Annotated in this window: 102 protein-coding genes, 2 tRNA genes and 1 pseudogene (1 of these 105 cut by a window edge); 62 read left to right on the top strand and 43 right to left on the bottom strand. The window is 68.4% G+C overall.

The features are described 5' to 3' along the window. Window positions 1–1082: the 3' portion of a multidrug effflux MFS transporter gene (locus AC1RR5_RS00525; protein ID WP_492919151.1), read on the top strand. 169 nt of this gene lie to the left of the window's left edge; only the last 1082 of its 1251 coding nucleotides appear in the window; its start codon lies off the left edge, out of view; its stop codon occupies window positions 1080–1082. On the opposite strand, the gene AC1RR5_RS00520 is transcribed toward AC1RR5_RS00525, so the two are convergent. After that, on the bottom strand, window positions 1079–2689 hold the full coding sequence (locus tag AC1RR5_RS00520; RefSeq protein ID WP_492919150.1) for a cisplatin damage response ATP-dependent DNA ligase: 1611 nt from the start codon (window positions 2687–2689) through the stop codon (window positions 1079–1081). The two genes, AC1RR5_RS00525 and AC1RR5_RS00520, sit on opposite strands and share 4 nt — an antisense overlap. 19 nt (window positions 2690–2708) lie before the next feature. Further along, window positions 2709–3446: a hypothetical protein gene (locus AC1RR5_RS00515; RefSeq protein WP_492919149.1), complete on the bottom strand. Its 738-nt coding sequence runs from the start codon at window positions 3444–3446 to the stop codon at window positions 2709–2711. 90 nt (window positions 3447–3536) lie between these two features. On the opposite strand from AC1RR5_RS00515, the gene AC1RR5_RS00510 reads away from it, so the two are divergent. Beyond that, the gene (locus AC1RR5_RS00510) at window positions 3537–3968 is read left to right on the top strand and encodes a PaaI family thioesterase (protein ID WP_492919148.1); all 432 of its coding nucleotides are present in this window, start codon (window positions 3537–3539) and stop codon (window positions 3966–3968) included. Here the strand turns inward: AC1RR5_RS00510 and gltB are convergent. Continuing rightward, window positions 3965–8488 (bottom strand): glutamate synthase large subunit, encoded by a 4524-nt coding sequence (gene gltB, locus AC1RR5_RS00505; protein ID WP_492919147.1) that lies wholly within the window; start codon window positions 8486–8488, stop codon window positions 3965–3967. The genes AC1RR5_RS00510 and gltB overlap by 4 nt on opposite strands. Window positions 8489–8506: 18 nt before the next feature. After that, window positions 8507–9955, bottom strand: coding sequence for an NAD(P)-dependent oxidoreductase (locus AC1RR5_RS00500; RefSeq protein WP_492919146.1), 1449 nt, complete (start codon window positions 9953–9955; stop codon window positions 8507–8509). A 228-nt stretch (window positions 9956–10183) separates the two neighbouring features. Between AC1RR5_RS00500 and AC1RR5_RS00495 the strand changes: the two genes are divergently transcribed. Next, the gene (locus AC1RR5_RS00495) at window positions 10184–10987 is read left to right on the top strand and encodes an undecaprenyl-diphosphate phosphatase (RefSeq protein WP_492919145.1); all 804 of its coding nucleotides are present in this window, start codon (window positions 10184–10186) and stop codon (window positions 10985–10987) included. An 88-nt stretch (window positions 10988–11075) separates the two neighbouring features. Here the strand turns inward: AC1RR5_RS00495 and AC1RR5_RS00490 are convergent, their stop codons facing one another. Further along, window positions 11076–12041 carry a complex I NDUFA9 subunit family protein gene (locus AC1RR5_RS00490; RefSeq protein WP_492919785.1) on the bottom strand — a complete coding sequence of 322 codons (966 nt, stop codon included), beginning with the start codon at window positions 12039–12041 and terminating at the stop codon, window positions 11076–11078. 166 nt (window positions 12042–12207) lie between these two features. Here AC1RR5_RS00490 and AC1RR5_RS00485 point away from each other — a divergent pair. The 9 genes from AC1RR5_RS00485 to ptsN all read left to right on the top strand — a co-directional run bounded on the left by AC1RR5_RS00485 (window position 12208) and on the right by ptsN (window position 18702). Next, window positions 12208–12294, top strand: a tRNA-Leu gene (locus AC1RR5_RS00485). A gap of 160 nt (window positions 12295–12454) precedes the next feature. Then, window positions 12455–13072: a ribonuclease D gene (locus AC1RR5_RS00480; RefSeq protein ID WP_492919144.1), complete on the top strand. Its 618-nt coding sequence runs from the start codon at window positions 12455–12457 to the stop codon at window positions 13070–13072. Beyond that, on the top strand, window positions 13039–13698 hold the full coding sequence (gene lptC / locus AC1RR5_RS00475) for an LPS export ABC transporter periplasmic protein LptC (RefSeq protein ID WP_492919784.1): 660 nt from the start codon (window positions 13039–13041) through the stop codon (window positions 13696–13698). Before AC1RR5_RS00480 ends, lptC begins: the two co-directional genes overlap by 34 nt. Window positions 13699–13760: 62 nt before the next feature. Further along, window positions 13761–14321, top strand: a complete 561-nt coding sequence (locus AC1RR5_RS00470) for an LptA/OstA family protein (RefSeq protein ID WP_492919143.1) — start codon at window positions 13761–13763, stop codon at window positions 14319–14321. 9 nt (window positions 14322–14330) lie between these two features. Then, a complete protein-coding gene (lptB, locus tag AC1RR5_RS00465) occupies window positions 14331–15089 on the top strand; it encodes an LPS export ABC transporter ATP-binding protein (RefSeq protein ID WP_492084050.1) in 759 nt (252 codons plus the stop codon). Between the two features lie 220 nt (window positions 15090–15309). Continuing rightward, on the top strand, window positions 15310–16800 hold the full coding sequence (rpoN, locus tag AC1RR5_RS00460; protein WP_492919142.1) for an RNA polymerase factor sigma-54: 1491 nt from the start codon (window positions 15310–15312) through the stop codon (window positions 16798–16800). 37 nt (window positions 16801–16837) lie between these two features. Beyond that, a complete protein-coding gene (locus tag AC1RR5_RS00455) occupies window positions 16838–17452 on the top strand; it encodes an exopolysaccharide biosynthesis protein (RefSeq protein WP_492919141.1) in 615 nt (204 codons plus the stop codon). 63 nt (window positions 17453–17515) lie between these two features. Further along, window positions 17516–18148, top strand: coding sequence for a ribosome hibernation-promoting factor, HPF/YfiA family (hpf, locus tag AC1RR5_RS00450; RefSeq protein WP_492816406.1), 633 nt, complete (start codon window positions 17516–17518; stop codon window positions 18146–18148). 89 nt (window positions 18149–18237) lie between these two features. Beyond that, entirely contained in the window at window positions 18238–18702 is a 465-nt protein-coding gene (gene ptsN / locus AC1RR5_RS00445; RefSeq protein WP_492919140.1) for a PTS IIA-like nitrogen regulatory protein PtsN, read from the top strand. Between the two features lie 40 nt (window positions 18703–18742). On the opposite strand, the gene AC1RR5_RS00440 is transcribed toward ptsN, so the two are convergent. The 4 genes from AC1RR5_RS00440 to AC1RR5_RS00425 form a co-directional block, all read right to left on the bottom strand. Continuing rightward, complete coding sequence (locus AC1RR5_RS00440) at window positions 18743–19015, bottom strand: DUF1150 family protein (protein ID WP_492084047.1); 273 nt, start codon at window positions 19013–19015, stop codon at window positions 18743–18745. A gap of 84 nt (window positions 19016–19099) precedes the next feature. Then, window positions 19100–19528 carry an Hsp20 family protein gene (locus AC1RR5_RS00435; RefSeq protein WP_492919139.1) on the bottom strand — a complete coding sequence of 143 codons (429 nt, stop codon included), beginning with the start codon at window positions 19526–19528 and terminating at the stop codon, window positions 19100–19102. A 186-nt stretch (window positions 19529–19714) separates the two neighbouring features. Beyond that, a tRNA-Ala gene (locus tag AC1RR5_RS00430) sits at window positions 19715–19790 on the bottom strand. 338 nt (window positions 19791–20128) lie between these two features. Beyond that, window positions 20129–20596, bottom strand: a complete 468-nt coding sequence (locus AC1RR5_RS00425) for a TIGR02300 family protein (RefSeq protein WP_454718415.1) — start codon at window positions 20594–20596, stop codon at window positions 20129–20131. A 117-nt stretch (window positions 20597–20713) separates the two neighbouring features. Between AC1RR5_RS00425 and aroA the strand changes: the two genes are divergently transcribed. From aroA to mscL, 6 genes are all read left to right on the top strand, one after another. Continuing rightward, a complete protein-coding gene (gene aroA, locus AC1RR5_RS00420) occupies window positions 20714–22045 on the top strand; it encodes a 3-phosphoshikimate 1-carboxyvinyltransferase (protein WP_492919138.1) in 1332 nt (443 codons plus the stop codon). 2 nt (window positions 22046–22047) lie between these two features. Next, the gene (cmk, locus tag AC1RR5_RS00415; RefSeq protein ID WP_492919137.1) at window positions 22048–22680 is read left to right on the top strand and encodes a (d)CMP kinase; all 633 of its coding nucleotides are present in this window, start codon (window positions 22048–22050) and stop codon (window positions 22678–22680) included. Between the two features lie 160 nt (window positions 22681–22840). Then, window positions 22841–24550, top strand: coding sequence for a 30S ribosomal protein S1 (rpsA, locus tag AC1RR5_RS00410; protein ID WP_492084042.1), 1710 nt, complete (start codon window positions 22841–22843; stop codon window positions 24548–24550). A 117-nt stretch (window positions 24551–24667) separates the two neighbouring features. Continuing rightward, complete coding sequence (locus AC1RR5_RS00405; protein ID WP_492919136.1) at window positions 24668–26629, top strand: DUF3857 domain-containing protein; 1962 nt, start codon at window positions 24668–24670, stop codon at window positions 26627–26629. Window positions 26630–26746: 117 nt separating this feature from the next. Next, window positions 26747–27037 carry an integration host factor subunit beta gene (locus AC1RR5_RS00400; protein WP_004617135.1) on the top strand — a complete coding sequence of 97 codons (291 nt, stop codon included), beginning with the start codon at window positions 26747–26749 and terminating at the stop codon, window positions 27035–27037. An 84-nt stretch (window positions 27038–27121) separates the two neighbouring features. Then, a complete protein-coding gene (mscL, locus tag AC1RR5_RS00395; protein WP_492919135.1) occupies window positions 27122–27544 on the top strand; it encodes a large-conductance mechanosensitive channel protein MscL in 423 nt (140 codons plus the stop codon). Here the strand turns inward: mscL and AC1RR5_RS00390 are convergent. Together AC1RR5_RS00390 and AC1RR5_RS00385 are read right to left on the bottom strand one after the other, a co-directional pair. Beyond that, the gene (locus tag AC1RR5_RS00390) at window positions 27537–28766 is read right to left on the bottom strand and encodes a flavin monoamine oxidase family protein (protein ID WP_492919134.1); all 1230 of its coding nucleotides are present in this window, start codon (window positions 28764–28766) and stop codon (window positions 27537–27539) included. The two genes, mscL and AC1RR5_RS00390, sit on opposite strands and share 8 nt — an antisense overlap. Before the next feature lie 34 nt (window positions 28767–28800). Then, on the bottom strand, window positions 28801–31662 hold the full coding sequence (locus tag AC1RR5_RS00385) for a M16 family metallopeptidase (protein WP_492919133.1): 2862 nt from the start codon (window positions 31660–31662) through the stop codon (window positions 28801–28803). 165 nt (window positions 31663–31827) lie between these two features. Between AC1RR5_RS00385 and AC1RR5_RS00380 the strand changes: the two genes are divergently transcribed. Together AC1RR5_RS00380 and AC1RR5_RS00375 are read left to right on the top strand one after the other, a co-directional pair. Then, window positions 31828–32418, top strand: a complete 591-nt coding sequence (locus AC1RR5_RS00380) for a biliverdin-producing heme oxygenase (RefSeq protein ID WP_492919132.1) — start codon at window positions 31828–31830, stop codon at window positions 32416–32418. Continuing rightward, window positions 32405–34921 carry an HWE histidine kinase domain-containing protein gene (locus tag AC1RR5_RS00375; RefSeq protein ID WP_492919131.1) on the top strand — a complete coding sequence of 839 codons (2517 nt, stop codon included), beginning with the start codon at window positions 32405–32407 and terminating at the stop codon, window positions 34919–34921. Before AC1RR5_RS00380 ends, AC1RR5_RS00375 begins: the two co-directional genes overlap by 14 nt. On the opposite strand, the gene AC1RR5_RS00370 is transcribed toward AC1RR5_RS00375, so the two are convergent. The 4 genes from AC1RR5_RS00370 to acs are packed head-to-tail and all read right to left on the bottom strand — an operon-like array spanning window position 34918 to window position 39485. Continuing rightward, window positions 34918–36546, bottom strand: a complete 1629-nt coding sequence (locus tag AC1RR5_RS00370) for a DUF4166 domain-containing protein (RefSeq protein WP_492919130.1) — start codon at window positions 36544–36546, stop codon at window positions 34918–34920. The two genes, AC1RR5_RS00375 and AC1RR5_RS00370, sit on opposite strands and share 4 nt — an antisense overlap. Next, complete coding sequence (locus AC1RR5_RS00365; RefSeq protein WP_492919129.1) at window positions 36543–36953, bottom strand: thiol-disulfide oxidoreductase DCC family protein; 411 nt, start codon at window positions 36951–36953, stop codon at window positions 36543–36545. Before AC1RR5_RS00365 ends, AC1RR5_RS00370 begins: the two co-directional genes overlap by 4 nt. Beyond that, entirely contained in the window at window positions 36950–37507 is a 558-nt protein-coding gene (locus AC1RR5_RS00360; protein ID WP_492919128.1) for an SRPBCC family protein, read from the bottom strand. Before AC1RR5_RS00360 ends, AC1RR5_RS00365 begins: the two co-directional genes overlap by 4 nt. 34 nt (window positions 37508–37541) lie before the next feature. Further along, the gene (gene acs, locus AC1RR5_RS00355) at window positions 37542–39485 is read right to left on the bottom strand and encodes an acetate--CoA ligase (RefSeq protein ID WP_492919783.1); all 1944 of its coding nucleotides are present in this window, start codon (window positions 39483–39485) and stop codon (window positions 37542–37544) included. 156 nt (window positions 39486–39641) lie between these two features. On the opposite strand from acs, the gene AC1RR5_RS00350 reads away from it, so the two are divergent. Further along, on the top strand, window positions 39642–40397 hold the full coding sequence (locus AC1RR5_RS00350) for a creatininase family protein (protein ID WP_492919127.1): 756 nt from the start codon (window positions 39642–39644) through the stop codon (window positions 40395–40397). Here AC1RR5_RS00350 and AC1RR5_RS00345 read toward each other — a convergent pair. Then, window positions 40394–41475: pseudogene (locus AC1RR5_RS00345) on the bottom strand (XdhC family protein). The gene AC1RR5_RS00350 and the pseudogene AC1RR5_RS00345 overlap by 4 nt on opposite strands. Between AC1RR5_RS00345 and AC1RR5_RS00340 the strand changes: the two are divergent. Both AC1RR5_RS00340 and AC1RR5_RS00335 read left to right on the top strand, forming a co-directional pair. Continuing rightward, complete coding sequence (locus AC1RR5_RS00340; RefSeq protein ID WP_492919126.1) at window positions 41468–42346, top strand: bifunctional regulator KidO; 879 nt, start codon at window positions 41468–41470, stop codon at window positions 42344–42346. The pseudogene AC1RR5_RS00345 and the gene AC1RR5_RS00340 sit on opposite strands and share 8 nt — an antisense overlap. A 155-nt stretch (window positions 42347–42501) precedes the next feature. Continuing rightward, window positions 42502–43206, top strand: a complete 705-nt coding sequence (locus AC1RR5_RS00335) for a glycosyltransferase family protein (RefSeq protein WP_492919125.1) — start codon at window positions 42502–42504, stop codon at window positions 43204–43206. 63 nt (window positions 43207–43269) lie between these two features. On the opposite strand, the gene ald is transcribed toward AC1RR5_RS00335, so the two are convergent. Continuing rightward, window positions 43270–44382: an alanine dehydrogenase gene (gene ald / locus AC1RR5_RS00330; RefSeq protein ID WP_492919124.1), complete on the bottom strand. Its 1113-nt coding sequence runs from the start codon at window positions 44380–44382 to the stop codon at window positions 43270–43272. A 119-nt stretch (window positions 44383–44501) separates the two neighbouring features. Between ald and AC1RR5_RS00325 the strand changes: the two genes are divergently transcribed. The 5 genes from AC1RR5_RS00325 (at window position 44502) to AC1RR5_RS00305 (ending at window position 53422) form a co-directional block, all read left to right on the top strand. After that, window positions 44502–44975: an Lrp/AsnC family transcriptional regulator gene (locus tag AC1RR5_RS00325; protein WP_223392305.1), complete on the top strand. Its 474-nt coding sequence runs from the start codon at window positions 44502–44504 to the stop codon at window positions 44973–44975. 74 nt (window positions 44976–45049) lie between these two features. Next, window positions 45050–45877, top strand: coding sequence for a carbonic anhydrase (locus AC1RR5_RS00320; protein WP_492919123.1), 828 nt, complete (start codon window positions 45050–45052; stop codon window positions 45875–45877). 105 nt (window positions 45878–45982) lie between these two features. Beyond that, window positions 45983–51043: an alpha-2-macroglobulin family protein gene (locus tag AC1RR5_RS00315; protein ID WP_492919122.1), complete on the top strand. Its 5061-nt coding sequence runs from the start codon at window positions 45983–45985 to the stop codon at window positions 51041–51043. Then, the gene (pbpC, locus tag AC1RR5_RS00310) at window positions 51040–53088 is read left to right on the top strand and encodes a penicillin-binding protein 1C (RefSeq protein WP_492919121.1); all 2049 of its coding nucleotides are present in this window, start codon (window positions 51040–51042) and stop codon (window positions 53086–53088) included. The genes AC1RR5_RS00315 and pbpC overlap by 4 nt, the downstream gene beginning before the upstream one ends. A 4-nt stretch (window positions 53089–53092) precedes the next feature. Beyond that, the gene (locus AC1RR5_RS00305) at window positions 53093–53422 is read left to right on the top strand and encodes a hypothetical protein (RefSeq protein WP_492919120.1); all 330 of its coding nucleotides are present in this window, start codon (window positions 53093–53095) and stop codon (window positions 53420–53422) included. Here the strand turns inward: AC1RR5_RS00305 and AC1RR5_RS00300 are convergent. Genes AC1RR5_RS00300 through AC1RR5_RS00290 form a run of 3 tightly spaced genes read right to left on the bottom strand, consistent with a single transcriptional unit; the run spans window position 53419 to window position 55410 of the window. After that, on the bottom strand, window positions 53419–54087 hold the full coding sequence (locus AC1RR5_RS00300; protein WP_492919119.1) for a carbonic anhydrase: 669 nt from the start codon (window positions 54085–54087) through the stop codon (window positions 53419–53421). The two genes, AC1RR5_RS00305 and AC1RR5_RS00300, sit on opposite strands and share 4 nt — an antisense overlap. Then, window positions 54088–54720, bottom strand: a complete 633-nt coding sequence (gene maiA, locus AC1RR5_RS00295) for a maleylacetoacetate isomerase (RefSeq protein WP_492919118.1) — start codon at window positions 54718–54720, stop codon at window positions 54088–54090. 9 nt (window positions 54721–54729) lie between these two features. Continuing rightward, the gene (locus AC1RR5_RS00290; RefSeq protein ID WP_492919117.1) at window positions 54730–55410 is read right to left on the bottom strand and encodes a fumarylacetoacetate hydrolase family protein; all 681 of its coding nucleotides are present in this window, start codon (window positions 55408–55410) and stop codon (window positions 54730–54732) included. A 192-nt stretch (window positions 55411–55602) separates the two neighbouring features. On the opposite strand from AC1RR5_RS00290, the gene AC1RR5_RS00285 reads away from it, so the two are divergent. From AC1RR5_RS00285 to AC1RR5_RS00275, 3 genes are read left to right on the top strand one after another with little or no spacing between them, the layout of a single operon-like run. Further along, the gene (locus AC1RR5_RS00285) at window positions 55603–56481 is read left to right on the top strand and encodes an ABC transporter ATP-binding protein (RefSeq protein ID WP_492919116.1); all 879 of its coding nucleotides are present in this window, start codon (window positions 55603–55605) and stop codon (window positions 56479–56481) included. A 14-nt stretch (window positions 56482–56495) separates the two neighbouring features. After that, the gene (locus AC1RR5_RS00280) at window positions 56496–60098 is read left to right on the top strand and encodes an ABC transporter permease/M1 family aminopeptidase (RefSeq protein WP_492919115.1); all 3603 of its coding nucleotides are present in this window, start codon (window positions 56496–56498) and stop codon (window positions 60096–60098) included. Further along, window positions 60095–60526: a PaaI family thioesterase gene (locus tag AC1RR5_RS00275; RefSeq protein WP_492919114.1), complete on the top strand. Its 432-nt coding sequence runs from the start codon at window positions 60095–60097 to the stop codon at window positions 60524–60526. Before AC1RR5_RS00280 ends, AC1RR5_RS00275 begins: the two co-directional genes overlap by 4 nt. 3 nt (window positions 60527–60529) lie before the next feature. On the opposite strand, the gene AC1RR5_RS00270 is transcribed toward AC1RR5_RS00275, so the two are convergent. Further along, complete coding sequence (locus AC1RR5_RS00270) at window positions 60530–61162, bottom strand: DUF4142 domain-containing protein (RefSeq protein WP_492919113.1); 633 nt, start codon at window positions 61160–61162, stop codon at window positions 60530–60532. Window positions 61163–61307: 145 nt separating this feature from the next. Between AC1RR5_RS00270 and AC1RR5_RS00265 the strand changes: the two genes are divergently transcribed. Further along, entirely contained in the window at window positions 61308–62498 is a 1191-nt protein-coding gene (locus tag AC1RR5_RS00265) for a CaiB/BaiF CoA transferase family protein (protein ID WP_492919782.1), read from the top strand. A 105-nt stretch (window positions 62499–62603) separates the two neighbouring features. Here the strand turns inward: AC1RR5_RS00265 and aac(6') are convergent, their stop codons facing one another. Both aac(6') and AC1RR5_RS00255 read right to left on the bottom strand, forming a co-directional pair. After that, complete coding sequence (gene aac(6'), locus AC1RR5_RS00260; RefSeq protein ID WP_492919112.1) at window positions 62604–63044, bottom strand: aminoglycoside 6'-N-acetyltransferase; 441 nt, start codon at window positions 63042–63044, stop codon at window positions 62604–62606. Next, a complete protein-coding gene (locus AC1RR5_RS00255) occupies window positions 63041–64867 on the bottom strand; it encodes an HWE histidine kinase domain-containing protein (protein ID WP_492919111.1) in 1827 nt (608 codons plus the stop codon). The genes aac(6') and AC1RR5_RS00255 overlap by 4 nt, the downstream gene beginning before the upstream one ends. A 183-nt stretch (window positions 64868–65050) precedes the next feature. Between AC1RR5_RS00255 and AC1RR5_RS00250 the strand changes: the two genes are divergently transcribed. From AC1RR5_RS00250 to AC1RR5_RS00235, 4 genes are all read left to right on the top strand, one after another. Continuing rightward, a complete protein-coding gene (locus AC1RR5_RS00250) occupies window positions 65051–65398 on the top strand; it encodes a hypothetical protein (protein ID WP_492919110.1) in 348 nt (115 codons plus the stop codon). After that, window positions 65395–65796 carry a hypothetical protein gene (locus AC1RR5_RS00245; protein ID WP_492919109.1) on the top strand — a complete coding sequence of 134 codons (402 nt, stop codon included), beginning with the start codon at window positions 65395–65397 and terminating at the stop codon, window positions 65794–65796. The genes AC1RR5_RS00250 and AC1RR5_RS00245 overlap by 4 nt, the downstream gene beginning before the upstream one ends. Before the next feature lie 234 nt (window positions 65797–66030). Next, window positions 66031–66651, top strand: a complete 621-nt coding sequence (locus tag AC1RR5_RS00240) for a superoxide dismutase (protein ID WP_492919108.1) — start codon at window positions 66031–66033, stop codon at window positions 66649–66651. Window positions 66652–66744: 93 nt separating this feature from the next. Beyond that, entirely contained in the window at window positions 66745–66921 is a 177-nt protein-coding gene (locus AC1RR5_RS00235) for a DUF1328 domain-containing protein (RefSeq protein ID WP_454718380.1), read from the top strand. 57 nt (window positions 66922–66978) lie between these two features. On the opposite strand, the gene AC1RR5_RS00230 is transcribed toward AC1RR5_RS00235, so the two are convergent. Beyond that, window positions 66979–67767 carry a metallophosphoesterase family protein gene (locus AC1RR5_RS00230; protein WP_492919107.1) on the bottom strand — a complete coding sequence of 263 codons (789 nt, stop codon included), beginning with the start codon at window positions 67765–67767 and terminating at the stop codon, window positions 66979–66981. Window positions 67768–67771: 4 nt separating this feature from the next. Further along, window positions 67772–68629 (bottom strand): diacylglycerol/lipid kinase family protein, encoded by an 858-nt coding sequence (locus tag AC1RR5_RS00225; protein WP_492919106.1) that lies wholly within the window; start codon window positions 68627–68629, stop codon window positions 67772–67774. Between the two features lie 135 nt (window positions 68630–68764). On the opposite strand from AC1RR5_RS00225, the gene AC1RR5_RS00220 reads away from it, so the two are divergent. From AC1RR5_RS00220 to AC1RR5_RS00205, 4 genes are all read left to right on the top strand, one after another. Beyond that, complete coding sequence (locus AC1RR5_RS00220; RefSeq protein ID WP_492919105.1) at window positions 68765–69109, top strand: YMGG-like glycine zipper-containing protein; 345 nt, start codon at window positions 68765–68767, stop codon at window positions 69107–69109. Between the two features lie 87 nt (window positions 69110–69196). Further along, entirely contained in the window at window positions 69197–69652 is a 456-nt protein-coding gene (locus AC1RR5_RS00215; RefSeq protein WP_492919104.1) for an OmpA family protein, read from the top strand. Between the two features lie 337 nt (window positions 69653–69989). Beyond that, complete coding sequence (locus AC1RR5_RS00210; protein WP_492919103.1) at window positions 69990–70178, top strand: hypothetical protein; 189 nt, start codon at window positions 69990–69992, stop codon at window positions 70176–70178. A gap of 13 nt (window positions 70179–70191) precedes the next feature. Next, window positions 70192–70452: a hypothetical protein gene (locus AC1RR5_RS00205; RefSeq protein ID WP_492919102.1), complete on the top strand. Its 261-nt coding sequence runs from the start codon at window positions 70192–70194 to the stop codon at window positions 70450–70452. Between the two features lie 136 nt (window positions 70453–70588). On the opposite strand, the gene phyR is transcribed toward AC1RR5_RS00205, so the two are convergent. Beyond that, a complete protein-coding gene (gene phyR / locus AC1RR5_RS00200; protein ID WP_492919101.1) occupies window positions 70589–71392 on the bottom strand; it encodes an anti-anti sigma factor/receiver protein PhyR in 804 nt (267 codons plus the stop codon). 233 nt (window positions 71393–71625) lie between these two features. Between phyR and nepR the strand changes: the two genes are divergently transcribed. The 5 genes from nepR (at window position 71626) to AC1RR5_RS00175 (ending at window position 75642) form a co-directional block, all read left to right on the top strand. Further along, window positions 71626–71811 (top strand): anti-sigma T factor NepR, encoded by a 186-nt coding sequence (gene nepR / locus AC1RR5_RS00195; protein ID WP_199743613.1) that lies wholly within the window; start codon window positions 71626–71628, stop codon window positions 71809–71811. Between the two features lie 2 nt (window positions 71812–71813). After that, window positions 71814–72419, top strand: coding sequence for a sigma-70 family RNA polymerase sigma factor (locus AC1RR5_RS00190; RefSeq protein WP_492919100.1), 606 nt, complete (start codon window positions 71814–71816; stop codon window positions 72417–72419). Further along, window positions 72416–74110, top strand: a complete 1695-nt coding sequence (phyK, locus tag AC1RR5_RS00185) for a sensor histidine kinase PhyK (protein ID WP_492919099.1) — start codon at window positions 72416–72418, stop codon at window positions 74108–74110. Before AC1RR5_RS00190 ends, phyK begins: the two co-directional genes overlap by 4 nt. A 95-nt stretch (window positions 74111–74205) precedes the next feature. After that, window positions 74206–74340: an entericidin A/B family lipoprotein gene (locus AC1RR5_RS00180; protein ID WP_492919098.1), complete on the top strand. Its 135-nt coding sequence runs from the start codon at window positions 74206–74208 to the stop codon at window positions 74338–74340. A 171-nt stretch (window positions 74341–74511) separates the two neighbouring features. Further along, window positions 74512–75642 carry a hypothetical protein gene (locus tag AC1RR5_RS00175; protein WP_492919097.1) on the top strand — a complete coding sequence of 377 codons (1131 nt, stop codon included), beginning with the start codon at window positions 74512–74514 and terminating at the stop codon, window positions 75640–75642. On the opposite strand, the gene AC1RR5_RS00170 is transcribed toward AC1RR5_RS00175, so the two are convergent. The 3 genes from AC1RR5_RS00170 to chpT form a co-directional block, all read right to left on the bottom strand. After that, window positions 75600–76433: a CheR family methyltransferase gene (locus AC1RR5_RS00170; RefSeq protein WP_492919096.1), complete on the bottom strand. Its 834-nt coding sequence runs from the start codon at window positions 76431–76433 to the stop codon at window positions 75600–75602. The genes AC1RR5_RS00175 and AC1RR5_RS00170 overlap by 43 nt on opposite strands. Beyond that, entirely contained in the window at window positions 76430–76807 is a 378-nt protein-coding gene (locus tag AC1RR5_RS00165; protein ID WP_492919095.1) for a response regulator, read from the bottom strand. Before AC1RR5_RS00165 ends, AC1RR5_RS00170 begins: the two co-directional genes overlap by 4 nt. Window positions 76808–76899: 92 nt before the next feature. After that, entirely contained in the window at window positions 76900–77577 is a 678-nt protein-coding gene (chpT, locus tag AC1RR5_RS00160) for a histidine phosphotransferase ChpT (protein ID WP_492919094.1), read from the bottom strand. 65 nt (window positions 77578–77642) lie between these two features. Between chpT and AC1RR5_RS00155 the strand changes: the two genes are divergently transcribed. Beyond that, a complete protein-coding gene (locus AC1RR5_RS00155; RefSeq protein WP_492919093.1) occupies window positions 77643–77834 on the top strand; it encodes a DUF3553 domain-containing protein in 192 nt (63 codons plus the stop codon). Continuing rightward, complete coding sequence (gene cysQ, locus AC1RR5_RS00150; RefSeq protein ID WP_492919092.1) at window positions 77803–78615, top strand: 3'(2'),5'-bisphosphate nucleotidase CysQ; 813 nt, start codon at window positions 77803–77805, stop codon at window positions 78613–78615. Before AC1RR5_RS00155 ends, cysQ begins: the two co-directional genes overlap by 32 nt. Here cysQ and AC1RR5_RS00145 read toward each other — a convergent pair. From AC1RR5_RS00145 to dapB, 5 genes are all read right to left on the bottom strand, one after another. After that, window positions 78612–79484 carry an EamA family transporter gene (locus AC1RR5_RS00145; protein WP_492919091.1) on the bottom strand — a complete coding sequence of 291 codons (873 nt, stop codon included), beginning with the start codon at window positions 79482–79484 and terminating at the stop codon, window positions 78612–78614. The two genes, cysQ and AC1RR5_RS00145, sit on opposite strands and share 4 nt — an antisense overlap. 70 nt (window positions 79485–79554) lie before the next feature. Further along, window positions 79555–79908, bottom strand: coding sequence for a YdbL family probable chaperone protein (locus AC1RR5_RS00140; RefSeq protein ID WP_492919090.1), 354 nt, complete (start codon window positions 79906–79908; stop codon window positions 79555–79557). A 13-nt stretch (window positions 79909–79921) separates the two neighbouring features. Continuing rightward, entirely contained in the window at window positions 79922–80107 is a 186-nt protein-coding gene (locus AC1RR5_RS00135) for a YnbE family lipoprotein (protein ID WP_492919089.1), read from the bottom strand. A gap of 32 nt (window positions 80108–80139) precedes the next feature. Then, the gene (locus AC1RR5_RS00130) at window positions 80140–83355 is read right to left on the bottom strand and encodes an intermembrane phospholipid transport protein YdbH family protein (protein ID WP_492919088.1); all 3216 of its coding nucleotides are present in this window, start codon (window positions 83353–83355) and stop codon (window positions 80140–80142) included. Between the two features lie 51 nt (window positions 83356–83406). Then, a complete protein-coding gene (gene dapB / locus AC1RR5_RS00125; RefSeq protein WP_492919087.1) occupies window positions 83407–84180 on the bottom strand; it encodes a 4-hydroxy-tetrahydrodipicolinate reductase in 774 nt (257 codons plus the stop codon). A gap of 238 nt (window positions 84181–84418) precedes the next feature. On the opposite strand from dapB, the gene AC1RR5_RS00120 reads away from it, so the two are divergent. Further along, on the top strand, window positions 84419–86719 hold the full coding sequence (locus AC1RR5_RS00120) for an NADP-dependent malic enzyme (RefSeq protein WP_492919086.1): 2301 nt from the start codon (window positions 84419–84421) through the stop codon (window positions 86717–86719). A gap of 140 nt (window positions 86720–86859) precedes the next feature. Here the strand turns inward: AC1RR5_RS00120 and AC1RR5_RS00115 are convergent, their stop codons facing one another. Then, window positions 86860–87468 carry a YdeI/OmpD-associated family protein gene (locus AC1RR5_RS00115; protein WP_492919085.1) on the bottom strand — a complete coding sequence of 203 codons (609 nt, stop codon included), beginning with the start codon at window positions 87466–87468 and terminating at the stop codon, window positions 86860–86862. Between the two features lie 639 nt (window positions 87469–88107). Here AC1RR5_RS00115 and AC1RR5_RS00110 point away from each other — a divergent pair. The 6 genes from AC1RR5_RS00110 to AC1RR5_RS00085 all read left to right on the top strand — a co-directional run bounded on the left by AC1RR5_RS00110 (window position 88108) and on the right by AC1RR5_RS00085 (window position 93271). Further along, entirely contained in the window at window positions 88108–88749 is a 642-nt protein-coding gene (locus tag AC1RR5_RS00110) for a phosphoribosylanthranilate isomerase (RefSeq protein ID WP_492919084.1), read from the top strand. A 15-nt stretch (window positions 88750–88764) separates the two neighbouring features. Then, window positions 88765–89985, top strand: a complete 1221-nt coding sequence (gene trpB, locus AC1RR5_RS00105; RefSeq protein WP_492919083.1) for a tryptophan synthase subunit beta — start codon at window positions 88765–88767, stop codon at window positions 89983–89985. A 7-nt stretch (window positions 89986–89992) separates the two neighbouring features. Continuing rightward, complete coding sequence (trpA, locus tag AC1RR5_RS00100; protein ID WP_492919082.1) at window positions 89993–90820, top strand: tryptophan synthase subunit alpha; 828 nt, start codon at window positions 89993–89995, stop codon at window positions 90818–90820. Window positions 90821–90832: 12 nt separating this feature from the next. Continuing rightward, a complete protein-coding gene (locus AC1RR5_RS00095) occupies window positions 90833–91756 on the top strand; it encodes an acetyl-CoA carboxylase carboxyltransferase subunit beta (protein WP_492919081.1) in 924 nt (307 codons plus the stop codon). Between the two features lie 8 nt (window positions 91757–91764). Next, window positions 91765–93078 carry a bifunctional folylpolyglutamate synthase/dihydrofolate synthase gene (locus tag AC1RR5_RS00090; protein ID WP_492919080.1) on the top strand — a complete coding sequence of 438 codons (1314 nt, stop codon included), beginning with the start codon at window positions 91765–91767 and terminating at the stop codon, window positions 93076–93078. Window positions 93079–93163: 85 nt separating this feature from the next. After that, a complete protein-coding gene (locus AC1RR5_RS00085; protein ID WP_454718353.1) occupies window positions 93164–93271 on the top strand; it encodes a hypothetical protein in 108 nt (35 codons plus the stop codon). Window positions 93272–93350: 79 nt separating this feature from the next. Here the strand turns inward: AC1RR5_RS00085 and trxA are convergent, their stop codons facing one another. The 7 genes from trxA to AC1RR5_RS00050 all read right to left on the bottom strand — a co-directional run bounded on the left by trxA (window position 93351) and on the right by AC1RR5_RS00050 (window position 103360). Further along, entirely contained in the window at window positions 93351–93683 is a 333-nt protein-coding gene (trxA, locus tag AC1RR5_RS00080; protein WP_013077346.1) for a thioredoxin, read from the bottom strand. A gap of 122 nt (window positions 93684–93805) precedes the next feature. After that, complete coding sequence (addA, locus tag AC1RR5_RS00075) at window positions 93806–97276, bottom strand: double-strand break repair helicase AddA (protein ID WP_492919079.1); 3471 nt, start codon at window positions 97274–97276, stop codon at window positions 93806–93808. After that, window positions 97273–100260: a double-strand break repair protein AddB gene (addB, locus tag AC1RR5_RS00070; protein WP_492919078.1), complete on the bottom strand. Its 2988-nt coding sequence runs from the start codon at window positions 100258–100260 to the stop codon at window positions 97273–97275. The genes addA and addB overlap by 4 nt, the downstream gene beginning before the upstream one ends. After that, a complete protein-coding gene (gene murU, locus AC1RR5_RS00065) occupies window positions 100257–100973 on the bottom strand; it encodes an N-acetylmuramate alpha-1-phosphate uridylyltransferase MurU (RefSeq protein ID WP_492919077.1) in 717 nt (238 codons plus the stop codon). The genes addB and murU overlap by 4 nt, the downstream gene beginning before the upstream one ends. Then, complete coding sequence (gene amgK, locus AC1RR5_RS00060) at window positions 100970–102058, bottom strand: N-acetylmuramate/N-acetylglucosamine kinase AmgK (RefSeq protein WP_492919076.1); 1089 nt, start codon at window positions 102056–102058, stop codon at window positions 100970–100972. Before amgK ends, murU begins: the two co-directional genes overlap by 4 nt. After that, window positions 102048–102494 carry a tRNA (adenosine(37)-N6)-threonylcarbamoyltransferase complex ATPase subunit type 1 TsaE gene (tsaE, locus tag AC1RR5_RS00055; RefSeq protein ID WP_492919075.1) on the bottom strand — a complete coding sequence of 149 codons (447 nt, stop codon included), beginning with the start codon at window positions 102492–102494 and terminating at the stop codon, window positions 102048–102050. Before tsaE ends, amgK begins: the two co-directional genes overlap by 11 nt. Continuing rightward, window positions 102491–103360, bottom strand: a complete 870-nt coding sequence (locus AC1RR5_RS00050; RefSeq protein ID WP_492919074.1) for a GNAT family N-acetyltransferase — start codon at window positions 103358–103360, stop codon at window positions 102491–102493. Before AC1RR5_RS00050 ends, tsaE begins: the two co-directional genes overlap by 4 nt. Before the next feature lie 97 nt (window positions 103361–103457). Here AC1RR5_RS00050 and zapE point away from each other — a divergent pair, with 97 nt between their 5' ends. Both zapE and AC1RR5_RS00040 read left to right on the top strand, forming a co-directional pair. Further along, the gene (gene zapE, locus AC1RR5_RS00045) at window positions 103458–104576 is read left to right on the top strand and encodes a cell division protein ZapE (RefSeq protein WP_492919073.1); all 1119 of its coding nucleotides are present in this window, start codon (window positions 103458–103460) and stop codon (window positions 104574–104576) included. Window positions 104577–104585: 9 nt separating this feature from the next. After that, entirely contained in the window at window positions 104586–105167 is a 582-nt protein-coding gene (locus AC1RR5_RS00040; protein ID WP_492919072.1) for a GDP-mannose pyrophosphatase, read from the top strand. On the opposite strand, the gene AC1RR5_RS00035 is transcribed toward AC1RR5_RS00040, so the two are convergent. Then, entirely contained in the window at window positions 105164–106600 is a 1437-nt protein-coding gene (locus AC1RR5_RS00035; RefSeq protein ID WP_492919071.1) for a sensor histidine kinase, read from the bottom strand. The two genes, AC1RR5_RS00040 and AC1RR5_RS00035, sit on opposite strands and share 4 nt — an antisense overlap. Window positions 106601–106782: 182 nt before the next feature. Here AC1RR5_RS00035 and sdhC point away from each other — a divergent pair, with 182 nt between their 5' ends. The 6 genes from sdhC to AC1RR5_RS00005 all read left to right on the top strand — a co-directional run bounded on the left by sdhC (window position 106783) and on the right by AC1RR5_RS00005 (window position 111907). Then, the gene (gene sdhC / locus AC1RR5_RS00030; RefSeq protein ID WP_492919070.1) at window positions 106783–107190 is read left to right on the top strand and encodes a succinate dehydrogenase, cytochrome b556 subunit; all 408 of its coding nucleotides are present in this window, start codon (window positions 106783–106785) and stop codon (window positions 107188–107190) included. Continuing rightward, window positions 107157–107612, top strand: a complete 456-nt coding sequence (sdhD, locus tag AC1RR5_RS00025) for a succinate dehydrogenase, hydrophobic membrane anchor protein (RefSeq protein ID WP_454718741.1) — start codon at window positions 107157–107159, stop codon at window positions 107610–107612. The genes sdhC and sdhD overlap by 34 nt, the downstream gene beginning before the upstream one ends. Continuing rightward, the gene (gene sdhA, locus AC1RR5_RS00020) at window positions 107612–109402 is read left to right on the top strand and encodes a succinate dehydrogenase flavoprotein subunit (RefSeq protein WP_492919069.1); all 1791 of its coding nucleotides are present in this window, start codon (window positions 107612–107614) and stop codon (window positions 109400–109402) included. Before sdhD ends, sdhA begins: the two co-directional genes overlap by 1 nt. Window positions 109403–109409: 7 nt before the next feature. Beyond that, window positions 109410–110192 carry a succinate dehydrogenase iron-sulfur subunit gene (locus tag AC1RR5_RS00015; protein WP_492816550.1) on the top strand — a complete coding sequence of 261 codons (783 nt, stop codon included), beginning with the start codon at window positions 109410–109412 and terminating at the stop codon, window positions 110190–110192. Window positions 110193–110320: 128 nt separating this feature from the next. After that, on the top strand, window positions 110321–111559 hold the full coding sequence (locus tag AC1RR5_RS00010) for an NAD(P)/FAD-dependent oxidoreductase (protein ID WP_492919068.1): 1239 nt from the start codon (window positions 110321–110323) through the stop codon (window positions 111557–111559). Window positions 111560–111586: 27 nt separating this feature from the next. Further along, a complete protein-coding gene (locus AC1RR5_RS00005; RefSeq protein WP_454718338.1) occupies window positions 111587–111907 on the top strand; it encodes a 2Fe-2S iron-sulfur cluster-binding protein in 321 nt (106 codons plus the stop codon). Window positions 111908–112756: the final 849 nt, after the last annotated feature.

Here is a 112756-nt window from a genome sequence, read left to right as displayed (position 1 = left end):
TGATCACCGCCTATCTGCTCGGCTTCGGCGTCGCCCAGCTGGCCTACGGCTCGCTGGCCGACCGCTACGGCCGCAAGCCGGTCCTGATGGTCGGGCTGACGCTGTACACGATCTTCGCCGCCCTCTGCGCCTTCTCGACCTCGTTCGAGATGCTGCTGGCCGCGCGGTTCCTGACCGGCCTGGGCGCGGCCTCGACGCGGGTGCTGTCGGTGTCGATCGTCCGCGACTGCTATGCCGGCCGCCAGATGGCGCGGGTGATGTCGCTGGCCTTCATCGTCTTCCTGGCCACGCCGATCATCGCCCCGTCGCTGGGCATGGCGGTGATGATGGTCGCCTCGTGGCGCTGGATCTTCGGCATCCTGTCGATCTTTGGCCTGGTCGTCATGGCCTGGGCGGCGATCAAGCTGCCCGAGACCCAGCATCCGGAAGACCGCATCCCGATCTCGGTCAAGGGTGTCAGCTCGGCCTTCAAGACCGCCCTGACCGACCGCATCGCCATGGGCTACACCCTGGCCGCGACGCTGGTGCTGGCCGGCCTGTTCGGGTTCCTGAACTCGGCCCAGCAGGTCTTCGCCGAGGTGCTGCACGCCGGCGACATCTTCCCGCTGATCTTCGCCGGCATCGCCGGGACCATGGCGGTCTCGTCGCTACTGAACGCGCGGATCGTCGACAGGTTGGGCATGCGCAAGGTCTCGCACTGGGCGCTGATCGGCTTCATCGTGGTCGCCGCGCTGCATGCCGCGATCGCCATCACCGGTCACGAGACCCTGGTGAGCTTCGCCCTGATGCAGGCCGCCATGATGTTCTGCTTCGGCCTGGTGATGTCCAACTTCGGGGCCATCGCCATGGAGCCGCTGGGCCACGTGGCGGGCGCCGCGGCTTCGATCCAGGGCTTCATCACCACGGTGGGCGGGGCGCTGTTCGGCTTCCTGATCGGCCAGCTCTATGACGGCACCACCGTGCCGCTGACGATCGGCTTCGTGGGTTTCGGCTTGGCGGGGTTCCTGGTGGTGCTGGCGACCGAGAAGGGCAAGCTGTTCCAGGCCGGCGCCTCGGCTCCAGCCCCGGTGGCCGCGCACTAGTCGAGCATCGCCTCCAGGGTTTTGAGCTCGTCGGCTTCCCGCGAAGGCTTGTCCCAGCGGATGCGGTTGATGCGTGGGAAACGCATGGCTACGCCTGACTTGTGCCGCGTCGAGCGCTGCAGGCCCTCGAAGGCGACCTCGAACACCAGGCCGTGCTCAAGGTCGGCACGCACCGAGCGGACGGGGCCAAAGCGTTCGATCGTGTTGTCGCGGACGAACTTGTCGATCAGCTTCAGCTCCTCGTCGGTGAAGCCGAAATAGGCCTTGCCGACGGGGGTCAGCGTCCGTTGGCCCAGCTCATCCTCACGCCAGACGCCGAACGTGTAGTCGGAATAGAAGCTGGATCGCTTGCCGTGACCGCGCTGGGCGTACATCAGCACCGCGTCGATCAGGTGCGGGTCGCGCTTCCACTTGAACCACGGACCCTTGGGCCTGCCCGGCTCGTAGACGCTGTCGCGGCGCTTCAGCATCAGGCCTTCGGAGAGGCGCGCGTCGCCTTCGGGCGGGTCCAGGCGCAGGGCGGCCAGTTCCTCCCAGGTCGCGAAGGGCTGCAGCGGCGACAGGTCGATGCGCGGCGTCGTCAGCCGCGCCACGAACGCCTCCAGCCGCGCGCGACGCTCGACGAAGGGCAGGCCGCGAACGTCCTCCTCGCCGTCCATCATCAGGTCGTAGGCGCGGATGCCGGCCGGGAAGGTCGCCAGCTGCTTGCCGTCGACGGTCTTGCGGTTCAGCCGCTGCTGCAGGTCGCCGAACGGGGCCAGGGCGCCGTCGCGCAGCACCAGCAGCTCGCCGTCGATCGCACCTTCGAAATCCAGGGCCTCGACCACGTCGGGGAAGGCCGCCGAGATGTCGTCGCCGGTGCGGGTGTAGAGCCGCCGCTCGCCGCGTTCGGAGACCGCCTGGACGCGGATGCCGTCCCACTTCCACTCCGCGACATAGGTCGCCGGATCCAGCTTGGCGAAGTCGACATCCTCATCGATCGGCTGGGCCAGCATCACCGGCCGGAAGCGTCCCGGCGCGTCGGGCGAGGGGCGTTCGGAGCGGCCTTCAAGCCAAGCGAAGAGGTCGCCATAGGGCGGCTCCATCGCATGCCAGACCTCCTCGATCTCGCCAATCTCGACGCCGCCGAAATTGGCGCAGGCCTGCTTGGCCAGGCGCGAGGACACACCGACCCGCAGGCCGCCGGTCATCAGCTTGAGCAGCGCCCAGCGGCCGTCGGGGTCCAGCGCGTCCAGCCAGCCTTCGATCAGCCGCTGCACCTCGGCGCGTGAGGCCGAGTGCAAGGCCTCGATGACTTCGGACAGTTCCGGCGGCCGGTTGGCGCCGGGCTTGGCCGGCCAGACCAAGGCGACGGTCTCGGCCAGGTCGCCGACATAGTCGTAGGACCAGGCGAACAGCTGAGCGTCCATCCGCGCCTCGACCGCCTTGCGGATGAAGGCCGGCTTGGCGGCGTTGAACGACAGTGCTCCCGTCAAAGCCGCCAGGGCGTAGCCGCGATCCGGGTCCGGCGTCTGGCGCAGATGGTCGGCGATCAGGGTCAGCTTGGCGTTGCGCGAGCTGGTCAGGGACAGCCGGTCGAGCAGGTGGGCGAAGGCGCGCATGGACATGGAACGCAGCCGCTTCGTTTTAGCTCGCCCGAGCTTCGTCCAGCTGGCCCAGGATCATGATCTTCTGCCAGATCTTGCGGCCCAGGTCCGAAGCCAGGGTCTCGATGTCGTTGACGGCCGAGACGATCACCGGGTCATCGCTCTCGCCGGCATAGAGGGCCGCCAGCTTGGCGGTCAGGGCCAGCATCTCGGCGCAGTAGTCCAGGTAGCGCGACAGCTGGAAGTTGGTCATCTCGCGCTTGGGCGAGACGGCGGTCCTGGGGCCCAGCAGGACGGTGGGGTCCTTGGTCAGCTGGTGCATGTCGATGACGTGGCAGAACGAGCGCAGCTCGTGCAGGGCCTTCTGGACCCGCTGCTGCTTCCAGCGCCGCTCCAGCGAGGCCAGGAACCAGGCGGCCGCGCCTGACAGCAAAGCGAGGTTGGCCGCCGACTCCAGGCCCTGGGCCAGGCCGAAGCCTTCCTTGGCGCGGATGACCGCGCTCCAGTCGAGCCGCCAGACCAGCGCGGCTTCCAGCGCGATGCCGCCCAGCACGATCAGGGCCACCAGCAGGCGCAGGAAAAGATAAGGCCGGGAAATCCGGTGGGCGCGATCCGCCGTCAGGTGCGCCGTGTCGGCGAGCCGGCCGCAGACCGCCGCCAGACCCGAGGCCGGAAAGCGCGCGGCCACGCGGGCGTACAGGCTGTCGAGCGTCTCGACGACCTTGTCCGCGTCCAGCTTCTGACGATCTCTCTTCAAGCGATCCTGGGGCCTGGCCATGTCGCGTCATAGCGCAGGTTCATGACCGCTCGCGCAAGAGGGTGAACGCTGCTAGATTAAAACGATCGTTTGAATCTTCGCGAGGCGACCATGGACGAGATTCCTGAAGGCTTCGAACCGCATGTCCGCAAAAGCCCGGTGACCGACCCGTGGGAGCCGCTCTATGCCCGCAAGGCCAACGACCGGCTTGTGCTGGCGACGCGGATCCGCGAGGCGCACTGCAATTCGCGGAGCATGCCGCACGGCGGCTTCCTGGCGGCGCTGGCCGACAACGCCATGGGGCTGTCGCTGGGCGTCAACCTGGCGGCGGCGCGCCAGCCGGCCGGCGGGCTCGTCACCGTGTCCTTGACGCTCGACTATCTGGGCACGGCGAAACTGGGCCAATGGCTCGAGTTCGACACCGACTTCGTCAAGCTGGGCCGGTCGATCTGTTTCGCCGAGGCGACGGTGCGCGCGGACGGGGTCCCCGTCGCGCGCGCCCGTGCAACCTTCAAGCTGCTCGAGGCTAAGGCCGCGGCCTAGGCCCGTTCGTGCACCGCTTCCTCGGCCGCGAGCGGCTGGGGCAGGCGGCTGATCATTTCCTTCGGGCAGACCTGCCAGAACTGATCCCGCACGCGATCCCAATCCCGCAGCAGGGTCGCCGCGAACACCGAGTCCGTCTCGCGGGCGTGCTCGGCGATCAGCGAGCGCAGCACGCCTTCCCAATAGGGCGAGGCCAGGCGCTGCACGACGATGCTGTCGGGGTTGATGTTGTCCTCGAAGCGATCGTGCTGGTCGAGCACGAAGGCCATGCCGCCGGTCATGCCCGCGCCGAAGTTGCCGCCTGTCGGGCCCAGGATCACCACCTGGCCGCCGGTCATATATTCGCAGCCGTTGGCGCCGCAGCCCTCGACCACCGTGGTGGCGCCCGAGTTGCGGACCGCGAAGCGCTCACCCGCCTGGCCCGCCGCGAACAGCCGGCCCGAGGTGGCGCCGAACAGCACGGTGTTGCCGATCAGGGCGTTGGTCTCCGGAGCCGCGAGGCCCCGCGCCGGCTTGATCACGATGGTCGCGCCCGACAGGCCCTTGCCGACATAGTCGTTGGCCTCGCCGGTCAGTTCGATGCGCAGGCCCTGGACCGCGAAGGCGCCCAGGCTCTGGCCGGCCGAGCCCTTGAGCTGGACGGTCAGGTGGCCGGCGGGCAGGCCCTTCATGCCGAACTTGCGGACGATGTGGCTGGACGTGCGGGTGCCGATGGTGCGGGCGGTGCTGCGGACCGTGTAGGTCAGCTGCATCTTCTCGCCGCGTTCCAACAGCGGGGCGGCGTCGCGGACGATCTGGGCGTCCAGCGTGTCCGGCACCGCGTTGCGGCCGACGACCGTGTTGTACGGCTTGTTCGCGCCCGGATCGGCGCGGACCAGCAGCGGGTTCAGGTCGAGGTCGTCCAGGTGCTCGCCGCCGCGGCTGACCTGCGCGAGCAGGTCGGTGCGGCCGACGATTTCCTGCAGGCTCTTGAAGCCCAGGCCCGCCAGGATCTCCCGCACTTCCTCAGCCACGAAGGTGAAGAGGTTGATGACCTTGTCCGGCGTGCCGGTGAACTTGGCGCGCAGGGCCTCGTCCTGGGTGCAGACGCCCACGGGGCAGGTGTTGGAGTGGCACTGGCGCACCATGATGCAGCCCATGGCCACCAGCGAGGCGGTGCCGATGCCGAATTCCTCGGCGCCCATCATGGCGGCGATGACGATGTCGCGGCCCGTGCGCATGCCGCCGTCGGCCCGCAGGACGACGGAGTGGCGCAGGTTGTTCAGGGTCAGCACCTGGTTGGCTTCCGACAGGCCCATCTCCCAAGGACCGCCGGCATACTTGACCGAGGTCTGGGGCGAGGCGCCCGTGCCGCCGACGCCGCCTGCGACCAGGATCACGTCGGCCTTCGCTTTCGCAACGCCGGCGGCGATGGCGCCGATGCCGGTCGCCGCGACCAGCTTCACCGTGACGCGCGCGACCGGGTTGATCTGCTTCAGGTCATAGATGAGCTGGGCCAGGTCCTCGATCGAGTAGATGTCGTGGTGCGGCGGCGGGCTGATCAGCATCACGCCGGGCGTCGCGTGACGCAGGCGGGCGATCATCTCGGTGACCTTGAAGCCGGGCAGCTGGCCGCCCTCGCCGGGCTTGGCGCCCTGGGCGACCTTGATCTCCAGCTCGACGCACTGGTTCAGATATTCGGCGGTGACGCCGAACCGGCCCGAGGCCACCTGCTTGATGGCGCTGTTAGGGTTGTCGCCGTTGGGCAGCGGCTTGTAGCGCGCGCTGTCCTCGCCGCCTTCGCCCGAGACCGACTTGGCCCCGATGCGGTTCATGGCGATGTTCAGGGCGCCGTGGGCCTCTGGGCCGAGGGCCCCCAGGCTCATGCCGGGCGTGACGAAGCGCTTGCGGATCTCGTTGACGCTCTCGACCTCGTCCGTGGCGATCGGGTTGCGGTCCGAGCGCCAGTCCAGTAGGTCGCGCAGCTGGATCGGCTTCTGGGTGCGCAGGCCGTTGGACCAGCGGCGATAGAGCTCGTAGTCGCCGGTGTCGCAGGCGCTTTGCAGCGTGTGCATCAGGCGAGCCTCGAAGGCGTGGGCCTCGCCCGAGCGGCGCGACTTGTACAGGCCGCCGACGGGCAGGGTGATGGCGTTCAGGCTCCAGGCCTTGCGGTGCAGCTCGACCGTCTTGCTCTCGATGCCGGCCAGGCCGATGCCCGAGATGCGCGAGGGCATGCCGGGGAAGAATTCGGCGGCCATGGCGCGCGACAGGCCGACGGCTTCGAAGTTGTAGCCGCCGCGGTACGAGGAGATGACGCTGATGCCCATCTTGGAGATGATCTTCAGCAGGCCGCCCTCGATGGCCGTCTTGAAGTTGATGCAGGTGTCGCGCAGCGACTTGTCGCCCAGCAGGCCGCGCTCCAGGCGATCCTGGAAGCTTTCCTGGGCCAGATAGGCGTTGACCGCCGTGGCCCCGACGCCGACCAGCACTGCGAAATAGTGGGTGTCCAGGCACTCGGCCGAACGAACCACGATCGAGACGTACGAGCGCAGGCCCTTGGCGACCAGGTGGGCGTGGACGCCGCCGGTGGCCAGGATCATCGGCAGGCCGACGCGGTCTTCGGCCGAAGCCTCGTCGGTCAGGACGATGGCCCCGCAGCCGCGCAGCACGGCGTCCTCGGCCTCGGCGCGGATGCGGTCGAGGTTGGCGCGCAGGGCGTCGCCGGCCCGGGCTTCCTCGGCCGGCAGGGGCATGGTGCAGTCGATGACCGCGACGTTCTTCTCGCCCAGCAGGCCGTGGATGCGCTCGTACATGCCAGTGGTCAGCACGGGGCTTTCCAGCACGTAGACGTCCGCCTGGGCCGCGTCCTGGGCCAGGATGTTGCCCAGGTTCTTGAAGCGGGTCTTCAGGCTCATGACGCCGGTCTCCCGCAGGGGGTCGATCGGCGGGTTGGTCACCTGGCTGAAGTTCTGGCGGAAGTAGTGGCTGAGCGGACGATACTTCTCCGACAGCACCGCCAGCGGGGTGTCGTCGCCCATCGAGCCGACGGCTTCCTTGCCGTCCTCGACCATGGGGGCGAGGATCATCTCCAGGTCTTCCAGCGAATAGCCGGCGGCGGCCTGGCGGCGGGTCAGCTCTTCACGGGCGTACTTGCGCGGCTCGGGGCCCGGGCCGATCTCGGTCTCGAGATCGACCATGTTGCCCAGCCAGTCCGTGTAGGGATGGCGGCCGGCCAGTTCGTCGATGATCTCGTCTTCGCCGTACAGGCGGCCTTCGGCCAGATCGATGGCCAGCATGCGGCCCGGCGCGATGGCCAGCTTGCGGGTGATGCGGGCTTCCTCGACGCCGCACATGCCCGCTTCCGAGCCCATGATCACCAGGCCGTCGTCGGTATAGGCCACGCGCAGCGGACGCAGGCCCGAGCGGTCCTTGCCGGCCACGACCCAGCGGCCGTCGGTGGCGCACAGGGCGGCCGGACCGTCCCACGGCTCCATCACGGCGTTGCAGTACGAATAGAGCGCCTTGTGCGACTCCTTCATCTTCGGATTGGCGGCTTCCGGCACCAGCAGGGCCTTGGCCATCGGCGCGTCACGGCCGGCGCGCACCAGCACCTCGAAGGTGTTGTCCAGGTTGGCGCTGTCCGAAGCGCCTGGCTGGATCACCGGCTTCACGTCGTCCCCGAACTCGCCGAAGGCCTGGGCGGCCATCTTGATCTCGTGGGACTTCATCCAGTTGATGTTGCCCTTGATCGTGTTGATCTCGCCGTTGTGGGCGAGCATCCGGAAGGGCTGGGCCAGGCGCCACTGCGGGAAGGTGTTGGTCGAGTAGCGCTGGTGGAAGATCGCCACGGCGGCGGTGAAGCGCTCGTCCTTCAGGTCGGGATAGAACTCGTCGATCGCCTCGGCGAGGAACATGCCCTTGTAGATCAGCGACTTGGCCGACAGCGAGCAGATATAGAAGTCGGTGATGTTCTGGCCGTGGACGCGCTTTTCGATGCGCTTGCGGCACAGGAACAGGGCGCGCTCCAGCGCCTCGCCTTCCAGGCCGGCCGCCGGGGCCAGCATGATCTGCTCGATTTCCGGACGGGTGGCGTTGGCCTTCTCCCCGATCACCGAGGTGTCGACCGGCACCTGGCGCCAGCCATAGATGTAGAACCCGAACCGGAGGGCTTCGGCCTCCACGATCGTGCGGCAGGTCTCCTGGGCGCCCAGGTCGGTGCGCGGCAGGAAGATCTGGCCGACGGCGATCGGGCCCGAGCGCAGGGCGTGGCCGGTGCGACGCACCTGGTCGATGAAGAAGTCCTGCGGAACGCTGACCAGCACGCCGGCGCCGTCGCCGGTCTTGCCGTCGGCGTCGACCGCGCCCCGGTGCCAGAGAGCCTTCAGGGCCTTGATCGCCAGTTCGACGACTTCGCGGCGTGGCTTGCCGTCGATGGCGCAGACCAGGCCGACGCCGCAAGCGTCGCGCTCGGTGGTCGGGTCATAGGCGTGACCGTCGATCAGCGCCTGGCGGTTCTTCAGATAGAGGTCCATCTCGCTCATGGTTCTAGATCCTCTCTCTTATTCCGCCGCGATCAGCGCGGGCGCGCCGACCTTGGCCTGCAGGTAACGGTGGATGGCGTCGGCGGCGTCACGGCCGTCCTTGATCGCCCAGACCACCAGCGAAGCGCCGCGCACGATGTCGCCGGCGGCGAACACGCCGTCCAGATTGGTCATCTGGTTGCGGACGTCGGCCTTGACCGTGCCCCAGCGGGTGACCTTCAGGTCCGGCGCCGACCAGTCCTGCGGCAGGTTCTCGGGCTCGAACCCCAGGGCCTTGACCACCAGCTGGGCCGGACGGTCGAAGTCGCCGCCGGGGATCTCGTCGGGGCTCTGACGACCCGAGGCGTCCGGGGCGCCCAGGCGCATGCGGATGGCGCGCACGCCGGTGACGGCTTCCGCTTCGCCGGAAAGGGCGCGCGGGGCGGCCAGCCATTCGAAGGTGACGCCTTCTTCCTCGGCGTTGGCCACTTCGCGCATCGAGCCGGGCATGTTGGCCTTGTCGCGGCGATAGAGGCAGGTCACCGAGCTGGCGCCCTGGCGGATGGCGGTGCGCACGCAGTCCATGGCGGTGTCGCCGCCGCCGACCACGACCACGTCCTTGCCCTCGGCGTTCAGCTCGCCCGACTCGATTTCCGCGACAGTGTCGCCCAGGTCCTGGCGGTTGGAGGCGATCAGGTAGTCCAGCGCGGGCACCACGCCTTTGCTGCCGCCGCCCGGAACGGTCAGGTCGCGCGCGGCATAGACGCCGACGGCGATCAGCACCGCGTCGTGCTTGGCGCGCAGGTCTTCCAGGGTGGCGTCCTTGCCGACTTCGAAACCGAGCTTGAAGTCGACGCCGCCGTCGGCCAGGCGCTGGGTGCGACGCTCGACGACGTCCTTTTCCAGCTTGAAGCCGGGGATGCCGTAGATCAGCAAACCGCCGGCGCGGTCGTGGCGGTCATAGACGGTGACGTCGTAGCCGGCTTCACGCAGCTTCTCGGCGGCGGCCAGGCCGGCGGGACCCGCACCGACCACGCCGACCGACTGGCCACGGGCCGGACCGGCGAAGAGGGGTTTCACCCAGCCGTTTTCCCAAGCCTTGTCGGTCAGGTAGCGTTCGACCGAGCCGATCGTCACAGTGCCGTGACCTGATTGCTCGATAACGCAGTTGCCTTCGCACAGGCGATCCTGGGGGCAGATCCTGCCGCAGACTTCCGGCATGGAATTGGTCGCCTGCGACAGGGCGTAGGCTTCTTCCAGGCGGCCCTCGGCCGTCATCCGCAGCCAGTCGGGGATGTTGTTGTGCAGCGGGCAGTGGGTCTGGCAGAAGGGCACGCCGCACTGCGAACAACGCGAGGCCTGCTCGTTGGCCTTGGCGTCGATGAAGTCGGCGTAGATCTCGTGGAAGTCGCCCGAACGCTCGGCGGCCGCACGCTTTTCAGGCGTCTTGCGGGCCACCGTCGTGAATTTCAGCATGCGCTCGGCCATGCGACTTTCCCCGTCTCTCCCAAAGGAGAAAAATTGCTCAGGCCGGCCTATTACGGACTCTTCGGGGCAAGAAGAATGTGTTGGTCAAAATTGTAGACCTATATATCCCTGTTTCGAGCGTGGCCTTTGAGATCGACTCGCAAGAGGGTATCAAAATAGTCCACTTTGTGGATTTACGACCTATTTACCGTGTCGGGCGCACGCCAGGAGCGGGTTTGGAGCGGAAAAATGCCTGACTGGTTGAGCGCCATCATTCTGGGTCTGGTCGAGGGGCTGACGGAGTTCATTCCCGTCTCGTCCACGGGCCATCTTCTGCTGGCCAAGGAGGCGATGGGGCTGAAGGATCCCAGCTGGGACACCTTCATCGTGCTGATCCAGCTGGGCGCGATCCTGGCGGTGGTGGCCCTGTACTTCCAGAAGCTGTGGGGCGTGCTGATCGGCCTGCCGACCAAGCCGGAGGCGCGGCGCTTCGCGCTCAGCGTCATCGTCGCGGTGATCCCGGCCTTCGTCGCCGGCCTGTTCCTGCACGACGTGATCAAGAAATTCCTGTTCGAGAGCCCGCTGATCATCTGCTGGTCGCTGCTGATCGGCGGGGTGATCCTGCTGTTCATCGACAGAAAGGCCCCGCCGGCCGTCGATCACGACGCCATGAACCTGCCGCTGCACAAGGTGCTGATCGTCGGCCTGTTCCAGTGCCTGTCGCTGATCCCCGGCGTCTCGCGCTCGGGTTCAACCATCGTCGGCTCCATGCTGTTCGGCATCGAGCGCCGGGCGGCGGCCGAGTTCAGCTTCTTCATGGCCATCCCGATCATGGTCGGGGCCTTCGCGCTGGACGTCTACAAGAACCGCGACGCCCTGGACGCCGGCCATGTCGGCATCGTCGGCGTCGGCTTCCTGGTCTCGTTCCTGTCGGGCCTGGTGGTCGTGAAGTACATGCTGGACTTCATCGGCAAGCGCGGCTTCGCGCCGTTCGCCTGGTGGCGGATCGTCGTCGGCATCGGCGGCTTGGCGGTGCTGTACCTGCACCACTAGGTCGAGCCAGCGGCGAGAAAGCCGAAAAATAAAAAGGGCGGGCGCCTCGCGGCGTCCGCCCTTCTTCGTTTCGGCGGGCTGTGAAGCCCTAGAAAGCGCCCGCCGGCGTCTCGGCGTACTGGCCGCCCTTGCGGTAGCGGTAGAGGTAGGTCGGGACCACGGCCTCGACGGCCGTGCCGACCACGCCGAGCTCGGCCAGGCCCGGCAGGCCGTGTTCGGCGACGTTGTCGGTCTTCAGCATCTCGACCTGGTCGGTGGTCAGCGGCGGGGCCCACGGGATCACCGAGGCCTGCAGGTCGCCCAGCGAGCCGATCAGCGAGGCGATCGGCCAGGGGAGCGGGGCCAGCGGGCGGGCGCGACCGGTCTCGGTCAGCACAAGCTGCAGGATCTCGCGCATCGTGTAGACGGTCGGGCCGCCCAGCTCGTAGGTCACACCGACGGCGGCCGGGCTGGCGACGGCCTTGGCGACCGCGGCGGCCACGTCGGTCACGAAGACCGGCTGCATGCGGGTGTCGCCGCCGACCAGCGGCATGATCGGCGACAGGGCCGCGATCTGGGCGAACTTGTTGAAGAACTTGTCGTCGACACCGAAGATCAGCGACGGACGCACGATGGTCGCGCCCGGGAAGGCGGCGCGGACCGCGGCTTCGCCTTCGCCCTTGGTGCGGAAGTATTTCGACTCGCTGTCGGCGTTGGCGCCCAGGGCGCTGACGTGCACGAGGTGTTTGACGCCGGCCTTGGCGGCGGCCTGGGCCACGCTCTGGGCGGCCATCACGTGCAGCGACTGGAATTTCTGGCGGCCGCTCTCCCAGAGCACACCCACCAGGTTCACGCAGCCCTCGGCGCCGTCCAGCGCGCGAGCCACGGAAGCGGGGTTGCGGACATTGGCCTGGACCACTTCGATCTGGCCGACATCGCCCAGCATCCGCATCTTGTAGGCGAGGTTGGGCTGGCGCACGGCCACCCGAACGCGATGGCCCGCCTTGGCGAGCGCCCGCACGACCTGGCCGCCCACGAAACCGGAGCCGCCGAACACCGTGACCAGACCTTGCATCTTCATTCCTCGTCGCCTGCGGTGACCCCACCGCGATAAGGGGGAATTAGACGACCACGGCCCTGTTCGCAACGAAATCACGATTTGTCGTTTTTGCCTGTTGACGGCGTCAGAAGCTTTCCCTAAACGTCCCGGCCTCGCAGCGACCTACCCGGTTGCGCAGCGGGCCCAGGTGGCGGAATTGGTAGACGCGCTGGCTTCAGGTGCCAGTGACCGAAAGGTCGTGGAGGTTCGAGTCCTCTCCTGGGCACCACCCCTTAACTGAGCTTCTTTTGAAGCGGGGGTGGCGCCAAACTTCCCAACAGATAGATATACCGTTCATCGTGAGTATAAGTGTCACGCGCTTCTATCGAGCGCGTGGTTCGTCGCGTTCGCGCGGACGCACCCGAATCTTCGCCGGAGATTTCTGAGACTTGGCCAATTTTGTTCACGAGGGCGATCTGCCCGACGGCGTCTTCGCCGGTGCGACCGTCATTGCGATCGATTCGGAGACCATGGGCCTGCGCCTGGGTCGTGACCCGCTGTGCGTGGTCCAGCTGTCGTCGGGCGACGGCGACGCCCATGTGGTGCGCCTGAATCGCGCGACCTACGACTGTCCGAACCTGAAGGCGTTGCTGACCGACCCGGCCGTCCTGAAGCTTTTTCACTTCGGCCGCTTTGATATCGCCATGTTCGAGCTCCATCTGGGAGTCGTGACCGCGCCCGTCTACTGCACCAAGATCGCCTCGAAGCTGGCCCGGACCTATACGGACCGCCACGGCCTGAAGGACGTGTCGCGCGAGCTGCTGGGCGTGGAGCTGTCCAAGGTCCAGCAATCGTCGGACTGGGGCGCGCCTTCGCTGAGCGCCGACCAGGTCGCCTACGCCGCCTCGGACGTGCTGCATCTGCACGCCCTGCGCGACAAGCTGAACATCATGCTGGAACGTGAAGGCCGCATGGCCCACGCCCAGGCCGCCTTCGACTATCTTCCCCACCGCGCCTCGCTGGACCTGGCCGGCTGGGAGGAGATGGACATCTTCGCCCACGCATAAGCCCCATGCACTCCGCCGCGGTCATTTCCGAACGAACGATGAGCGCCGACCTCGCGCGCTGGCGCCGTCGTTCGCGCCGGGTGCTGGCCGCGCGCATCGTTTTGCCGATCGCGATCGCGGGGCTGGTCCTGATCGTGGCCACGCAGGTCGGCTGGCGCACCTACATGGCCGCCACCCACCCGCCGACCGAGGCCAAGACCGAGATCCGCCTGATCACGCCGCGCTTCTACGGTCAGTCGACCGAGGGGCGCAGCTTCATGATCACCGCGCGCTCGGCGGTTCGCGACGACAAGGATCCGCGCCGGATCATCCTGGACGATCCGGCCCTGACCCTGGACCTCGGCTCGCCGACGCCCACGCGGATGACCGCCAAGCACGGCGTCTACCGCCAGGACGACTTCAGCCTGGCCCTGAAGGACGATGTCCGGATGGACGACGGGGCCGGTTATCGGTTCGCGTCGGAAGGCGCTTTCGTGAATACCCAGACGGGCGACGTGACGGGCGAAACCACGATGAACGGCGAAGGTCCCAGCGGACAGGTGCAATCCAGCGCCTACTCCGTATATGACAAGGGCGATCGCATCGTTTTCCGGGGCGGGGTTCGCGCGCGGTTCGAACGGCAGTAAAGACAATCAATGGCGCAGGTTCGCTCGTGACGCGAACCGCGACGGATGAGGACATGGTTCTGATGAAGCGATGGACGGCTGCGGCGGCGACCGCGTTGATCCTGGCCAGTGCGGCCGGCGGCGCCTACGCCCAGACGGGCGACTCGAGCGCGCCGATCGACGTGTCCGCTGATCAGCAGGAGACGATCAACAGCAAGTGCATCACGATCTTCCGCGGCAACGTGGAGATCCTGCAGAACCGCTCGCGCCTGCGGGCCCGGCAGGTGACGGTGTACAGCGCTCGCAAGGCCACGGCCGACAACGCCAATGGCTGCGGCAACGCCCAGCGCATGGAAGCCGAGGGCAGCGTCTACCTGGTCAGCGACCAGCAGCAGGCTCGCGGCGATCGCGCCGTCTACACCTTCGACAACAACATCGCCGTCGTCACGGGCGACGTGGTGCTGGTCAAGGGCAAGGACGTGGCGCGCGGCGACCGCCTGACGGTCAACACCAAGACCAACGACGCCAAGCTGGAATCCAACAGCACGGGCCGGGCCGCGCCCAAGCGCGTGCGGGCGGTCTTCTATCAGGACGAGAACAAGACCGCGCCGGCCGCGGCTGAAACGCCCGCCGCCCCGCGCTAGGATCCGTTCATGACCCTGACCTCCAATGACATGGACGGCCTGTTCGTCGATTCCGTGGGCAAGTCGTTCGGCGACCGTCCGGTCGTCAAGAACGTCTCCCTGCGCCTCAAGCGCGGCGAAGTCGCGGGCCTCTTGGGTCCCAACGGCGCCGGCAAGACGACCTGCTTCTACATGGTCACCGGCCTGATCGCCGCCGATTACGGCGCGATCTATCTAGACGGCGAGAACATCACCGCCCAGCCGATGTTCCAGCGGGCTCGCCTCGGCGTCGGTTATCTGCCGCAGGAAGCCTCGATCTTCCGGGGCATGACGGTCGAGCAGAACGTCATGGCCGTGGTCGAGATGCGCCAGAAGGACCCGCGCAAGGCGCGCGAGCAGGTCACCAGCATCCTGGAAGAGCTGCGCATCACCCACATCCGCAAGTCGCCGGCCGTCGCCCTGTCGGGCGGTGAGCGTCGTCGCGTGGAAATCGCCCGCGCCCTGGCGTCCGAGCCGTCCTTCATGCTGCTGGACGAGCCCTTCGCCGGCATCGACCCGCTGGCCATCGCCGACATCCGCGACGTGATCGGCTACCTCAAGAGCCGCGGCATCGGCATCCTGATCACCGACCACAACGTGCGCGAGACGCTGGACATCATCGACCGCGCCTCGATCATCCACGCCGGTGAAGTTCTGTTCGAAGGATCTCCTCGGGAGATTGTCGACAACCCGGAAGTTAAGCGTGTCTATCTGGGCGACAGCTTCAGCGAGCCCCGTCTTGGTGATTAAGGGCCTCGGGGATTAATTGGCGCAGGGGTGGGCAAAATTAGCCTGCGTCACCCCTCCGCACCCGGATCAAGTCCTTGTCCTGTAAGGGCTAAAGCGCCTGGCACGATATTTTCCGGGACGGAACGTCGCACCGGCCCGGATATTGCAGGCGTTGGCGACCCGTTAACCAAACAGGCCCTTCAATGGCGATCGAAGTTTTTCGATTTGTCAGGAGGGCGCATTGGCGCTCAGCCACCGCCTAGAGATCCGTCAGGGTCAGGGCCTCGTCATCACCCCGCAGCTGCAGCAGGCGATCAAGCTTCTGCAACTGTCGAACATCGAGCTCGACGCTTTCGTCGAGCAGGAGCTGGAGCGTAACCCGCTTCTGCAACGCGATGAGGGCGAGTCCGAACCGGCCAAAGAGGTCGAGATCGAACGCGACGCGAGCCTGACCCAGCTCGACGCCGTGGCCGATACGACGGCCGGCCGCGAGATGGATACGCCGCACGAAGACGTCTCGCCCGGCGAGCGCGCCACCGGTGATGGCGCCGAAGCCGAGCACGCCGGCGGCCAGATCGACTGGTCGCGGGCCGGCGGCGGCTCGTTCGAAGGCGACGAGGGCTATGAGAGCGCCCTGACCGATGTCCCGACCCTCTCGGCCCACCTGCGCTCGCAACTGGTCCAGGCGGCCCTGTCGCCGGCTCGCAACGCCATCGCCGAGATCCTGATCGACGCCGTCGACGAGGGCGGCTACCTGCGCCTGGACGTCATCGAGCTGGCCGCCCGCCTCGGCTGCAAGCTGGAGATGGTCGAGGAGGTCCTGACCACCTTGCAGGGCTTCGAACCCGTCGGCGTCTTCGCCCGCGACGTGCGCGAGTGCCTGGCGCTGCAGCTGAAGGACGTCAACCGTTACGACCCCTGCATGGCCGCCATGCTCGACAATCTCGAGCTCCTGGCCAAGCGCGACATGGCCAGCTTGCGCCGCATCTGCGGCGTGGACGACGAAGACCTGCGCGAGATGGTCGCCGAGATCCGGTCGCTGAACCCGCGTCCGGGCGCGGCCTATCACAGCGAGCCGGCCGAGACCCTGGTGCCCGACGTCATGGTCCGCGAGGGCCTGGGCGGCATGTGGCATGTCGAGCTGAACACCGACACCCTGCCGCGCGTGCTGGTCGACCAGCGCTATCACGCCCGCATTTCCAAGGGCGCGCGCACCGATCAGGAAAAGACCTTCGTCTCGGACTGCATGGCCACGGCCAACTGGCTGGTGAAGAGCCTGGACCAGCGCGCCAAGACCATCCTGAAGGTCTCCAGCGAGATCGTCCGCCAGCAGGACGGCTTCCTGGCCTTCGGCGTCGAGCATCTGCGCCCGCTGAACCTGAAGACCGTCGCCGACGCCATCGGCATGCACGAGAGCACGGTCAGCCGCGTCACCTCGAACAAATACATCGCCACGCCGCGCGGCGTGTTCGAGCTGAAATTCTTCTTCACCTCGGCCATCCAGTCGTCGGAAGGCGGCGAGGCCCACTCGGCCGCCAGCGTCCGTCACAAGATCAAGGGCCTGGTCGACGCCGAGAAGACGGAGGCCGATGTCCACTCCGACGACGCCATCGTGGAAATTCTCAAGGCCGCCGGGGTCGACATCGCCCGCCGGACCGTGGCCAAGTACCGTGAAGCCATGCGGATCCCGTCGTCGGTCGAGCGCCGTCGTCAGATGAAGGAAGCGGTCTAACGCTCCCATCTCGCGTTTGATGGCGGTGGGAACAGTTGTGATGCACGAAAAGAGTCTGGCGGACGTCATCGAGGGCTTTGGCGAGGATGCTCGTCCCACGCTCACGGTCGGTCAGATGCTGGAGGCGTTCGAAAGCCGCGCCTTCGGGGCCATGCTGCTGGTCTTCGGCCTGCTGAACTGCCTGCCGTTGCCGCCGGGCTCCTCGACGATCCTGTCCCTGCCGATCCTGTTCCTGGCCCCGCAGATCGCCATGGGGGCCGAGACGCCCTGGCTGCCGCGCGGCCTGACCGAGAAGCCCCTGAAGCGCGCCGACCTGCGCGGCTTGTTCAAGCGCCTGGGTCCGATCGTCCGCAGCATGGAGCTGATCACCCGTCCGCGCCTGCGACCGATGTTCGCACCTCTGGGCGAGCGGGCCATCGGCGTGGTCTGCACCTTGCTGGCCCTTGTGCTCGTCCTGCCCATCCCCTTGGGCAATCTGGCGCCCGGCGCGACGGTCGCCGTCTTGGCCCTGGCTCTGCTGCAAAGGGACGGCATTCTGGCGCTGTTGGGCTACCTGATGGCGTTGGGCAGCGGGGCTCTGCTGTTTGTCAGCGCGCACGTTGTCGTGATGGCCGTGCGCAAGCTCCTGAGCGTCTTTTCAGGTCTCGTCTGAGGTCGTCCACAGGTCTTTAAGGCGCCGCTTGACACCCGCCTGCGACAGGCGCGTTGTAGTCAGATGCAAGTCCAAGTCTCCGGCAAGCATGTCGACGTTGGTGAGGCTCTGCGAGTGCGAGTCTCCGACGAAATCGCCCTGAGCATTGGGAAATACTTCGATCGAGGTGGTAACGCCGAGGTCGTGGTCAGCAAGGAGGGCTACGCCTTCCGTGTCGATTGCTCGGTAAAATTGGCTTCGGGCCAGCAGCTCATCAGTCATGGATCGGGAGGCGACGCACACGCGGCGTTCGACTCTGCCCTGTCCAAGATCGACACGCGCATCAGGCGTTACAAGAGACGGCTGAAGAGCCACTCCGAGGCGGCCACGGCCAAGCAGGTCGAGAACGCCGCGATGTTCGTCCTTAAGGCCCCCGAGGTCGAAGAGCACGAAGAGCACGACTGGGACGTGGAGGCTGACCACCCGACGGGCGCGCCCGCGGCGATGGTCATCGCGGAGACCCAGGCCGCGGTGAAGACAATGACCGTTTCCATGGCTGTCATGGAACTGGACTTGACCGCGTACCCGGCAATCGTGTTTAGGAACGCCGCCCACGGCGGATTGTCCGTGGTCTATCGGCGTCCAGACGGGAATATCGGCTGGATCGACCCCGAACGCACGAAGTCGCTGAACGGGCACGGGTCTACCGCGAGCTAACCAGGTCCTGTCAGGGTCTGGCGCCGTCGCGGCGGATCCGCGGCGACGGCGCCAAGGCAGTCGGCAGCGAGCGAGCGTTGGTTACGTCCATGACTATCGGCGATCTACTGGACCCCGGGGCGGTGGCGCTACGCGCTGGCGCGCCCGGCAAGCGCCAAGTTCTTTCCATGGTCGCCGATGTGGCGGGCCGTGTGCTCGGCGTCGACGCCGAAGCGGCTCTCGAAGGCCTCGTCGACCGTGAAGCCGCCGGCTCGACCGGCGTGGGCGAAGGCGTCGCCATCCCGCACGCGCGGCTGGACGGCCTTGACCGCGTCCGCGCGGTCGTGGTGCGCCTGGATACGCCGGTGGCCTTCGACGCCCTCGACGACAAGCCCGTGGACCTTCTGGTGGCTTTGTTCGCCCCCCGCGAGGCCAATGCCGCGCACCTGCGCGCCCTGGCCCGCGTCGCGCGGATGATGCGCCAGCCTGAAATGCGCTTGGCCCTGCGCCAGGCGCGGTCGGCGGACGCCATACATGTGCTGCTGACGCACGAGGCGACCAGCACCGCGGCGTGAGACCAGAGGGCCCCTTCAGGGGCCCTCTTTCGTTTCCGGGTTAGTGGACCGACACCGGGGCCAGTTCATGGGCCAGGGCGGCGGCGATCGCCGTGTCGCGGTCGATCATCACGGCCAGGCGGGCGCCGTCGGCGCGGCAGACCGCGTACAGGGTCTGGTCGGGCGCGAGGTTGAAGTCCTCCACGCCTTCCGGCACGTCGGCGAGGATCTCGGCGGCCTTGATCGGCCGGACATAGACGAGGTCAGGCGCGCCAAGGGCCGCGAACGCTTCGCTCGTGAAGAGCGGGCTGTTGTAGTGGGTGTTGGGCGTCATGATGACCACCTCCTTGAACTAGGGAACGCGCCTTTCTCCAGCCGGTTCAGAGCCACGGCTTGAGAGGCGAGCTCCGCGCGGCTTTCAGCCCGCGCTGCGAATGGGAATTCTTTTGACGAGACGCTCGGGTTCGGGGCGCGCCAGATCGATGTGCAGCAGGCCATGCTCCAGGGTCGCTGCGGTGACCTCCATGCCCTCGGCGAGGACGAAGGTGCGCACGAAGCCCCGGGCGGCGATCCCACGGTGCAGGAAGGCCCGCTCGGCCTCCGTACGGGCATCGACGTTGTCGCGCTTGCCGGCGACCACCAGCTGCCCGCCCTCGACCGTCACCTGCAGCTGGTCGGGCGAGAAGCCCGCCACCGCCAAGGTGATGCGCACGCCGCCGTGGTCGGCCTGCTCGACATTGTAGGGGGGATAGCTTTCCGAGGCGGCCTTGGCGGCGCGCTCGATCAGATCTCGGGTGTGTTCGAAGCCCAGCAGGAAGGGGCTGTCGAACAGGATCGTCCGGTTCATCGCGAAGTCCTCGCTCAAGCGACTTCGTTCGCGGAGAAAAGCCCGAGGACCGGCGCCGATCCCCGCGACACGGATCCAGAAATGGCGACCGTGACCAATCTCTTCAAGAGGGGAGGCGGTTCAAGAGGATGGGGTAACTTGGGTCCAGAAATGGACAAGGCCCGGACGTTTCCGTCCGGGCCTTGATGGTGGAGCTAAGCGGAGTCGAACCGCTGACCTCTTGAATGCCATTCAAGCGCTCTACCAGCTGAGCTATAGCCCCAAATTTCTCTTCGAGAACCTTGCGGTAACTCTCGGAAATCATTGGTCTCTTCGGCGTTTCCGACTTGCGTCGCCCTCCGAAGAGGCGCGGAAACTAGTCCGGGATTTTTCGGGGATCAACCCCCTTCGCGAACTTTTTTCGAGAAAAGTGTCGCACCCCGGAAAACCCCTGTGGATAGCCGGTTTCAGAAGCCCGAAACCGGGAGAGCCTGTCCGGTTCAGGTGGGACACCTGAACCAGATAAACAGGCTCTCAATCCCTAGAGGGAGCGCGTTACACGGCCAAACCGCTAACACTTTTGCCTAACGCGCTCCGCCACGAAGGGATCACTCCCGACGATTAGTCTTCGTCGCCCTCGCCGGGCAGACCTTCGATTTCATCGTCGAGATTGTCGTCGTCGTCCTCGTCCTCCAGGAACGGAACGTCGTCGGCTTCGTCTTCGGCGAGGTCTTCGTCCTCGGCGAAGTCGACGCCCAGGTCGTCACCGCCCGCGGGGGTCGGCGCGCCCGGATCGGCGTCTTCGTCCTCGGTCTCGATGACGTCCGGCTCGACCTTGTCGAGTTCCGGCGTTTCATCGGCCTCGTCCTCGAAGCCGTCCTCGTCCTTGGGAGCGGGGGCGGGCTTCTCGTCCTCGGCGTCGTAGTCCGGCGTGATCGAGCGAGCCCGGACGCGGCGCGATTTCAGCGCCTCTTCCGGGTCGAACGACTCACCGCACTTCGGGCACACGGCCGGACGACGGTCGAGATCGTAGAATTTGGATTGGCAGTTGGGGCAAATTTGTTTTGCGCCCAATTCGGGATTGGCCAAGTGGCGACCCTTTGATCCGGATGGGAAAAGCGGCCGGTCACTTGCCATGACGAGAGCCCGCTGTCAAAAGCAAACCCCTTCGCGAAAACCACCAAGTACTAAGGAGCCGGTTTCGGCATGTCGTCGGCTGGATTGAAGAGCGCACCCGCAGGCGCTCTGCGAGGGATCGTGCGGGCCCCGGGTGACAAGTCCATTTCCCATAGATCGATGATCCTGGGCGCGCTGGCGTCCGGGACGACGACGGTCGAGGGTCTGCTGGAAGGCGACGATGTTCTCGCCACCGCGCGGGCCATGCAGGCCTTCGGCGCGCGCATCGAGCAGGAAGGCGTTGGTCGCTGGCGGATCGAGGGCCAGGGCGGCTTCCAGGAGCCGACTAACGTGATCGACTGCGGCAACGCCGGCACCGGCGTGCGCCTGATCATGGGCGCGGCCGCCGGTTTCGCCCTGTGCGCCACCTTCACCGGCGACAGCTCGCTGCGTGGCCGCCCGATGAGCCGGGTGCTGGATCCGCTGGCCCGCATGGGTGCGACCTGGCTGGGCCGCGACAAGGGCCGCCTGCCCCTGACCCTGAAGGGCGGCAATCTGCGCGGCCTGAACTACACCCTGCCCATGGCCTCGGCCCAGGTGAAGTCGGCCGTGCTGCTGGCCGGCCTGCACGCCGAGGGCGGCGTCGAGGTCATCGAGCCGGAAGCCACCCGCGACCACACCGAGCGCATGCTGCGCGCCTTCGGGGCCGAGGTGATCGTCGAGGACCGCAAGGCCGGTGACCACACCGTGCGCCACATCCGGCTGCCCGAGGGCCAGAAGCTGACCGGCACCCACGTCGCGGTGCCCGGCGATCCGTCGTCGGCGGCCTTCCCGCTGGTGGCCGGCCTGATCGTTCCGGGCTCGGAAGTGACGGTCGAGGGCGTGATGCTCAACGACCTGCGCACCGGCCTCTTCACCACGCTGCAGGAAATGGGCGCCGACCTGGTGATCTCGAACCAGCGCGTTGCCAGCGGCGAGGATGTCGGCGACATCACCGCCCGCTACTCCAAGCTCAAGGGCGTGGTCGTCCCGCCCGAGCGCGCGCCGTCGATGATCGACGAATATCCGATCCTGGCCATCGCCGCCGCCTTCGCCGACGGCGAGACGGTGATGCGCGGCGTCGGCGAGATGCGCGTCAAGGAAAGCGACCGCATCAGCCTGACCGCCAACGGCCTGAAGGCCTGCGGCGTCAAGGTGGTCGAGGAGCCGGAAGGCTTCATCGTCACCGGCGACGGCCAGCCGCCCAAGGGCGGGGCCACGGTGGTCACCCACGGCGATCACCGCATCGCCATGAGCCACCTGATCCTGGGCATGGCCTCGCGAGAGGCCGTCTCGGTCGACGAGCCGGGCATGATCGCCACCAGCTTCCCCGGCTTCGCCGACCTGATGCGCGGCCTGGGCGCGACGCTGAGCGAGGCCTGAACATGGGCTTCGTGATCGCCGTCGACGGTCCGGCCGCCTCGGGCAAGGGCACCATCGCCTCGCGCCTGGCGGCCGCCTACGGCCTGCCGATGCTGGACACCGGCCTGCTGTATCGCGCCGTCGGCGTGCGGATCCTCGGCGCCGACGGCGATCTCGACGATCCGGCCTTCGCTGAAACCCAGGCGCGCGGCCTGACGCTCGCCGAACTGGAAAAGCCGGAGGTGCGCACCCGCGCTGCCGGCGAAGCCGCCAGCCGCTGCGCCGTGCACCCCGGCGTGCGCTCGGCCCTGTTCGACCTGCAGCGCGCCTTCGCCACGCAAGAGTCCGGCGCGGTGATCGACGGCCGTGACATCGGCACGGTCATCGCCCCCGAGGCGCCGGCCAAGCTCTACGTCACCGCCAGCCCCGAGGTCCGCGCCGACCGCCGCTGGAAACAACTGGTCGGCCAAGGCGAAAGCGTCACCTTCGACGAGATCCTGGCCGATATCCGCAAGCGTGACGAACGCGACGGCGGCCGCAAGGACGCGCCGATGACGCAGGCCGTGGACGCCGTCTTGCTCGACACCTCTGAAATGAGTATAGAGCAGGCCTTCGATGCGGCCCGCCGTATCGTCGAGGACGCGCGCGCCCGTTAGAGCTCAGGCTCTGCAGGGCAAATCCACCGCCGACCTCGCCGCGATAGAGAGAACATCGCGGGATCCGCAGACACCCCACTTCATCCGGAATCCCGAGAACCGCTTTCTCCAGCGGCGCTCGCTACAGGGCTTCCCCCAACCTACGAGACTAAAGATCAGCATGGCTGACGATATGAGCTTCAACCCGACGCGCGACGATTTCGAAGCGCTGCTGAACGACTCGATGGGCGGCCGCGACTTCGCGGAAGGCACCGTCGTCAAGGGTCTGGTCGTCGGGATCGAAAAGGACTTCGCCATCATCGACGTCGGTCTGAAGACCGAAGGTCGCGTCCAGCTGAAGGAATTCGGCGTCGACGAGAACGGCAAGGCCACCATCAAGACCGGCGACACCGTCGAAGTGTTCCTGGAACGCCTCGAAAACGCGATGGGCGAAGCGGTCATCAGCCGCGAAAAGGCCAAGCGCGAAGAAGCCTGGACCCGTCTGGAAGGCGTCTACGCCCGCAACGAACCCGTCATGGGCGCCATCGTCGGCCGCGTGAAGGGTGGCTTCACCGTCGACCTGGGCGGCGCTTCGGCCTTCCTGCCGGGCTCGCAAGTCGACATCCGTCCGGTCCGCGACGTCGGTCCGCTGATGGGCAAGGAACAGCCCTTCGCCATCCTGAAGATGGACCGTCCGCGCGGCAACATCGTCGTCTCGCGTCGCGCCATCCTGGAAGAAGCCCGCGCCGAGCAGCGCACCGAACTGGTGTCGCAGCTGCAAGAGGGTGAAATCCGCGAAGGCGTCGTCAAGAACATCACCGACTACGGTGCGTTCGTTGACCTGGGCGGCATCGACGGCCTGCTGCACGTCACCGACATGAGCTGGAAGCGCGTCAACCACCCGTCGCAAGTCCTGGCCGTTGGCGACACCGTCAAGGTGCAGATCGTCAAGATCAACCCGGACACCCAGCGCATCAGCCTCGGCATGAAGCAGCTGCAGTCGGATCCGTGGGATGGTGTTGAAGCCAAGTACCCGGTCGGCGCCAAGTTCACGGGCCGCATCACCAACATCACCGACTACGGCGCCTTCGTGGAGCTGGAAGCCGGCGTTGAAGGCCTGGTGCACGTCTCGGAAATGTCCTGGACCAAGAAGAACGTCCACCCCGGCAAGATCGTCTCGACCTCGCAAGAAGTCGACGTGGTCGTGCTGGACGTCGATCCGTCCAAGCGCCGCGTTTCGCTGGGCCTGAAGCAGGCCCTGGCCAACCCGTGGGAAGCCTTCGTGGAAGCTCACCCGGTCGGCTCGTCGGTTGAAGGCGAAGTCAAGAACGCGACCGAATTCGGTCTGTTCATCGGCCTCGACAACGACATCGACGGCATGGTGCACCTGTCGGACATCGACTGGAGCGTCCCGGGCGAAGAAGCCATGGCGCGCTACAAGAAGGGCGACGTCGTCAAGGCGAAGGTCCTGGATGTCGACATCGAGAAGGAACGCATCTCGCTGGGCATCAAGCAGCTGGCTGGCGACCCGATGTCGGGCGACACCTTCCGCAAGAACCAGACCGTGACCGTCACCGTCACGGAAGTCACCTCGGGCGGCATCGAAGTCCGCTTCGGTGAAGACGACGCCCCGATGACCGCCTTCATCCGCAAGTCGGACCTGTCGCGCGATCGTCAGGAACAGCGCCCCGAGCGCTTCGCTGTGGGCGACCGCATCGACGCTCAGATCACCAACGTGGACAAGGCCGCTCGCCGCGTCTCGCTGTCGATCAAGTCGCTGGAAATGGCCGAAGAGAAGGAAGCCATCGAGCAGTTCGGCTCGTCGGACTCCGGCGCTTCGCTGGGCGACATCCTGGGCGCCGCTCTCCGCGAGCGCGCTTCCAAGGAATAGTCTTCCACGCCTTGTGAGTTGAAGTCAGCGGCGGCGGGAGCAATCCCGCCGCCGTTTTCTTTTGCGAGAAACCCTGTCAGAACTATCCTCAGGTTGAGTTTCCTTGGGGGATGTGGCGTGCAGGTTTGGAAAACGGCGGCTTTCGCCGCGGTGTCGGTCGCAGCCCTGTCGAGCGCCGCGTGGGCGGCCGACAAGCCCGCCTATGGCCCGCCGGCCAAGTGGGTGCAGGTGGCCGACATCCCGGCCCCGCCCGCCGACGACCAGGCCCCGGCCAGCCAGCTCCTGCTGGACGACAACCAGTCCCTGCACGACGGCGCGGGTTCGGCCTACTACAACCGCCGCGTGGTCAAGATCCTGCGGTCGGAAGGCCTGCAGGGCGGGTCGCGCAGCCTGACCTGGGATCCCGAGCGCGAAACCGTCACCCTGCACGCCCTGGCGATCATCCGGGGCGGCCAGCGCATCGACCTGCTCAAGGACGGCAAGGACGTCCTGGTCCTGCGCCGCGAGAAGAACATGGAGCGGGCCATGCTGGACGGCCGGATGACGGCCTCGATCCAGCTCAACGACCTGCAGGTCGGCGACGTCGTCGACTGGGCCTATACCCAGGAACGCCGGGACCCGGTGGTGGGCGGACGCACCAACGACTTCGAACGCATGGGCTGGTCCGGCGTCGCCGGGCGCTACCGCGTGCGGCTGCTGTGGGACGACGCCGTGCCGTTGACGTGGAAGGCCATGACGGCCTTCCCCGAGCCCAAGCTTTCCAAGACGGGCCGCACGCACGAGCTGCTGGTCGATCTCAGCGGCGCCGTCGCGCCGAAGATGCCGATCGGCGCGCCGGTCCGCTTCGCCCGCGTGGGCGAGTTCCAGGCCACCACCTATCGTGGCTGGGAAGACGTCTCCGCGCGCATGGCGCCGCTGTACGCCAAGGCCGCGACCCTGGCGCCGGACTCGCCGCTCAAGGCCGAGATCGCCGCCATCGCCGCCGCCAGTCCCGATCCCAAGGCGCGCGCCTTCGCCGCCCTGAAGCTGGTCGAGGACAAGACCCGCTACCTGTTCCTGGGCATGGGCGACGGCGGCTACAAGCCCGCGCCCGCCGACCAGACCTGGTCGCGCCGCTTCGGCGACTGCAAGGGCAAGACCGTGCTGCTGCTGGCCATCCTGCGCGAGCTGGGGGTCGAGGCCGAGCCGGTGCTGGTGATGACCATGGGCCCCGACGGCCTGGACCAGCGCGTTCCGGCCGCCGCCCAGTTCAACCACGTGCTGGTGCGCGCGCGCATCGACGGCAAGGCCTATTGGCTGGACGGCACCCGCAATGGCGATCGTGGCGGCCTGGATGCGCTGGAGCCGCCCGCCTGGCGCTGGGGCCTGCCGGTCCGCGCGGCCGGCGCGACCCTGGAGCCGATCGAACAAACACCGCTGAGCAAGCCCGACGCCGAGGGCGTGATGCGCATCGACGCCTCGGCCGGTCTCGACAAGCCGGCGCCGGTCCGGGCGGTCATGACCCTGCGCGGGGAGAAGGGCCTGACCCTGGCCCGCATGCTGGAGGTCGCGCCCCGGGCTGACGTCGACCGCCAGTTCAAGCAGAGTTTCTCGGCCGCCTATGGCTGGATCACGCTCGACCGGATCGAGTGGCTGGTGTCCGACGCCGGCGAGACGACGATGACGATGATCGGCACGGCCGACATGGAATGGCGGCTGAACGATGATTTGGGCGTGCGCGAATGGCGCAAGCCGGGCAGCGGCGCCGGCCGAGCGACCCTGTTCCCGCGTCGCGAGCCCGGTCCGAATGTCGATGCGCCCTACGCCACGCCCTTCCCGAACTACAACATCACGACGACCGAGGTGGTGCTGCCCAACGGCGGCGCCGGTTTCGCCGTCAAGGGGCCGACGTTCGACGGTCGCGTCGCCAACGATCAGGTGAGCCAGCTCGCCGAGGTCAAGGACGGCGTGGCCCGTTTCGTCGACAGCACCCGGTCGTTGGGCCGCGAGATCCCCGCCGCCGAGGCCGAGGAGGTCAACAAGGTTCGCCGCAGGATGTCCGAGCAGGCCCAGATCGTCCGCGCGCCGAAGGGTTCATGAGCGGGCACGTTAACCGAACCTCGTTCGAGAATCGCACGCAACCCCTTGAAGACTCAGCCGTCGTTGGGCAAAGGTCCGCTCGCGCCTTTCTCCTCCAAGGGCGTTCCGGGGATATCGATGATCAAGTCTGAACTCATCGCCAGGCTCGCGAATGAAAATCCGCACCTGACGCAGAAGGACGTCGAACGCGTAGTCGGCGTGATCCTGGAGCGTATGATCGGCGCGCTGGAAGACGGTGGCCGTGTCGAACTTCGTGGTTTCGGGGCCCTGTCGGTCCGTTCGCGTCCCGCTCGCACCGGCCGTAACCCGCGCACCGGCGAGGCCGTCGAGGTCCGCGCCAAGCACGTGCCGTTCTTCAAGAGCGGCAAGGAACTGCGCGCCCGCCTGAACGCCGACGGCGACGAATAACAACGATTGTCTCCTGGGCTTGACCCTGGGAGCCGAACGCCTCCAGCCTTTGCGCCTTGTTTTTAAGGCAGCGAGGGATCTGTCATGAGCGTCGTCAAGGAATTCCGCGAGTTCATCTCGCGCGGCAACGTCATCGACCTGGCCGTCGGCGTGATCATCGGCGCGGCCTTCAACGGCATCGTCAAAAGCCTGGTCGACCAGGTGATCATGCCGCCGATCGGCCTGCTGACCGGCGGCCTCGACTTCTCCAAGCTGGAATGGGTGCTCAAGCCCGAGAATCCGGCGACCGAGGCGATCGAGAAGGTGTCGATCCAGTACGGCGCCTTCATCAACACTCTGATCCAGTTCTTCATCGTCGCGGCCGTGGTGTTCCTGCTGGTCAAGGGCGTGAACAGCATCCGTCGCGCCGACGCCGCCGAGCCCGCGCCGTCGGCCCCGCCGGCCCCGACCCCGGAAGAGAAGCTGCTGACCGAGATCCGGGATCTGCTGGCCAAGCCGGCTAGGTAAGGCTCGCGATCGCCTCCCGAGCGGCCGCCTGGCCCGTCAGCCAGGCGCCGTGGGCGGTGGAGAAGAAGTTTGGGCTGCAGGCCTCGCCCGCGAAGAACAGCCGCTGGTCCACGGGCGCGGCCAGCACGGCCCGCGCGCCCGCATGGCCGGGCAGGGCGTGGGAATAGGAGCCGCCGGCGAACGGGTCGGCGGCCCAGTGGGTCTCGGCCAGCACATGCACCTTTGACCGGATGTCGGCGCCATAGACGCCGACCAAGCCATCGATCGCGAAGGCCGCCGCCGCGCCAGGGCCCTGGCCTTCCAGCGACCGGGCATGGGCGCCGCCCAGGAACACCTCGATCATCGGCTTGTGCAGCGGCCGCAGGTGATAGGCCCCGGTCGCCGTGGTGTGGGGATCGGAATAGAGCTGGGTCTCGGCCGGGAACATCTCCGGCTCATCCAGCGACAGGAACACCTTGTCGGCCAGACCCAGCGGCAGGCCGGCGGCGGCGTCCAGCTTGTCGGGCAAAGCGGGCATGAAACGAAGGCCGCCTAGGGCCAGGATCGGGGTCGGCACGCAGACGATCACGGCTCGCGCCGAGAGGGTCCCCAGGGCCGTCTCCAGCGCCACGCGCGGGCCGTCGTGGCGGATCATAGTGACCGGGCACGACAGCCGCGTCGGCAGCTTGCCGCCCAGGCCGGCGATGGCCGCGCCATAGCCCTCGGCGACCCGCCAGTTGACCTCGGTGTCCTCATAGGCCGCGTAGTCGTGCAGCGAGACCTGGTCGAACTCCGCCCCGTTGTAGAAGGCGCTGAAGGCGTTCAGCAGCGGGGTCCAGGGGCTGGCCGGGTCCATCAGGTCCGAGGCCGGGCGGTCAGGGCCGCCGTCGCGCGCCGCCGCCTCGATTCGCGCGTCCAGGGCCAGGAAGGCCTCGCCGAACGCCATGCGCTCTTCGCGGCTGAAGACCGGGTTTTCGGTGATGTTGGCCCAGGGTGGCGGGGTCTTGTCGATGGTCAGACCCAGGGCCTCGACCTTGGCCACCAGCGGGTTCTCGTCGGCCGAGTGCAGCCACTCGCAACCAAGGTCGATGGGGCCGAGGGAGGACGGGATCGTATGGGCGCGACCCCCGAGGCGGTCGCGGGCTTCCAGGAGGACGCCCGTCAGGCCGCTGGCGGCCACGGCCTCAGCGGCGGCCAGGCCAGCGGCGCCGGCGCCCACGATCGCGATGTCGACCTCGTCCATGAGACCTCATCGGATCGTGGGACCAATACGGCCCTTACTTTTGCAGGCTGGTCGCGTCGAGGTCCAGCTTGTCGACCGGGATCACCGTGGCGTTCGGCGCGGCCTTGGTCAGGTCCTCGCCCATCGCCTTGGCGTCGCCGGCCACGATGACGCTCATCTGGGCGGGATCCAGATAGGTCTTGGCGAAGGCCTGGACCTCGCCCGGAGTCACGGCCTCGACCTTGGTCGCGTAGCTCTGGATCTCGGTCAGCGGCACGCCGTAGACGGCCAGGTTGCCCAGGATGTTGGCCAGGCCTTCAGAGGTGCCCAGGTCACGGCCGAAACCGCCCACCAGCACCGACTTCCGGGCCGACAGCTCGCCGACCGAGGCCGGTTCGGCGCCCAGGCGGGTCAGCTCGGCGCGGGTCAGGGTGACGACCTCGCCGGCCGACGGGTTCTTGGTCTGCACCCGGGCCGAGAAGCCGCCAAAGCGCCCCTGCGGGGTCAAGCTGGAGCCGGCGCCGTACGACAGGCCGCGCTTGATGCGGATCTCCTGGTTCAGGCGCGAGGAATAACCCACGCCCAGCACCGTGTTGGCGACGATGCCCTGGTAGTAGTTCGGGTCGGCGCGAGTGATGGCCGGCTTGGCCAGGGTGACGGCCGCCTGGCCGGTGCCCGGCAGGTCGATGACCAGGTTGCGGGGCTTGTAGCCGGTCGGGGCGGCGGGCGCGGCGGGCGCGGCGGTGGCGGGCTTCTTCCAGCCGCCGAACGCCTTCTCGGCCAAAGCAAAGCCGGCTTCCGGCGTCAGGTTGCCGGTCAGCACCAGCACCGCGTTGTCCGGACGCCAGTAGGCGGCGTGGGTCTTGGCGAGATCCGTGCGCTTGACCTTGGGCAGCGAGCCGGGCGTGCCGCCGGCCACGTGGCCATAGGCCGAGCCCGCATAGAGCACCGGCGCGGTGGCGAAGGCGGCCAGGGTCCCCGGACGCTGGAACGAGACCGACAGGCCGTCCAAGGTCTCGGTGCGCACGCGGTCCAGTTCCTCGGTCGAGAAGGCCGGGTGCTGGGCGACGTCGGCCATGATGGCCATGGCCGGGGCGGCGTTGTTGGCCGTGACGCTGAGGGTCAGCGAGGCGGCTTCCCAGCCCGAGCCGGCTTCCAGATTGGCGCCCAGGGCCTCGGTCTCGCGGGCGATCTGGGTGGCCGAGCGGCTGGTGGTGCCTTCGGTCAGCAGTTCCGAGGTCAGGTTCGAGGTGCCGGCCAGGCCGGCCGGGTCGGAGCTGGCCCCGCCCTTGACGGTCAGGTCGGCGGTGATCAGCGGCAGGTCGCTGGACTTGGCGACGATGACCCGCAGGCCGTTGGCCAGGGTCTTTTCGGCCGGGGTCGGCAGCACGGCGTCGACCGGGGCGGCGATGGCCGGGATCTTCTCGCGCTCGCCCTCGGGGGCCAGGACGGTGACGGGGCCGTCGTACTTGACCGAAGCGACCTTGGGGATCGGCGGCGTGGCGTCCTTTTCACCGGCCGGGCGGTCCTTTTCCGGCAGATAGCGGATCACTGTGCGGCGGTCGTCGGCCAGGTACTTCCTGGCGACGCGCTGGAGATCGGCGGCGGTGACGGCCTGCAGCTTGGCCAGGCTGGTATTGGCCGAGGCGGCGTCGCCTTCGGTCTCCAGGCCATAGCCGATCGCGAAGCCGCGGCCGTCGATCTCCTCGCGCTTGCGGACGGCGTCGGCCAGCAGGCCGGCCTTGGCCTCGGCCAGCTCGGCGGGGGTGACCAGGCCATCGCGGAACCGGGCGACCTGGGCGCGCAGCGCGGCCTCGCCCTGGGCCACCGTCTTGCCGCCGGCCATCACCGCGCCGACGTAGAACAGGCCCGGCTGGGCGTTGTTGGGGGCGCTGGAGAACACCGACTGGGCGATCTTCTGGTCGTAGACCAGGCTGTCATACAGGCGCGAGGACTTGCCGGCCGACAGGACCGCGTCCAGCACGGTCAGGGCCGGCGTGTCCTTGTCGGCGGCGGCGGGCGCCAGCCAGGTGATGGCCAGGGCCGGCAGCGGCACGTTGGGACCATAGGTGTTGACCGACTTCGGACCCGTGCGGGCCGGCTCGACCACGGTGACCTTGGGGATGTCGCCCGCCGGCTTGGCGATCGGGTTGAAGTACTGGTCGATCATCGCGTCCAGCTTGGCCTGGTCGAAATTGCCGACGACGATCAGCGCCGCGTTGTCCGGGCGATAGTAGGTGCGGTGGAAGGCCCGCACGTCGTCCACGGTCGCCGCGTCCAGCTCCTCGATCGAGCCGATGCCGGGGCGCTGGTAAGGGTGGGTCGTGAACGACTGCTGCGGGATCGAGAGCGCGAAGAAGCGGCCGTAGGGATCGGCCAGCACGCGCTGGCGCAGCTCCTCCTTCACGACGTCGCGTTCGGAGGCGAACACCGACTCGTCGATGACCAGCGACTTCAGGCGGTCGGCCTCGGCCCAGATCAGGCGTTCCAGGTGGTTGGCCGGCGCGACCTCGTAATAGTTGGTGAAGTCGTCCCAGGTGGAGGCGTTGTTGAAGCCGCCGACGTCCTCGGTCAGGCGGTCCAGCGTCTCGTTGGGCATATTGCGCGTGGCCTTGAACATCAGGTGTTCGAACAGGTGCGCGAAGCCCGAGCGGCCGTGCGGGTCGTCCTTGGAGCCGACGCCGTACCAGACCTGCACCGAGACGTTCGGCGTCGTGGTGTCGCGCGAGGTGTAGACCTTCAGGCCGTTGGCCAGCACGCGCTGCTGGTAGACGATCGGCGGCACGGCGATGGCCGAGGCCGCCGGCGCGGCGGCAGCCGGCTTCGGTTTGGCCTTCGTCGCCGCCATGGCTAGCGGCGATAGCGCCGTCGTGGAAAGAGCGGCGGCTGCGAGGGCCAGCTTGGCGGTGCGGATCATGCGCGGAGGTCTCCGAAAGGCGTCGGGCGCGACCCTAGCACCGCGTGTTCGCCGGTAAACCTTACCGAGCTGTCATGTGCGGCTGGAACCAAGCGGCGCCGTCAGTGTTACAATTGGTCGTCTCGCCCCCTCGCACCGATAGGGCCGATGCGTGTGGGGAAAAGCTTGTTCGAAACTTCGCTCCGTGACCGCTTGCGCGCGGCCACGTCCGACGATCACGCGGCGCTGGACGCCATCGTCACGGGCTGGCGGATCGAGACGCCCATCGGCTACGGCGCTTTCCTGACCGCCTCATACGCCGCCCTCGCGCCGCTGGAGCTGGCCCTGGAACGGGCCGGCGTCACTCAGCGGTTGCCGGACTGGCCCCAGCGGGCGCGCCGCGCGGCCCTGTTCGCCGACCTGGCCGAACTGGGTCTCACGCCGCCATCGTTCGAGCCCGCCGAGGCTCCTTCCCCCGCCTTCGCCGCCGGCCTGCTCTACGTGCTGGAGGGTTCGCGCCTGGGCGCCAGGTTCCTGGCCCGTCAGGTCCGCGCCGCCGGGGCCGGCCTGCCGCTGGCCTATCTGAATCACGGCGAAGGCCAGGATCTGTGGCGCACGTTCCTGGCGTGGCTGGACGCAATACCCAAAGTCGGGTTTCGGACAGACGAGGCCGAAGCGGGCGCGCGATATGGCTTCCAGTGTTTCTCGGACGCCTTCGAGAGACGCGCCCCGTCTGGAGCCTTGAATGTCCGAAATGGCGCCCATGTCCGGGTTTGAGGTCGACCTGACCAACTGCGACCGGGAGCCGATCCACATTCTGGGCTCGGTGCAGCCGTTCGGCTTCCTGCTGGCCGTCAATTCCGACTGGCAGATCGTCCACGCCTCGACCACCAGCCTGCGCTATCTGGGTCTGTCGCCGGAAGACCTGCTGGGCAAGCCGCTGACCCAGGTGATGAGCGGCCACGCCATCCACAATATCCGGGGCCGCCTGCAGATCATGCGCGGCGCCGACGCGGTCGAGCGGATGTTCGGCCAGCCGCTGGTCGACGGCGGCGAGGATTTCGACCTCGCTTTGCACTATTCCGGCCGCCTGCTGATCGTCGAGGGCGAGCCCAGTCAGGCCGACGCCCTGATCGAGGCCGCCTCGGCCGTGCGCTCGATGACCACGCGCATCGCCGCCCGCCCGACCTTCGAGGAGTTCTGCCACGAGGCCGCCCGCCAGGTGCGCGCGCTGACCGAGTTCGACCGGGTGATGGTCTATCGCTTCGGCCACGATGGCGCCGGCGAGGTGATCGCCGAGTCCGTGCGGCCCGGCATCGGCTCGTTCCTGGGTCAGCGCTATCCCGCCCAGGACATTCCGGTGCAGGCCCGCGCCCTCTATGAGCGCAGCTGGCTGCGGATCATCGCCGACGTCGACGCCGAGATCTCGCCGATCGTCCCGCAGGTCAGCGTCTCGGGCGAGCCCGTCGACCTGTCGATGAGCATGCTGCGGGCCGTCTCGCCGATCCACCTGGAATATCTGCGCAACATGGGCGTGTCGGCCTCGCTGTCGATCTCGATCCTGCGCGACGGCAAGCTGTGGGGCCTGTTCGCCTGCCACCACTATGCGCCCAAGCACATCAGCTACGAGCGCCGCACGGCCGCCGAGCTGTTCGGCCAGCTGTTCTCCCTGACCCTGGAGAGCCGCGAGCGCGAGATCGAGACCCGGCGCATGGCCGAAGCCCGCAACCTGCACGACCGCATGATGAACGCGGTGGTCAAGGCCAACCAGGGCGCCGACAGCCTCAACCCCTATCTCGACGACCTTTGCCGCCTGATCCACTGCGACGGCCTGGCGGTGTGGCTGGAAGGCCGGCTGACGCTGCGCGACTCCACGCCCGACGCCAGCGACGTCCACACCCTGATCCGGCTGCTGCGCGACAAGGACACCCACGCGGTGTTCGCCACCAACGAGATCGCCAGCCTGCTGCCTTCGGCCGCCGCCTGGCCCGGCCGCGCCGCCGGCATGATGGCCATCCCGCTGTCGCGAGCGCCGCGCGACTATTTGATCTTCTTCCGCAAGGAGGAGGCCCAGACGGTGGTGTGGGCGGGCAAGCCGGCCAAGCTGGTCCAGGTCGGCCCGATGGGCGACCGCCTGACCCCGCGCAAGAGTTTCGAGGTCTGGGAAGAGACCGTGCGCGGCCAGAGCCGGCCGTGGACCACCGTCGAGCGGTCGCTGGCCGAGAGCATGCGCGCCAGCCTGCTGGAAATCGTCTTCCGCCTGACCGACCTGGCCGACGAGGAGCGCCAGCGCGCCAACCAGCGCCAGGAACTCCTGATCGCGGAGCTGAACCACCGGGTGCGCAACATCCTCGGCCTGATCCGCGGCCTGATCACCCAGAGTCGCTCGGGCGTCTCCAGCGTCGAGGAGTTCGCCGAGGTGGTCGGCGGCCGCGTCCAGGCCCTGGCCCGCGCCCACGACCAGATCACCCGTCACCAGTGGGGGCCCGGCGCCCTCTCCGACCTGATCACCGCCGAGGCCGAGGCCTATCTGTCGAGCAAGGCCGAGCGCGTGAAGCTGAACGGCGCGCCGACCGCCCTGGCGCCGGACGCCTTCTCGATCCTGTCCCTGGTCATCCACGAGCTGATGACCAACTCGGCGAAGTACGGCGCCCTGTGCGACCAGCGCGGCCAGGTGATGATCGACTGGGCGCGCGACGCCAGGGGCGACCTGATCATCGACTGGCGCGAGAAGGACGGCCCGCTGGTCGTCCCGCCCACCCGCCGGGGCTTCGGCTCGACCATCATCGAGCACTCGATCCCGCACGACCTGAACGGCGAGGTGACGCTGGACTATCGGACGGAAGGCTTCCAGGCCCGTATCCGTATCCCGGGTCGCTATGTCTCCACCGAGGGCGTGACCGCCACGGTCAACCAGCCGCGCCGCGCCGACACGCCCGTGCGCGCGCCCGAGCGCATGCTGGTGCTGGAAGACAACATGATCATCGCCCTCGACCTCGAGGACATGCTGGCCCGCCTGGGCGTCAAGCACATCACGGTCGCCTCCAGCGTTACCCAGGCCTTCGAAGCCCTGGCCGAGGAAAAGCCGCCGTTCGCGATCCTGGACGTCAATCTGGGCCAGGAGACCAGCTTCCCGGTGGCCGAGGCCCTGCAGGAGGCCGGCATCCCGTTCGCCTTCGGGACCGGTTTCGGGGACAGCGCGGCCTTCCCGGAGCGCTTCAAGGAGACCCCGGTGCTGCAGAAGCCCTACAGCGCCGAGAGCGTGGCGGCGCTGTTCTAGAGACTTAAGCGCCCGCTATAGCCGAAGATCACCCCGATCCACGGGTGGGCCACCAGCACGCGGAAGCGGTAGACGCCGTCGCGGGCGAAGGTCCGGGCTCGCACGCGCGGGGCCCAGGCGGCGGGCAGGGTCAGCGGTCCGATCCGCCAACCTTCGAACATCCACGAGAAGCCGCCCGGATAGTCGGCGGCGTGGAAGCGGAAGGTCAGCGGGCCGGCCGTCTCCTCGAAGGCGTAGGCGTCTTCGCGAACCCGGACGATGCGCGAGCGGAAGCGGCGGGTTCCGAACCGGCGGGTCCAGGTCTCGCCCAGGTCATCGGATGCGATGCTGACGGCGGTCTCGTGCCGGCCGCGCTCGGGCAGGCCTTGCAGCATCCGGACCAGGCGAGCGGGACCGCCAGCGCCGCGTCCGCGCGCCCAGCCGGTCAGGGTTCTGGCCGAGCCGTCATGGGCCTGCTGCACGACCTCAGGCATGGCGGTCAGGCGCGGGCCCAGCGCGCGGGCGAAGACGCCCTTGGCGCGGGGCAAGGCCATGTCGATGCGGGTGCGGATCGGGAAGGGCGTCAGCGGGGCGAGCAGATGCTCCAGCGGCAGAAGGCCGACGCAGGGCGTGGCGCGGGGCGGACCGGCCAGGCGGTCGTCAAGCAGGGCGCGCAGGATCGCGGCGGCGGGTGACGCGGGCGTGTTCGGTCCTGCGCCGGCCTCGGCCCACAGGCCCCAGCGGGCGCGGATCGTCTGGCGCTGGGCGTCCTTGCCGACGGCCTCGACGACCATGCCGCCGCGATCGGTTCCGAAGCGCGCCAGCAGGTCGGCCATGACGCCCAGCGGGTTGGCGAACGGCGTCAGATCCTTGACCAGCCGCTTGCGCCGCGCCCAGCCCAGCAGCGCCAGGCCGTGGTGGGCGATCGGCAGCTCCAGCCCGGCCTCGAAGCGGCCGACATGGCGCGGCCTGTAGCGGCGCGGCAGCATGTCGAGATCTGGCGTCTCGGCCAGGGCGACCCAGCGGCGACCCAGGCCCGGGAAGAGTTCCTTGCGAGACCCGCTCCAGCCCGGTCGCTTGGTCCACGCCCCGCCTTCGAACACCCGCACCGGTCGGCCTGTCCACGAGAAGATCGCCGCGATCACCGACGGGCCACGCGGGGCGTCCGCGCCGGGCGAGATGGCGGTGGTCACAGCGTCGATGCGGCTCCAGCCGGCGGTCAGGCGATCCAGCGCCCCCGTGCTCAGCGCCGGGGTCGAGCTGGCCCCGGTGATCGCCCAGCGGTTCGCGGCGGTGACCGCATCGGCCATCTCCTGAGGGAACTGCTCGACGAACGCCCGGCCGTCGGCGAGGTCGACATAGTGCGCGCCGGCGGCCAGGGCTGCCTTGGCCAGGCGCAAGTCACTGGTCTGGAACGGTCCGGCCGCGTCGACCACGGCGAAGGCGTCCAGGCCTTCGGGGGTGTTGCGGTCGAAGGTCATGATCTCGATCGTCGCCGGGCCCTCAAGGCGATCGCGCAGGGCCTCCAGCGGTTCGCGCCGTCGGGCGGCGAGCACCAGAACGACGTCCGGCCAGCGAGCGATCATGGCGGCCAGGCGCGTGCCGAAGACGCCGCTGGCGCCGACCAGGATGATGCGCCGGCTCATTCGAGGATGAACCGCGCCCGCTGTTCCGGCGTCGGGACCATGCAGCGATCCTTCTTGCCCATCAGCCGGTAGCGGTTGCGGGCGATCCAGTCATAGGCCGCGTCGGTCGGGCCACGCGGCAGGCGGTCGATGAAGGCCAGCCAGCGCCAGGGGGCGTCCAGCCGGCGCAGCAGCGCCCCGATCGCGGCGGTCTTGGCCAGGGCCTGGCCGTGGTCGAGGAACAGGAAGCTCTCGGGCGTCTCGGGATCGATGCCGTGCTTCACGGCGAGCTCTCGGCCATACGGAGACTGGATCGGCGTGAAGCGGATGACGCCCTTGCGGTCCAGGCGCAGCACCGCCTGCACCGAGCCCGTGCAGAAATTGCAGACGCCGTCGAACAGCCAAAGGCCGTCGGGTTCTTGCCTCATCGTCCCTCGCACTCGCGCCGCAGCGCCTTCAGCGAGTTTGGCACGTCCTTGCGCATCATGCCGCTGATCATGCCGGCCGGTACGGCGAAGGGCGACGTGGCCCACATGTCGTAGGTGACGCGGGTGCGCTGTCCCCCCTCCAAAGGCTCCAGCCGCCACGAGCCGTCGCAGGCCCGGATGTCGCCGCCGATGCAGGTGAAGCGGATCTCGCGATCCGGCGTCAGGATCACGCGCGAGGTCGAGCGCATGGTCGGCAAGAAGAAGCTCCAGCGCACCGTGTGCTCGCGGATCTCGGTCCCGTCCGGGGCGCGCGAAACGACGCGGCAGCTCTTGACGCCGGGGCTCATGCGGGCGGCGCGGTCGCAGTCCAGGATGACGCGGAAGACGACGGCGGGCGGGGCGTCGATGTCGATGCTGGCCCGGACTATGCCCCGGCCACGGTCGTCGGCATGGGCCTCGACCGCGATGCCGTCGCTCTTGATGTCCCACGCGGCCGCCGCCTGGGCGGGGCCGACAAGGGTCAGGGCTGCGAGAAGGGGAACAAGCCGGCGCATCACACTCAAGCTAACGCAGCCGGCTTGCCCTTGGTTACTTTCCCGCGCGATTTTTCACGAGGTCATCGACCACCGACGGATCGGCCAGGGTCGAGGTGTCGCCCAGGCTCCCCAGCTCGTTTTCGGCGATCTTGCGCAGGATGCGGCGCATGATCTTGCCCGAGCGGGTCTTGGGCAGGCCCGGCGCCCATTGCAGGACGTCCGGCGCGGCGAACGGGCCGATCTCGTGGCGGACCCACAGGATCAGGTCCTTGCGCAGCTGGTCGGTGGCCTCGACACCGGCCTTCAGGGTCACATAGGCGTAGACGCCCTGGCCCTTGATGTCGTGCGGATAGCCGACCACGGCGGCCTCGGCGACGGTCTCGTGGGCGACCAGGGCGCTCTCGATCTCGGCGGTGCCCAGGCGGTGGCCCGAGACGTTGATCACGTCGTCGACCCGGCCGGTGATCCAGTAATAGCCGTCGGCGTCGCGGCGGCAGCCGTCGCCGGTGAAGTACTTGCCGGGATAGGTCGAGAAATAGGTCTCGAAGAAGCGGCCGTGGTCGCCATAGACCGTGCGCATCTGGCCCGGCCAGCTGTCGGTGATGACGAGATTGCCCTCGGTCGCGCCTTCCAGCACGCCGCCTTCTGCGTCGACCAACTGCGGCTTGACGCCCGGCAGCGGCTTGGAGGCCGAGCCCGGCTTCAGGTCGGTGGCCCCCGGCAGCGGGGTGATCAGCATGCCGCCGGTCTCGGTCTGCCACCAGGTGTCGACGATCGGCAGGCGCTCCTTGCCGACCACGCGGTGGTACCAGAGCCAGGCTTCCGGATTGATCGGCTCGCCGACGCTGCCCAGCACCCGCAGGGACGACAGGTCGTTCTTGGTCACGTGCTCGTCGCCCTCGCGCATCAGGGCGCGCAGGGCCGTCGGGGCGGTGTAGAAGATCTCGACCTTGTGCTTGTCGACCACCTCCCAGAACCGGCTGGGGGTCGGATAGTTCGGCACGCCTTCGAAGATCAGGCTGGTGCCGCCATTGGCCAGCGGGCCGTAGACGACGTAGCTGTGGCCGGTGACCCAGCCCACGTCGGCCGTGCACCAGAACACTTCGCCAGGCTTGTAGTCGAACACCGCCCAGAACGTCCAAGAGGCCCAGGCCAGGTAGCCGCCGGTGGTGTGCAGCACGCCCTTGGGCTTACCCGTCGAGCCCGAGGTGTAGAGGATGAACAGCGGGTCCTCGGCGTTCATCGGCTCGGGTTCGCACACCGGTGAAGCGGCGTCGCGGACGTCTTCCCAGACCACGTCGCGGCCTTCCACGACCGGGACCTCGGCGCCGGTCCAGCGGATCAGCAGCACCTTCTCGACCTCGGGGCACTGCAGGAGCGCCTCGTCGACATTGGCCTTCAGCGGTACGCGCTTGCCGCCGCGACGGCCCTGGTCGGCGGTGATGACGATCCGCGACTCGCAGTCCTTGATGCGGCCGGCGATGCTGTCGGGCGAGAAGCCACCGAACACCACCGAGTGCACCGCACCGATGCGGGCGCAGGCCAGCATGGCGGCGGCGGCCAGCGGAACCATCGGCAGGTAGATCGTGACCCGGTCGCCCTTCTTGACGCCCAAGTCCTTGAGGACGTTGGCCATGCGGCAAACCTCCTCGTGCAGCTGGCCGTAGGTCAGGGTGGAGGAGACGCCCGGCTCGTCGCCTTCGAAGATCAGGGCGACGTCGTCCTTCTTGGCCGGCAGGTGGCGGTCCAGGCAGTTGGCCGAGACGTTGAGGACGCCGTCCTCGTACCAGCGGATGCGGAAGTCGTCCTTGGCGTACGAGACGTCCTTGATCCTGGTCGGGGCCTTGATCCAGTCGAGCCGGGCCGCGATGTCGCGCCAGTAGCCTTCCGGATCGGCCTCGACGCGCGCCACGGCGGCCTCATAGGCGGCGGCGTCGATATGCGCGCTCTTTGCCAGACCCTCGGGAACCGGGAAAACCTGTCCGTCGCTCACCAGCCGTACTCCCTTATTTTGTTGGTCGCCGGAATAGGCGAAGCGCGGCGCCCGGCGCAAGAAGACCAATGGGGTTTCTGCTTCGGATACGGTCGGAAGATGACGGCCCTATATGAGGGGCGTAAAGCGTCGTCTCCTCTATATGCCCGGAGTTTTCCTATGCTGCTCGCCCTGTCGACCTGGTCCGAGATCGAGGCCCGCATCCAGACCAGCCAGACCGTGGTGGTGCCGATCGGGTCGAACGAGCAGCACGGACCGACGGGCCTGCTGGGCACAGACTGGCTGTGCCCGGAGATCATCGCCCACGAGGCCAGCAAGCGGGCGGGCGATCGGATCCTGGTGGCCCCGACCTTCAACATCGGCATGGCCCAGCACCACCTGGCGTTCCCGGGCACCATCTTCCTGCGGCCCTCGACCTTCATTGCCGCGATCGGCGACTGGGTGCGGTCGCTGGGCGCCCACGGCTTCACCAGGATCTATTTCCTGAACGGCCACGGCGGCAACGTGGCCTCGATCGAGGCGGCCTTCTCGGAGATCTATGCCGACTACAGTTTCCGCCAGGCCCGCGCGCCGTTCGCCCTGAAGCTGAAGAACTGGTGGGACCTGGCCGGCGTCAACGCCCTGGCCAACCGCCAATTCCCGACCGGCCACGGTTCGCACGCGACGCCGTCCGAGATCGCGGTGACCCAGTGGGCCTATCCGGAGACGATCAAGACCACGGCCTATGAACCTCGGATCGCCCCGACCGGCCCGATCCGCGAGGCCCTGGACTTCCGCGCCCGCTACGCCGACGGCCGCATGGGCTCCGATCCGGCCCAGGCCACCCCCGAGAAGGGCGGCGAGCTGGTCGACATGGCGGCCAATGCCCTGCTCGAAGACATCGCCGCGTTCGGAAACGAGCGCGTTCCGGCCTAGGCCTCGACCACCCGCCGCGCGATCACGGGCTGGCCGTGGCGCGCGGCCATGATCTCGCCGATCACCGCCACGGCGACCTCGAACGGGGCCTTGCCGCCCAGGTCTAGGCCGATCGGGGCGCGCAGCTTGGCCAGATCGCGATCGGTGAGCCCGGCCACCTTCAGTCGCGCGATCCGCTCGGGCAGGCGGCGTCGCGCGCCCAGCAGGCCGACATAGGGCGCGGGCGAGGGCAGGGCGGTCAGCAGGGCCTCGTGGTCCAGCTCGATGTCGTGACCGCAGACGGCGACGGCGGTCCAGGCGTCCAGGCCGATCGCGGCCAGGGCCTCGGCGGCGGCCTCGCGGCGATAGGCGACATCGGCCAGCGGCGGCGGGGCTTCCGGACCCTTCGGACGGACCAGATGGGTCTCGAAGCCCGACTGCGCGCCGAGGCTGGCGACGGCGAGGGCCGTGGGATCGCCGCCCAGCACGATCAGGCGCGGCGTCGGGTCGTAGGCGCGCTCGAACGCGCCAGTCCAAAGCGCCTGTGGCTCCTCGACGCACAGGCGCTTGAGGCCATCGGTGACCCAGAAGGCCGGCGCGCGGGCGGCCGCCAGGTCCAGCAGGGTGCGGACGGCCGGATCGTCGGGCGCGATCTTCTCGACCAGGATCTCGATGCGCGCGCCGCACAACAGGCGGATGTCCGGCCAGGGACTGCCTTCGCCATAGACCAGGCGCCGCGGCTGGCCATCGGCCAGGCACGCCTTGGCATGCACCTCGACGTCGGCCTCGATGCAACCTCCGGAGAGGAAGCCCGAAACTATTTTTTCGCCGAACACCATCTGGGCGCCGACCGGACGCGGTCCGCCGCCGCCCAGGGCGATGATGGTGGCGAGGGCCGCGGGACCCCGGGAAAGCGCCGCAGCCAAGGCGGGGCGGGCGTCGTCGGCCATGCCGTGCATCGGCCAGGCGTCGTCTGAGTAGGCGTCGGTCATCCTGAGGATGTTAACGCCTCGGCAAGTTTCCAGAAACCTGATGTTCAAACCTTGGCGCGTACCGTTCGCATCTGTTTGATGTTTCGCGCACGGATGGCGATGTCCATTTCGGTCTCAAAACTCGGTCTGGCGGCAGCCCAGTTCGGCCTCGACGGCGGTAGCTCGTCGGCGCCGCGCGGCCGTTCGCCTGAAGCCGAGACGCGCGACATCCTCAATATCGCCGCCCGCGCCCGCCTGTCGGTGCTGGACGCCTCCGGGCTGTTCGGCCGCGCCGAGACCGTGCTGGGCGACCTCATTCCGCGCCCGGTGCCGTTCCGCGTCACCATCGCGACGGCCCGCGCCGACCGTGGTCCCGACTATGTCGAGGCCGAGGCCCGCGCCACGCTGCGCCGCATCGGCGTCGAGCGCGCTGATTCGATCATCGTCCATTCGCCCTCGGAGCTGTTCGGCCCGCACGGCGCGGCCCTGTGGGACCGCCTGCAGCGCCTGAAGGACCAGGGTCTGTTCGCCAAGATCGGCGTCGCGGCCCACGCCACCGACGATCCGGTCGGCGTCGCCAAACGCTTCAAGCCCGACATCCTGCAAGCCCCGGCCTCGCTGCTGGACCAGCGCCTGCTGGCCGACGGTTCGCTGCAACGCATCGCCGGCATGGGCGTCGAGGTGCACCTGCGCTCGATCTTCCTGAACGGCCTGCTGTTCCTGCCGCCCGATCGCGTCCCGGCCCAGCTGAAGGGCGCCTCGGGCCGTCTGTCGCGCGTGCGCCGGATGATCGCCGAGGGCCGTTCGGACCCGCTTCAAGCGGCTTTGGGCTTTGCCCTGTCGCGCCCGGAAGGCTCGGCCGTGCTGGTTGGCGTCAACTCGGCCGCCGAGCTGTCAGCTGTGGTCGCCGCTGCCTCGAGCCCGCCGCCGGACCTCGACTGGGACGAGATGGCCATCGACGATCCGGTCGCGCTCGACCCGCGACGTTGGGTCGCCTGATCTAAATCTGGAATCACCAGAGACACTGTGACGGTCGGATTGGCCGCGCTTCGTTGCGCGTCAATTAATCCTGCCGATTAAGGTCCTGTAAGCTTCTGATTCACTTGAGTTTTATGAGTCTGCTCTAGCTTGGTCCCAACGAAGGAGACCGCGTCATGATCCTCGCAGTCCTGCAGGCCCGCATGGGTTCGTCCCGGTTGCCGGGCAAGTCGATGGCCACCCTCCAGGGCCAGCCGATGATCGTGCGCCAGCTGGAGCGCTTGCGCGGCGCGCGCTGTCTCTCCAAGATCATCGTCGCGACCAGCACCGACACGGCTGACGACGCCCTGGCCGGCTTCCTGGTCTCGCGCGGCCACACCGTCCATCGCGGGGCCGGCGCCGACATCCTGGCGCGCATCGCCCGCTGCGCCGAGGCGATCAGTTCGGTCAGCCACGTGGTCCGCCTGAAGGGCGACGCGCCGTTCATGGATCCGGGCATTATCGACGACGCCATCCGCATGGCCCTGGCCAGCGGCGCCGATTACACGTCCAACCGCGTGCACCGCACCTTCCCGGTCGGCCTCGAGGTCGAGGTGATCAAGGCCAACGTCCTGCGCGACGCCGCCGCCGAGGAACGTGATCCGCAGGCCCGCATCTCGCCGACCGCCGCCATCCGCAACCAGCCGCAGCGCTGGAGTCAGGCCCACCTGAAAGCCGCCCGCGACTGGTCGAAGCTGGACTGGCGGGTCAAGACCGCCGCCGACCTGGCCTTCGCACGCTCGGTCTATGACGCCCTGCATCCGGTCGATCCCGGCTTCCGCATGGGCGACGTGCTGGACCTGGTCGAGAGCCGCCAGGACATCGCGCGCTTCGCGGCCTAAGGCTCTTTCAGAATACAAGAAGGGCGCCGTGCGGTTCCGCGCGGCGCCCTTCTGCTGTCTGGACTACTTCCAGGCCCCGTAGGGATCCACCGACGTCTTGCCCAGCGCCTCGGCCACGGCCGGGTGGGTCAGTTCGCCGTTCAGGACGTTCAGGCCCCGCGCCAGGTGGACGTTGGTCTTCAGCGCGTCCAGGCCCTTGTCGGCCAGCGCCAGGCCGAACGGCAGGGTGGCGTTGCCCAGGGCTTCCGACGAGGTGCGCGGGGCCGCGCCCGGCATGTTGGCCACGCAATAGTGGACGACGCCGTCGACCGTGTAGGTCGGCTCGGCGTGGGTCGTCGGCTTGCTGGTCTCGAAGCAGCCGCCCTGGTCGATCGAGACGTCGACCAGCACCGAGCCTGGCTTCATCTGCTTCAGGTGCTCGCGACGGACCAGCTTGGGCGCGGCCGCGCCGGCGGTCAGCACCGCGCCGATGATCACGTCGGCCTTGAGGATCTCTTCCTCCACCGCGGCGAAGGTCGAGTAGCGGGTCAGGATGCGGCCTTGGTACAGGTCGTCCAGCTCGCGCATGCGCGGGATCGAGCGTTCCAGCACCACGACCTCGGCGCCCAGGCCGGCGGCCATGCGGGCGGCGTTGGAACCGACCACGCCGCCGCCCAGCACGACCACGCGGGCCGGGGGCACGCCGGGCACGCCGCAGAGCAAGAGACCCATGCCGCCATTGTGCTTGAGCAGCGTCTCGGCCGCCGAGAACACGGCGATCCGGCCGGCGACTTCCGACATCGGGGCCAGCAGCGGCAGGCCGCCGCGCGCGTCGGTGACGGTCTCATAGGCGATGGCCGCGCAGCCGCTCTTCAGCAGGCCCTCGGTCTGGGCCGGATCGGGCGCCAGGTGCAGGTAGGTGAAGAGGATGTGGCGCGGCTCGAGCTTTTCCCACTCGACCTTCTGCGGTTCCTTGACCTTCACGATCATGTCCGCGCCGGCGAACACCGCGGCGGCGTCGGGAGCGATGGTCGCGCCCGCCTTGGCGTAGACGTCGTCGGCATAGCCGGCGCCGAGGCCGGCCCCCGACTGGACGAGGACGGTGTGGCCGTGACCGACATATTCACGGACGGCCGTGGGGGTGAGACCGACCCGGTGTTCGCCCGGTTTGATCTCGGAAGGGACGCCAACGCGCATGATGCTTCCTCCAAAAGCGCTTTGACCGGGACTGTGCGCTCAAGAGAGCGCAGTTTCCCTGGTGATTTCGTGTCCGGTGACCGCTGTTGTGCAGGATTCCTGCGTGCTATGTAGCTGGTATGAAGAAAGCCGCCGTTGACCTGGATGGTTTCGACCGGAAGCTCCTCCACCTGCTGCAGCGGCGTGGCCGGGCCAGCTATGTGGAAATGGCTGAGGCCGTGAATCTTTCCGAGTCCGCGTGCCTTCGCCGCGTGCGGGCGCTGGAGGAGGCGGGGGTCATCGGGCGCTACGCGGCGGTGATCGACGAGCGCGCCGTGGGCCTGCCGCTCAGCGTCTTCGTGACCGTCACCCTGTCGTCCCAGGCCGAGAGCGCGCTCAGCGCCTTCGAGAAGGCCATCACCAATGTGCGCGAGGTGGCCGAGTGTTACCTGATGACCGGCGGCTCGGACTACCTGCTGCGGCTGGTGGTGCGCGACGTCGACGACCTGGAGCGGGTCCACGCCCAGGAGCTCACCCGCATCCCCGGCGTGGTCCGTGTCAGCAGCAGCATCGCCATGCGAACTGTCGTTAAGCGCGCCGAATTGCCGCTGTGAAGATGTGATTAACCAATCCTGAGCTGTTGAGTCATAACATTCGCCCCGACATTCAAACCGCGTCGGGGGACGAGATGGTTTCGAGAAGACTCCTGCTGGGGGCTCTGGCCGGCCTGGCCGCTCCGGCCCTGGCGTTCGCCGAGGGCGATGGCCCTTCGCCCAGCCTCCTGACCAAGAAGGGCCGCCGGACCTCCAGCGCCCTCAAGCACCAGTCGACGGACAAGGCCGCTCTCGACCGGGCCATGGCCAGCGTCAAGCCGATGGAGGCCGAACCGGCCCACGCGCCGGCGGCGGCCGCGCCGGCCCAGGAGGTCTCGCCCGAAGAGGCCTTGGGCCGCCTCAAGCATGGCAACGCCATCTTCGCCCGCGGCGGCGCCAACCTGATGCTGCCGACCCTGGCCCGCGTGGCCGAGCTGTCCAAGGGCCAGAAGCCGTTCGCGGTGGTGATCGGCTGCGCCGACAGCCGCACGGCGCCGGAACTGGTCTTCGACTGCAATCTGGGTGAGCTGTTCGTGATCCGCGTGGCCGGCTCGACCGTCAGCCGAGAGGGCCTGGGCTCGATCGTCTATGCCGTCGAGCACCTGGGCGCGCCGCTGATCGTCGTCCTGGGCCACACCAAATGCGGCGCCGTCGGCGCGGCCGTGGACGTCGCCAAGAAGCACGCCGAGCTGCATGGCTCGCTGCACGAGATGGTGCTGCCGATCATCCCGGCGGTGCTGGAGGCCGACGAGACCCATCCCGCCGACCTGCAGGACGCCTCCATCCGCCGCAATGTCCGCGACATCGCCGGCCGCCTGAAGGTCGCCGACAGCCTCCTGGCCGAGCGCATCCACGAAGGCCGTCTGAAGGTCGTTTCGGCCTGCTACGACCTGACGACGGGCGTGGTCAGCTTCGACGCCTGATCAAGCTTAAGTATTCAACGTAACACTGTCATTCGACTGCCGTTGACCCCTGGTCGCGCTTAGGCTCAATTCGCCTGAATCTGCGCAAATCAAGGGAAGACACGGATGTCGACGGACGAGACGCCGCCGGAAGGCGGTCGCGACACCCAGGCTTCCTTGAAGACGCGTTGGGACGGTTTCCGCGCGCAGGTCTCCGAGCGCTGGCCCGCCGCCCTGAAGGGGCCGGTGGCGATCGCTGTCGCGGGTGCTCTGGTCGTCGGTTTCGGCGGTGGTTTCGCGGTCGGCAAGGCCGGGATGTTCTTTGGCGGCGGCAAGCCGGCCGGCGTGCAGTCGGTCAAGGGCGAGGCTTGGTCGCTGTTCGGCAAGCCGCGCGGCGCCAATGCGCCCCGTCGCGGCATCCCCAAGCCCGAAGGCTTCGCGGTGTGGCAGACCCGCGTTGATAGCTCCGGCTCCGATCCCCTGGCCTGCATCCGCATGAGCAAGGACCTGGATGCGTCCAAGTCCTATGCCGACTTCGTGCTGGTTTCGCCCGACATCGGCCGTCAGCCCTCGGTGCGGGTGAAGGGCGACGAGCTGTGCCTGGGCGGCATCGGCTTCACCGATCACCGCATCACCCTGCTGAAGGGCCTGCCCGCCAAGGGCGGCGAGACCCTGGGCGCCAATGCCGATGTCGACTTCACCTTCGGCGAGAAGCCGCCGTATGTCGGCTTCGCCGGCGACGGCGTGATCCTGCCCCGCGAGGAGTCGGACGGCGTCGCCATCGAGACCATCAACGTCCAGAGCCTGGCCGTCGAGGTCTGGCGCGTGCCGGACCGCAACCTGGTCCGCAAGTCGATCAGCGCCCCCGACCCGACCGGCGAAGGCGACTGGGCCGGCGAATATGGCGAGGACGCCGTGGGCGAGGACGGCCGCCGCGTCTGGAAGGGTGTGGTGCCGGTCACCGGCGGCGCGACCGGCCAGAAGGCCACCACCGTCTTCCCGCTGGGCGCGGTGCTGAAGGACATGAAGGCCGGCGCCTTCGTGATCAAGGCGCGCGACGTCTCGGGCGGCCGTGATCCCGACGAGGAGAACGGCGACAACAACCCCGCCCAGGCCCGCCGCTGGATCGTGTTCACCGACATGGCGCTGCTGGGCTATGACGGCTCGGAAAGCCTGGACGTCGTGGTCCGCTCGCTGAAGAGCGCCAAGACCCTGTCGGGCGTCAACGTGGCCCTGGTGGCCGCCGACGGCGAGTCGCTGGCCGAGGCCAAGAGCGACGCCGACGGCCGCGTGCGCTTCCTGCGTCCGCTGCTGAAGGGCCAGGGCGCCGAGCGCGCCAAGATGGTGATGGCCTATGGGCCGCAAGGTGATCTCGCCTTGCTGGACCTGGACCGCTCGCCGGTCGACCTGTCCAAGCAGGGCGTGGGTGGCCGCACCGAGGGCGGCGTCGACGGGCGCAGCGTGGCGGCCGACATCGACGGCTACCTCTATGCCGACCGCGGCATCTATCGGCCCGGCGAGACGGTCCACCTGACCGCCATGGTCCGCGACCGTATGGCCAAGGCCGTGACCGACCGCAAGGGCGAGATCCTGGTCAAGCGGCCCTCGGGCGTCGAGTTCAAGCGTTATCCGTTCAGCCAGGCCAACGCCGGCGCGGTGCTGGCCGACATCGCCCTGCCCCGCTCGGCCCCGCGCGGTCGCTGGACCGCCGAGCTGCATATCGAGGGCATCGAGGACGCGACGGGCAGCCTGTCGTTCTCGGTCGAGGACTTCGCGCCGCAACGCCTGGCGGTCACCGCCACGGGCCAGGAATCCGTCCCGGTCGCGGCCGGCGAGACCCGCAAGGTCGACGTCTCGGCCCGCTTCCTCTACGGCGCGCCCGGCGCTGGCCTGCAGACGCAAGGCGAGGCTCGGCTGCGCGCCGACACCGACCCGTTCCCGGCCTACAAGGGCTTCGAGTGGGGCGACCAGTCCAAGACCTTCGACGAGAAATATATCGACCTGGGCTCGACCGTCACCGACGGCGAAGGCCGGGCGATCCTGTCGGTCGGGACCACGGACGCGGGCGACACCGCCCAGCCGCTGGTGGCCTCGGTCACCGCCTCGGTATTCGAGCCGGGCGGCCGTCCGGTCCGCGAGGGCCTGGACCTGAAGGTGCGCGGCAAGTCCGTCTATTACGGCGTCAAGGTCGACCAGGGCGAGGCCGGCAAGGGCGATCCGCCCGTCAGCCTCGACATCATCGCGGTCAACGCCGCCGGCCGGCGCATCGGCGCGACCGCCACCTACACCCTGGTGGCCGAGCGCTGGGACTATGACTGGTTCCAGCAGAACGGCCGCTGGCAGTGGCGCCGCAGCAGCCGCGACGCGATCGTGGCCAAGGCGCAGGTGAACATCGGCGCGGGCGCGCCGGCCAAGTTCACCCGCCGCCTGGGCTGGGGCGACTATCGCCTTGAGGTCGAGGGCGCGGACGGCGCCAAGACCGTCACCCGCTTCTCGGCCGGCTGGGGCGCCCCCGCTCGCGAGGGCGAGGCGCCGGACGTGGTTCGCGTGTCGGCGGGGACCAAGTCCTACGCCCAAGGCGACACGGTCGAGGTCACGCTGAAACCGCCTTATGCCGGCGAGGCGCAAGTCGCAGTCGCCACCGATCGCCTGATCGATCTGAAGACCGTCACGGTCGGCGAGAACGGGACCACCGTGCGCCTGAAGACTTCGGCCGCCTGGGGCGGCGGGGCCTACATCATGGTCAGCGTCATCCAACCGCGTGACCCGGTCGCTTCGCCGAAGCCCCGCCGGGCGCTCGGCTTGGTCTATGTCCCGCTCGACCCCAAGGGTCGCAAGCTGACGGTGGATCTGGGCACGCCGACCAAGATCGACAGCAAGGCCCCGGTCGAGATCCCCGTGAAGGTGACCGGCATGGGCTTTGGCCAGAAGGCCCGCGTCACCATCGCGGCGGTGGACGAGGGCATTCTGCAGCTGACCCACCAGGACAGCCCCGACCCGGTGAAGTGGTACTTCGGCAAGCGGGCCCTGACCCTGAACTATCGCGACGACTACGGTCGTCTGCTCGACCCGAACATGGGCGCGCCGGCCAACGTCAACTTCGGCGGCGACGAGGTCGGCGGCGAGGGCCTGACGACCACGCCGATCAAGACCGTGGCCCTGTGGTCCGGCGTCGTGGAGACGGGCCTGGACGGCAAGGCTGTGATCAAGCTGCCGGCCGCCGACTTCAACGGCGAGCTGCGCATCCAGGCGGTGGCCTGGACCGACACCGCCGTCGGCTCGGCCTCCAAGCCGCTGACCGTGCGCCAGCCGGTGGTGGCCGACCTGAACCTGCCGCGCTTCCTGGCGCCGGGCGACCAGGCCTACGCCACGCTGGAGCTGCACAATGTCGAGGGCAAGCCGGGCGCCTATACGGCCGAGGCCTTCTCGACCAACGGCCTGAAGGTCGCCTTCAAGAAGGTGTTCCAGCTGATCCTGGGCCAGCGCATCGCCGAGAAGATCCCCTTCCTGGCGCCGGACGTCACCGGCATCGGCAAGATCGGCTTCAAGGTCGCCGGTCCGGGCTTCCAGACGTCTAAGGACTATCCGATCCAGACCCGCCTGGGCTGGGGCGACGTGGTGCGCACCACCACCGAGATCCAGAAGCCGGGCGAGGCCTTCACGCCGTCGTACAGCCTGCTCTCGGGGCTGGCGGCGGGCGACGTGACCCTGCAGGTCAGCTATTCGCCGATCCGGGGCTTCGACCCCTCGGCGATCGCGGTGGCCTTGCAGCGCTATCCGTACGGCTGCACCGAGCAGTTGGTCTCGACGGCCTATCCGCTGCTGTACGCCCAGACCTTCTCGAACGACCCCAAGCTGAAGCGCACGCCGGCCGCCCTGGCCGGGGCCGTGGGCAAGCTCTTGGATCGCCAGACCCTGGACGGCGCGTTCGGCCTGTGGCGGGTCGGCGACGGCGAGGCCGATCCGTGGCTGGGCGCCTATGTCGTGGACTTCCTGCTGGAGGCCAAGGCGCAAGGCGTGGCCGTGCCCGACAAAGCCATCGACAAGGCCGTCGGGGCCATGCGCCAGGTCAGCCGGCCGGAAGGCTGGGCCTCGGTCGCCTATCGCATGGAGTATCCGGGCTGGTGGGCGTCGAACGAAGACGCTTCCAAGAAGGCCACCGAACGCATGCGCCGCCGCGCTTCGGCCTACGCCCTCTATGTGATGGCCAAGGCCGGCAAGGGTGACCTGGCCCGCCTGCGCTGGTGGCACGACGTGCAGATGAAGGACGAGAGCCAGCCGGTCGCCAAGGCCTACGTGGCCGCTGGTCTGGCTCGCATGGGCGACAACGCCCGCGCCCGCTCGGCCATGCGCCAGGCGGTCTCCTCGCTGGGCTATCGCGACGAGCAGGACTGGTACCAGTCGACCCTGCGCGACACCGCGGTGATCACCGCCCTGGCGGCCGAGTCCAACATGATGGACATCGCGCGCCAGATGCAGGCGCGCCTTGAGAATGTCAGCAAGGATCCGGACGCCCTGAACACCCAGGAGCAGGCGGCGCTGCTGCACGCGGCCAACGCCCTGATCCAGGCCTCGGGTCCGATGTCGATCGACGCCAAGGGCGCCAACGCCCTGCCGCCGGCCGGCGGCGCGCCGCGCTGGGCGGTGGGCAAGCTGACCGACGCCCGCTTCGTCAACACCGGCAAGGGCGTGCTGTGGCGGACGGTGTCCGTGCGCGGCACCCCGACCTCGGCGCCGGGGGCTACGGCCCAAGGCCTGAGCGTCAGCAAGCGCCTGCTGTCGATGGGCGGCGGCGCGATCGACCCGGCGACCATCCGCCAGGGCGATCGGATCATCGTTCTGGTCTCGGGCTCCAACCAGCAGGCCCGCTCGACAGCCCTGGTGGTCGACGACGCCCTGCCCGCCGGCTTCGAGATCGAGACCACCCTGGGCGCCGACGACGCCCAGAACGGTCCGTTCAAGTTCCTCGGCGAGCTGACCGCGGCCGACGTCCAGGAAAGCCGCGACGATCGCTTCATCGCCGCGCTGGACCTGGAAGGCGGCAAGTCGTTCGCCCTGGCCTATGTGGCCCGGGCTGTGACGCCGGGCAGCTTCTTCCTGCCGGGCGCGGTGGCCAAGGACATGTACCGTCCGGCGGTGGTCGGCCGCTCGGAAGCCTCGCGCGCGACGATCGCGCCTGGGCAGTGAGGACACCTAGTGTCGGGGCGATCACCAAAGGCCTGGTGATCGCCCTCGCCATCGAGACCGCGCTGTTCACCCTCAGCGCCGTGTTCCCGCCGGACATGACGCGGGCCAGGCACTCCTCGCCGGTCACACTCGACCGTCGTGGGGCGTGGCTGCGCGCCTTGCCGGTCGAGGACGGGCGGTGGCGGATTCGCGCCGATCTCGAGCGCACCGATCCCACCTTCCAGAAGCGCCTGATCAAGGTCGAGGACGCTCGTTTCTACCTGCACCTGGGCGTCGACCCGCTGTCGCTGACGCGAGCGATCGGCTCGGCGGTGGTGCATGGCCGGGTGACGTCCGGCGCCTCGACCCTGACCATGCAGACCGCGCGTCTGCTGGAGCCGCGACCGCGTAATCTGGGCTCGAAGCTGATCGAGATGATCCGCGCCGTGCAGCTGGAGTCGCGACTGTCCAAGCGCGAGATCCTGGCGCTGTACCTGACCCTGGCCCCCTATGGCGGCAACCTGGAAGGCGCGCGGGCGGCCAGTCTCAGCTATTTCGGCCATGAGCCCTCCAGTCTGACCGATGGCGAACAGGCGATGCTGATCGCCCTGCCACAGTCGCCCGAGGCGCGCCGTCCCGACCGCCGGCCGGAAGCCGCCAAGCGCGCCCGCGCCGCGGTGCTGGAAAAGATGGTTCGCGCCCGCGCCCTCAGCCAGGCCGCCGCCTACGAGGCCGAGAACGAGCCCCTGCCGCGCCGCACGCCGTTCCCGGCCCTGGCCTGGCACGTGGCCGGCGAGCTGGCCCGCAACGCGCCGGCCAATCAGGCCAGCGTGGTCTCGACCCTCGACGCCGACCTGCAGTCGCGGCTGGAGCCGATGGCCGCGGCCGTGGCGGGCGCGCAAGGGCCGGACGCCACCGCCGCCATCCTGGTGGTCGAGATCAGGAACCGCGCCGTCCGCGCCGCCGTCGGCTCGGCCGGCCGCGACCGGGCCGGGGGCTGGGTCGACATGACCCGCGCGCTGCGCTCGCCGGGCTCGGCCCTCAAACCCTTCATCTACGCCATGGCCATGGACGATGGCCTGGTCGCCGCCGACACCCAGCTGGCCGACAGCGCCACCCGCTTCGCCGACTACCAGCCCGAGAACTTCGACCGCGTCTTCCACGACAAGGTCACGGTGCGCGAGGCGCTGGCCCACTCGCTGAACGTCCCGGCCGTCGCCACCCTGGAGAAGCTGGGACCCGAGACCTTCGCCGGCCGCATCGAGGCCGCCGGCGCGCACCTGGCGCGGCCCAAGGCGCAACTGAAGGAGGCCGGTCTGGCGCTCGCGCTCGGCGGCGAAGGCATCACCTGGCGCGACCTGGTCATGCTGTACGCCGCGCTCGGCGACGGCGGCATCGCCAAGCCCCTGGCCTGGACCGAGGACGAGGCCAAGACCCGCGAACGCACCGGAGGCCATCGCCTGGTCCGGCCCGAAGCCGCGACCCAGGTGCTGGACATCCTGCGCGAAGCCCCCGCGCCCCGTGGCCGCGCGCCCTCGGCCCTGACGCGCGGCGGGCCGTCGATGGCCTTCAAGACCGGCACCTCGTACGGCTTCCGGGACGCGGTGGCGGCGGGGGTGGTCGGCGGCTATGCGATCCTGGTCTGGACGGGGCGGGCTGACGGCGGCGCGCGGGGCGGCCTAACGGGGCGCGACGCCGCCCTGCCGCTGCTGTTCGACGTCGCCGACGCCATCGGAACCGCGTCCTCGGCTCCCCGCCCGATCGCCCCGAAATCCGCGCCGCTGGCCCTTCAGAAACTGCAGGCCGAACACGCCGGCCCGCGCCTGATCTTCCCGCCCGACGGCGCGTCGGTGCAGGTCGACGCCCTGGGGTCGAAGGCGCGAGGCCTGGTGCTGGCGGCCGAGGGCGAGGGCCTGACCTGGTACGTGGAAGGTCAACCGCTGGAGCTGGATCCTGTCAGCGGCCGCGCCATCTGGAAACCGGCCGCGCCGGGCTTCTACAAGCTGTCCGTCGTCGACGCCCAAGGACGACGGGCGACCGCCAAGGTGCGGATCAAGGGGGAGTAGTGCGTTGAGGTTTGTTGGTGTCCCGCCCCTGCCATTCCTGGTGATCTTCGCGATCACCTGGTGCCTGGCGGTGGGTTATGTTGGCGTACTGATCGCCGCGGTGTCGCGCATCAAGCGGCTGGAGACCCCCGAAGAGCGCTTTGGTCTGCGCGAGATCTTCTCGCAGTCGAGCGCGTTCGAGGGCCTGAGCGTCCTGATCGGCAAGCGCCACAAGCCCTTGAACGACCCGCTGGCGACACGCCTGGTCTGGGCGGCCAGGGCGATGTTCGTGATCGCCCTGCCGATGATCCTCTATGTCTTCTGGCTAGCCGCGGGTTTGGCGGAAGCGCCCTAGCCTTCCGTCTCGTCCCGCTTCCAGAACGGACGGTCCGGGACCACGGTCTCGGCGATCGTGCGTTCGTAGTCGGCCAGGCTGGCGATGCCGATGTTGAGGTCGTTCACCAGGCCGTCGGCCAGCGAATAGACCCAGCCGTGCACGGCCAGCGACTGGCCGCGCGCCCAGGCGTCCTGGACGAAGACGTCGGCGGCGACGTTGCGCACCTGGCGGGCGACGTTCAGCTCGGTCAGGCGATCGAGCATGGCGCGCTTTTCCGGGATCGCTTCCAGTTCGTGCTTGTGCTCGGCATGGACCTCGCGGATCGGGTGCAGCCAGTGATCGACCAGACCCCGGCGCTGGCCGTCGATGGCTGCCGCCACGCCGCCGCAGCCATAATGGCCGACGACCATCACATGCTTGACCTTCAGCACGTCGACGGCGAACTGCAGCACGCTGAGATAGTTGGCGTCCTGCGGCGGGGCGAGGTTGGCCACGTTGCGGTGGACGAACAGCTCGCCCGGATCCAGGCCGACGATCTCATTGGCCGGCACGCGGCTGTCGCTGCAGCCGATCCAGAGATATTCCGGGCTCTGCTGGTTCTCCAGGCGCTTGAAGAACTCCGGGTCGATCTGGGTCTTGCTCTTCGACCAGGCGCGGTTGTTGGATTTCAGGTCCTCAAGCATCTAGCGCTCCGGATGATGGTCTGGATGGGCGGCGGCGATGGCCGGGTGCTTGGCCGCGCGAGCGGCGGCGGCCTGGATCGCCGGGAAGGGCGAAAGGTCGACATTGAAGCGGCCGGCGTTGAACACCTGCGGCACTAGCAGGCAGTCGACCAGACCCGGCGCATCGCCGAATGCGAAGCCGCCCGAGTGCTGGGCGACCATCGGCTCGAGCGCCCGGAAGCCGTCGCTGATCCAGCGGGCGACCCAGGCGTTGCGATCGGTCTCGCCGATCTCGAGGGCCGTCAGCTGGCGCAGGATCCGCAGGTTGTTCAGCGGGTGGATGTCGCAGGCGATGATTTCGGCCATGCCGCGCACGATGGCCCGCTCATAGGCCGTGGCCGGCAGCAGGGCCGGCTCGTGCGAGACCTCGTCCAGCCACTCCAGGATGGCCAGGCTCTGGGTCAGCGGACGGCCGTCGACCATCAAGGTCGGCACCAGGGCCTGGGCGTTCAGGGCGCGGTAGTCGGCCTCATGATGAGCGTTGGCCACCAGATCCACGGGCCGCAGCTCGTAGGGCAGGCCCTTCAGGTTCAAGCCGATCCGCACCCGATAGGGCGCGCTGGCGCGCTTGGCGCTGTGCAGGACGAGCTTCATGTCGAGCCCCTAGACGAGCGTGAACTCAAGGCGTCCGACGCCCTCGACCTCGCCCACGACCTTGTCGCCGCGGACGATGGCGCCGACGCCCTCGGGGGTGCCGGTGAAGATCAGGTCGCCGGCGGCCAGGGTCCACAGCTCGCTGGCCTTGGCGATGACCTCGCCGACGTTCCAGATCATGTCGCCGATCTCGCCGCGCTGGCGCTCCTGGCCGTTGACCGACAGGGTGACGGCGGCTTCGGGGGCGGGCGCATCCATGACCCGGATGGCGGTGATCGGGGCGCTCAGGTCGAAGGCCTTGCCGGCTTCCCAGGGGTGGCCCTTGGCCTTGGCCGCGCCTTGCAGGTCACGACGGGTCAGGTCGACGCCGACCGCGTAGCCGAAGACGGCTTCCAGGGCCTGCTCCGGTGTGAGATTCGCACCGCCGCTCTTCAGCGCCACGACCAGCTCGATCTCGTGATGCAGGTCGCTGGTCGCCGGCGGATAACGGACCTCGCCCATCAGCGGCGCGACGGCGTCGGCGGGCTTGGAAAAGAAGAACGGCGGATCGCGGGTGTCGGCGCCCATTTCGCGGGCATGGGCGGCGTAGTTGCGCCCTACGCAAAGGATCCGGCGAACCGGAAAAGCCCCATCCGAACCCTCCACCGGGACCGTGGGAATGGCGTGCGGGGGAAAGGCATAGGTCGTCATGGCGCCTCCTGTAGACCCAAAAACCGTGCGCCAAAACCCCCGCCGAGGCTATGGCCGCAAAGTGGTCGCCGTTCAGAAATCCTGCGGTTGAGGTCTTCGCCTAAACGTTCTTTCACTTGCCCCGCTCCGCGCCGTCGAGTCATGTCGTGCTCGGGGATATTCGGGCGATCTATCGGGGGCTTTAGGACGCGCATGCTCATCATCGAAAATCTGACTCACGTCTATGGCAACGGCACTCGAGCCCTGGACGAGGTCAGCCTGACGATTCCTCGCGGCATGTACGGCCTGCTGGGTCCGAACGGCGCGGGCAAGTCGACCCTGATGCGGACGATCGCCACCCTGCAGGCCCCGACCTCGGGTCATATCCGCTTCGGCGACATCGACGTGCTGAAGAACCCCGAGGAGCTGCGCAAGACGCTGGGCTATCTGCCCCAGGACTTCGGCGTCTATCCGCGAGTCTCGGCCTACGACATGCTGGACCACATGGCGGTGCTGAAAGGCATCTCCGGCGCCAAGGAACGCAAGGCCACGGTCGAGCACCTGCTGAACCAGGTGAACCTGTGGGGCGTGCGCAAGAAGGCCATCGCCGGCTTCTCGGGCGGCATGCGCCAGCGCTTCGGCATCGCCCAGGCCCTGATCGGCGATCCGCGGCTGATCATCGTCGACGAGCCCACGGCGGGCCTCGACCCCGAGGAGCGCAACCGCTTCCTCAACCTTCTGGCCGAGATCGGCGAGAACGTGGTGGTGATCCTGTCGACGCACATCGTCGAGGACGTCTCCGACCTCTGCCCGGCCATGGCCATCATCTGCGACGGCCGCATCGTCAGCGAAGGCGCCCCCAACGACCTGGTGGCCAAGCTGAAGGGCCGGATCTGGAAGAAGATCATCGACAAGGCCGAGCTCGAGGCCGCTAAGGCCCAGTACAAGGTCATCTCGACCCGCCTGCTGGCCGGCCGCACGGTAATCCACATCCTGTCCGACGACAATCCGGGCGAGGGTTTCACCCCTGTCGAGGGCGGGCTGGAGGATGTCTATTTCTCCACCCTGTCGACCACCCGGCGCGCGGCCTAGACGGGAGCACGCCGATGTTTGGCAAGATCGCGGGCTTCGAGCTCCGCTACCAGCTGAAGTCGCCCGTCTTTTGGGTAGTGGCGACCATCTTCTTCCTGCTGACCTTCGGGGCGGCGACGATCGACCAGATCAGTATCGGCGGCGGCAGCAACATCCATCGCAACGCCCCGGCGGCGATCGCCCAGACCCACCTGATCCTGTCGATCTTCTACATGTTCGTGACCACGGCCTTCGTGGCCAATGTGGTGGTGCGCGACGACGAGACGGGTTTCGGGCCCATCCTGCGCTCCACCCGGGTGCGCAAGTTCGACTACCTGTACGGCCGCTTCACGGGCGCCTTCCTGGCGGCGGCGATCTCGTTCCTGGTCGTGCCGCTGGCCATCTGGATCGGCTCGCACATGCCGTGGATCGATCCCGAGCGCCTGGGTCCCAACGACCTGCACGCTTATCTGTTCGCCTATTTCGGCCTGGCCCTGCCGTCGATCCTGCTGACCTCGGCGCTGTTCTTCGCCCTGGCCACGGTGACCCGCTCGATGATGTGGACCTATGTCGGCGTCATCGCCTTCATGGTGCTGTGGATCATCGCCAACATCGCGCTGGACCGCCCCGAATACGAGAAGATCGCCGCCTATTGGGAGCCGCTGGGCACCGCCGCCTACGGCCTGACGACCAAGTACTGGACCGCCAGCGAGCGCAACACCCTGGTGCCGCCGCTGTCGGGCGCGCTGCTGTTCAACCGCGTCTTCGTGCTGGTGCTGTCGGCCGCCTTCCTGAGCCTGGCCTATGGCCTGTTCCGCTTCCAGTCGGCCGACCTGTCGGGCCAGCGCAAGGTGAAGACGGGCAAGAAGGCCAAGGCGCAGGAAGAGGCCGCGCCGGCCGCCCTGTCCGGTCCCCTGCCGCAGCCGGTGTTCGACCGCGCCACGGCCTGGGCCCAGCTGGTGGTCCGCACCCGCCTGGACATGGGCCAGGTGTTCAAGAGCCCGGCCTATTTCGTGTTGCTGGCCCTGGGCCTGGCCAACGCCATGGGCGCGCTGTGGTTCGCCACCGACGCCGGCCGCTATGGCGGCGTTGTCTATCCAGTCACCCGCGTTCTGCTGCAGCCGCTCTTGGGATCGTTTGGCCTGATCCCGATGATCATCGCCATCTACTATTCGGGCGAGCTGGTCTGGCGCGAGCGCGAGAAGAAGACCCACGAGATCATCGACGCCACCCCGGTGCCCGACTGGGCCTTCGTGGCGCCCAAGACCCTGGCCATCAGCCTCGTCTTGGTCTCGACCCTGCTGGTCAGCGTGGTCGCGGCCATGCTCAGCCAGGTGTTCCACGGCTATTTCAACGTCGAGATCGGCAAGTACCTCGTCTGGTACGTGCTGCCCCAGGCCGTCGACTGGATTCTGCTGGCGGTGCTGGCGGTGTTCCTGCAGTCGATCAGCCCGCACAAGTTCATCGGCTGGGGCCTGATGGTGATCTACATGGTCACCACCATCACGTTCGTGAACCTGGGCTTCGAGCACAAGCTCTACAACTACGGCTCGGTCACCGACACGCCGTTCTCGGACATGAATGGCCTCGGCAAGTTCTGGATCGGGGCCTGGTGGCTGCGCGCCTACTGGAGCGCCTTTGCCCTGATCCTGCTGGTGCTGGCCTATGGCCTGTGGCGGCGCGGGACCGAGAGCCGACTGCTGCCGCGCCTGCGTCGCCTGCCCGTGCGCCTGACCGGCGGGGCCGGGATCCTCGGCGGCGCCGCGCTGGTCGTCTTCGTGGCGATCGGCGGGTTCGTCTATCTGAACACTAATGTCTGGAATCCCTACCGGACCCGGATCGACGGCGAGAAGTGGCAGGCCGACTACGAAAAGACCCTGCTGCCGTTCGAGAACACGCCCCAGCCCAAGATCGTCTCCATGACCCTGGACGTCGACCTGCGGCCGCACGCGCCCAGCATCGAGACCAAGGGCTCGTATATCTTCGAGAACCGCACCGGCGCGGCGCTGAAGGAGATCCACGTCCGCTTCGACCGCGACCTGCAGGTCAAGGGCCTGTCGATCGAGGGCGCGCGGCCCAAGAAGACGTTCGAGAAGTTCAACTACCGCATCTTCGCCTTCGACACGCCGATGACGCCGGGCGAGCAGCGCAAGATGAGCTTCATCACCCTGCGAGCCGAACGCGGCTTCCCCAACAGCGGCCAGGAGCACCGGGTCGTCGACAACGGAACCTTCGTCAACAACATGGAGATCGCGCCGATCCTGGGCATGTCGCGTGACGGCCTGCTGCAGGACCGCGCCAAGCGCCGCAAGTACGGCCTGCCGGCCGAGCGCCGCATGGCCAAGCTGGGCGACGTCCCGTCCCGCCAGTTCAACGGCCTGCGCAAGGACGCCGACTTCGTCACCTCCGACATCACCGTCGCCACCGACGCCGACCAGACGCCGATCGCGCCGGGCTACAAGGTGTCGGACACGGTGAAGGGCGACCGCCGCGTGGCCCGCTTCGTCACCGAGGCGCCGATCATGCCGTTCGTCTCGATCCAGTCGGCCCGCTACCAGGTGGCCGAGGAGACCTACAAGGGCGTGCAGCTGGCGGTCTATTACGACGCCCAGCACACCTGGAACATCGACCGCATGAAGCAGTCGATGAAGCGCTCGCTGGACTATATGGGGACCGAGTTCAGCCCCTATCAGTTCCGCCAGCTGCGCTTCCAGGAGTTCCCCGACTACGAGCAGTTCGCTCAGTCGTTCGCCAACACCATTCCGTGGTCGGAAGGGATGTTCTTCATCTCCGACTACCGCGACCCGACCAAGATCGACATGGTCACTTACGTTGGCGCCCACGAGATCGGCCACCAGTGGTGGGCCCACCAAGTGATCGGCGCCGACCAGCAGGGCGGGGCGATGCTCTCCGAGACCTTCGCCCAGTACTCGGCCCTGATGGTCATGAAGCGGACCTATGGCGAGGCGCAGATCCGCCGGTTCCTGAAGTTCGAGCTGGACAGCTATCTGCGCGCGCGGGGCGGCGATGTCCTGGACGAGCAGCCGCTCTACAAGGTCGAGGGCCAGCCCTATGTCTATTATCGCAAGGGCTCGCTGGTCATGTACCGGCTGCAGGACCAGCTGGGCGAGGCGACGGTCAACCGCGCCCTGCGCAAGCTGATCGCGGCTCACGCCTTCAAGGGCGCGCCCTATCCGATCACCACCGACTTCCTGACGCTGCTGCGCGCCGAGGCGCCCGCCGACAAGCAGGCCCTGATCACCGACCTGTTCGAGAAGATCACCCTCTACGACCTGAAGACCAAGTCGGCGGCGGTGAAGAAGCGAGCCGACGGCAAGTTCGACGTCACGGTCACGGTCGACGCGGTCAAGAAGTATGCCGACGGCAAGGGCAAGGAGACGCCTGCGGCCCTGAACGAGACCATGGACATCGGTCTCTTCACCGCCGAGCCGGGCAAGAAGGGCTTCGACGCCAAGGACGTGGTGGCCTATGAGCGCCGCCCGATCCGCTCGGGCGTCCAGACCTTCACCTTCACGGTGGCCAAGGCGCCGAAGTACGCGGGCATCGACCCCTACAACACGGTGATCGACCGCAACGGCGACGACAACACGACCAAGGTCGGCGCCAGTGGCCAATGAGTAGCGACGACCTGACCATCCGGATGGACGGGCCGGCGCTGGATGCGTTCCTGCGCCGCGCCTTTCCGGAGGCGGATCCGGACCACATGCCCTCGGTGTTGGAGGTCGAGCCTGGCCGGGTGCTGATCAAGCTGCCCTACCAGAGCCGGCAGCTGCGGCCGGGCGGGGTGATCTCAGGACCGACCCTGATGACCCTGGCGGACACCGCGGCCTACGCCCTGGTGCTGGCCCATATCGGCGAGGTGGCCATGGCGGTCACGACCTCGCTGACCATCCACTTCCTGCGCGGATGCAAACCGGGCGACCTCTATGCCGAGGCCGCCCTGCTGAAGCTGGGCCGTCGCATCGCGACGACCGATATTCTGCTTTGGACGGAAGGACGCGAGCGACCGGCCGCGAAAGCGACCGTCGCTTACGCCATTCCCTAGACGTTAGTGGCCTTCCTTGGCCTTGGCGACGTCCTCGCCCGTGTCGAAGCCCTTCTTCAGGCCCTCGGCCATGTTCAGGTGCTCCTGGACCTTCGGCGCCGTGGCGGCGGCGAAGGCCTTGATGGCGGCGGTGTCGCCGTCCTGGGCGTAGCGCTGCAGCAGGTTCAGGGCCGCCTGGTGGGCGTCGACCTGGCTGTCGGCGTACTTCTTGTCGAAGTCCTTGGCGTCGGCCTTGGTCAGATCGTCGATCTTGCCCTGGGCGTCTTCCGACAGGACCGTCGGCAGGGTGATGGTCGCGCCCGAGGCGGCGATGGCGGTCTTCAGCTCGGCGCTGGTGGCCGTGTGGGCCTTTTCCATCGCGGCGGCGAACTTCTTCACCGACGGGTTGGTCGAGCGCGTGGCGGCCAGCTTGGCGGCGGCGATCTCGAACATGTCGCTATCGGCGGCCTTGGCGGCGAACACGTCGGCCTTGGTCTCGTCCGACGGGGTCGGGACGGTGGCGGCCGGGTTGGCGTCCGGGGTCGCGGCTTGTTCAGCCGGGGTGGCGGCGCCCTTGGTTTCTTCGGTCTTCGGACCGCAGGCGGCGAGGCTGAGGGCCGCGATGGCGGCGCCGGCAATCATCAGGTGACGGGTCATGGCTCTGTCTTTCCCTACGCGTTTTTCTTAGAGGTTCTTGAAAGCTCTGCGGCGCACGGCGCCGTGTGATCAACAAAACCTCACGGGGCCGTGAACGGTTCCGTGGGTGGTGGGGGAGAATGCGATGACCCAGGAATCCCAGGCTATGGGTCCATTGGCCGGACTGCGTGTGATCGAGATGGGCTCGCTGATCGCCGGACCCTTCTGCGGCCAGGTGCTGGGCGACTTCGGCGCCGAGGTCATCAAGCTGGAGGACCCCAAGGTCGGCGACCCGATGCGCCAGTGGGGCCGCTCCAAGCCCAAGGGCCTGTCGCCCTGGTGGCCGGTGATCGGCCGCAACAAGAAGTCCGTCACCGTCGATCTGCGTACGGACGAGGGCCGCGCCATCGCCCGCGCCCTGATCGCCAAGGCCGACGTCGTGGTCGAGAACTTCCGCCCCGGCACCCTGGAAAAGTGGGGCATGGGCTACGAGGACCTGGCGAAAACCAATCCCGGCCTGGTCATGGCGCGGGTGTCCGGGTTCGGACAGACGGGCCCCTATTCCAAGCGCGCCGGCTACGCCCTGGTCGGCGAGGCCATGGGCGGCCTGCGCCACATCACCGGCGAGCCCGACCGCAATCCCGCCCGCGCCGGCATCTCGATCGGCGACAGCCTGTCGGGCCTCAACGCCGCCCTCGGGGTGATGATGGCGCTGCACGCCCGCCAGCGCACCGGCAGGGGCCAGGTGGTGGACGCGGCCATCTATGAGAGCGTGCTGACGGTGATGGAGAACCTGATCACCGAATACGACCTGACCGGCTATGTCCGCGAACGCTCGGGGGCCGTGCTGCCCGGCATCGCGCCGTCCAATGTCTATCCGACCAAGAGCGGCGAGCTCGTCTTGATCGGCGCCAACCAGGACACCCTGTTCAGACGCCTGTGCGAGCTGATGGGCCGTCCGGACCTGGCCGACGACGTCCGCTACCGCGACCACGCCGCCCGCGGCGCGAACCAGACCGAGCTGGACGCCCGCATCGCCGCCTGGACGCTCGACCAGGACATCGACGAGCTGTTGCCGAAATTGCAGGAGGCGGGTCTGGCGACGGGGCGGATCTACCGCGCGCCGGACATGATCGAGGACCCGCAGTTCGTGGCGCGGGAGTCGATCGTGAGCGTGGCTCACCCGGTGTTTGGGCAGATCAAGATGCAGAACGCCTTCCCGAAGCTGACGGAGACGCCGGGCGGGGTGCGGTGGCCGGGGCCGACCTTGGGAGAGCACACGGAGGCGGTGCTGACCGAGGTGGCGGGGATGAGTGCGGAGGCGGTCGAGGGGCTGCGGGCGAAGGGCGTGATCTGAGGAGCCGTCCTCGTCCTTCGACACGCTCAGGATGAGGACTACTTTTTATGGCGGTTCACTAGAAACCTCATCCTGAGCCTGTCGAAGGACGAGGTTTCGGGCCCGCTAAAGCTCCATCCGGAAATACACCACCCGCTCGGTCTCCTCGAACCCGACCGCCCGGTGGAACGCATGGCTCTCCACGTTATCGGCCAGCGCGTCCGAGGCCAGTTCGCTGCACCCCCGTTCCCGGCCCCAGTCGGCGACCGCCGCACAGAGCGCCCGGCCGATCTCGGCCTTACGGTGCTCGGGTCGGACATAGAGCCCTTCCACGAACGCCACCGGCGAGGTCTCGCAGCCGTTGACGTAGTCGTGACGCAGGCCGGCTTCGACGAAGCCGGCGATCACGCCGCCCGGCGCTTCGGCGACGAAGGTCACGAGATCGGAGTCTTCCAGCGCCTCTGCCGCCTCGGCGCGGTGCTCGGCGACCGAGCCCTCTGGCCACAGCGCCACCCGCAGCTCAGCCCACCCATCGAGATCGGCCGCGCGGACCGGACGGACGATCACATGCGTCCGGTGACGCCCGCCACCGCCCGCGCGATCTGGTGCACGTTGTACGGCTTGCGCACGATCGGGGCGTCAAAGCCCATCGGCGCCGCCTTGTCGGCATAGCCGGTGGCGAACACGAACGGCCGGCCCATGCTGCGCAGGATCTCGGCGACCGGGGCCACCGACTGGCCGTTGAGGTCGGCGTCCAGCACGGCGACGTCGAAGACCATCTCGACCATCGACAGGGCCTCGCTGAGTTCGGCCGCGCAGCCGACCACCTCGACGCCGGCGTCCTCCAGGCCCGCTTCCAGCTCCAGCGCCAGCAGCAGGCTGTCCTCGACGATCAGCACCTTCAGCCCGGCGATGGCGCCCGGACGGACGGTCTCGTCGGCGGCGACCACGGTCTCGACGATGCGTTCGGGGGCGGCCTGGGCCTCCTCGATCGGCGGGGCGTCGGCCAGGGCCTCGGCCGCGCCCTGGATCATGGCTGTGACGCCGCCGGACTTGTAGTTGATCTTGGCCCAGCCGCCGAGCTCGCGGCCGGCGACGTCCTCGATCAGGGTGGCGCCGAAGCCCTTGGTCGTGGGGGCGGTGGCCGGCGGGCCGCCGGTCTCCAGCCATTCCAGCGCGAAGCCGCCTTCGGGCGTGCGCCGCCAGACCACCTCGACCTTGCCGTTCTCGGTCGACAGCGAGCCGTAGCGCACAGCGTTGACGGCCAGCTCGTGCAGGGCCAGCGACAGGGCCGAGGCCGCGCGCGGCGTCAGGAACATTTCGGGCCCGTCCCAGCGGGTCTGGGTCGGCGACAGGCCGCCCAGCTCGGCGGCGGCGATCCGCGCCAGGGTCGCGCCGCGCCAGCGGGCGGCGGTCAGCAGGTCGTGGGCCGAGCTCATCGACTTCAGCCGGCCGGCGAAGGTCTTGAGGAACACGTCCAGCGAGGCCGACTTGCGCGCCGACTGGGCCGCCACCGACTGGACGACGGACAGCAGGTTCTTGATGCGGTGGTCGAGTTCCACGACCAGGTTCTCGCGCTGGGCTTCCTCGGCCTTGCGCTCGGTGATGTCCTGGACGACGCCGATCAGATAGGCCGGCTCGCCGTCGTCGCCGGGCACGATCACGCCCGAGCCGTGATTCCAAACTTCGCGGCCGTCCGGGCCGTTGGGGCGACGGTACTCGACGTCGTAGTGGCCGGTCTCTCGCAACTGCCTGTTGATGAACTCCGGCGCCCATTCCTGGTCTTCGGGGTGCAGGTAGTCGAACAGCACCAGGCCGTTGCCGGCGGGCACCTCGCCCGGCTCGATGTTCGAGATCTTGGCCAGGCGCGGGCTGACCTTGATCACGTCGCGTTTGATGTCCCACTCGAACTCGCCGAGGCTGGCGGCCGAAATGGCCAGGTCCAGGCGCTCGCTTTCGAGATTACGCCTGGATGCCAGGGCCTCGGCGGCCAGTTCGGCCAAGTCCTCGAGCGCCTGCAGATCCTCGTCCGAGGCCGTGCCGCTTGTGCCCGGACCTTCGACGACCAGCGCGCCCAGCGCGTGACCTTGAGCATCGCGGATCGGCACGGCCAGGCCGACGGGGCCGTTGGCGGTCACCACCTGGGCGGCCAGATCGCCGTGGCGTGGGCCTTCGGGACCGGGATAGCCGACATAGGCCTTACGCCACACCCGGTCCTGGTCGACCAGGACGACGGCGGCCTTGGGCGCATCGAACAGCTTGGCCGCCAAGCGCGCGAGGCGCAGGAACCTAGGCTCGTTGGTCGCGCCGCCCAGGATGTCCAAGGCCTTCAAGGCGTTGAGACGGTCGGCTTCCTGACGGTCGTCGCTGACGATGGGGGCGTCCTCCATGATTCGACCTTAGACCCGCTTCGCGTTTGGCGCGAGCCGGTTTGGAATCGATTCCCGTGGTGAAGCTTGACGACCTTGAGTATCCTGGAACCGCAACGCTAAGCTCGGCGTTGACGGGGCGCAGCTTCAGCGCCCAGGACGTCTTTGTTTCAGCTCGGTCGCGTCGCCAACCAGGAGATGACCATGCCCGCCAACCTGAATCCCGCCGCCAAGGAAGCCGACAAGGCCAAGGGCGCCACGCTGGAAGCCGTCCAGCACGCCGAGCGCAGCTTCGCCGAAGCCGCCGACGCCGCTCGCGCCTCGCTGACCGAGGCCGCTCGCCGCGTCGAGAAGTCGGTGACCGAGGGCTTCGAGACCCTGCGCGCCCAGAGCCGCACCTATACCGACACCGCCGGCCAGCAGATCGAGGACGCCCAGCGCTACGCCTCGGAACGCATCCGCGAACGTCCGATCACCGCCACCCTGGCCGGCCTGGGCGTGGGCGTGCTGATCGGCCTGCTGATCTCCGGCGGCCGTAGCAGCAACCGGTGATCTTCGAAAAAACCCTGATGACCCTGGCGGCGGCGGCGGCGATCGCCGCCGCCGCCGCGGTCGGCGTCGTGTCCGCCGCCTTCGCGGTCTATGCCGTGCTGGTCCCGCTGGTGTCGCCGGCGGGCGCCGCCGCGATCGTGGCCGCCGTCGCGGCGCTGATCGTCGCCGTCGCCGGCATGATCGCCGCGCGCAAGGTCGAGGGCAGCCGCCACGGCCACCACAATGCGCCGCCGCAGGCCAATTTCGACATGACCGCCAAGGTCGTCGAGATCGTCCGCGACCGCCCGATCATGTCGATCGGCATCGGCCTGGCCGCCGGGATCTTCGCCCTGAAGAACCCGACCCTGACCGCCGCCGTGGCCAAGGCCTTCCTGGACCCGAAGCCACCGCAGCGCTGATCGCGCGTTTATATGCAGATACCGACCGCCGCCGGGCTCGCTCGGCGGCGTTTTGCGTTCCCAGATTTCCCAGTCTTTAGATTTTCGGGAAACCCCAAGTTTCAAAGGGAATTTCTCAACTAAAGTTGAGCGGGCCGGGCTGCTTTAAAAGCTTACGCTTTGGCCTCACCCGTTCTAGATGCCTGTCGCGCGTTCCCTTCCTCTCCATGGGAACGCCTTCCCCATGGAGTGATCATGACGTACTCGCTGCCGGACCTGCCCTACGCCTACGACGCGCTGGAGCCGACGATCTCGGCCAACACGCTGCGCTTCCACCACGACAAGCACCACGCCGCCTATGTCACGGCCCTGAACGGCCTGCTGAACGGCGACGACAAGGGCTCGCTGGAAGCCGTGATCAAGGGCGCCGGCCCTGGCAAGGTGTTCAACAACGCCGCCCAGGCCTGGAACCACGCCTTCTTCTGGGACGGCCTGTCGCCGACCAAGACCGCGCCGGGCGCCGACCTGGCCGCCGCCATCGAGTCGACCTTCGGCGGCGTGGACGCCCTGAAGGAAAAGTTCGTCGCCGAAGGCATCGGCCACTTCGGCTCGGGCTGGGTGTGGCTGGTCTCGGACGCCTCGGGCGCCCTGAAGATCATCTCGACCCACGACGCCGAGAGCCCGGTCACCCAGGGCCTCACCGCCCTGGTCGTCGCCGACGTCTGGGAGCACGCCTATTACCTGGACTACCAGAACCTGCGTAAGGGCTTCCTGGAAGCGGTGTTCGACAACCTGATCAACTGGACCCTGGCCGACAGCCAGTACGCGGCCGCCAAGTCGGGCGCTCAAGGCTGGGCTTACCCCGCCCCGACCTAAGGTCCCGCTTCTTCGGAACGCCAGGGAGTCGGGGGCGTTGTTTCCAAGCGAGACAACAGCCTCCGACGCCGTCGGATTTTCCGGAGACAACCCATGCTGAACTGGGCCGTGACCTTCCTGGTGATCGCCTTGATCGCCGCCCTGCTGGGCTTCACCAGCATCGCGGGCACCGCGATCGGGATCGCCAAGATTCTGTTCTTCGTCTTCCTGATCCTGTTCGTGGTGTCCCTGGTCGCCAACGGCTTCCGCGGGCGAGGCGCGCCACGCTAGGCGGACACGACATCGAACGACGAGCGGCGCGGCTTTCGGGTCGCGCCGTTTTCGTATCTAACCTCGACGATCGAAGGCCCAGGTGCGCCAGACGTCGAACTTGCCCTTGTCATAGGCCATGGCCGCCACCCGCACGCAGTGGGGCTCGACCTCGATGACGTTGAAGCCGGGCGCCGCGCCGCGCTCGCGATGCGACAAGGTGCCTGAGCCGACCGCCTGGGTTCTGCCGTCGCCGAACGGGATGGCGGTGACGAACGGCAGGTGGATGTGGCCCGACAGGATGACGTCGGCGCCGGCGGCGACGAAGCGGTTGGCGGCGTTGACCCCGCCATGGACCTTGGCGGTCATCGGCCCGCCCAGGATCTCCATCAGCGGGTGGTGGCAGACCACGACCTTGAGGTCGCCGGCCGGGGCGGCCTCCAGTTCGCGCACGATCCGGCGGATCTGGCCGTGCGAGACCGCGCCCTTCGACCAGTTCCAGCGGATCTGGGCCGCGCGGGCGGTGTTCAGCGAGGCGACCGTGACGCCCGGCGCCTGCCACGAGGCCCCGTCCTCGTCGCCGAACCGGTCCTTGAACCGGCCCCAGGTGCGGGTGAAGCGCTCGAACAGCTCGCGAGGGCCGACGAAGGGCGTGTCGTGATTGCCGGGTGAGACGATCTTCGGATCGGGCAGGCGTTTCAGCCAGGCCGCGGCGGCGTCGAACTCGGTGACCTTGCCATCGAGTGTCAGGTCGCCGGCGGCGATGATCAGGTCCGGCGTGGCCGCGACGATCCAGGCGGTGGCCGCCTCGATGGCCTCTTTGTTTTCGCCGCCGAAATGGATGTCGGAGACCTGGATGAGTTTCATCGATCTAGGCTTCGTCAGGGGGCACCAGTGCGCGGAAGGCCTTGGGCCGGAAGCGGATCGAAACTTCGGGATCGAGCCGGGCCGGCTCGCCGTCGAAGATCGCCGGGATCCGGCCCCGGGCCCAGACCTTGCCCACCCGGCAACGGCCGACCGACACTGAAGGATCCTCGCGCCACTGCCCCCGCGCGGCGTTGAAGCCCAGGCGGAAGACGTCCAGAGCGCTGGACGGGTCCATGGCGGCGGCCTCCAGGGCGCGCTCCTCGGCGTCCATCGCGGTGGAGACCAGCGGGCACATCAGGGTCAGGGCCTCGGCCTTCTCTTTAGGCCGGCCGTCCAGGGTAAAGCGCAGGCGGCCCGAGAAGGCGCTGCGCAGAGCCCGCCGGGCGCGGGCCACGGCGATGGCGGTCTTACCCTCGCGTGCGGCCTCGCGGGCCGTGGCCCACAGCGCCGGGCTGCCCAGGATGGCGGCGACGAAGAACAGCCGCCCGCCGACCTCGCCGCCCGAGATCATCCGCGCTTCGCCACTCTCGAGGCAGGCCTTCATGGCCGCCTGCCAGTCGCGGTCGCCATAGAGGGCGCGGGGCAGCATGTTCATGGTGCCGCCTGGCAGGGGCGCGATCAGCGGACCGTCGGGTCCGGCCAGCTCGGCCGCCGCCCGCGCCGTGCCGTCGCCGGCCAGCACCAGCACCGCATCCGGCGCGCCGTCGATCACCGAGCGCAGGCAGTCGGAAAGTTCACCCGGCTGCGGGGCATGAACCACGCCCGAGACGCCGTACTCGGCCAGCAGCCGCTCGGCGATCTGCGGCGCGTCGGGACCGACCGATCCCGAAGCCGTATTGGCGATGACGTCGATGCGCTTCACGTAACGCCCCTCTCGTGAAAGTCGGTGACGCAACGGCTGCCCGCGTCCCATGGTTCCGCTTGGCGAACGGAACCGCAGCCTCCGGGAGTCGTTTGCTGGACACGGGGACAGGAAGCTCGGATCGGAGAAGCCACCATGAAGATGACCATGATCGCCCTTATGGGCGTGGGCGTGCTGGCCTCGGCCTGCACCTCGACCGGCAATGTCGAACGCAACGCCGCCGGCGGCGCCGCCCTGGGCGCGCTCGCGGGCGCGGTGATCGGCAATAACGTCGGCAGCGGCAGCGCCGGCACCGGGGCCGCCATCGGCGCGGCCATCGGCGGTACCGCCGGCGCCATCAAGGGCTGCAAGGAAGATGGCGGTTGCGGCTCGACGTCGGTCAATCGCCGCCAGTACTATGACGAGCGTGCGGGCCGTTACTACTATTACGACTCCCGCAGCGGTCGCTACTATTGGGAAGACGGCAGCTCGCGCTACTAGTTAGCGGTTAGCGACGACGCCCCAACGCAAGGCGATCGGCATGGCCGGTCGCCTTTCTTGTGCTCGCAAGCTTCGGAGGAGGGTGGAATGAGAACGACGAACATCATCGCCATGGGCGGCCTGGTGCTGGCCCTGGCCGGTTGCGCCGAAACCCAAGGCCCCTGGCGCACGCTGCGCAAGCCGGTGGCCGCCGCCACGCCCGCTTGCGACGGCTTCCAGTCCTCGGTCTATTTCGAGCAGGACAGCGCCGCCCTGACCAAGGAGGCCCGGATGATCCTTTCCAGCGCCCAGGCCCAGGCGCGGGGCTGCAAGGTCAAGTCGGTGCGGGTGATCGGCCTGGCCGACGCGGTCGGGGCCTCGCAGGACAATCTGGCCCTCTCCAAGCGCCGCGCCGCCACGGTGACGACGGCCCTGAGCAAGGTTGGCTTCAGCAAGGTCGACATCGACGCGGCCGCCGTGGGCGACGCCGGCGCGGTGGCGGCCTCGGGCGCGTCCGCGCCGCTGCGCCGTCGGGCGGACATCCTGTTCGATCTGGAGCCGTAGGATCCTCAAGCGGGTCGGCAGCGCCGATCCGCTTTTCTCCGGGCGACCATAGCGCGCGAAGAATGGCGGGCCGGGTGTCCCGGTCCGCCAAAGTTCGCATCAACAAAGGGGGGTGCGAAGGCGGCAGACTGGCTATCGCCAGTCTCAAGTCGGGGGGGCGTCGCCGCCTTCGCAAAGATGAAAACGACGACTCGCGCGAACGGTTCCCGCTTCGCGCGATTTTTTTTGCACGCGATCTTCGCGGCTTCCGAAGCGGCGGAATTGGGAACGGCCAAGGCGGCGGGACGTTGAAAATGCCAGGCGGACACGGTGTCCGCCGGGGCAGGGGAGCAACGTCGTGATCCGGACTTATGTGGCCGAACATGGCGGTACGGTTTTTGTCTCGACGCTGAGCCAGCGTCAAAAAAGGGTGCGTTCGCGGATCATGGCTTTGGCCGTGATCGTCGCGATCGGCGTCTCGGCCGGAACGGTCCAGGCGTTCAACGATCGTGAGCGTGCGAGCGTCGCCGCCCAGTGGACGCCATAGGAGGTATGAAATCATGCCCGCCGACATTCATCACAACGCCGCGCCTGACCACGCACCGCGCCTGAACGCCACCCGCGCCCGTCAGGGCCGCTGGGGCAAGCACGTGTTCTGGGTGCTGATCGCCTCGACGGTCCTGGCCGCCCTCGCTCTGTTCGGCGCCTGGAGCTTCCGCGCCAACGACCTGGCGGCGGTGGAGGTCAACAACGGGGCCAAGACGCCGGCCGAGGCCCAGCGCTATGACACGCCGCAGAGCCCGGCGCGTCAGACGCCTTAAGCGCTTCAGGCTGATCGACATGAAGGGGCGGCTTCCGGGAGGAGGCCGCCTTTTTCTGTGCGCGTCGTAGCGCCCCAAAGAAAAACGGCCTCCCTTTCGGAAGGCCGCTTCGCTTGATCGGGAAGTCTCTAAAACCCTACGCCGCCTTGGTCTGGCTGCGGCGCGGGTGGAAGAACAGGGCCTGGCCGATCGCCGCCTTCACCGTTTCCGGCTGGAAGGGCTTGGTGATCAGGAAGGTCGGTTCCGGGCGCTCGCCGGTCAGCAGGCGCTCGGGGAAGGCGGTGATGAAGATCACCGGCACGTCCATCCGGCCCAGGATGTCCTTGACCGCGTCGATGCCCGACGAGCCGTCGGCCAGCTGGATGTCGGCCAGGACCAGGCCGGGGGTGTTGCGCGCCACGGCGTCGACGGCTTCGCCGCGGGTGGCGGCGATGTCGATGACTTCGTGACCCAGTTCCTTGACCAGAGCCTCGATGTCGGCGGCGATGACCGGTTCGTCCTCGATGATCAGGACTTGCGTGGCCAGTTCGGCGTCGATTTCGGCCTGGGCGTCGGAGATCAGTCGCTCCACCTCGCCGAAGTCGCAGTCCAGGATCTGGGCCGCTTCGGTGGGGGTGAAGCCCTCGAGCGCGGTCAGCAGGAACGCCTGGCGCGAGCGCGGGGCGATGCGCATCAGGCGTTGCGAAGCATCGTCGCTGCTGTTGAGGCTGTCTTCACGGCGGGCCTCCAGCTGGGCGCCGGAGCTGAGCCAGATGGCGTGGAACACGCGGTACAGCGCCACGCGCGGCGACAGGTCGGCGTCCAGCGAGCGCTCGCCGGCCGCCAGGGCCTCGAGGGCCACGCGGACGTAGTGATCGCCGGTTTGCTGGTCGCCGGTCAGGGCGCGGGCGTAGCGGCGGATATAAGGCAGATGCGGCGCCAGCCGAGCTAGAAGACTCATGACCCCTCCCGATGCGGTGTCTTCGAAAACAACTAAACGAACGGCAAAGCTAAGCCGTTCCGTCGAAGTCCGATAACGCCCCCTCAACTGAGCGGTTCCGCGAACGACGGAATTTTGACATCCTATGCCCAAGCTTATGGAACCCGGTACGGAAAACCACGTTGTCGTCTGGCGGAAAGACATTCGGCCAAAGGGGGCGGACGCCGATGCAAATGCAGTTCGGTGTCGAGGACATGATCGAACACGTACCCATGGAAGATAAACGCAAGAGCGCCGCGGCGCTGGATGAAGCGCGTCTGCGGCAGCAGGCGATCGGCGTGAAACTGCGTCAGATGTTCGATGAGGTCGTCAACGAGGCGGTGCCCGACGAATTCCTCGAGATCCTGCGCAAGGCCGAGCCTCCCAAGGGAGAGCGCTGAGCATGAGCGAACCGCAAGTCGGCCGCTCGCCGCCCGATCCCGTCCGCGACGTCCAGTTCAAACGTGAACTGGTCACGCTGATCCCGCATCTGCGCGCCTTCGCCCGCACCCTCACCGGCGACCCGACGGCCGCCGACGATCTGGCGCAGGACGCCATGATGAAGGCGTGGGACGCGCGCGCGTCGTTCCAGCTGGGCACCAACATGAAGGCCTGGACCTTCATGATCCTGCGCAACCAGTTCTATTCCGAGAAACGCCGCAGTTGGCGCCAGAGCCAGCTGGACCAGGAAGCCGCCGAGCGGACCTTGGTGGCGGTCGACGATCCGGAAGCGCCCGTCGCCCTGGACGAACTGCGCCTGGGCCTGGCCATGCTGCCGGCCGAACAGCGCGAAGCCCTGATCTTGGTCGGGGCCGGCGGCTTCGCCTACGAGGAGGCGGCAGACATCTGCGGCTGCGCCGTGGGCACGGTGAAGAGCCGGGTCAGCCGCGCGCGCCGCGCGTTGCAGGCCATCTTGGAAGCGGGCGCCTATGATCGTGACGGCGGATCGGCGGGTGACGCCATGCACGCCATCCTGGCCGACGCGGAGCGGTTGAGCTCTCTACGGTGAACGCCCTCGCCGGCCGCGCCGCGCAGGCCGTAACCTCCATCCGCGTCCGCCTGGCCCTGGCGCTGTTCCTGGCCTTGCTGCCCGTGCTGCTGATCGGCATCGCGCAATCGGTGCTCGCCTTCCGGGCCGAGAACGACGCGCGCCGGCAGAGCCTGGAGCTGGCCGCCAGCCATAGCGCCACCATGGCTTTGGCCCGCATCGAATCCGCCGGGGTGCTTTTGCAGACCCTCGGCCCGGGTTCGGTGGGGCTGGAGTGCGCCCAGCGCCTGGCCGACGTGCGCGCGCGGCTCACCGGCTACGCCAACCTGATCCGCTTCGACAGCCGAGGCCGGGTGGCCTGTGCGGCCGCGACCACGCCGTATGACACCCAGCGCGGTGCGCGGCCCTGGTTCCAGGCGCTGCGCGACGGCGATCGCATCGTCGTCGCCAGCGCGCCGGGCACGGCCTATGCCGACGAACCGGCGGTGCTGGCCGCCGTGCGCGCCGGCACGCCCGAGAAGTTCGACGGGGCGATGGCCGCCGTCCTGACCTTGACCGAGCTGAAGCTGGAGACCGCCAGCCGCTTCCTGCCGCAAGGCGCCGAGGTGGCCCTGGCCGATTCCAGCGGGCGCATCTTCGCCGCCACCGACGCCAAGGCCTTCGAAACCGTCTCGCCCCGCTGGCGCCAGGAGGCGACCAAGGAAGACTCGGCCCTGTGGAGCGGCCGCGACCTGGAAAAGCGTCCTCGCACCTATTCGGCCGCGCCGCTGGTCGGCGACGATGTCTTCGTCGTGCTGTCCGCGCCGGCGCCGGGCCTGGTGTCGTGGGCCTCGCTGAGCCCGATCTCGCGGATCCTGTTGCCGTTGCTGGCCTATGTGCTGGTCCTGGCCGCGGTGCTGTGGGTGACCGAGCGCGAGGTGGTGCGCTGGATCGTCTATCTGCAGCGCGTGGCGGCGATCTATGCCCGTGGCCGCTTCACCGTCCGGCCACTGCAGGCCGAGCGCGCGCCGCCCGAGATCCGCGAACTGGCCGCGACCCTGGACGCCATGGCCGGCACCATCGTCACGCGCGACGCCTCGCTGATGGACAGCCTGGCCGAGAAGGACGCGCTGATGCGCGAGATCCATCACCGGGTGAAGAACAACCTGCAGATCATCACCTCGCTGCTGAACATGCAGCAGCGGGCGCTGAGCGATCCGGCCGCCAAGGCGGCGATGAACGACACCCGCCAGCGGATCACCGCCCTGGCCCAGATCTATCGCGCCCTCTACCAGGGGCCGGACCTGAAGCGGGTGGACCTGCGGCCGTTCCTGGAGGAGCTGACCGCCCAGTTGCTGGCCAACGACATGTCGACCTCGCCGCTGGTGCGGACCGAGGTGCATGCCGATCCGCTGGTCATCGATCCCGACCGCCTGGCCCCGATCGCCCTGTTCGCGGTCGAGGCCATCACCAACGCCCAGAAGCACGCCTTCGGCCCCAATGGCGGTAAGCTGGAGGTCGGCTTCCACGTGCGCGGCGAAGAGGCCGAGCTGTCGATCAGCGACGATGGTCCTGGCGTTGCCGACGGCCTGGGCGGCGGTGTGGGCCGCACCCTGATGACCGCTTTCGCCCGTCAGCTGCGCGGCAAGGTCAGCTTCGAAACCCACGAACCGCGCGGCTTGACCGTGCGGCTGATCTTCCCGACTCCGCAGGCCGTGACGCACCAGGTTTGAATCCGGAACCGAGCTTCGCCGCTGACGTTCTCTGGGGGCACTTATTCACACGCCCCTTTCTCCCCTTTTTCAGGGGCGCATTAGCGGAGAAGACCATGCGCAAGCTCGTGATTATCGCTGCCGCCCTCGCGTCCCTGTCGGTCGCGGCCTGCAACACCGTCGAAGGCGCCGGCCGTGACGTCTCGTCGGCAGGTAAGGCCGTCACCGACACCGCCAAGGACGTCAAGTAAGGGTCCTTTCAGACCCTACTGATCAGAGGCCCGCCGGTTCCGCCGGTGGGCCTTTTGTCTTTCAGCCACCGACGAAGTGTTTCGTCGTTGCAACCTTAGGGCGGTTATCCGCCATCGGACTGAAAAACTGCCGGGTCAAGCTCGATGCGTTCGTCGAGGGGACCGGGGCGTTTGGCCGGCAACACCACCATTTTCGTGCACAGCGGCTGGCGCTGCTCCAGCACCTATGTCTGGCACCGCTTCCGCGCGCTGCCTGGCGTGCGCGCCTATTACGAGCCCTGGCACGAGCAGCTGGCGCGGGTGACCGCCGAGACGATCAACGCCGAGACCCCCGACAACAGCGGCCTGCGCCATCCGGGCGGGACCGATCCTTATCTCAAGGAATTCGAGGTCGTTCTCGATCCGGCCGGCGGTCTGAAGGGCTTCGACGCCAGCTTCGCCCTGGACCGCTTCTGGATCGAACCCGGGACCAGCGACCTCGCGCAACAGGCCTATGTCGAAGGCTTGGTGCGCGCCGCGCGCGAACGCGGCGAGACGCCGGTTCTCGCCTGCTGCCGGACGCTGGGCCGCGTCGGCTGGCTCAAGCGCCGGTTCGGCGGCTTCCACGTCATGCTGATGCGCGATCCGGTGCAGCAGTGGCTGTCGTTCTATTCGCTGCGCAAGCGGCCCCGGCCAACCTACTTCGAGCTCTGCCACTACGTCCTGCTGTCGGAGATGGCCGGCGCCGAGGACCTGGCGCGCACCCTTCTGGGCCAGGACTTCGCCAAGAAGGAGGGGGGCGAAGGTTCGCTGGACCAGCGCCTGGCGGCCGTGCGCGGCCGGCTCAAGCGCGCCCCGGCCAGCGTCTCGTTTAAGGCTTTCCTGGCGGTGTGGCTGCGCTCGTACCTCAAGGCCCTGCCCCAGGCCGACTTGGTGGTCGATGTCGATCGCCTGGCCCGCGACCAGGCCTATGCGCGTGAGATCGAGGCCGCGATCGAGGCCGGCAGCGGCCTCAAGCCCGACTTCTCCGACTGCCGCGCCCCGCCTCGGCACGGCATCGCGCCGCCGGTGCAGTGGCGCAAGGCCGCGCGCGAGGTGGTCGACCTGATGGACCTGCATGGCGAGATCGTCGGGCAGGAGGCCCATCCGATCCTGTTCCGCAAGCTGGCCCCGGCCTTCGCGGCGGTGACGCCGGCCCCGGTGGGGGCGGTGACCAGGATCGGAGAGGCCGTCGGCGGCCTGTTCGGCGGGGCGACGGTGACCCGCGCGCCCGCCAAGGCCTATGCGGCCGCGGCGGCCCGTCCGGACGGATCGCGCAGGTAGACGCCGGTATTGCCGGGCGCTGCGCCCAGCACGTCGTCGAACTCGCTGACGTCGTCTTCCGGATCCAGCACCAGCACGCCGTCGTTCGGCAGCAGGGCGGTCAGCGCCTCGATCACCTTGGCCCGCAGCGAAGCGTCCATGCCGCGCAGCACGCCGCGCAGCATGATCACGTCGAAGCGGCCCATGACCGACAGGTCGGCCAGCAGGTTGATCCGCTTCCAGCGCACCAGCTGACGGATGCGCGGCGAGATCGCCCAGGTGTCGTCGTGGTTCTCGAAATACTTGACCAGCAGCCGGATCGGCAGGCCGCGCTGGATCTCGAACTGGGTGTAGATGCCGGCCTGGGCCTTCTCGAGCGAGCGCTCCGAGAGATCCGAGCCGAAGAACTCGAAACGGGTGCCGGTCGCCAGGCCCGTCGACTCGTTGGCGGCCATGGCGATCGAATAGACCTCCTGGCCGGTGGCGCAGGCGGCGCTCCAGATGCGGATCGGGGCTTCGCGGCGGCGCTGCGACAGGGCCGGCAGCACGTCGTCGCGCAGCTGGGCGAAGGCCTCGCGGCCGCGGAAGAAGGTGGTCTCGCTGCGGCACAGGGCCTCGACTACGGCCCAGATCAGGCGCTCTTCGCGCTTGGCGCGCAGGGCCGCGATCAGGGCGTCGATCGAGTCGTAGCCTTCGCGACGCGCCAGCGGCGCGAGGCGGCTCTCAACGAGATAAGGTTTCTCGGTCTCGACCCGCACGCCGGCGCGGGCGCGGCCCAGGGCCGCCAGCAGGTCCATGTCCTCGGGCGTCACAGCAGGCCCGCCTCGGCGAACTTCGCCTCGATGATGTCGCCGTCGAAGGGCTTCATGATGTACTCGTCCGCCCCGGCCTCCAGGGCCGTGCGGATATGGTCGACGCTGTTCTCGACCGTGCAGAAGATGATCTTGGGCGCGTCGCCGCCGGGCTCGGACCGCAGCTGGCGCAGGAATTCGATGCCGTTCATCACCGGCATGTTCCAATCGAGCAGGACAGCATCAGGCATGGCCGCGCGACACCACGCCAAGGCCTCCATGCCATCGGCGGCCTCGGCGATCTCGAAGCCGATGTCCTCGAGGACTCGGCGGGCGACCTTGCGGATCACCCGGCTGTCGTCGACCACCAGACAGGTCTTCACGGCGCACTCCAATCCAGACCGCTATCGTGCGAGCGGTCTGGTTAAGGAGCGGTTTGCCTCAACCCGGATCGGGGTGCGGCAAATGTAAACTTTGCGGTGAAGCTCTAAGCCGGGACCCAAGCCGCGATGCTGGCCCGTTCCTCGCCGATCTCGACGGCGATCTGGCCGCCGGCCGCGCGGACCAGGGCGTTCAGATAGGCCGCCTGCACCCACGGACCGCCAAGGCCCTCAGCCAGAGGCTCGCCGCGCAGGCCGGCCAGCACTTCCGGACGCAGGCGCGCGCGGGGACCCAGCGAGTCGGCGATGATCGAGAAGCGACCATCGGCCGCAACGCCCTTCACCGTCGCCACGCCGCCGGCCGGCAGGGCGCTGGCGGCGATCTGGGCGATGTTGAGGATGGCGCGCGACGACGGCTTGTTCATCGCCTGCGGCTCGATCTGCCAGTCCAGCGTCGGGCGCACATGGGCGAACACGCCCTGGGCCAGCTTTTCCAGCTCGCGCGAGTCGAAGTTCTCGGCCGAGGCCGAGGCGCCGAACGCCACGCGAGTGAATTGCAGCAGGTCGGCCAGCTTGCGGGCCGAAGAGGCGATCAGGCCCATGGCGTCCTCGCGCATGTCCTGGGCGGCCGGGTCGTCCAGCAGATCCAGGCCCGAGACGATGGCGCTGGCCGGACTGATGAAGTCGTGGCACAGGCGCGCGGCCAGCATGGCGGCGAAGTCGGGGCCTTGGACGTCCGTTTCGGCGGGCGCGGCGGCTGGGGTCTCGGAGACGGTGTCGGTCATGGCGGCGAACTCTGCCGTGATTTGAGGCTTTGGCAAACCGGGCTGGCCCTCTATTGAAAGCGCCCGTGGTCGATCCGTTTCTAGAGCCCGGCGTTTTGGTGCGCCACCCAAGCCAGCCCGACTGGGGCCTGGGCCAGGTTCAGTCCGTGATTGGACACCGCGTGACCGTCAATTTCGAAGAGGCCGGCAAGCAGACCATCGACGCCACGCGCGTGCGTCTGGTCTATGTCGGCGACGACCCAAGAGGGCAGGGGTAAGGGGACAAGAATGACCGAGAACCTCGCCGACTGGGGCCGCGCCCTCGCGAAAATCACCGAGGAAGCCGCGGTGGTCATCCTGCCGTTCTGGAAGACCGAGCTGGCCGTGGCCCAGAAGGCCGACGAGAGCCCCGTCACCGAGGCCGACCGCGCCGGCGAGCGCCTGATCCTGGCGCGCCTGGCAGAGCTTTACCCCGACGTGACGGTGATCTCCGAGGAGCACGCCAGCGAGTTCGGCACGCCCGACGAGGTCGGATCGCGCTTTTTCCTGGTCGATCCGGTCGACGGCACCAAGGCCTTCGTGCGCGGCGATCCTAACTTCACGGTCAATATCGGCCTGATCGACAACGGCGTGCCGGTCGCCGGCGCCGTCTGCGCCCCGGCCACGGGCGAGGTCTGGTTCACGACCGCCGAAGGCACGATGAAGCGCACGGGCGTCGACGGCGCCGAGGCCCCGGCCCGCGTGCGCCCCTGGCCCAAGGGCGAGGCCTTGGGCCTGGTCAGCCACACGATGCGTGAGGAAAAGGCCGCCGAGCTGGCCGCCGAATACGGTTTCGACCTGCGCAGCCCCATGGATAGCTCGATCAAGATGTGCCGCATCGCCGAGGGCTCGGCCGACATCTATCCGCGCCACGGCCCGACGTCGGAGTGGGACACGGCCGCCGCCCATGCGGTGCTGGTCGGGGCCGGCGGGACTTTCACCCAGCCCGACGGCTCGCCCTTCCTCTATGGCAAGGCCGACCAGGCGTTCCGCAACGGCTGGTTCGTGGCCTGCAGCTAGGGCGCGACCTCAGGAGCCTTTTCCGGCGGCGTCGTCAGGATCGTCCCGACCGACGCCGTCACGATGGCGACGATGGCCAGCCATTGGGTCAGGACCAGGCGCTCGTGCAGGATCACGAGCCCGGCCAGCGCCCCGACCGCCGGCTCGGCGCTCAGCATGACGCCGAAGCTGCGCTTGGGGATGCCGCGCAGGGCGATCATTTCCAGCGAATAGGGGATCGCGCTGGACAGCACGGCGACGACCAGGCCCAGCGCGATCAGCTTGGGCTGGAACAGGGCCGCGCCGGCCGTGAACAGGCCGACCGGCGTGACGATCAGCGCCGCCGTGGTCATGCCCAAGGCCACGGAGCGGCCCGCGTGCAGGTGGCCGATCCGCTTGCCCAGGATGATGTAAAGCGCCCACAGCACCGCCGCCGCGCTGGCATAGGCGACGCCGACGGGATCCAGGTGTGTCGCGCCGGAATGGATCGGCAGCAGCAGGGCAAGGCCCAGCACGGCCAGCCCGATCCAGACGAAGTGAATCAGCTTGCGCGAACTGGCCACGGCCAGGGCCAGCGGGCCGCAGAACTCGATGGCGATGGCCAGGCCCAGGGGAATGGTGCGCAGGGCCAGGTAGAACACCAGGTTCATTAGGCCGACCGACGCGCCGTACAGGGCGACCTTTCCGAGATCCTCACGCGCGATCGGATGCCGCCACGGCCGCCAGATGATCAGCAGGATCAGCGCGGCGAAGAACACCCGATAGGCCGTGACTCCCTGCGCGCCGACCAGCGGGAACAGGCTCTTGGCGAACGACGTGCCGACGCACAGCGTGACGATGGCCCCGAAAAGGGCGGCGTAGGGCAGCAGGTGTGGGCGGTGGGCGGACATGCGCCCGTCCTAGGGGAATAGGCCCCGGTCGTCATCCCGCGCGAGCGCGCGGGATGACAGGGAGTGTCAGCTATTTCTTCACCCAACCACCATCCAGCGGCTTCCAGTACTGGCCGGGGGCGACCTTGGCGTAGAGCTGCTTGGCGGTGGCCTGGCCGGCGGCCTCGGGCGTCGCGCCGGTCTTGGCGGCGATGTCCTTGTAGGCGGCGGCGCGGCCGGTGTTGATCTCGGCCACGGCGGCGCGCAGGGCCGCGTCGCCGCCGGACACGATGCCCAGATAGCCGTCGGCCTGCTCGCCGACCGTGCCCGAGGCCTTGCCGGAGTCCACGGCGGCCTTGGCGGCGGCCGATTGGGCGAAGGCGGGGGCGGAAACGGCGGCGAGGGAGAGGCCCATCGCCAGAACCGTCATCGTCTTGCGGATCATGTCGGTTCTCCTCTTAGAACAGGTTGGGGTTCTGCTGGATCAGCGACTGGACTTCCTTGTCCAGCCGCACGCGCACGTCGGCGTCCAGCTTGGCGTAGATATTGATCGGGTCGACCTTCACGCGGACGGTGGGCGTGCAGGCAGCCATGCCCAACGCTCCCGTCGCGACGAGGCCCAGCAAGAGGGCGCGCTTTCTCATGCATTTCTCCAGTTCGTACGCAGGATGATCGGTCACGGTTGAACCGGACCTGAACGAGGTTGTGTCGCGGCTGCTTCTTCCTCGGCGAACGAGCGGCGCCAGGCCGCCAGAAGCTCGTCGAAGTTCAGCGACGTGTCGAGGGTCAGATCCACCGGCGTTTTGGCCGGCAGGGCGATACGCTTGTTGAAGGCCTGGCCGCGCAACAGATCGAGAAGCCCGACGCGGGCCTTCTCGGCCACCTTCGGGTCGTGCTCGCCCTTGATGTGGAACAGGATGCCGAGGCGCCCCTTGTCGGTGCTGTTGACGCCGGCTTCCAGCTGGTCGAACGCCAGGTTCTCCATGGCCTGGTAGGCGAAGTCCTGGATGGCGTTGACCTGGGCGGGCGCGGCCGGCGGCGCCCCCGGGCTGTCGGCGGGCGAGGCGGCGACGCCGGTCAGGGCGGCGCGGGCCAGCTCGATGCGGCCCGGCTGGATCGCGTGGATCTTGCCGTCCTGGAAGCGCAGGCCCTCGGGGCCGAAGGTGAAGGGCAGGCGGCCGTCGACCACGGCCTGGGCCTTGACCTTGTCGGCCAGGGACGAGGCGGCCAGCACCTCGCCCAGATCCAGGTGCTCGATGACGATGACGCCGCTGATGGTCTTGCCGGGCTCGAAGGGCACATCGGTGGGCTCGATCGAGATGCGGCCCTTGGCGGCCTCGAAGCTCGCCTTGGAGACGTGCAGGGCGTCGGCGCCCAGCTGGAACACCGACTCGATGGCGGTCAGCGGCACCAGGCTGTCGATCTTGACGATCTTCAGGGTCTGGTTCGGGGCGGTGGTCAGGGGCGCAAGGCTGGTGAAGTCGACGGCGCCGTCCAGGGTGGCGACGAAGCCGATGGGGCTGGTGAAATCGACCTTGTCGACGACCAGGCGGCCCCGGCTGGTCGCGCCCTGCGCATCCCAGGCGAAGACGCCCGTGAAGCTGGCCGGGCCCTGGGCGTTCTGGGCGAAGGCGGCCATGGGCGACAGCTCGGCCGGCTGCAGGCCGTCCTTGGCGAAGGCCAGCTTGCTGGCGTCGATGTCGGCCTGGCCCTTGCCGGTGGCCACCACGTGGCGCAGGCGGATCTCGCCCAGCGGGGTGCCGACCGGGGTGGAGCCATGGAAGGCGCCGCTCCACAGCCCACCCGTCAGCGTCAGGCCGCCCTTGGCCAGGATCGTATTGAAGCGGCGATTGGCGGCGACATCGGAGATGGCCGCGCCGTCGACCCGGACGGTCGAGCGGTCGAAGCCGCCAGCCCCGCCCAGGGTCGCCTCGCCCTTGATATTGGACAGTTTGGCTTCGGCGACGGCCAAGTCGCCTTCGCCATCCTGGAAGCGCAGGGCCACGTTCCAGCCGTTGGCGCCCGCCGTGACCAGCGGGGCCTTGGCCGGGCACAGCAGGGCCTTGATGGCGGTGACGGGCGCATCGCCCAGGGCGTAGGCCTTGGCGGTGATCGGCACGCACTTGGCCGTCGTAAGCGTGAAGCGGCCGCCGGCGATGCGGGCCTGGCCGTCGATCTGGCCGCTGACGCCCTCGATCGGTGGCAGGTCGAAGTTTTCCGTGGCGATCGAGAGCGGCGAGGCCATCACCCCGCCATTGGCCTGCCAGTTCGGAGCCGAGACGCGCACGACCGGCAGACCGCCGCCCGACAGCGCAGCCTTCAAGGTCCCGCGCGCGCCGTTCGGCCCGGCGTCCACGGTCGCGCCAGCGGTTAGGAGCACGCCGTTGGGGGCGGAGAGACGCGCCTCCTGGCCGAGGTTCAGCCGCGTACTGCCGCCCTTCACGTCGAGGCCGACGGCCGGCAGCGACAGTGTGAAGGTCCGCAGCGCTTGCGACAGCGGCTTGGCGTAGGCCGGATTGGGGATCAGGGCCGCCAGGCGTTCGGCGTCGGGACCGGCGATGCCGCTCTTGCCGCCGGCCGAGCCGTTCAGGTTCAAGGCGAGGCCGCTCGGACCTTGGTCGATCCGGCCTCGGGCGTTCAGCTTCGCCGAGGACAGGGCCAGGGCGCCGCCGGCCAGGCGGGCGGCCGTGGCGTCGATCTCCAGCGGTCCCTTCAGCGTCAGGCCTTGGCCGTCGGCGCTCAGGGCCAGGCGGCTCGAGGCGGTCTTGGCGCGCAGGTCGCGGACGGCGGTTCCGGCGGCCATGGCCTGACCGGCCCGCAGCTCGGCGCGAGCCTCGCTCTGGACGTTGATCCGGCCGTCGCCGCGGCCGGCGATGACGCGGTCGAGGTCGAAGGTCAGGCCGGCGTCGCGGGCGTCCAGCGTCGGGGCCGACAGGCGTCCGCTGCGCAGCGCGCCGCGCGAGCGGCCCAGGAACGCGAAGCGCTCCAGCCCCCCGTCGATGCGTCCGGTCAGGGCGATGTCGCCGGCTAGGTCCTGCGCCTGGTTGTCGCCCACGCGCCCGCCGCCGGCCCGCAGGTCCAGCCGCGCCTCAAGCGGGCCGCTGGCGGTCAGCTTGGCCAGGTCCGGATAGGGCAGGTCGGCCGACAGCTTGGCGGCGGCGTCGGTGAGGTCGGCGGCCTCGCTCTCCAGGCTGTCGACGCCGAGCGAGACCTCGATGGTCAGCCGCTCGCCGCGCTTGCGGGCCGAGACGCTCGCGCCCTTGCTGTCGAGGACGAGGTTGCGGACCGCATAGTGCAGCGGGGCCAGGCGGCCGTCGAAGCGCAGCAGCTGGCCGTCGTCCAGGCTGGCGTCGCCGGTCAGGCGGGCGCGGCCGCCGGGGGTGATCAGATCCAGGCGTGCGTCCTCGACCAGGATGGCCGGGCCGGGGACGTTGGGTTTCTTGGGCGACTTCAGCGCCTCGTCGATCAGCGGCTGCAGGGCGCCGAACCGGACCTGGCCCTTGGCGTCGATGCTGGCCAGGATGCGGGGGCGGACCAGGCGCACGGCGCGGGTCTGGATGCCGAACTTCTCGCCGTTCCACGGGGCGGCCAGGTCATAGGCCACCTCCAGCCGGTCGGCGGAGAAGACGGGGTTGTCGCGCGCGCCCAGCCGGACCTTGCCGGTGAAGCCCGTGGCGTCCAGATCGTCCAGCTCGACGGCGGCTTCGATGCCGTGGTCGCGCAGCCAGGCCTCGGCCAGCTCGCGGCTGATCTCGCGCCGGCCCGACCAGACGACCAGGCCCGTGGCGATGAAAGCCAGCATCGACAGCGACAGCGCTTCCAGGCCGAGATCGACGAGGCGATCGCGGCGACTGGAAGTCTTGGGCTTGGGCTGGGTCGAGGGCTCGGCCATCAGGTCCTGAAGTCTAGATCCTTAAGAAGCCCCCCGGCTCAGCTTAGATCCCTATTTTGAAAAGCCTAGGACGTCCTGCATGTCGTACAGGCCCGGCGGCTTTCCGCGTACCCAGACAGCAGCGGCAATAGCGCCGCGGGCGAACAGGCCCCGGTCGATGGCCGAGTGCGACAGGGTCAGGCTCTCGGACTCGCCGGCGAAGATCACGCTGTGCTCACCGATGACACCACCCCCACGAACTACGGCAAAGCCGATCGCGCCTTCCTTGCGCGCGCCAGTGACGCCGTCACGGCCGCGGTCGGCGACTTGGCCCAGGCCCACGCCGCGCCCTTCGGCGGCGGCTTCGCCCAGCATCAGGGCCGTGCCTGACGGCGCGTCGATCTTGCGCTTGTGGTGGGCCTCGAAGACCTCGATGTCCCAGTCCTCGGCGGGCAGGGCGGCGGCGGCCTGGCGCACCAGGCCCATCAGCATGTTGACGCCCAGCGAATAGTTGCCCGAGCGGACGATGGCGATCTTCATCGCGGCGGCGTCGATGCGCCCCAGCTGTTCGTCGCTGAAGCCGGTCGAGCCGATCACGAGCGCGGGCCCGCCCTTGGCGGCGGCCTCTTCGGCCAGCAGCACCGAGGCTTCCGGCAGGGTGAAGTCGATCACCGCCTCCGTGGTCGCCAAAGCCTCGTCGCGCGGGACCAGATCGCCACCCTCGACACCCGGACGCTCGAAGCGCGCGGCCACGACGGCGTCTGCCCGGCCTTCCAGGGCTTTCGCCACGGCCTGACCCATGCGGCCGTTGGCGCCGGCGATCGCGATCTTCACGGGCTGGGACAAGTCGGGCTCCAGTAGAAAATGTACTGAGGCAGATCGCCCAATCCGCCCCCCCGGGTCAACCTCTCCCCGCCTTCCCGAAGGTCAGCAAGCTTGACGCAACGCCAAGTCCAACAAGCGTTTGCTGGGATTTTCGCGTCCAAGCCCGGTTGTGACGCTCCGCGCCCGTCGTTACGGTGACCGTACATAAGGGCGTGTTCGCATTGATCGGCGCGCCCCTTCTTCGACTTGCGCAGCAGGAATGGGAAACGGCCGGATGAGCGACTCGGAACGCAAGACCTTCACGGATGAGGAGGCCTTGGCCTTCCACCGTTACCCCCAGCCCGGCAAGCTGGCGGTGACGCCGACCAAGCCGATGGCGACCCAGCGCGACCTCAGCCTGGCCTATTCGCCCGGCGTCGCCGTGCCCGTCCACGCCATCGCCGCCGATCCGGACCTGGCCTACGAGTACACCTCGAAGGGCAACATGGTCGCCGTCATCTCGAACGGCACCGCCATTCTAGGCCTGGGCGATCTGGGCGCGCTGGCCTCCAAGCCGGTGATGGAAGGCAAGGCCGTCCTGTTCAAGCGCTTCGGCGACGTCGACAGCATCGACATCCTGGTCAGCTCCAAGGATCCCGACGAGATCATCACGGTGGTCAAGAACATCGGGATCACCTTCGGCGGCATCAATCTGGAAGACATCAAGAGCCCCGAGTGCTTCCGCATCGAGACCGAGCTGCAGGACCTGCTCGACATCCCGGTGTTCCACGACGACCAGCACGGCACGGCGATTATCTGCGCCGCCGGCCTGATCAACGCCTGCCACATCACCGGCAAAAAGATCGAGGACGTGAAGGTCGTGCTGAACGGCCCCGGCGCGGCGGGCATCGCCTCGCTGGAACTGATCAAGGCCATGGGCGTCCATCCGCAGAACGTCATCGCGGTCGACAGCAAGGGCGTGCTCTACGAGGGCCGCACCGAGGGCATGAACCAGTGGAAGAGCGCCCACGCGGTCAAGACCGACAAGCGCACCCTGGCTGAAGCCGTGGTCGGCGCGGATGTGCTGCTGGGTCTGTCGGCCAAGGGCGCCTTCACACCCGAGATGATCGCCTCGATGGCGCCCAATCCGGTCATCTTCGCCATGGCCAATCCCGATCCGGAGATCACCCCGGAAGAGGTCCACGCGATCCGCAAGGACGCGATCATGGGCACGGGCCGCAGCGACTATCCCAACCAGGTCAACAACGTCCTGGGCTTCCCCTACATCTTCCGCGGCGCGCTCGACGTGCGGGCCCGTCGTGTGAACCACGAGATGAAGATCGCCTGCGCCCAGGCGCTGGCCATGCTGGCCCGCGAGGACGTGCCCGACGAGGTCGCCGCCGCCTATCACGGCCGCCAGCTGAAGTTCGGCCCCAACTACATCATCCCCTCGGCCTTCGATCCGCGCCTGATCTGGTATGTGCCGCCGTTCGTGGCCCAGGCGGCCATGGACACGGGCGTGGCCCGCAAGCCGATCGCCGACATGGACGCCTATCGCGCCGGCCTGGCCCAGCGCCTGGATCCGACCGCCGGCTTCCTGCAGAAGATCTCGAACGCGGTGCTGGCCAACCCCAAGCGCATCGTGTTCGCCGAGGGCGAGGACCCCAGCGTCATCCGCGCCGCCTACGCCTACCAGACCGGCGGCTACGGCCGGGCCATCCTGTGCGGCCGCGAGAACCTGGTGCACGAGAACATGAAGCTGGTGGGCCTGGACCCCGCCGTCGTGGACCTGGAGATCATCAACGCCCGCCTGTCCGACCGTAATCCGGACTATGTCGACGCGCTGTATCACCGCCTGCAGCGCCAGGGGTACCTGAAGCGCGACGTCCAGCGCCTGATCAACCAGGACCGCAACAGCTTCGCCGCCTCGATGGTGGCGCTGGGCGAAGCCGACGGCATGGTCACCGGCGTGACCCGCAGCTTCGACCAGGCCCTGGAAGAGGTGCTGCGCGTCATCGACCCGGCCCCTGGCGGCCGGATCATGGGCATGTCGGTAGTGCTGGCGAAGGGCCGGACGATCTTCGTGGCCGACACCAACGTCACCGAACTGCCCGAAGCCGACGAGATCGTCGAGATCGCCTGCGAGGCCGCCCGCGCCGTCAAGCGCCTGGGCTTCAAGCCGCGCGTGGCCTTCATGAGCTACTCGACCTTCGGCAACCCGATGGGCCTGCGTTCGGAGAAGGTGCGCGAGGCCGTGGCCATGCTCGACGAGATGGAAGTCGAGTTCGAATACGAGGGCGAAATGCCGCCGGAGCTGGCCCTGGATCCGGAAAAGCGCGCGAACTATCCGTTCATGCGCCTGACCGACAGCGCCAACATCCTGATCATGCCGGCCATCCACTCGGCCTCGATCGCCACCAAGCTGGTGCAGTCGCTGGGCGGCGCCACGGTGATCGGGCCGGTGCTGCTGGGCCTGTCCAAGTCTGTGCAGATCGCGCCGCTGTCGGCCTCGGTGTCCAAGATCCTGAACATGGCGCTGATGGCGGCCTACGACCAACCGGTGGACGTGGCGGCGGAATAAGCTTCGCCACAACCTCCGCGACAGGGCGCCGCACCGTCTTTATCGGCGGTGGCGGCCTCCCATCTTAGTCCTGTCGGCAGCAGTAAGCCGACGCGTAAGCCCTCCGGTCGGCGTCATTCCCTTGCGGCGCCGGCCGGCCCTTACCCTTTCTTCCCCTTGCCCTGCGGATAGGGCGTCTCGCCCCGGTCCAGCATGGCGACCAGGTCGGCGATCTTCTTCTTTCGCCCCGCGTCCGTCTTCATGTTGTGCACTCGGAAGGCCAGGGCGAAGCGGTTCTGGGCCGACAGGGTCGCCAGCATCTCTTTCGCCTTCGGGCTGGCCTCGATGGCCGCCAGCAGATCGCCCTCGATCTTCATGTCCTGGCCGCTGCCATAGGCGCGGCCCCAGCGGCCGTCGGCCTTGGCGGCCTCGACTTCGCGCAGGCCGTGCGGCGTCATCCGACCCTCGTCGATCAGCCGCGCGACATTGTCGACATTGATCTGGCTCCAGATGCTCTTCTTGCCGCGCGGCGTGTAGCGCTGGAGGAAACTCTTCTCGTCGAAGCTTTTCTTCACGCCATCGATCCAGCCCCAGCACAGCACGACGTCGATCGCCTGCTTGGCGTTGATCGACGGCAGGCCCGAGCCGATCTTGTGGATCTTGATCCAGGCTTCCGGGGCCCTGTCGTGGTTCTTGGAGAGCCAAGCGTAGAAGGCCTCGGCGTCGACGAACTCATGGACGCGGTCGGGATCGACGTGGACGGGGGCCATCGGAACCTTCGGACGGGGATTGGGGACGCTGTATCCCCGTTCTTTTCGGGACAAAGCCGCGCCGGATCAACGGCTTCCGAAAAAATGCAGCGCGCCAATGATCCGCGTTCGTGGGCGCCCGCATAATCATCCTCACCTGATGGCGCGAAAGGGACGTCCGGCCGGCGACTTGGGCGGCTGTCAGGGGTGGTCGAGCGGGTAGCGCTCGTCGGCGCGGAGGCGACTCCGCAACTTTGTCCATCTGGCGGTAGTCGACCCTGGAACACAGAAACGACGTTGGACGAAGGCTGGTGAGGCGACAGGCGCGAGCTGAAATCGCTCGCGCGGTCCGGAGGGAGAGCCAAACCCTCCGCCCGTCGGAGGCGCGTTCGGAAGCGGGTTAACACCCCGCGCGTCGAAGGCTTCCGGATAACGACCGCGCGGAGCGTCTGGCTTCGTCGAAACGGTAATCACTACTCACAATCCGGGCGTGGCCCGGCGCTCCGCGGTCCCTTTCATGAACTTCAGCGAGTGATCGCGTGAAGGGGCGGAGGTGTGTCCAGATAGATGCTCCCCCGCATCGCGGGGAGGATCTGTTCGCCGACCTTCAGATTTGCTGCACTTGCATCCTTCCTTCCCCACACGTAACTCCCCCGCACCATGACCACGGCCAAGATCTGCGGACTATCGACCCCCGAGACGGTGAAAGCCGCTTTCGACGGCGGGGCGGCGTTCCTGGGTTTCGTCTTCTTCGAGAAGAGCCCGCGCAACGTCGCGCCTGAAACCGCCGCGCGGCTGATCCAGCCCGTGCGCGGTCGCGGCGTGCAGACCGTCGCCGTCACCGTCGATCCCGACGACGCCCTGATTGACCGCCTGATGGCCACCATGCGCCCCGACCTGATCCAGGTGCACGGCAAGGAGACGCCCTCGCGGGTCCGCGAGATCGCCGCCCGCGCCGGCGTCGGCGTCATCAAGGCCTTCTCGGTCTCCAGCAGCGCCGATGTCGACCAGGCCAACGCCTTCGACACCGTCGCTGAGCACCTGATGTTCGACGCCAAGCCCGTGGAAGGGTCTGCCCTGCCCGGCGGCACCGGCGCACGGTTCGACTGGGGGCTGCTGGCCGGCCGGCGATTTTCTCGCCCGCATTTCCTGGCCGGGGGGCTGGATCCGTGGAACGTGGCGCAGGCCATCGAGACCTCCGGAACCCCCATTGTGGACGTTTCTTCTGGCGTGGAGCGCGGTCCCGGCCTAAAGGACCCCGCTCTGATCACGGCGTTTCTCGACGCCGTCAAACGCGTCTAGCCTTTGGATGAGCCTGTGAACGCTCCCGCGAAGCCTAACGATTGGTCCGCCTATCCGGACGCCAAGGGCCGCTTCGGCGACTACGGCGGCCTCTATGTGGCCGAGACGCTGATGCCGCTCGTGCTCGAGCTGGACCGCGCCTACACGGAAGCCAAGAACGATCCGAGCTTCCAGAAGGAGCTTCGGGGCTACCTGACGCACTATGTCGGCCGGCCCTCGCCGCTCTATTTCGCCGAGCGGCTCAGCAAACACCTCGGCGGCGCGAAGATCTATTTCAAACGCGAAGAGCTGAACCACACCGGCGCGCACAAGATCAACAACTGCATGGGCCAGATCCTGCTGGCCCAGCGCATGGGCAAGACCCGGATCATCGCCGAGACCGGCGCTGGCCAGCACGGCGTGGCCTCGGCCACCGTCACGGCCCGCTTCGGCCTGCCCTGCGTGGTCTATATGGGCGCCGTCGACGTCGCCCGGCAAAAGCCCAACGTCTTCCGCATGAACCTGCTGGGCGCCGAAGTGCGACCGGTGACCTCGGGCGCGGCGACCCTCAAGGATGCCATGAACGAGGCGATGCGTGACTGGGTCACCAACGTCGAAGACACCTACTACATGATCGGCACAGCGGCCGGTCCGCACCCCTATCCGGCCATGGTCCGCGACTTCCAGGCGGTGATCGGCAGCGAAACCCGCGACCAGATCCAGGAAGCTGAAGGCCGTCTTCCGGACGCCGTCGTCGCCTGCGTGGGCGGTGGCTCAAACGCCATCGGCATGTTCCACCCGTTCCTGGCCGACGAGAGCGTCAAGATCTACGGCGTCGAGGCCTCGGGCCACGGCCTGGAGACCGACAAGCACGCCGCGTCCCTGACCGGCGGCCGCCCGGGCGTCCTGCACGGCAACAAGACCTACCTGCTGCAGGACGAGGACGGCCAGATCCAGGACGCCCACTCGATCTCGGCGGGCCTGGACTATCCGGGCATTGGTCCCGAGCACTCGTTCCTGCACGACATCGGCCGCGCCCAGTACCTGACCTGCACCGACGCCGAGGCCCTGGAAGCCTTCCAGCTGTGCGCCGAGCTCGAGGGCATCATCCCCGCCCTGGAAAGCGCCCACGCCCTGGCCAAGCTGCCGCAGCTGGCCAAGGAGATCGGCGAGGGCGGCGTGATCGTGCTCTGCCTGTCGGGCCGTGGCGACAAGGACATCTTCACCGTCGCCGACGCGCTCGGGCGGACGATCTGAGGACCGCATGACCAAGGACCGTATCGACCGTCGCTTCGCGGCGCTGAAGGCCGAGGGCCGCGCCGCTTTCGTGGCCTATGTCATGGCTGGCGACCCGGACGCGGCGACCGCGCTCGAGATCGTCAAGGGCCTGCCGGCCGCCGGCGCCGACCTGATCGAGCTGGGCTTCCCGTTCTCAGACCCGATGGCCGAGGGCCCGACCATCCAGCGCGCCAGCCAGCGGGCTCTCGCGCAGAAAATGACGCTGAACGGCACGCTGGACATCGTCCGCGCCTTCCGCGAGGGCGACCAGGACACGCCGATCATCCTGATGGGCTATCTGAACCCGCTGGTGAACCGCGGCTTCGAGACCTTCGCGAAACAAGCCAATGACGCCGGCGTCGACGGCCTGATCGTGGTCGACTGCCCGCCGGAAGAGGCCGATCCGCTGTCGGACGCGCTCGAGGCTGAAGGCCTGTCGCTGATCCGCCTGGCCTCGCCGACGACGGACGACAAGCGCCTGCCGGCCGTGATCCGCCGCACCTCGGGCTTTGTCTATTACGTCTCGGTCGCCGGCGTGACCGGCGTGAAGGAAGCCAATGCCGATGCGGTGGCTCCGGCCGTCGAACGCATCCGCAAGGCCTCGGGCCTGCCGGTCGCCGTCGGTTTCGGCATCCGCACGCCGGAACGCGCCGCCGAGGTGGCCCGCGTGGCCGACGCGGCCGTGGTGGGCTCGGTGCTTGTGGATGAAATCGAATCCGCTGTGCAGTTGAACGAAAACGTGACCGAGAAGGTTCTTCTCAAGGCGTCGGAGCTGGCTAAGGCTGTGCGTTCGGCGCGAGTCGGGACGAAGTGAGGCTCTAAGGCTATGGCTATGGCTGAACCCCAGGACCCGAAGAAGGGCGACAAGAAATTGGCGACTGACCGCCGAGGCGGCTGGCTGTCGCGGATCGCGCCCGGCGTGCGCGGCGCGTTCGCCAAGCGCGAGACGCCCGAGAACCTCTGGGTCAAGTGCCCCGACACGGGCGAGATGATCTTCCGCTCCGACCTGGAGGCGGCCCTGTGGGTCACGCCGGCCGGTCGTCACATGCGGATCGGGCCCGAAGCCCGCTTCAAGTTCACCTTCGACGACGGCGAGTTCGAGGCCCTGCCGACGCCGGCGGTGCCCGAGGATCCGCTGAAGTTCTCGGACGGCAAGCCCTACAAGGATCGCCTGATCGCGGCCCGCAAGGCCACCGGCGAACCGGACGCCATGGCGATCGGCTACGGCAAGGTCGGCGGCGTCGACGCCGTGGTGCTGGTCCAGGACTTCGCCTTCATGGGCGGTTCGCTGGGCATGGCCGCGGGCGAGGGCTTCATCGCCGCCGCCCAGGCCGCCGTGGCCCGTGAAGTGCCGCTGATCGCCTTCACCGCCGCTGGCGGCGCCCGCATGCAGGAAGGCGCGCTGTCGCTGATGCAGATGGCCCGCACGACCCTGGCGATCAACGAACTGAAGGATGCGGCCCTGCCCTACGTCGTGGTCCTCACCGACCCGACCACCGGCGGCGTCACCGCCTCCTACGCCATGCTGGGCGACATCCACCTGGCCGAGCCGGGCGCCCTGATCGGCTTCGCCGGTCCGCGCGTCATCGAGCAGACCATCCGCGAGACCCTGCCGCCGGGCTTCCAACGCTCGGAATACCTGGTCGAAAAGGGCATGGTCGACCGCGTCACCCACCGCAAGGATCTGCCGGAAACGCTGGGTTCGGTGCTGGGTACGCTGATGATGGGCCGCAAGCGCAAAGCGGCCTGAGCGCTTCCTTGAGCGACCACCTTCGCGCCCACGACGCCGCCCTCGCGCGGCTCCAGGCGCTGCATCCCAAGCTGATCGACCTGTCGCTGGACCGGATGCGACGGCTCTGCGCCGCATTGGGCGATCCGCAAGACCGTCTGCCACCCGTGATCCACGTGGCCGGCACCAACGGCAAGGGCTCGACGGTCGCATACCTCCGGGCCATGGCCGAGGCGGCGGGCCTGAAGGTCCACGTCTTCACCTCGCCGCACCTGGTCCGCTTCGCCGAGCGCATCCGCCTGGCCGGAACGCTGATCACCGACGACCACCTGGTCGACGTGCTGGACCGCGTCGAGCAGGCAAACGCCGGCCTGCCGATCACCTTCTTCGAGATTACCACGGCCGCCGCCTTCGTCGCCTTCGCCGAGGTCCCGGCCGATCTGTGCATCGTCGAGGTCGGCCTGGGCGGGATTCTGGACGCGACCAATGTCGTCACGCCCAAGGTCAGCGTCATCGCTCCGGTCGACATCGATCACCGCGAATTCCTCGGCGACACCCTCGCCAAGATCGCGGTCGAGAAGGCCGGCATCATCAAGCCCGGCGCCCCCGCCGTCTCGGCTCGCCAGCAGGAAGACGCCGAGACCGTAATCGAGGCCGCCGCCGAACGGGCTCGCACCCCGCTGACCCTGATGGGCCGCGACTTCGACGCGTGGAACGAGCGCGGCCGGCTGCTGGTCCAGATGCAAGACCGCCTGCTGGACCTGCCCGCGCCGTCCCTGCCCGGCGACCACCAGTTCGCAAACGCTGGCCTGGCCGTCGCCGCCCTGCTGACCCTGGCCGATCCGCGTATCGACGAAGACGCGATAGGACGCGGCATCGCCGCCACCGTCTGGCCGGCCCGCTTCCAGCGCCTGACCGCCGGGCCGCTTGCCGAGCGCGCCAAGGCGGCCGGAGCCGATCTCTGGCTGGATGGCGGCCATAATCCGCACGCCGGCCGCGCCGTCTCCCGCGCCGTCGCCGATCTGGCCGCCCGCGACGGTCGCCCCGTGGCGCTGATCTCGGGCCTGCTGGCCAACAAGGACGCCACCGGCTTCTTCGGCGCCTTCCGGGGCGTGGCGGCCAAGGTCTTCACCGTCACCTTCGAAGGCCACGCCGCCGCCAGCGCCGCCGATACCGCGGCCGCCGCCGAACTGGCCGGCCTGAGAGCCTGCGCCTGCGATTCGGTCCAGGACGCCCTGGGCCGCGCCCTCAAGCTGGAGCCGACGCCGCACGTCCTGATCTGCGGCTCGCTCTACCTGGCCGGCGAGGTGCTGGCGATGAGCCCAGAGACTTGGCCCGTCTAAGCGCGTAAGGCTGCTGGACGCCGATAGGGCGGCACGGCCCGCTGGACATCCTCGGCAGGCGCGCCCGCCCTGGCAGGAACCGCCGATGGCCAAGGGTCAGAAGAAGTCCAACAAAGAAGTCCGCAAACCGAAGGCCGACAAGAAGGTCCCGCCGGTCTCGGTCTCGCCGTTCATCGTCACGGCCAAGAAGTGACACCCCATTTGGGGCCCGTCACGAAAACGCCCGCTCCGGAGACCGGAGCGGGCGTCTTCAATTCAGCTGAGAAAGCTGCTTAGGCCGGTTGGACGCCGGCCTCGTTCAGCCATTCCAGGATCTTCTGCTTCGGCATGGCGCCGACCTTCATCGAGGTCATCTGGCCATCGCGGAACAGCATCATGGTCGGGATGCCGCGGACGCCGTAGCGCGACGGGGTCGTCGGGCTGTCCTCGATATTGACCTTGGCGACGGTCACGACGTCGGCCAGCTCTTCCGAGATCTGCTCCAGGGCCGGGGCGATCTGCTTACAGGGACCGCACCACTCGGCCCAGAAGTCGACCAGCACGGGCTTGCTGGCCTTCAGGACGTCGGATTCGAAGGTGGCGTCGGTCACCACAACGGTGCTCATGGTCTGCTCCAGTCTGGCGTCACGCGGATCAGCGCGGAGGACGCGATAAGGTCGATGTTCCCGGATTCGTTCCGGGCGCTTGCACAAAGATGTAGGGGGACGTTAGCCGTCCGGCAACGGGATTAGGTCAGCCGGGCCAGCGCTTCGATCATCACCTTTTCTGGAACCGGCATCAGTTTGGGGCCGTCCGTCCACACCAGAGCCGCCTCGACGGTGCGTCCGGGGAACACCTCGCGCAGCACGGCGGCATAGACAGCCATCTGGGCCAGATAGGCCGGATCGGCGTCCTCGATCGCGTCGGGCGACGGGCGATTGGTCTTGTAATCGACCACCAGCACGCGGCCTTCGTCGACGACCAGCCGGTCGACACGGCCGGAAACGGCCAGGCCCTTGGGCAAATGGACGCTGGTCCCGGCCAGGGCGACCTCGGCGCGCGAGCCGGGACCGAACACGGCGGCGAAGCGCGCATCGTTCAGCACGCCGAACGCGGCGGTGGCCATCTCTTCGCGCTGCTCGTCGGTCAGGTCGCGCTCGGCGGAGAGCAGGCGCTGAGCCGCGATCGCCCGCTGGTCCGGCGCGACATCGGGCAGCAGCTGCAGCAGCTTGTGAACGATCTCGCCCCGGCGATAGCGGCCCAGGCCCGAAACCCTGGCCAGCGGCGAGGGCGCGGGGACATGGGCGTTGTCCTCGATCCGCGACGGGGCGGCGTAGCGGGCGGCGGCCGGTTCGGGCGGGGCCACGGCCTTGATCCAGGCCGGCGCGGTCGCCGAGGCGCGGACGTCTTCTTCGACACGCGGCGCGCTTTCGGGATCGGGGCCGTAGCGCAGGAAGGCCGCCTCGTCCTCGCCGATGGTCCGCACGCCCGGCGCGATGTCGGCATGGCCGAAGGCGGCGCGGGCTGAGGCGTACCAGCCGCCGACCTTGTCATCCTTGGTCCGGGCGTCGATGCGGCCACACAGGATCAGCCGGTCGCGAGCGCGGGTCAGGGCCACGTACAGCAGGCGCAGGGCCTCCTGGCTTTCCTTATCTTCACGCAGCTTCCGCGCCTTGGCCGAGGCGTCGCAGTCGCCCTTGGAGCTCGCGCACCACAAGAGCGCGCCATCCTCGGTGACCAGCAGTGGCGAACCGCCGGCCCCGCGCTTCACGGTCGTCTCGGGCAGGAAGACGATCGGCGCCTCCAGGCCCTTGGAGCCGTGGGCGGTCATCACCCGCACCTCGCGGCGAGCGCCTTCCATCTCGCGCTTGACCACGATGTCCAGCGCCGCGAAGTCGGCGACCAGGGCCTCGAGGTCACGCACGCCGCGCTGCTCGGCCTCCATCACCTGGGCCAGGAACTCGTCCAGCGCCTCTTCGGCTTCAGCGCCCAGGCGGGTCAGCACCTTGGCGCGATGCGAGCGGTCGCCGGCGTCGGTCAGGCCCAGCCAGCCAGCGAAGAACTCGAACGGCTGACGCTTGCGGCCCTCGGTCAGCGCCCAGTCCAGCACCGCCTTTGCCGCCATCCATTCCGGACGCTCCTCGGAGCGCCGTCGCAGCTCGGCCCACAGCGTGGCGCGACGCCCCTTGGCCAAGGCGTAGACGTCATCGTCGGTCAGGCCACAGAACGGCGACTTGAGCAGCGCCGCCAGGGTTAGGTCATCATCCGGGAACAGGATGAACCGCCCCAGCGCCAGCAGGTCCTCGAAGGCGATGTGGCTGGACAATGAGAGCCGATCAGCCCCGGCCACCGGCACGTCACGCCGCTTCAAGGCCCGGATGATCTCCTCGAACAGCACCTTGCGACGACGAACCAGCACCAGGATGTCGCCGGCGTGGGCCGCGCGGTGACGGCCGATCTCCTTGTCGAAGACGGCGTCTCCTCGGCTGAGGATCGCGGCGGTTTCGGCGGCGATGGCCTCGGCCAGACGGCGGTTGGCGCTGCGTTCGCTTTCGGAGTCGACCGGCGCCTCCCAGGCCTCGCGCTCCTCGCCGGGCAGTTCGCGGGTCAGAGGCCACAGGTCGACGCAGCCGGGATGGCCGTGGCGGAACAGCTCGTGGCGGACCAGATCCTGGCCCACCGGCGGCGGCACGCCCTCGCGGGTCTCGGGATCGGAGAAAAGGGCGTCGACGAAGCTCAGGATCTCGTGGGTCGAGCGGTACGACACCGTCAGCGGCACGCCTTTGCCCACCGCGCCGACCGCCTCGATGCGGGTGATGTAGCCTTGAGTTTCCTCCAGCAGCCGCGTCGGATCGGCGCCCTGGAACGAATAGATCGACTGCTTCTCGTCGCCGACCACGAACAGGGTCCGTTCGGCGCGTCGTTCGCCGCCCCAGCCCTGCGCCGTCTCGCCGGCGAAGAAGTCGGCGGTCAGGGCGCGCAGAATCTCCCACTGCTCAGGGGCCGTGTCCTGGGCCTCGTCCAGCAGGATATGGTCGATGCCACCGTCCAGCTTGTAGAGCACCCAGGCGGCCTCGACCTTCTCGGTCAGCAGCACGCGGGTCTTGTCGATGAGGTCGGTGAAGTCCAGCGCGCCGCGCGCTTCCTTCTCGATCCGGTGGGATTCCACGTAGAGCACCGCCAGCCGCAGGGCGCCTTCGGTATCCTCGGCCACCTTGGCGGCGCGGACCCGCTCGCGGGCTGCCTCAAGCTTGGTCTGTTCCAGCAGCAGGGCCTCGCGCAAGTCCTCGCGGCTCTTCAGGCCCGAGGTCTTGCCCGGCCAGGTCGCCGGCGTGCCCTCGCCGCCTTCGGTGAACAGGGCGCGGAGGGCGAGGTCGAGCGTCGCATCCGGATCGCGAGCCACGGCGGCGAGCGCCTCGGCGTTCTTGGCGTCAGCCTTGCCGCCGCCGTCGAACAGCACCGTGGCCGCCGCGCGCCAGGCGCCGAGATCCAGCCGCGCCATCGCCTGGGCGGCCAGGTCGCCGGCCGAGGTCGGTTCGTCGAAGCCGCAACGCTCCCAGGCGTCGGCGATGGCTTCCGACAGGCCCCCGCAGCGCCGGACATAGTCCATGATCTGGCCGCGTCGGGTCTCGAACCCCGCGAACATCGCCTCGAAGCTCAGGAAATCCAGCGCCACCGAGAAGCGGGCATAGGCCTGCGCGAAGGCGTCCTCATGCGTGTCGACCCACTGGGCCGTGGAGCGACGAGCGGCGCGGGCGATGGCGGCGCCGGCCTGGTCGTCCATCACCGTGAAGCCGGGCGACACCCCAGCCTCCAGCGGGAAGCGCCGCAACAGCTTCTCGCAGAAGGCGTGGATGGTCTGGATCTTCAGGCCGCCGGGCGTCTCCAGCGCCTGAGCGAACAGGGCGCGGGCCTCCGATAGGCGCTTGGCGTCGTAGGTGACCTCGGGCTCGCCGACCAGCTTCATCAGCTCGGCCCGCAAATCCGCGTCGCTGGTCACCGACCACTTGCCCAATCGCTCGAACAGACGCCGCTGCATCTCGGCGGCGGCGGCCTTGGTATAGGTCACGCACAGGATCGCCTCGGGCGCCACCTTGGCCAGCAGCAGGCGCGCGACCCGGTCGATCAGGGTCTTGGTCTTGCCCGACCCGGCATTGGCCGTGACGAAGGCCGAGATCGCCGGATCGGCCGCGATGCGCTGGGGATCGAAGGCGCTCATTCGCCGTCCCCGTCGTCGCCGCTGGTCGACCATTCGAACACGCGGGCCAGGTGGGCGTAGTCGCCGGGGTGCTCCTTCACGAACTGCGGCGCGACCCGCGAGCGGTAGGGCTCGGCCGGATCGTCATAGCGGGCGATCAGGGTCGAGAGGCCTTCAAGCGCCTTGGTCGCGGCGGCGCTGCTTTCCTCGCCGGCCAGGGCGCGGACCTGTTCTTCGCCAGCCGGCTTGCGGCCGGTGACGCGGACATAGGTCAGGTCGCCGGGCGTAGGCTTGCCCAGGTCCGGGAAGCCGCCATGCATTAGGATCGCGGCCGTCAGGGTCAGTTGCGGCGAGAAGCCGGTGTCGACCTGCTTCTGCGACGGCGCCGCGCCGGTCTTGTAGTCGAGGATGTGGGCGGTCCCGTCGGCAGTCGGCTCGATCCGGTCGGCCTTGGCGGTCAGGGTGAAGGGGCGACCGTTGATGCTGAGCGACAGCTCGCCCGCCGCCTCGACGACGACCTTGCGGGCCGTGGTCCGGCGCGAGCGTTCCCAGTCGGCGACCCACAGGGCGGCTTCGCGGGCCAGGGCCTTTTCGCGGGCCAGGGCCGTCGGCGGCATGCCGGCTTCGACCAGAGCGTCGATATAGAAGCGCTCGAACACGCCTGCGGCTTCGAGCGGCACCGCGTCGGGATAGGTCTCGGCGAACTTCTCGAAAGCGGCATGGATCGCGGTGCCGCGCGCTCGCGCCTCGACCGGCTCGTCGGGGCGTTCCAGCGGATAGAGCTTGAGGATGTCGCGAGCCCAGACGGCGTAGGGATCGCGGGTCAGGGCCTCGACGCGGGTGACGGCCATCTTGCGCGGACGGTCCTCGACCGGCGGGGTCGGGGCCGGGCGACTGATCGGGGCGTAAGGATCGGGGGCGTCGAGGGCGCGGACCCAGTCCAGCACGTCGTCGCGGCGGGGCAGGGCCAGGCCCGCGCCGGCGGCCAGGGTCTTCAGACGCCACAGCCAGCGCGACTCGACGGCCGGCGCGCCGCCGCGTCGTTCGCAGTGGACCAGCACGACGTCCGGCGCGCTGGCGGCCTGGGCGAAGTCGTGGGCGGTCAGGCCGACGCGGCGCTCGGGCGGCGGCAGGCCCAGGCGGCTGCGCATGGGCCGCGACAGGAACGGATCGATCGGCGCGCCCTGCGGCCAGACGCCTTCCTCCAGCCCCGCCAGCACCAGGCGGTCGGCGCGGACCAGGCGGGCCTCGATGGCGCCCAGGATGCGCAGGCGGGGATGGGTGGCGCCGCCGACCCGGACGGTCTCCTCGTTGACCAGCCGGTCGAAGATGTCGGCGAAGGCCTGGGGGGAGGCGTCGGGCAGGGGCTCGCCGTCCTGGATCAGCGCGGCCATCAGTCCGCCCAGGCTCTCGCCCGCGCCGCCGGCCCACAGGCGGTTCGTGGCGATCAAGCCTTCCAGCGCCTCGACAATGGCCTGGGCCGCGCGGCAGGGCGGGGCGAAGCCGTTGGCATAGACGGCGGCCGCGTGGTCGACGGCGGCCAGGACGCGGTCGCACAGGGCCAGGGCTTCAGGCGCGTCCTGCAGTCGAGCGCGCAGGACACCCTTCGAACTGGGCGCGGCGCCGCGCAGGCCCTTGCGTTCCAGCATCGCGGCGGCCGGCGCCTCGTCCTCGGCCAGCACCAGCGGGTGCTTGGCGAAGGCCAACAGGCGGACGGGATTGAGCGGTTCTTCGACCAGCCGCGCCAGGTGCAAAGCCAGGATCGCCGAGCCGGACGCCGCCAGCGGCGCGCCGGCCGAGCTGTCGGGGATGACGCCCCAGCGTTGCAGACGGGTCATCACCCGGCGGGCCAGGGTCTGGTCGGGCGTGACCAGGGCGGCGGTCATGTCCGGGGCCTCCAGCGCCTCGCGCAGGAGCAGGGCGCAGGCCCCGGCGGCCTCTTCCTCGGCGCGGGCGGCGATGACCGAGAAGCCGGTCAGGCCCTCGGCGATCGGGTCCAGGCCCGGGGCCTCGGCGCGCAGGGCGGCGATCTGGGCCAGCCAGTCGGCGGTGGCCTCGGCCGGGCGCAGGGCCTCGTTGACGATCCGCCGGCGCCAGCGGCCCCGGCTGTCGACATCGGGGACCCAGGCGCGAACGTCGGAGCGCGAGACGCCGGCGCGGTCCAGCAGGCGTTTCATCGCGCCCTGCGGATGCTGCTCGCCGGGCGTGCCCTCGATGCGGTCCCAGGCGCTATCGGCCAGATCCTCGTCCAGGCCGGGCAGGACGACGGCGCCCTTGGGGGCAGCGGCGACGACGCGCAGCAGGTCGGCGGTGGCCGGGGCGGTGCCGGTCGAGCCGGCGGCGACCAGCACCTCGGTCGGCGGGTCGTTCTTCCACTGCTTTTCCAGCGCCCGCAGCAGGCGAACGCGGCGGTCGGAGACGTCGATCAGGCCCAGGGCGTCCAGCCGCTGGGGCCAGGCGCGCAGCACGGCTTTGAGGAACCGGGCCGAGACCTGCCAGTGCTGGGCGAGATCCCCCTCGGCCAGGCCGTCCAGCCTGTCCTCGAACTGGATTTCCTCGATCTGACAGCTGTCGAGGAAGTCGGACAGGGCCTTGGCCAGTTCCAGCGCCTGGACCGGGCCGGGCTTGAACGACAGCTTGTCGCCATGGTCGATGACCAGCCGCGCCAGCTCGAACCGGCGGCGGCGCGAGGAGATGGCCGGCGGCAGGTCCAGGGCCAGGTCGCCCGGTTCGAACGGCGGCTCGCCCTCATCGAGATCGCCGAGGGGCCGGATCTGCGGCAGCAGCAGCGCCCGACCGCCGCCAACCGCCAGGAAGGCGTCGGCCAGGGCGCGGGCGCCGCGGCGGGTCGGGGTCAGGACGGTGGCGCGGGGCAGGGCTTCGGGCCCCAGCGGCTCCAGCGTGTTCAGCAGGCCGCGCGCCAGGTCGTCGACGAACGGGCGGTGGGCGGGGATCGAGAACCAGCGCGGCCCCTCACGCTCGAAAAAGGGGGCCGGTCCGGTCATCCTTCCGAGAGTTTCGCTTCGGCCGCCAGCTTGGCGCCCGGGTCGCCGACATGCATCCAGAGGCCGTCGGGCGTCACGCCGTGGACACGACGATCCGCCGCCAGGGTCCGCCAGAGCGGGGTCAGCGAGAACGGACCCTCGGGGCCGTGCTTGACGATGGCCGGATCGCAGATGTGAACGCCGACATAGACCAGCGGCCCGGTCTCGCCAGCGGCCTTGAAGCGGATCGCGCCATCGTCTTCCAGGAAGACGTCACCGCTATCGTGGAAGCCTAGCGAGGTCGCGGTGGGCGCCAGCATCAGCAGCACGTCCATCCGGGCCGGATCCCAGGCGGCGGCCATGGCGTCCAGCGCCGGGACCCCGGTCTCGATCCACACGGAGTCGATGTTGGCGACCCAGACGGGGCCTTCGCCCAGCAGCGGACGGGCATGCTTGAGCCCGCCGCCGGTCTCCAGGGCTTCCGGCCGCTCGTCGGAGATGATGATCTTCGGAGCCGTTTGGCGCGTCTTCAGATGCGCTTCCAGCCGGTCGGCGAAGGCGTGGACATTGACCACGGCGGTCTCGACCCCGGCGGCTGCGAGGCGGTCCAGCATGTGATCGATCAGCGCCTTGCCGTGCACCTCGACCAGGGCTTTCGGCCGGTCGTTGGTCAGCGGACGCATGCGGGTGCCTAGGCCGGCGGCCAGCACCATCGCGATCTTGGGACCACTCATCGACGGGCCTCCGCCGGTACGTACTGGTCGAACCAGGCCTTGAGGCCGGTCATGGCCGGATCGCTCAGGTTCCGCTCCAGGTAGCGCCAGGTGCGCGGCATGTAGGCCTCGTACTGACGGCGACCCAGCAGGGCCTGGCGGGCAAAGACCCGGCCCAGGATGCGAGCGGCGTTCGAGGCGGCCAGGGCGCGGTAGTCGGCGATGAAGACTTCGCGGTCGAGGCTCGGGCGTGCGGCCAGGTAGCGGTCCAGCATGGCCGCCTCCAGCTCCGGCGACACGTCGCGGCGGGCGTCCTGCAGCAGGTGGGTCAGGTCCCAGGCCGGGTGGGCGCGCAGGGCGTCCTGGAAGTCCAGCAGGCCGACGCGGGCAACGCCGTCACGCTCGGGCAGCCACAGCAGGTTCTGGGCGTGATAGTCGCGATGGGTGAAGACGTTGGCCCCGGCCTCGCCGCGCACCCAGACGGGCGCCCACAGCGCGTCCCATTCGGCCACCGCTTCGGCGCTGAAGGCCGGGATGCCAGCGAACTGCGGCCACCATTCCAGGAAGGTGTCGGTGGCGTGTTTCAGGGCCAGGGTGTCGTAGGTCAGCAGCGGCCAGCGGACGTCGTCGACGGCCAGCACGTCCGGCGGCGTCTCGGCATGCAGGGCCACCTGCAGGTCGACGGCGGCCTCGTACAGCGGGCGCTCGTCCTGGCCGTCGGCGATCAGGGTGGCGTAGAGGCCGTCGCCCAGGTCTTCCAGCACGGCCAGGCCTTGGGCGACGCCGTAGGCGAAGATGCGCGGGGCCGAGAGGCCGCGCTGGCGCAAATAGTCCGCCGTCGCCACGAAGGCTCCGACCGAACCGGCGGCCAAGCGGGCGGCGGCGTTGTAACCCAGGGCCAGGCGCTCGGCGTCGGTGGCGCCCGGCGGGCAGACCACGCTTTCCAGCGCCGGTGGCTGGTCCATGAAGATGAAGCTCTCGCCGTCTCGATGTAGCCGCTCATAGGCCCGCGTCGAGGCGTCGCCGCCCAGGCTCTCGCGACGGGCGTCGCCGAAGCCGTTGGCGGAAAGGAACGCGGCTTTCGCCGTCTCGCGCTCAGAACTCAAGATCACGTCCTTCGAAACTGCCGTGCGCCACGATGACGGCGCGTCGCGCGTCGCCGTCCAGGGCGATGTCTATATCGAGCCGATTCGCCGGCAAACGCCCTTCGAGCCGCTGGGGCCATTCGATCAGGGCGACACCGCCGTCCAGCGCCTCGTCCAGGCCGATCTCATAGGCCTCGTCCGGGTCCGACAGGCGATAGAGGTCGAAGTGGGCGAGGGGGAAGCCGCCCGTCTCGTAGAACTGCACCAGGGTGAAGGTCGGGCTGGGAACCTCCTCATCCGGCGTCGTCAGGGCGCGGATCAGGGCGCGGGCCAGGGTCGACTTGCCGGCGCCCAGCGGACCGGTCAGGCACAGGGCGTCGCCGGGGCGCAGCGCGGTCGCGAGCTTGCGGCCCAAATCCTGGGTCGCGGCCTCGTCTGCGAGGAAAACTTCTGTCACGTCAGGCGGCTCGTCGGGTCAGTCGGCAACACGCGCTCCACATAGCGCTTCAGCGTCTCCGTGGCTTCTCCGGCGTCGTGGGGCAAGGCCTCGGGATCGATCGTCGCCCCGACGATCAGCGAAAACGGCCGGCCCTTCTTGTTCAGCAGCTCGTGGAACAGGGTGATGTCGCGCATCTCCTTCCACCGCTTGTCGAAGAAGTGGAACAGGTGCGAGCGCGGACCGGTCAGGTGGATCGGTATGATCGGCGCGCCGTACTTGCGGGCGAGCGAGACGGCCGAGGTCATCCACGGCGGGTCGGTCAGCTGGCCCGTGTCGTCCTCCATGGCCAGGCGGCCGGCGGGGAAGATCATCAGCGCCCGCTCGGCTTCCATCGTCTCGCGGGTCATGGTCAGCGTCAGGCGCATGCGTTCGCGGCTGCGCTTTTCCTCGACCCACTCGACTGGGATCAGCACCTCGTCGAAGCGGTGGCACACCCGGTGGGCGTCGGCATTGGCGTAGAACACGACGTCCGGCCGCCGGGCCTTGATCGCGTCATAGACCGCCACCCCGTCGCCGATGCCGGTCGGATGGTTGGAGACGATGATGACCCGGCCGATCGCGGGCAGGTTCTCCAGGCCCGAAACCTCGACCTTCAGGGCCAGCAGGTCGGAGACATGGTCCAGCGCCGCGCGGCCGCCCAGCTGGCAGATGGTTTCCGCCATCCGCCGGGCCTTGCGATAGTCGAGCATCCGGTAGACGAGCAGCCGGACCAGGGGCCAGAGCGGCGATCCCGTCAGGCGCGGCGCCCGCTCGGTGATCAAGGTGTCGATGATGTGGGGCTCGGGCATCTGTCGCGCCCACCCGACGGCCGGAACATGAACCATGACAGGAGCTTAGGCTGCGTCGACGAAGCTGTCAGCCGCAGGGTGACGCATGGGCGGGCTTCCATTCCCGCCCCTCACGCGCTAACCGCACATCCCGATGCCGACATCTCTTCGCACCGCCTATCGCGAGCGCCTGGCCCAGGGCGAGATCAAGCCCGATGTGGCCCAAGCCGCCGCCGTCGAGGCGCTGTCGCGGCTGGAGGCCGACCTGGACAATGCCGGCGAGCCCGGCTTTTCGCTGTTCGGCCGCAAGCCCAAGAGCCAGCGCGGCGTCTATCTGTGGGGGCCGGTTGGGCGCGGCAAGTCCATGCTGATGGACCTGTTCTTCGACAGCGCGCCGGTCGCCAAGAAGCGCCGCATCCATTTCCACGCCTTCATGGCCGAGGTCCACGCCGATATCGACGCCTGGCGCAAGGGCGACGCAGCGATCCGCAAGGCGCGTTTCGGCCAGCACAAGGGCGACGATCCGATCGTCCCGACCGCCGATCGGATCGCCGACAGCGCGCGCCTGCTGTGCTTCGACGAGCTGCAGGTCACCGACATCGCCGACGCCATGATCCTGGGGCGGCTGTTCGAGGCCCTGTTCGCGCGGGGCGTCACCCTGGTGGCCACCTCGAACCGGCCGCCGGACGACCTGTATAAGGACGGTCTCAACCGCCAGCTCTTCACGCCGTTCATCGACATGCTGAAGCAGGCCTTGGACGTCGTCGCCATTCGTGGCCCGGTCGACTTCCGCCTGGACCGGCTGCGCGCGGCCCGCACCTGGCTGGCGCCGAACGACAAGGCCAACCAGGCCGAGTTCGAGCGGCTGTGGGCCGACATGCTGGATGGCGCGGCAGAGACCGGCGCGACGCTGGAGGTGCTGGGCCGCAAGATGCGCCTGCCGCGCGCCGCCGGCGGGATGCTGCGCTCATCCTTCGCCAGCCTGTGCCAGCAAGCTCTGGGACCGCAGGACTACCTGGCGATCGCCGAGCGCTTCCACACCGTCTTCCTGGAAGACATTCCTAACCTGACGCCCGAGCGGCGCGACGCGGCCAAGCGCTTCAACACCCTGATCGACGCCCTGTACGAGGCCGACGCCAAGCTGGTGGCCCTAGCCGAGGCCGAGCCCGAGGCGCTGTATCCCGAGGGCGACGGCGCCTTCGAGTTCGAGCGCACGGTCTCGCGCCTGCAGGAGATGCGGTCGGCCGACTACGTGGCCCGGGTTCGCGATTAGGAGACAAGCATGAGCGTCAAGGATCGGGTCCGCGTCCAGGAGACCAAGCTGCTCTCCAACAACTGGTACGTCCTCAAGACGACGGCGTTCGACTGGAAACGTCGCGACGGGACCTGGCAGACCCAGCACCGCGAGCACTACGACCGAGGCAACGGGGCAGTGCTGCTGCCGTACAACCTGGCCAACCGCACCGTGCTGCTGGTCAAGCAGTTCCGCTATCCGGCCTTCGTCAACGGCTATGACGACCTGCTGATCGAGGCGGCCGCCGGCCTGCTGGATGACGCTGCGCCCGAGGTGCGGATCCGGGCCGAGGTCGAGGAAGAGCTGGGCTATCGCCTGGGCGAGGTCCGCAAGGTTTTTGAGGCGTTCATGAGCCCGGGCTCGGTGACCGAGATCCTGCACTTCTTCGTCGCCGAGTATGACGCGTCGATGCGGATCGGCGACGGCGGCGGCCATCCCGACGAGGGCGAGGACATCGAGGTGCTGGAGCCGACGATCGACGAGGCCCTGGCCATGATCGCCGATGGCCGCATCCGCGACGCCAAGACCATCATGCTGCTGCAGCACCTGGCCCTGACGGCTTTCCGCTAGTCGAAGTCGCGGGCCAGCGGCACGTCGAAGCTTACGACCAGGCCGCTCTCGCCATAGTCGGCCTCGATCGTCCCACGCAGCTCGCTGGTAATGCTGCGCTCGATCAGGCGCGAGCCGAAGCCCTTGCGCTCGGGCTGCCGGGCCGGCGGTCCGCCGGTTTCGCGCCACTCGAAGCGCAGGGCGTCGCCATCGCCGGACAGGGTCCAGGTCAGCAGCAGCCTGCCGCCGCCCGTCGACAGCGCGCCGTACTTTGCGGCGTTGGTGGCCAGTTCGTGGAACACCATGCCCAGTGACAGGGCCACCCGCGCCGGCAGGTGGACGTCCGGTCCCTCCATGCGGATACGCTCGCCGCCATAGGGGCCCAGCTCCTGGAACAGGATCTGCTTGAGGCCCGCGCCGGCCCACTGGCTGTCGGTCAGGGCGTTATGGGTCTGGGACAGAGCCAGCAGCCGCGCCTCGAAGGCGGCCGCGAAGGTCTCGGGGGTCGTGGCGCCGCGCAGGGTCTGCTGGGCGATGGCCTGGACCGTGGCCAGGGTGTTCTTCACCCGGTGGTTCAGCTCGTCCATCAGCAGGCGCTGGCGCTGATTGGCCAGGACCCGGTCGGTCATGTCCGATCCCTCGACGAACACGCCCGAGACCGAACCGTCTGCCTCGATGATCGGCTGGTATATGAAGTCCAGGAACCGCTCCTGCGGCGGGGCGCCAGGGTCGCGGGCCAGCATCACGCCGACCTCGCGGCCGATGAACGGCTCGCCCGAGCGCATGACCTCGTCCAGCAGCTGGGTAAAGCCCTGGTCGCGGATCTCGGGCAGGGCCTCGATCAGCGGGCGACCGACGATATCCTGGCGTCCGACCAGGCGCAGATAGGCCTCGTTGGCAAAGTCGAAGACGTGGTCGGGGCCGCGCAGGATGGCCACGAAGCTGGGCGCGCGCATGAACAGGCGACGGATCTGCACGCTCTGGGACTGCAGGGCCTCGACGCGGCGCAGCACGCTATCGCCCAGCATGGCGGTGGTCGGCGGCGCCTCGGGCCGGAAGGCGTTGTCCTTCAGCTTGCGCAGCTCGGTGATGTCCTGGGTGTTCTGCAGCACGAAGCCGCGACCGTCCGCCGACGGCACATAGGTGTGGGTGGCGCTCCAGTAGCTGTCGTACACGCCGCCGTCAGCGCGCTGGATCGCGTAGTGGATCATGGCGATCACATCGGTCTCGCCGGTGTTGCGGGTGCGGAGCAGGGACTCTTCGAGCAGGCGTCGACTTTCGCCTTCGGACGGGAAGGCGTCGAAGACGTAGCGGCCCAGCAACTCATCGCGGTGGCGGCTGGTGACGTCCAGATAGGCCTGGTTCATTTCGACGATGACCAGGTCGTGGTCCATCATCATGTACGGGGTCGATATCCGGTCGAACACCGCTCTGAAATCGATCGGACTGCTCATGGATTGGACGTGCTTCCCCCTAAAGCGACCGACCGTAACGCAACCTTGGCCTTAGGGGTTCCTTAACCTACCCGGGACGGGACTGAGAACGTTTCTCAAGAGGCCCCGCTTTAATTGACACCCCCGCCCTCGCGCTTAAAAGCATCCCGCAACGCACAAAGGCTACTGAGGTTGGACCTCCCATGACCGACACGAGCCGGGGGCTGCCTGAGCGCCCGATGTCGCCGCACCTGCAGGTGTGGCGCTGGCATATCACCATGGCCTGCTCGATCCTGCACCGCGGCTGCGTCGTCGGCCTGTGGGTCGGCGCCGTGATCCTGGCCGGTTGGGCCGCGGCCCTGGCCGCCGGTCCCGAGGCCTACGACACCTACCGCGGCATTCTGGGTTCGCCGATCGGCAAGCTGGTGCTGCTGGGCGAGACCTTCGCGGTGTTCTTCAACGTCGCCTACACCCTGCGCCAGACCTTCTGGGACACCGGCAAGGGCTTCGCCCCGCGCATCGCCGACATGACCGGCGCCATGGCGATCGCCTTCGCGGTCGTGGCGACGATCGTCACCTGGGTCATCGCCGGCGCGAACGGAGCGTTCTGATGAGCAGCAACAAGGACCTCTTCCAGCCCATCCAGTTCCGTACGCCGCTGTCGCGCGCCCGGGGTATGGGCTCGTCGCACCACGGTGTCGGCCACTTCATCACCGAGCGCGTGTCGGGCCTGGCCTTCGCGCCGCTGACCGTCTGGGGCGTCTACAGCGCCCTGAAGCTGATCGGCGCCGACCAGCACACGGTCGCGACCTGGATCGGCCAGCCGCTGAACGCCGTGCTGCTGGGCCTCCTGCTGATCTCTGCCCTGGTGCACCTGCAGAGCGCGGTCCAGGTGGTGATCGAAGACTATATCTACCGCTTCACGACCAAGTCCGCCCTGGTGATCGGCAACCTGTTCGTCTGCGTGCTGGCTGGCGCCGTGGGGATCTTCTCGATCCTCAAGGTCGCCCTGAGCGTGACCGGAGCCCATTGATGTCGGCCTACAAGTTCATCGACCACAAGTTCGACGTCGTCGTCATCGGCGCTGGCGGCTCGGGTCTCCGCGCCGCGCTGGGCTGCGCCCAGGCTGGCCTCAAGACCGCCTGCATCACCAAGGTGTTCCCGACCCGCAGCCACACCGTGGCGGCGCAGGGCGGCATCTCGGCCTCGCTGGGCAATATGGGCCAGGACGACTGGCGCTGGCACATGTTCGACACCGTCAAGGGTTCGGACTGGCTGGGCGACCAGGACGCCATCGAGTACCTGACCCGCAACGCGCCGGCGGCGGTCTATGAGCTCGAGCACTGGGGCGTGCCCTTCTCGCGCACCGAGGACGGCAAGATCTATCAGCGCGCCTTCGGCGGCATGACCAAGAACTACGGCGAAGGCCCGATCCAGCGCACCTGCGCGGCGGCCGACCGCACCGGTCACGCCATGCTGCACACGATGTACGGCCAGTCGCTGGCCCACGACACCGAGTTCTTCATCGAATACTTCGCCCTCGATCTGATCATGGACGAGGCTGGCGTGTGCCGCGGCGTGACCGCGTGGAAGCTCGACGACGGCACCCTGCACCGCTTCCAGGCTCAGCAAGTGATCCTGGCGACGGGTGGCTATGGCCGCGCCTACTTCTCGGCCACCTCGGCCCACACCTGCACGGGCGACGGCAACGCCATGGCGCTGCGCGCCGGCCTGCCGCTGCAGGACATGGAATTCGTGCAGTTCCACCCCACCGGTATCTACGGGGCCGGCTGCCTGATCACCGAAGGCGCCCGCGGCGAAGGCGGTTACCTGACCAACTCGGAAGGTGAGCGCTTCATGGAGCGCTACGCCCCGTCGGTGAAGGACCTGGCGCCCCGCGACATGGTCAGCCGCGCGATGACCATCGAGATCCGTGAAGGTCGCGGCGTGGGCCCGAACAAGGACCACATCTTCCTGCACCTGGATCACCTGGATCCCAAGATTCTGCACGAGCGCCTGCCGGGCATCTCGGAGACGGCGAAGGTCTTCGCCGGCGTCGACGTGACCAAGGCCCCGATCCCGGTGCTGCCGACCGTCCACTACAACATGGGCGGCATCCCGACGAACTTCCACGGCGAAGTCGTCACCAAGTCCGGCGAGAACCCAGACCAGGTGATCCCCGGCCTGATGGCCGTGGGCGAAGCGGCCTGCGTGTCGGTGCACGGCGCTAACCGCCTGGGTTCGAACTCGCTGATCGACCTCGTGGTCTTCGGTCGCGCCGCGGCCCTGCGCTGCGCCGAGATCCTCAAGCCGGGCGCCAAGCAGCCGGAACTGAAGGACGCCTGGACCGACGCGCACATCGCGCGCTTCGACAGGTTCCGTAACGCCTCGGGCTCGACCCCGACCGCGGACCTGCGTCTCGAAATGCAGAAGGCCATGCAGGAAGACGCCGCGGTGTTCCGCACCGGCGAAAGCCTGGACAGCGGCGTCGCCCGCCTGGCCGAGGTCTGGAAGAAGAAGGCCGACGTCAAGGTCAGCGATCGTGGTCTGGTGTGGAACACCGACCTGATGGAGACCCTGGAGTTCGACAACCTGATCAGCCAGGCGGTGGTCACGGTGAACGGCGCGGCCAACCGCACCGAGAGCCGCGGCGCCCACGCCCGCGAGGATTTCTCCAGCCGCGACGACGCCGAGTGGATGAAACACACCCTGGCCTGGCTCGACATGGAGTCCGGCAAGGTGAAGATCGATTACCGCCCGGTCCACAGCTACACCATGTCGGACGACATCGCTTACATCCCGCCGAAGCAACGGGTCTACTGAGGGTACGATGGTCGAACTCGCACTCCCCAAGAACTCGCAGGTCAAGTCGGGCAAGCATTGGCCGGCTCCCGCGGGCGCCAAGAAGGTCAAGACCTTCAAGATCTACCGCTACGATCCGGAAGCGGGCGGCAACCCGCGTTGGGACACCTACGACGTCGACATGGACGCCGTGGGCCCGATGGTCCTGGACGCCCTGCTCTATATCAAGAACACCATCGATCCGACCCTGGCCTTCCGCCGGTCGTGCCGGGAAGGCGTCTGCGGCTCGTGCTCGATGAACATCGGCGGCCGCAACACCCTGGCCTGCACGCACGGCTGGGCTGAAGTCCCGGGTAAGGCTGTCCAGATCAGCCCGCTGCCGCACCTGCCGGTGGTCAAGGACCTGATCCCGGACCTGACGCTGTTCTACGCCCAGTACGCCTCGATCGAGCCCTGGCTGCACACCGACACGCCCGAGCCGCAGACCGAGTGGAAGCAGTCGCCCAAGGACCGCGAGAAGCTCGACGGCCTGTACGAGTGCATCCTGTGCGCCTGCTGCTCGACCTCGTGCCCCAGCTACTGGTGGAACGGCGACAAGTATCTGGGCCCGGCGGCCCTGCTGCACGCCTATCGCTGGCTGATCGACAGCCGCGACGAAGCGACCGGCGACCGCCTGGATGCGCTTGAGGATCCCTTCAAGCTGTATCGCTGTCACACGATCATGAACTGCGCCCAGGTCTGCCCCAAGGGGCTGAACCCGGCCAAGGCCATCGCCGAGATCAAGAAGATGATGGTCGAGCGCGTCGTCTGACGGGCTCTCTATAGAGACAAGCGCGGGGCGGCTTCGGAAACGGGCCGCCCCGTTCTATATGCGGCCTGTATCAAGGCGCTTGCCAATAGGTGACGCCGGCGTCATTTTTGACGAAAGGGAGGGCGTCATTGAGCGCTGAAGTCAATCAGAACGCATGCGTCGTCATTGTCGGCGCGGGTCATGCCGGCGGTTCGGCCGCGGCGTTCCTGCGCCAGTACGGTCACGAAGGCCGGATCGTCCTGATCGGCGACGAGCCGCTGCTGCCCTATCAGCGCCCCCCGCTCTCGAAAGCCTGGCTCAAGGGTGAGGCCGACGCCGACTCCCTCTCGCTGAAGCCCGCCGAGTGGTACGCCGACAATAATGTCTTCCTGCGCCTCGAAGGCGTAGCCGAGCGGATCAATCGCTCCGAGAAGACGGTGACCTTGGCCTCGGGCGAGGTCATTACCTACGACTTCCTCATCCTGGCCACCGGCGCCCGCGCCCGTGAGCTGCCGATCCCCGGTTCCGACCTGGCCGGCGTCCTGGCCCTGCGCACCGCGGCCGACGCCGAGCTGCTCAAGCACGCCCTGGGTCCCGACAAGCGCCTGGCCGTGATCGGCGGCGGCTATGTCGGCCTCGAAGCCGCCGCTTCCGCCCGCGCCCTGGGCAGTCACGCCCTGATCGTCGAGCGGGAGAGCCGGGTGCTTGCCCGGGTGGCCTGCGAGACCCTGTCGCTGTTCTTCCAGGACTATCACGGCAAGCATGGCGTCACGTTCGAGCTGAACGCCGGCGTGGCGGGCTTCGAAGGCCGGGATGGTCACGTCACGGGCGTGAAGTTCACCGACGGCCGCGTGGTCGCCTGCGATGTCGCCCTGGTCGGTGTCGGCGCGGCGCCCAATGACGAGCTGGCCAAGGACGCGGGTCTGGAAACCACCAATGGCGTCGTCGTCGACCTGGAGGCGCGCACCGCCGACCCGTCGATCTTCGCGATCGGCGACGTCACCCATCGCCCGCTCCCCTTATATGAGCGCCAGTTCCGCCTGGAGAGCGTGCCCAACGCCCTGGAGCAGGCCAAGCAGGCCGCCTCGGCGATTCTGGGCCGCACGGGCCCTTCGCCCGAGGTGCCGTGGTTCTGGTCCGACCAGTATGATCTGAAGCTGCAGATCGCCGGCCTGCCGTTCGAGGCCGACCGCCAGGTGGTGCGCGGCGACGTCGCCGCCGCCAAGTTCGCGGTCTTCCATCTGAAGGGCGACCTGCTGCAGGCCGTCGAGGCGGTCAATGCGCCGCCCGAATTCATGGCAGGCAAGCAGCTGATCGCCAAACGCACGCCGGTGAGCGCCGAAAAACTCGCCGACACCAATGTGTCCATGAAAGAGGTGGCGGCCTAAGGTCGCTCAAGGGGAATAGAGAGCCAAATGGCCAAGATCACCTACATCGAACACGACGGCACTGAGCACGCGCTCGACGTGAAGCCGGGCCTGACCGTCATGGAAGGCGCCGTGAAGAACAACGTGCCGGGCATCGACGCGGATTGCGGCGGCGCCTGCGCCTGCGCGACCTGCCACGTCTATGTCGACGACGCCTGGCTGGATAAGACCGGCGACAAGTCGGCCATGGAAGAGTCGATGCTGGACTTCGCCGAGAACGTCGAGCCCAACAGCCGCCTGTCGTGCCAGATCAAGGTCAGCGACGCGCTGGACGGCCTGGTCGTCCGCCTGCCGGAAAGCCAGCACTAGTATAGAGGGCTGGAGCCTGCCGGCGCGGGCTCCGCAAGGCGGGGCTAACCATCCCGTCAAAAGAGCGTCGTTATATTGTCGCGAGGGGGTTGCCAGTCGTCCGAGGGAGGACTAGATCACCGCCTCGCTCGGAACGACATCGCGACCGGACGACGCGGCACCCGAAAGGGAGTTGCATCGCTCCAGACGCTTCGTTAGAAACCGCGCTCCAATCGACTCGATGACGGATCCGCAAGGGCGGCCACGGCGGCCCAAGGATCCTTCTTTTGTCTTTTCGCTCCCGGTTTTCCGGAGTTTCGAAAAGCCGAAAAGAGTTGGTTCACTTCGGGGCCGCTCTCTTCAGAAGCGCCGCTCCAACGCGTAGCTGCCAAGACTTCGCAAGAAATCAGCGGCGCGATGCGTGGGCTAGTCAAGTAGTTGCTTCGAAGTTTCTTCGAAAAATAGCTTGACTGGTTTCGGTGGTTTCTTTAGAAGCTGCCGGCTCTGCCGAAGACCTCCGGGTCGGCTGGTGGTGACGTCAGAAAGTTTTGAAAAAAACGATTTGACACGGAATTCGAGGTTCGCTAGATAGCCGCCTCCGCCGACACTGGGCGCTAAACGGTGAGGTTGCTCCGGCAGCTTGGGTCTTTGACATTGTTGATTTGGAAAGAGAAACGCAGGCGGCGGCGCTCTGGCGGTAGACTTTAGGTCTACCTTCGACGCTGACAAATGCGGTCTCTTGAAGACACCATTAATATGGTGGCTGAGCCCCAGGCCTTCGGGTTGGGCGGTTTGGTCACTGTGTGATGGGAACTCGTCAAGATACTATGCAAACCAGATACCTGGTTCTGGGTTTTCCCCCGGGACTGG

It is taken from the genome of Caulobacter sp. GW821-FHT11E11, from assembly GCF_058808315.1.
Note: the sequence above shows the minus strand (reverse complement) of the source record. Positions and strands in the feature narration are given on the sequence as shown.

Excerpts from the sequence above, each read along its gene's own strand:
- AC1RR5_RS00520 (WP_492919150.1), bottom strand. The coding sequence starts at position 2,689 with ATGTCCATGCGCGCCTTCGCCCACCTGCTCGACCGGCTGTCCCTGACC.
- AC1RR5_RS00515 (WP_492919149.1), bottom strand. The coding sequence starts at position 3,446 with ATGGCCAGGCCCCAGGATCGCTTGAAGAGAGATCGTCAGAAGCTGGAC.
- AC1RR5_RS00510 (WP_492919148.1), top strand. The coding sequence starts at position 3,537 with ATGGACGAGATTCCTGAAGGCTTCGAACCGCATGTCCGCAAAAGCCCG.
- gltB (WP_492919147.1), bottom strand. The coding sequence starts at position 8,488 with ATGAGCGAGATGGACCTCTATCTGAAGAACCGCCAGGCGCTGATCGAC.
- AC1RR5_RS00500 (WP_492919146.1), bottom strand. The coding sequence starts at position 9,955 with ATGGCCGAGCGCATGCTGAAATTCACGACGGTGGCCCGCAAGACGCCT.
- AC1RR5_RS00495 (WP_492919145.1), top strand. The coding sequence starts at position 10,184 with ATGCCTGACTGGTTGAGCGCCATCATTCTGGGTCTGGTCGAGGGGCTG.
- AC1RR5_RS00490 (WP_492919785.1), bottom strand. The coding sequence starts at position 12,041 with ATGCAAGGTCTGGTCACGGTGTTCGGCGGCTCCGGTTTCGTGGGCGGC.
- AC1RR5_RS00470 (WP_492919143.1), top strand. The coding sequence starts at position 13,761 with ATGAAGCGATGGACGGCTGCGGCGGCGACCGCGTTGATCCTGGCCAGT.
- lptB (WP_492084050.1), top strand. The coding sequence starts at position 14,331 with ATGACCCTGACCTCCAATGACATGGACGGCCTGTTCGTCGATTCCGTG.
- hpf (WP_492816406.1), top strand. The coding sequence starts at position 17,516 with ATGCAAGTCCAAGTCTCCGGCAAGCATGTCGACGTTGGTGAGGCTCTG.
- ptsN (WP_492919140.1), top strand. The coding sequence starts at position 18,238 with ATGACTATCGGCGATCTACTGGACCCCGGGGCGGTGGCGCTACGCGCT.
- AC1RR5_RS00440 (WP_492084047.1), bottom strand. The coding sequence starts at position 19,015 with ATGACGCCCAACACCCACTACAACAGCCCGCTCTTCACGAGCGAAGCG.
- AC1RR5_RS00435 (WP_492919139.1), bottom strand. The coding sequence starts at position 19,528 with ATGAACCGGACGATCCTGTTCGACAGCCCCTTCCTGCTGGGCTTCGAA.
- aroA (WP_492919138.1), top strand. The coding sequence starts at position 20,714 with ATGTCGTCGGCTGGATTGAAGAGCGCACCCGCAGGCGCTCTGCGAGGG.
- cmk (WP_492919137.1), top strand. The coding sequence starts at position 22,048 with ATGGGCTTCGTGATCGCCGTCGACGGTCCGGCCGCCTCGGGCAAGGGC.
- rpsA (WP_492084042.1), top strand. The coding sequence starts at position 22,841 with ATGGCTGACGATATGAGCTTCAACCCGACGCGCGACGATTTCGAAGCG.
- AC1RR5_RS00400 (WP_004617135.1), top strand. The coding sequence starts at position 26,747 with ATGATCAAGTCTGAACTCATCGCCAGGCTCGCGAATGAAAATCCGCAC.
- mscL (WP_492919135.1), top strand. The coding sequence starts at position 27,122 with ATGAGCGTCGTCAAGGAATTCCGCGAGTTCATCTCGCGCGGCAACGTC.
- AC1RR5_RS00390 (WP_492919134.1), bottom strand. The coding sequence starts at position 28,766 with ATGGACGAGGTCGACATCGCGATCGTGGGCGCCGGCGCCGCTGGCCTG.
- AC1RR5_RS00385 (WP_492919133.1), bottom strand. The coding sequence starts at position 31,662 with ATGATCCGCACCGCCAAGCTGGCCCTCGCAGCCGCCGCTCTTTCCACG.
- AC1RR5_RS00375 (WP_492919131.1), top strand. The coding sequence starts at position 32,405 with ATGTCCGGGTTTGAGGTCGACCTGACCAACTGCGACCGGGAGCCGATC.
- AC1RR5_RS00370 (WP_492919130.1), bottom strand. The coding sequence starts at position 36,546 with ATGAGCCGGCGCATCATCCTGGTCGGCGCCAGCGGCGTCTTCGGCACG.
- AC1RR5_RS00365 (WP_492919129.1), bottom strand. The coding sequence starts at position 36,953 with ATGAGGCAAGAACCCGACGGCCTTTGGCTGTTCGACGGCGTCTGCAAT.
- AC1RR5_RS00360 (WP_492919128.1), bottom strand. The coding sequence starts at position 37,507 with ATGCGCCGGCTTGTTCCCCTTCTCGCAGCCCTGACCCTTGTCGGCCCC.
- AC1RR5_RS00350 (WP_492919127.1), top strand. The coding sequence starts at position 39,642 with ATGCTGCTCGCCCTGTCGACCTGGTCCGAGATCGAGGCCCGCATCCAG.
- AC1RR5_RS00340 (WP_492919126.1), top strand. The coding sequence starts at position 41,468 with ATGTCCATTTCGGTCTCAAAACTCGGTCTGGCGGCAGCCCAGTTCGGC.
- AC1RR5_RS00335 (WP_492919125.1), top strand. The coding sequence starts at position 42,502 with ATGATCCTCGCAGTCCTGCAGGCCCGCATGGGTTCGTCCCGGTTGCCG.
- ald (WP_492919124.1), bottom strand. The coding sequence starts at position 44,382 with ATGCGCGTTGGCGTCCCTTCCGAGATCAAACCGGGCGAACACCGGGTC.
- AC1RR5_RS00325 (WP_223392305.1), top strand. The coding sequence starts at position 44,502 with ATGAAGAAAGCCGCCGTTGACCTGGATGGTTTCGACCGGAAGCTCCTC.
- AC1RR5_RS00320 (WP_492919123.1), top strand. The coding sequence starts at position 45,050 with ATGGTTTCGAGAAGACTCCTGCTGGGGGCTCTGGCCGGCCTGGCCGCT.
- AC1RR5_RS00315 (WP_492919122.1), top strand. The coding sequence starts at position 45,983 with ATGTCGACGGACGAGACGCCGCCGGAAGGCGGTCGCGACACCCAGGCT.
- AC1RR5_RS00300 (WP_492919119.1), bottom strand. The coding sequence starts at position 54,087 with ATGCTTGAGGACCTGAAATCCAACAACCGCGCCTGGTCGAAGAGCAAG.
- maiA (WP_492919118.1), bottom strand. The coding sequence starts at position 54,720 with ATGAAGCTCGTCCTGCACAGCGCCAAGCGCGCCAGCGCGCCCTATCGG.
- AC1RR5_RS00290 (WP_492919117.1), bottom strand. The coding sequence starts at position 55,410 with ATGACGACCTATGCCTTTCCCCCGCACGCCATTCCCACGGTCCCGGTG.
- AC1RR5_RS00285 (WP_492919116.1), top strand. The coding sequence starts at position 55,603 with ATGCTCATCATCGAAAATCTGACTCACGTCTATGGCAACGGCACTCGA.
- AC1RR5_RS00280 (WP_492919115.1), top strand. The coding sequence starts at position 56,496 with ATGTTTGGCAAGATCGCGGGCTTCGAGCTCCGCTACCAGCTGAAGTCG.
- AC1RR5_RS00275 (WP_492919114.1), top strand. The coding sequence starts at position 60,095 with ATGAGTAGCGACGACCTGACCATCCGGATGGACGGGCCGGCGCTGGAT.
- AC1RR5_RS00270 (WP_492919113.1), bottom strand. The coding sequence starts at position 61,162 with ATGACCCGTCACCTGATGATTGCCGGCGCCGCCATCGCGGCCCTCAGC.
- AC1RR5_RS00265 (WP_492919782.1), top strand. The coding sequence starts at position 61,308 with ATGGGTCCATTGGCCGGACTGCGTGTGATCGAGATGGGCTCGCTGATC.
- AC1RR5_RS00255 (WP_492919111.1), bottom strand. The coding sequence starts at position 64,867 with ATGGAGGACGCCCCCATCGTCAGCGACGACCGTCAGGAAGCCGACCGT.
- AC1RR5_RS00250 (WP_492919110.1), top strand. The coding sequence starts at position 65,051 with ATGCCCGCCAACCTGAATCCCGCCGCCAAGGAAGCCGACAAGGCCAAG.
- AC1RR5_RS00240 (WP_492919108.1), top strand. The coding sequence starts at position 66,031 with ATGACGTACTCGCTGCCGGACCTGCCCTACGCCTACGACGCGCTGGAG.
- AC1RR5_RS00235 (WP_454718380.1), top strand. The coding sequence starts at position 66,745 with ATGCTGAACTGGGCCGTGACCTTCCTGGTGATCGCCTTGATCGCCGCC.
- AC1RR5_RS00230 (WP_492919107.1), bottom strand. The coding sequence starts at position 67,767 with ATGAAACTCATCCAGGTCTCCGACATCCATTTCGGCGGCGAAAACAAA.
- AC1RR5_RS00220 (WP_492919105.1), top strand. The coding sequence starts at position 68,765 with ATGAAGATGACCATGATCGCCCTTATGGGCGTGGGCGTGCTGGCCTCG.
- AC1RR5_RS00215 (WP_492919104.1), top strand. The coding sequence starts at position 69,197 with ATGAGAACGACGAACATCATCGCCATGGGCGGCCTGGTGCTGGCCCTG.
- AC1RR5_RS00205 (WP_492919102.1), top strand. The coding sequence starts at position 70,192 with ATGCCCGCCGACATTCATCACAACGCCGCGCCTGACCACGCACCGCGC.
- phyR (WP_492919101.1), bottom strand. The coding sequence starts at position 71,392 with ATGAGTCTTCTAGCTCGGCTGGCGCCGCATCTGCCTTATATCCGCCGC.
- nepR (WP_199743613.1), top strand. The coding sequence starts at position 71,626 with ATGATCGAACACGTACCCATGGAAGATAAACGCAAGAGCGCCGCGGCG.
- AC1RR5_RS00190 (WP_492919100.1), top strand. The coding sequence starts at position 71,814 with ATGAGCGAACCGCAAGTCGGCCGCTCGCCGCCCGATCCCGTCCGCGAC.
- AC1RR5_RS00180 (WP_492919098.1), top strand. The coding sequence starts at position 74,206 with ATGCGCAAGCTCGTGATTATCGCTGCCGCCCTCGCGTCCCTGTCGGTC.
- chpT (WP_492919094.1), bottom strand. The coding sequence starts at position 77,577 with ATGACCGACACCGTCTCCGAGACCCCAGCCGCCGCGCCCGCCGAAACG.
- cysQ (WP_492919092.1), top strand. The coding sequence starts at position 77,803 with ATGTCGGCGACGACCCAAGAGGGCAGGGGTAAGGGGACAAGAATGACC.
- AC1RR5_RS00145 (WP_492919091.1), bottom strand. The coding sequence starts at position 79,484 with ATGTCCGCCCACCGCCCACACCTGCTGCCCTACGCCGCCCTTTTCGGG.
- AC1RR5_RS00140 (WP_492919090.1), bottom strand. The coding sequence starts at position 79,908 with ATGATCCGCAAGACGATGACGGTTCTGGCGATGGGCCTCTCCCTCGCC.
- AC1RR5_RS00135 (WP_492919089.1), bottom strand. The coding sequence starts at position 80,107 with ATGAGAAAGCGCGCCCTCTTGCTGGGCCTCGTCGCGACGGGAGCGTTG.
- AC1RR5_RS00130 (WP_492919088.1), bottom strand. The coding sequence starts at position 83,355 with ATGGCCGAGCCCTCGACCCAGCCCAAGCCCAAGACTTCCAGTCGCCGC.
- AC1RR5_RS00120 (WP_492919086.1), top strand. The coding sequence starts at position 84,419 with ATGGGAAACGGCCGGATGAGCGACTCGGAACGCAAGACCTTCACGGAT.
- AC1RR5_RS00115 (WP_492919085.1), bottom strand. The coding sequence starts at position 87,468 with ATGGCCCCCGTCCACGTCGATCCCGACCGCGTCCATGAGTTCGTCGAC.
- AC1RR5_RS00110 (WP_492919084.1), top strand. The coding sequence starts at position 88,108 with ATGACCACGGCCAAGATCTGCGGACTATCGACCCCCGAGACGGTGAAA.
- trpA (WP_492919082.1), top strand. The coding sequence starts at position 89,993 with ATGACCAAGGACCGTATCGACCGTCGCTTCGCGGCGCTGAAGGCCGAG.
- AC1RR5_RS00095 (WP_492919081.1), top strand. The coding sequence starts at position 90,833 with ATGGCTATGGCTGAACCCCAGGACCCGAAGAAGGGCGACAAGAAATTG.
- AC1RR5_RS00085 (WP_454718353.1), top strand. The coding sequence starts at position 93,164 with ATGGCCAAGGGTCAGAAGAAGTCCAACAAAGAAGTCCGCAAACCGAAG.
- trxA (WP_013077346.1), bottom strand. The coding sequence starts at position 93,683 with ATGAGCACCGTTGTGGTGACCGACGCCACCTTCGAATCCGACGTCCTG.
- addA (WP_492919079.1), bottom strand. The coding sequence starts at position 97,276 with ATGAGCGCCTTCGATCCCCAGCGCATCGCGGCCGATCCGGCGATCTCG.
- addB (WP_492919078.1), bottom strand. The coding sequence starts at position 100,260 with ATGACCGGACCGGCCCCCTTTTTCGAGCGTGAGGGGCCGCGCTGGTTC.
- murU (WP_492919077.1), bottom strand. The coding sequence starts at position 100,973 with ATGAGTGGTCCCAAGATCGCGATGGTGCTGGCCGCCGGCCTAGGCACC.
- AC1RR5_RS00050 (WP_492919074.1), bottom strand. The coding sequence starts at position 103,360 with ATGGTTCATGTTCCGGCCGTCGGGTGGGCGCGACAGATGCCCGAGCCC.
- zapE (WP_492919073.1), top strand. The coding sequence starts at position 103,458 with ATGCCGACATCTCTTCGCACCGCCTATCGCGAGCGCCTGGCCCAGGGC.
- AC1RR5_RS00040 (WP_492919072.1), top strand. The coding sequence starts at position 104,586 with ATGAGCGTCAAGGATCGGGTCCGCGTCCAGGAGACCAAGCTGCTCTCC.
- AC1RR5_RS00035 (WP_492919071.1), bottom strand. The coding sequence starts at position 106,600 with ATGAGCAGTCCGATCGATTTCAGAGCGGTGTTCGACCGGATATCGACC.
- sdhC (WP_492919070.1), top strand. The coding sequence starts at position 106,783 with ATGACCGACACGAGCCGGGGGCTGCCTGAGCGCCCGATGTCGCCGCAC.
- sdhA (WP_492919069.1), top strand. The coding sequence starts at position 107,612 with ATGTCGGCCTACAAGTTCATCGACCACAAGTTCGACGTCGTCGTCATC.
- AC1RR5_RS00015 (WP_492816550.1), top strand. The coding sequence starts at position 109,410 with ATGGTCGAACTCGCACTCCCCAAGAACTCGCAGGTCAAGTCGGGCAAG.
- AC1RR5_RS00005 (WP_454718338.1), top strand. The coding sequence starts at position 111,587 with ATGGCCAAGATCACCTACATCGAACACGACGGCACTGAGCACGCGCTC.